Origin of the sequence: Rhizobium sp. CF142, assembly GCF_000281145.1 — a bacterium.
Classification (GTDB): Bacteria; Pseudomonadota; Alphaproteobacteria; order Rhizobiales; family Rhizobiaceae; genus Rhizobium.
Genome location: NZ_AJWE01000108.1, coordinates 1 through 91,375, shown reverse-complemented (window position 1 = coordinate 91,375; position 91,375 = coordinate 1). Strand labels below are relative to the sequence as shown.

Sequence of the window (91,375 nt, the reverse complement as noted above, 5' to 3'; positions counted from 1 at the left end):
GATGAAGCCGACGATACCGGCAGCCGCCACGGCGATGAGCTGGGTGATCGGCTGTGGATGGATGAGGCGGTCGATCGCTTCATAGCCGGCAACCAGCGCGCTGAAGAGGATGATCAGCACGATGATGAGGCCGGCATAATCCTCGACGCGGCCCAGCCCGTAATTGAAGGTCTTCGTCGCCGCGCGGCGCACCAGTGAGAAGGCGATCCAGAGCGGGATTGCGGTGGCCGCATCGCCGACATTGTGGATCGTGTCGGCGAGCAGCGCCACGCTACCCGAATAGAAGACGACGATGAGCTGCAGGATCGCGGTGATCGCCAGGATGACGAAGGACCACTTGATCGCCCAGATGCCGCGCTCGGAAGAGGCGATGCTCGGATCGACCACGCCATGCGTATGGCCGTAGCCGCCCTCGCCATGCGTCCCGTGGGAATGCCCGTGTGATCCATGGGCATGAGAATGATCGTGGCCGGGCCGCCCGAAGCCGAACCATTCCGTGACTGCTGAGAGCATGTGCAGCTCCGTTGTTGAAGATCGCTATTACCTATCCCCCTGGAGGGGATATGGCAAGCGCTCTGATTGTGGGGCTGAGCAGCGGCGGGGACGGACGCCACCCGCGCTCTCGTCACTGCCTCCGCCCGATCCGGAATCGGGTGGCTGCCGCTTCTCATATTTCCTACCCCTCCATGACCATCAAAACAGGAGGTTTGGACATGGAACTGGAAGACAAGGTGATCATCATTTCCGGCGCAAGCAGCGGCATCGGAGCGGCCGCCGCCCGGCTGTTTGCGGCCAGGGGCGCAAAGCTCGTGCTCGGTGCACGGCGGGCGCAGAACCTCGACACGCTGGTTTCCGAGATCATCGAAATGGGCGGCATGGCCGTGTCTCTTCCCGGTGATGTGCGCGATGAAGGGTATGCGCAGGCCCTCGTCGATCGGGCACTCGATGCCTATGGCAGGCTCGACGGGGCCTTCAACAATGCCGGTGTCGTCGGCGAGATGGGTGCGTTCGCGGAAATGAGCGCGGCCAATTGGGAAACGGTGATCTCCACGAACCTGACGAGCGCGTTCTTTGCGCTGAAGGCGCAGCTGCAGGTGATGAAAGCGCAACGCAGCGGCTCGATCGTCTTCACCTCATCCTTCGTCGGATACAGCAATGGCGGCTTGCCCGGCATGGGGGCTTATGCGGCCTCCAAGGCGGGCCTGATCGGCCTCGTGCAATCGGTCGCTGCCGATTACGCAGCCGATGGCATCAGGATCAACAGCCTGCTGCCCGGCGGCACCATTACACCCGCAGGCGGCGAGAATAATCCCGAATTCCTCGACTATATCTCGAACCTGCATCCGATGAAGCGGATGGCCGCGGCGCAAGAAATTGCGCAGGCGGCGCTCTTCCTGCTGTCGGACCAATCGAGCTTCATGACCGGTAGCCCGATGATCGTCGATGGCGGCATGTCGGTTCGGCTGCTTTAGCAGAACTGGCCTCGGGCGGTATTGCGCCGCCCGAGGCGGGGAATTTCGCGGCCGTCCCGGAGGGTCACCAGCGCTTCACGGCGCGCTCAATTCCTGACATATTTGCGGAGAGACAGCCAACCGTCGTGGATATTGCGTCATGAACTCGCAGACACGTGAAAAAAGCACCATGCGCGCACCTACCGGATCCGTTACAGGGCTTTGCTCTGCGTCCGCCACCATGTTTGCAGTCGGAATGGCCTTTCTGGGTTACTGGGGGGTCTATGAACAGGGGAGCTGGCGTGCAATCGATTATCTTGTGATGATTGTTGCTGTCATCGGATTTGCGGCACTTGGTTGCGTGCCCTGGATTGTGACCACGCCTGTCGCGGAGGATGAGGCAGACAAGGTCGCCGTCGCCAGGCGAGCGATGGCACTGGGGACGGCGCTAATCTGGACGGCGGTCTGTATCACCGTATTTGCCTGAGTTGCCCTGCGTGACCCCGGCGGCCGCAAAGTGGATCCATTTGAAGCCGATAGGGCCCCCGACCGCCGGCGGCGAGAATAACCCTGAATTCCTCGACTATATCTCGAGCCTGCATCCGATGAAGCGGATGGCCTCGGCGCAGGAAATTGCGCAGGCGGCGCTCTTCCTGCTGTCGGACCATCGAACTTCATGACGGGCAGCCCGATGATCGTTGATGGTGGCATGTCGGCTCGGCTGCTTTAGGGGTGGGGTGGTTCTAGCCTATCGCGGCAGCAGGCTTTGGCGTTTGGCGAGCGCGATCAGGGCAGGCGTTATCTCTCCGTCGTCGACCTCATAGGTGAGGGCGGAGAGTGCGTCATCCCATGCGCCCCATTCGCCGGCAAAATTCAGCACCCGCCGCTTCTGCGTATCGGTCGGATAGGGTTTGCTGAACATGTCGATGCCGCGCTCGATCACATCGGCATGTGTGGTCAAGCCGAGCTCGCGCAAGGCGACTGCGACATCGGAGGCATAACGGCCGGACGAATTGAAGAAGAATTGATGGACGCCGCCATTCAGCATCTCGGCGTTGAAATAATCGACGACGTGGATCTGCTTCAGCGCTTTTGGAAGGCGATCGATCTCCGCGTCCTCCATCGCATTGAGTTTCCCCGTCAGGTAGCTGAGCCGGTCCTCGTCACCGATCTCAGCGCGCGCTTTGGTCGACCATTCGACAAGTTCAGGCGTGCGCTCGACGTAGCTGCGGATGGCGGCCGGAAGCGCGGCCGTCGGGCCGAAGGCGGCGTCGAGCGCGGCAAAATCGGCGTCCTCACTCTTGGCCGCGAGGTCGCGCTCTGCGGCAAAGGCCTGCGCCTGCCGCGTCAGGCCGGCCGCTGTCAGCGCCTGCAGCACCGCATCCGCGTTGCGTGCCGGGTCTGATTTTTCGCTCATCTCGGTCATCTCGTGCAGCGTGTCGTCGCTGACGGACTGGCCCTGAGCGATCAGTAGTTTCTTGGCCTCCTCCTTGAGCTTGCGTGCCTCGGCAAGCGTGGTGAAGAAGTGATGCGGCTCGCCGCCCGGCACCACATAATGCAGGTATGAGAGCCAGAAGAGGTTGCGCACGTCAGGTTCCAGCTTGCCGATATCGGCCAGTATCGGCCCCTTGTCGTCATCATATTTCACCCGCATGATCTGCGGCAGGAAGGTCGTCTCGATGACGAATTCGGTGGACATGGTCGTCAGGGCCTGCAAATCGCGCGCCTCCGGTTGCGTTTGATCGGATGCCGCGGAAGCTTTCGCCAAGATCGCGCTGGTGAGCAGAGCGGCAAGCAAAAGACTGGCGTGTTTCATGGATATTTTTTCCCGTGGCGCGGGTAAATTTGGCGGAGCGTTTGCAGAGTTCAAGCCCGTCGGGTGTGCAGGACCTTGAGCGGTGTAGCGCCGCCCAAGGCAGTTACGGACTATTGTGCCCTGGCCGATCTCCGTTCGAAGGCGCCAGCGAAGACAACTGCCATGGCGCCAATCATCAGTCCGCCGGCAAGCAGGAAGGTCAGCCGCATGCCGGCTGAAATCGCTGCCGGCGTCGCATGAATGAAGTCCTCGGTGCCGGCGCCATAGGCGAAGACGGCGCCCATCAGCGAGGCGCCGGAGATCAGTCCGATATTGCGCGACAGGCCGAGCAGACCGGAGGCTGTGCCGCGCCGGTCCTTCGGCACATCGGCAAGGGCTGCGGTGTTGTTGGCGGCCTGGAAAAGCTGGTAGCCGGGCGTCAGCACGATGATGGCGGCAATATAGCCGCCGACGCCTGAAAGCTCAGGCAGGATCACCAGCAGGAAGGCGCCGGCGGCAAGCATGGCAAGGCCGATCGAAAGCACAGAGCGTGTGCCCCAGGCATCGACCAGCCGGCCGGAAGGCACGCCGCTGACGATGGAAATGACCGGGCCAACGGACATAACGAGGCCCACGACAGCGGCTTTCAGCTCCAGCGCCAGACCGAGATAGAAGGGGCCGACCACCAGCGTCGTCATCATCACGGCGGCCACCACGATATTGACGATGAGATTGGGGACGAGGCGCTTTTCCAGCATGGCAAGCAGGCCCGCCGGGCGCGTCCTGCCCCTGGCCTTGTCGGCCGGCAGTGTCGCGATGGCCAGGATCAGCGCAAGTCCCGCCAGAGGCACCTGCACCCAGAAGATGCCGCGCCAGCCGGCAAGCGGGATGAGTGCGCCGCCGAGCGAGGGGCCAAGGGCCGTGCCGAGAGCGGAGACCGTGCCGAGCAGGCCCATGGCGCGGCCGATGCGCGCCTCGCTTGCGGTCTCGCGCATCAGCGCCATCGAGATCGTCATCAGGAAGGCAGCACCGACGCCTTGAACGGCGCGCGCCGCCATCAGCAGCGGCAGATCGGGTGCCATGGCCGAAAGCAGCGAGGCGACGGAAAAGAGACCGAGGCCGGCAAGCTGCATGCGTTTCAGCCCGTAGAGATCGCCGAGCCGGCCGACGATGACGACCGAGATCGTCAAGGCTGCGAGATAGGCGACGACGACGCCCTGCACCTGGGCGAAGGGCGCTGAAAAATCCTCTGCGAGCTTGGGGAGGGCGATGTTGGCGATGCTGGTGCCGAGCGAGGCGAGCAGCATCGAAAGGGAGAGCGTCAGCGTCACGCCCCGTCTTTCCATTCGCTCCGATCCGGTCATTTCTGCCTGTTCCATATCGATGTCCTCTTGCTTGAAATGTCATTCAAGCGCAGGCTACGAATTCAAGCCGACTTGAGGTCAAGCATGAAATTTCTGGATATCGGAGAGGTCTCCGCACGAAGCGGAATCAAGCCCTCGGCGCTGCGCTATTACGAGGAGATCGGGCTCATCACCTCGGTCTTCCGCCATGGGCTGCGCCGCCAGTTTCCGCCCGAGGTGCTGCTGCAGCTCAAGCTGATCGCCATGGGCAAGACGGCCGGTTTCTCGCTGGAGGAAATATCGGGCATGTTCGGCAAGACCGGTGCTCCGGAACTGCCGCGCGCCGTGCTGCATCAGAAGGCCGATGAGATCGACCGCCAGATCCGGGAGCTGACGGCGCTCAGCGACACGCTGCGCCATGTCGCCGAATGTTCCGCGCCCTCCCACATGGAATGCCCGACCTTCCGGCGGCTGCTCGATGTCGCGGGCAAGCGGGCGGGCGCGGGCAGGGGGGCGCGGGCAGTCAAGGGCAGGTAGCGCCGGGCAGGCAGCTTGTGTGGTTCACTCCCGCCGGCGCTTGCTTCGCCGCGTGCCATCATAAAACCCCGGCGGCTTCTTTCGCACCCAGGCGACGAAGGTCTGGATGGCGGGGTGGGCAAGCAGAGCCTTGACGGTCGGGTAGGACTGTTCCAGCTCCGCTTCGGAAAACTGCGCATGGATCTGGCGATGGCAGATGCGGTGCAGGACCTGCGTCTCCCGTCCGCCGCGGCTCTTGGGCACGAGATGGTGCTCGTCCCGCTGCTCGGCCGGAACGATCCTGCCGCAGAGCGGGCAGATATCAGGCACCGGCGCCTCATACCAGGAGGTGACGTCTTGGTTTCTTTTTCGCGCCATCAGGCAAGATTAGCCGCAAGCCGGACCGACAGGCAACCGGCGCTGCCTTCCAGATCTTCAATGTTCTGGCAGGGGCGGCGGAAGGTCGGGCGCCAGGCGGTGTTGAAACAGAAAATCGATTTACAAAATAATTCACCTTTACTGTCGGTCCGCTGCGGGGAGCAGGGAATGACCGACACCAGGCCCGGACCGGAAATTTCTGATCGCAGTGTCGGATCGGGAAGATCCGGCCCGTCCTAGAGGCATTGCCAAAGTTCAATCCAAAGGAGGATCACCATGCCGAGCACAATCAAACTTCACCGCGTCCTGGCGACCACCCCGGACAAGGTCTATCGCGCCTTCCTGGAGGCAGACGCCGTCGCCAAATGGCTTCCACCCAACGGCTTTACCTGCACGGTCCATCATCTGGAGCCTATTGTCGGCGGAACGCACAGAATGTCTTTCCGCAACTTCACGACCGGCCACAGCCATTCCTTCGGCGGCGAATATCTGGAACTCGTTCCCGGCCAGAAGCTTCGCTACACCGACAAGTTCGACGACGCCAACCTGCCCGGCGAAATGGACGTGACCGTGACGCTGACGAAGGTCTCGGTCGGCACCGAACTCCATGTGGTGCAGGCTGGTATCCCGGATCTCATCCCGGCGGAGGCCTGCTACCTCGGCTGGCAGGAATCGCTGCGCAATCTCGCCCGTCTGGTCGAGCCCGATATCCAGCAATAAGCGTCAGAATCCAGGGGGAGGCCGGGTCTGGAAACTGCTTTTAGACCCGGCCTTTTCTGTGTTCGTACATCCGGTCGTCCTGGGAAATGGCCTGTCCATTTTCTCCCAATTGCGAAAGCCGCTGGAATTGGAACTTCGCGCAACGACGCTCTTTCGCTCAGGCGTCGCCGCACAAGATCCACTGACCGCTGTGATAAATATTGACAATATGTGCTACGCTACCCACCATACAAGAAGAACGAAAGGGTATGCCTATGGCATCAGGCAGCATTCACGTGAAGGTCAGTGGGCAACTCCAAGACCACATTCAGCAGCAGATCGGGGAGGACGGACTTTATGAAAACGCGAGCGAGTATATCCGCGCTCTGATCCGGCGCGACCTGCAAAGCCGCGAGGATGCTTGGGAAAGCCTGCAGAAAGAGCTTGGCCCAGCCATGCGCGCGGATGATAGCGAATTTGTCGCCGTGTCGGCTGAGGATGTCATTCGTCGCAACAAGCGCCGCTGATTATGGCGACTTACCGGTTCTATCCCCGAGCGGATGCTGCTCAGGACAAGATTTGGCGCGACACCGTGGAAAAATGGGGCGAGGAACAGGCCGCTACCTACATTACGGGTCTGCACGACCATTTGAAACATCTCTGCGACGAGCCCAAGCTATGGCGGCGTCTTCCTCAGAAACTGGCTGTGCCCGCTGACGTTAAACGCGAAGCTTATTTCAGCCGCTATGAACGACACTACGTGTTTTTCCGGAAACTGGACAATGGCGATCTGGGTATCATGAGTATTCTCCATGAGCGGATGGATTTACCCGTTCGCCTTGCTGACGATTTGGCGGCGCTTTTCGATAAAGCTTCCGATCCGGAGACATAGAGCCAACCTTTAAACCGTGTCTCGGTCTTTCAGACATGCTGTCGGGCCTCCGGGCAGGCTCGGGAGCCTATTTTACGAAGCCGGTCGACTTCGATCTCCTGATGGCAAAGGCCGTCTGGTGCGTCACACGTATCGAGAACAACACAAGGTGGGGCAGGGCCTGCAGGCGGCCTGTCGCGGAACCGTCTCCACCATATCAAAGTATGATTTCGCCCTTCGGAATATCTGCCAGGATCGCCGCATGGACCCGATGATGGAGAGTATTTCGATGAAGAAGATTATCGCGGTGTCGTTGACGGTTGGTTTGGTTACCGGCCTGATCGGCTACAATGCCAGTGCGTCCGGAGAGACCGATAACGGGCGCACCCCGGTCCTGACTGAAATGCCTGGCGGCTACCGCGACTGGCCGCTCATCGCGGTCGCGCACGAAGAGGGCAAGCTCAACGATCTCAGAGCCATCCTGGGCAACGATATTGCGATCAAAGCCTTCCGGGAAGGGGCAACTACCTATCCTGACGGCACGATCATTGCACGCCTGGCGTGGGATTATCATCCGTTGGAAGAAAGCAAGGAAGCCTTTGGCGCGCCCCAGTCATTCGTCGCCGGGTCGCCGAAGAACGGCGTGCAGTTCATGATCAAGGACGCAAAGAAATATGCTTCGACCGGCGGCTGGGGATATGTCGAATTTGACGACGGTAAACCCTCGACCACGGCAATGCCCGAAGCATGCTTTTCCTGCCACTCGATCGTCAAGGATCGCGACTTCGTGTTCAGCCGGTACGCACCCTGACAGTGGCATCTGTCCTGAAATTGATTATCCACTATAAAGCATCCATGCCGCGCATAAGAGCGTCCAGGCGGCGCAGTCGAGGTTGGATATGAAGTTCGCCGCTTGTCTTTTTGCCATATGGTCGTTCTGTAGCGCCGTCGCGCCGCCGCTGATGGCAGCGTCCGCTCCCATCCTGTTGACGGCGCAGGGTTGTGGCGATTTTCTGGCGCAGATGCAGAAGAAGCCCGATCATGCAGAATTTGCCGGGTGCAGCTACGCCCCGGATCGGCAGGGCAAGCCGCTTGAGGCGACATATCACGTACCCGGCCGGTACGCGGCTGCCACCGAAGCCTATCTCATCAAGACCGTGGGTTTGAACCGCCTCAAGCGCTCCTGTTGCCTATGGGATTCACCCGCCAGCCAGTTCCGTGATTCAATGGGCCGCGACTTTTTGATCTCCATGGTCTCGGAGGAAACCATGTTTTCCAGCCGCAGCGAGTGGCACCGGATCACCGTGTTCGAGATCACGGTGGAGACGTTTACGGAAGATATGTGACGAAGCGGATATCAATCCGCAGAACCGCCGTATCCGGCCGTCATTCGATCTGCTCATCCAGCTGCTGCGCGATGGTTTCGTAGTGGCGGGATGAGGCTGTATTCCCCTGTCTGGCGTATAGCCCGCTGACCTCCCGGGCGGCCTTCGCTGCTGCGCGGAACGCGTCGAGCCTGACCTGAGGTTCCAGTTCCGCATTGCCGCCGATATCGCCGTCCTTGAAGCGGCCGACGCGATAGCCTTCATTGTCGATCACCCCGATGACAGGCACTCCGGCCTGCATTTCCCCGTAGAAGGCAGGGCCGGCGCGATCGCCATCGCGGCGACGCAGCATTCCCGGTCCGGAAGCCTTATTTGCCGGACATGCGCCGGTCCAGTATGTCGGACCTGACGTAAGGGAAACAGGAGACACGAATTCGCAATGGCTGGCCGGATCCTTGGACCACGTCAGGCCGCCCGCTGGTTCCTGTGCCTGCAGAGGCGGCGCGCACCACAGGGATGCGACGACCGCCAGGGTGGCTACGACCTTCAGTGATTTCGGCTGCTGCAATTTTGATGTCCCCCTGCTGATCCGGCGCGCTTCGGTCCAACGATCTCAGCCAAACGTCTAAAACGTGTCGCGCTCCTTCAGATTCGCTCGCCATGCTTTAGCTCTTTGTTTTACGCATGTCGTTATCGCAAAACCGCTGCACAGTTTTGCGCGACATGCTTTAGAGCCGCCTTTTAAACGGTGTCGCGATCATTTCAGATTCACCTGCCGCGCTTTACGTCCTTTTACGCATCTCATTACAGCAGAACCGATGCGCACTTCTCTTTACCTGGGGTCCTCGGCCGCTATTGGCGAAAAGGCGTTACGGAGCCGGTTGCGGACTGCGCTCGAGAGGACAGAGATTTCGAGCCGCCCAAGCCTTGCGTATCCGCTATCCTGGCGAGTTCCAGATCCTCCGGAAAGTCGTAGACTTCGGCGAGCCGCCGATCCAGGAGCGCCATTTCCGTTTCAAGGGCATGCCGCCGGAAATCGGGCAGCACCTGCAAGCCATATTCGAGCACGGCACGCAGCCGGCGGGCGATCTGAAAGTTCCCAGCGCCGTAAAGCCTGATTTCGCTGAAGGTCAGCTTCACGAAATCCTCCCAGTCAGGCGCCCTGCAAATGACCCGCAACTCTCCGGCCCGGTCGAAAATCTTCGCACCGCCAAGGTCACGCCTTCCCACGAAACAGAGCAGGCGCTGCAACTGATCGATCGCGAGCACAGCCGTCGTCGGATCGTTGATCGCCTGCGAGAGCGCCTTGATCGCGATGTCGACGATGATCCTGAAGGCGAATGTCGCGTCCTGTTCGAGGGTCCGTTCGGGCCCGAAGGCAATCAACGATTCCAGCACGTCTTCTTCCGGCGTCAGGATGCCGTAAAGCCGGAAGAGGGGCTCGCCGGAGGCGACGAAATCGCCGATCCGCGGGACCAGTTCGACGACGGAGCGTGTTTTTTCGGCCTGCATCAGCAGGGCACTCTTGTTGATGGCAACGATGATGCCGGGCCGCCCCCGGTAAAGGATGACTTTGTCCGGTTCGGTGCCGGGGAGCAGGTGCGTGAGGGCGGTGTCCGCCTCGGCCTTCGCCATCGCTGGATAGACATCCTCGATCACCGCATGGCCTTCCTCGCTCACGCGCAGGATAATGCTCACCGGTCGCAGCAGACGGGCGGCATAATCGATCAGGTAAAGGAAGGTGGCGATGGACAGAAAACCGAGAAGGCCGGTGATCTCGACGATGGCCTGAGGGACGGCGGCATCCAGCCGCACCAGCGCGCCTGTCGCGAAGAGCAGGGTGAATGTGAAGAGCCCGACGGTAAAGCGGATGGCGTTGTCGTTCAGCAACGTCGTCGCGATGATCCTGGGCGTCAGCTGGCCGCCCGCGATCTGGATCGCCACCAGCAGCGACCCGAACGTGAAGACGACGAATGTCAGCGTCATCGTGACGATCGTCTCCAGCAGTCTCTGGGTGCCTTCCACGCCCCATGGCCATAGTTCTATCGAGGCAAGCCAGGGTTCCAGCAGATAGACCATGCGGATTGCCAGGATGTAGAGGAGCAGGGCTATGAAGGGCACCAGCCACAGCGAAGACTTGATGTAGCTCTTCAGGCTATACAGCCGGTTCCAGCCCATTTTGGTTCCCTCATTTCCCTCGGTGCCCGGCCGCCGCCGGAAATGCCTGCATTCCCGCTCCCGCCTGCGGTGGGATCATCCGTCGAGAGCCGCGTTTCAGGATTTCGCCCCACCTTCGATCCTGTCCAGCCGATCGGGATTGACCCCGCAATTATGCACGAACCGGCTCAGCAGTTACGTATATTACTGTAGGACACGCACTGAAGATGCGGGGCGAACCACGACTTGCGGGCCGCCTAGCCATAATGGCGCCGATCGGTGACGAGCCTTCATCGTTCGGTCTTTTTCTGGTCGCCATCGCGGTCGCCCTCGCTATCGCCTTCGAGTTCGGGCGCCGCATCAGGTCGTCTCGATATCTATCGGTAAACTTCCGTGTTATAATCGCCTTCGGCGCCACCCGGCGCCGTCCGGCGTGGCGTTGCGTGCACGGAGACCTGTCTGATGAGCGAAGTGGACGTGCTTTTTACCGCTTTGCGACAGGCGGCCGACCCGAAGACCGTCGAGAGCATCGAGAATGTCGTCAGGCATGGCGCCGGTCGCGATCTCAACCGCATCAATGCGCTGGCCTTCGCCAAAGCCCATTATCTCGATGAAGAGAAGGTGATCGCGGCGTTTCTGCATGCAGCCCGCATCGGCGCCTTCGAGATGACCTGGAATGTGCTCTGCCCGGGATGCGGCGGCGTGCTCGATACGGGTGCCACATTGAAAGCCGTCGACCGGGAGGCCTATCATTGCGCGCTCTGTGCGGCCGGCTACGAGCCGACGCTCGACGAGATGGTCGAGGTTACCTTCACTGTCAGTCCGCGCGTGCGCAGGATTGCTGCCCACGATCCAGACCGGTTGCCGCCCTTGGAATATTACCGGCAGATCTTCTTCTCCTCCGGCGTCGACCTGCCTGACGATCTCGAGGAAAGGTTTGCGCGCATCCTCCTGGAAATGATCGAACTCGATCCCAGCGAGAAGGCTTTCGTCTCGCTGCAGTTGCCGGCGGAATTCATCATCATCTTCGATGCGGTGACGCATTCGGCGCAGTTCCTCGACGTGCAGGGCGAGCCGACCGGCGAACGCCAGAACCTGTCGATGGTCCTCAGCCACGGTCATGCGCAGAACGAAACGCTGACACTGCGCCCCGGCCTGCTGCGCCTGACTCTGGAAAATCACACCGATCGCCGCGTGCTGCCGAACGTCTGCATCGCGTCAGATGAGATGCACGACATTCTCGGCCACAGGCGGCCGTTCCTGACGGCCAAGCGTCTGCTGACCAATCAGAGTTTTCGCGACATCTACCGCACCGATACGCTCGATGTGGACCAGCGCCTCAAGATCACCAGCCTGACCTTCCTCTTCACCGACTTGCGCGGCTCGACGGCACTTTACGAGCGCGTCGGCGATCTCGCCGCTTTCGATCTGGTGCGCACGCATTTCCGGGTTCTGCACGAGATCGTCGCCACCGAGGCCGGCGCGGTCGTCAAGACCATCGGCGACGCCGTGATGGCGACCTTCCCGAGCCCGGATCGTGCGGTGGCGGCAGCACTCAGGATGCGCGAAGCGATGCTGCGGCTGAATGCCGAGCGCGGCAGCGAGGATCTTCTCCTGAAGATCGGCATCCACGAGGGGCCCTGCCTTGCCGTCAGCATGAACGACCGGCAGGATTATTTCGGCCAGACCGTCAACATCGCCTCGCGCGTGCAGGGCCTTGCCGAACCGCAGGTGATCCTGACGACGGAGGCGGTTGTCGGCAATGAGCAGGTTTCGGAGATGTTGCGCCACAGCGGCATCACCTCGGCTTCCCGCATGGAGGAACTTCAGGGGATCGGCAGGGAAGTGAGGATTTTCGCGCTGTCGTGAGGGGCTATCTGCGCTTTGATGTCATGCGAGTTTGAGCGGTTTCCGTTGACGGGCCAGGAGCTCAAATGCGTTACTCATCATATGATGATGATGGGGATTTTCCCTGCTGTTGCAGTGACTTTGTGCGTATGATGTTTTTTCAGGAGGCAGCATGGCGAAATCTATCGGTATACTGCTGGTAACGTTGTTCGCAGTCTAGACGGCAGCCGGAGCCAGGTTTGCAGGTGTGTATTTTCTCAAGAGTCATCGTCTTTGTTATCGTCGTTCTCATGTCCCATTCGCGCGCCGTTGGGGCGATGCAGGAAATTGCCCCAATCGAATCTCCCCCTAACCGGACCGCGCCCTGGGAGATCGAGTGGAGTATGCCCGACCTGAAAGACGAGACTACACCAAAGACTCTGGTTGTTTGTTCTGAGCATGTGAACGAACAGATCAGGCAGTACAGATCGCTGATTGAAAAAGCCACCGTGCTAAAAGGCTACACGATCCTGGATGGGAACGAGCTGAACGCACAGAAGCGAGCCGCCGATAACGTTGGTTACATCGTCTTCATCAATCAAAGTGCCGATAACAAGGCGCTCAGTGATTGCATAGAAAAGTATCCCGATCTCAAGCCGATCGTTACTCATTTCATTCAGACGAATATACCTGATTCACAAAAAACAATGCAGACGTTAATCCAGGCCGGAGCCTTGCCGGCAGGAATGCCGCCATCGCAATGTATGTCGAGATTTTACTACCCGACGGAAGACTATTATCCGACGAGGGAACAGCATCAACGATGGGTCGCGCACGTAGGCATAGCTTATTCCTCTGACGAAATCTGTTTGGAGAGCTTTCTGCCTAGCACCTTCGGTATCGATCCCGATTCCTGCCAGTCAGCAGGGATTTGCCGCTGACTACTGTGCCACCGATCCGGGGACGACGTTTTACAGGAGCAGGCGTCTTCGGCTGTTTCGCCACATCAGGGCGGCCAGGGACGAGGCCGCCGTGCTCGCCGTCCTCGCAAATGAGTTTCCGGTCGAAAGGTCACCGCTCTCGGCAAAACCCGCCGACGCGGAGGCGCTCTATCGCTCGCTGTTTGCGCTCACGACGGGCCATGTTGTCCGGGCCTTGATCCAACTCAATGAAGAGATCCGCCGCTTCCAGCATAGTTCTCCGGTTGCGATTTGGCCCGTGCCGGAGCGGATTGGAACCATTTGATGACATTGAGGGGGCTCTCTTCCATCTTCGCAGACCTCGATCCCGGCGATGCGCTCGGCGAAGTGCTTTTCGGGCTGATCATGGCGCTGACATGGACGGTCGGTTCGAGGCTCGTGCTTGACGAGGAGGGATTGGATGTCCGCGACCTCGTCGTTGCGACAATCGGATGCAACGTCGCCTGGGGCATCATCGACGCCGTCCTGTTCATCCTGGGGACGACATTTTACAGGAGCCGGCGTCTTCGGCTGTTCCGGCAGATCAGGGCGGCCAAGGACGAAGCCGCCGCACTCGCCGTGCTCGCAAAAGAGTTTCCGGTCGAAGGCTCGCCGCTCTCGGCAAAACCGGCCGATGCGGAGGCGCTCTATCGCTCGCTGCTTGCGCTCACGCGCCGTGCCGAGCCGGCAAAACTGTCCCTGACGAGAGCCGATCTGCGCGCTGCGGCCGCTATCTTTCTGCTGGTCTCGGCCACCGCACTTCCCGCCGTCATCCCGTTCTTTCTGATCGACAATGCCAACTGGGCGCTGAGGGCAAGCAACCTGTTTCTGGTCGTCCTGCTGTTCGTGACGGGTTATGCATGGGCCGGTTTTTCGGGTGGCCGGCCGTTTTACGCAGGGATCACGATGACCTGCCTCGGATTGTTTCTGGTCGCAATCGCGGTCGCCCTCGGCGGCTGAAGCCATCCGGGCGAAGTCGACCTCCTGAACGCGCGCCGGGAAGTGTTTCGAGGTTGCGTCTATGCTAATCTTGGCGTCGATTGGCTGACCTGATGGATGGGGCGACGATGAAGCAACGGCTTTCTGTCATCATGGCCGCTGACGTGGTCGGCTACAGTCGACTGATGGGGGTCGACGAGAAGGGCACGCTTTCCGCCCTGAAATTGCACCGGCACGAACTCTGGGATGTGAAAATCGCATCCTATCAGGGCCATACGATCAAGCTTATTGGCGATGGAATGCTGACCGAGTTTCAGACTGCCGAGGAGGCGGTTTTATGCGCGGTCGAAATACAGCTGGAGATGCGCAGGCGCAATGCGCATGTCTCCGGCGAGCGAAGGATAGAATTCCGGATCGGAATCAATATCGGCGACCTCATCTTCGATGACGACGATGTCTATGGCGATGGCGTCAACGTGGCGGCACGCATCGAAAGTATCGCAAGGCCGGGAGGCATAGCGATATCGGCGTCGGTGCGTGATACCTTGGGCAAGCGCCTGGATATCGGCTTCGAGGATCGGGGCGAGCATGCGCTGAAGAACATCGAGCGGCCAATCCGCATCTTCGACGTCAATCTCGACGACGGCGGAAAGGCGGAGAAACCCGGCCCTGCTCTGACGGTTGAACCTGCAACGCAGCCGATCGGAACACATCGCGGGCGGGAGTTTTCAGCGAACAGAACGCTGCTCTTCGTTTCGAAATTCTCCAATCTAAGCGGCGATCCGGATCAGGATTATTTCGGGGCCGGGATAACAGAGGATGTCGTGGCGGCCCTGGCGCGGTTCTCCAGGCTGACCGTCGTCGTTCAGCGACCGCCCCCGCAGCCGCAGCAGGCCGAGCCGATCCCGGCCTACATCCTTGAAGGAAGTGTCCGGCGGCTTGGCGATCGCGTCCGGGTCAATGCCAAGCTGATCAATGTTTCAGGCGAGCAGATCTGGGCGGAAAAATACGACTTCGACCTCGTCGACATCTTTCACATCCAGGACGAGCTGTCCCGCTCCATTCCGGCAGCACTCAGCGTCAAGATCGAAGAGGCGGAGCGGCAGCGCGTCCTGAGCAAGCCCGTGACGTCGCTGAGGGCATATGACCTGTACCTGCGGGGCCGGCATCATCATCAGGGTTCCAACCCGGATGACGTCCGGCTCGCGAGAGAAATGTATCTTGCCGCGATCGAAGACGATCCGGAATATGCGCGGCCTTACATCGGCCTGGCGTGGATCGAGCTCAGAAAACTCAAATGGAACGAAATCGTCGACATCGACGCCGCCCTTGCAACCGCATCGGCCCTGCTGGGCAAGGCCCTGAAGCTCAATCCCATCGACTCCGATACGCACTGGGCGCTTGGCGTCGTCCATCTCTGGCGCGGGGAGGCCGAGCGGGCCGTCGCCTGCTACGAGCGTGCTAGGGAACTGGCTCCCAACAACTGCGACCTGCTTGCGGAATATTGCGATGCGCTCGGTTATCTCGGACGTCTTGACGATGCCATCAGGATGGGAGAACTCGCCGTCAGGCTCAACCCCAGCCGCCCCGACTGGTATCTCTGGGATATCGCCGCAGCGAAGTTTCTTTCGGGAAAGTACCCGGAGGCGCTGTCTCTTCTGGAGAAAATGGCCGAGCCTGGTCCTGCCTACCGCCTGCTTGCGGCAACCTATGCTCAATTGGGACGGCTGGAGGAGGCACGCCAGGCCGCGAGCGAACTCCTGAAGATCAATCCCGGCTTCTCGATAGAGCGCTACAGCGCCCGCGCTCCCTATCTCGACAAGGCCCTCATGGCCAAATACATCGAAGGCCTGCGACTGGCGGGGTTGCCGGAGTAGATGGGCGCATTGTCTGGCACAAGATGCCAGATGTCGCCAAAAGGCGACCACTGAGCGCATGCCATGCACTCCTTGGCCAGACACAGCTGATCGATATCTGCCCGTCATCATTTTCTCAAGGACATAGCCATGATGCGAATTGCAATTATCGGAAATGCTGGGGGCGGGAAATCCACGCTGGCGCGTCTGATAGCTGCAAAACTGGGCGTTCAGCACACAGAAATTGACAGCCTGCTTTGGCAGGAAGGCTGGATTGAAACGTCCCGCGAGGCTTTTGAGTGGGAGCACGCCAAAGCAATAGCGCAAGACAATTGGGTCATCGACGGTCTCGGCCGCCTGGACCTAATTCCCGAGCGGCTGGAACGCGCGACGGATATTGTCCTGGTCGATATGCCATTGTGGATGCATTTTTGGCTGGCTGCCGAACGCCAAATTGCTTGGGCCAGAGGCGAACTCGAACATCGCCCTGGCGGCCTTGCAGGAATGCCTCTCACCGAGGCCTTGTTTCAAGCTATATGGGAAGTTGAGCAATCCTGGATGCCGAAAATCCGCACCTTATGCATAGAAGCCGAGGTGCAGGGGAAGCCAGTTATCCGGCTGCAAAGCGTTGCAGATATCGACGCCTTCGCAACGAATTATCGGTGAGTAATCATGATCTGTGTGCTGCCTCACGGGCTAGGCAGCACGGGATTCTTGGGGCGGGCAAATCAGATTCAGTATGGATGGTAAAGAGACGGCTTCTCTCCACTGAGCATGCCGAGGCGCCGTTGCCCGCCGGAATGATGGGCGGTTATGGACCGAACCTGAGGCGGCTTTGACAGGCGCTATGATGAAAAAACTCAACGTACAATCGTTACTTTTTCAAATCGTGTGCCCGACGCACCTGACTTATTGCAATTTCTGCGTTTGAATTGTAGCACTTCCTCATTCGAAACGACTGTCGTTCCAAGGCGATGGTGAGTCGTCACCGCGCTCGTGGCAAGCTGAAATGGGGGCATTTCAATGGGGTTTAGTGACGCTATTCGAAGCGTTCTGAGAGAGAAATATGCAACCTTCTCCGGTCGGGCATCCCGCTCGGAATATTGGTGGTATTATTTATTTCATTTTTTGGTGGTGATCGCGTTTATAGTCGTGGCCCTCGGGGTCGCCACTGCTTCCGGTGGGGTCGAGGGTGGGGTTTCGTCGACAGTCATTGCTGTCGGTGTCATCGGCGGGTTGTTTCTGCTTGCAACTTTTATTCCGGCGCTCGCCGTTCAGATCCGCCGCTTCCATGATCGCAACATGTCCGGCTGGTGGTATCTCGCGCTGATTATCCTGGGTATGGTTCCCTATGTCGGGTTTATCGCGAGCATCGCCATTCTGGTGATCGGCGTGCTCCCAGGTACCGTCGGCCCGAACAAGTTCGGTCCGGATCCGCTGCGTCCGGAAGTGAGAGCCGAGGTTTTTGCCTAAGGCATCGTCATCGGGAATGTCGGGTTTGCCGGTTGCGCTCTTGCCGCCTTGACTCTGTTTTATCTTGTGCAGGGGCGGGACGGGGCAGTTGCTGCAGCCGCCCGCTTCCGATGGAAACGAACACCTAATTCCAGTGAAGAAATTGAACGCAAAGCGTTTTCATTTTGAATAGTGACGGATACGACTGATTTATTGCAATTTCTACGTTTGAATCGTAGCCGTTTCTCATTCGAAACAACTGTCATTCCAAGGCGATGGTGAGAGGTCACCGCGCTTGCTGCAAGCAGAAATGGGGGCATTTTTATGGGGTTTACCGAAGCTGTTCGGACGGTTCTGACGCAAAAATATGCAACCTTCTCCGGTCGGGCCTCCCGCTCGGAGTGCTGGTGGTTTCAGCTGTTCTATTGGCTGGTGCTGATCGGACTTGGAATTTTGGCTGCTTTGGCCGCCGGTTCCGGTGGTCAGGATGAACCTTCGTCACTGCTCATTGCCATCGGGGTCATCGCCGGACTGTTTGCGCTCGCAATGCTGCTGCCGCAGATATCCCTTACGGTTCGCCGTTTCCATGACCGCAACATCTCCGGCTGGTGGTATCTCGCGCTTTTTATCGCAAACTTGATTCCCTACCTCAATGTTGTCGCGGGCCTCGCGATCCTCGTTACGACTGTGCTCAAGGGCACGGAAGGTCCGAACAAGTTCGGGCCGGATCCGCTGCGTCCGGAGGTCAGAGCCGAGGTTTTCGCCTAGGGCAGGTGGACTTCTGGGAGTGGGGCATTTCAAATGGGGTTTCATGAATCTGTCCGAACGGTTCTGTCGAAGAAGTACGCGACCTTCTCCGGTCGCGCCTCCCGCTCGGAATATTGGTGGCTCCAACTTCTCTACTGGGCGCTGCTGGCTGCCTATGTCCCGCTGCTTGTTACGGTCAGCGAAGCGACGGGTGGGGCTGACGGACTTTCGCAGATCGCAGACGTCTTGATGACCATCCTGATCCTGTTCGTCTTGGCGACCTTGTCGCCGCAAACGGCCCTTCACGCGCGGCGTTTCCAGGATTGCGGTATTTCCAGCTCCCGATATGGCACGCTGGTTCTTCTCTGTGTCATTCCAGGTTTCGCGATCCTCGCCGGCCCTGCTGTGATCGTGATCTGCTTGCTTCCGGGCACGGAAGGTCCGAACAAATACGGGCCGGATTCGCTGATTGCGGAACCAAAGGCGGAGGTTTTCACCTGAGCCGCATCCTCCGTCACATTGGCCTGCTGGTGGCGCTATCATTGGCCGCCTCAGCCCAGTTTTATCCTGCGCTGGCGCAGGACAGCAGCAGTCAGGGCGGGACGGGCGATCGGCCGGTCAGCGTGGTCGGCAGAGAATATGCCGCGCAATGCGCGCTGAATGGCGTGCGCTGCAAGCTCACCTATCGCGATGGTGCCCAAAAGTCCAAGCGTGCGCCGGATGCGGCCCTGTCGCGCGACAATCGCTCGTTTACGCCGCAGGAGCCAGCCGTCGACGGTTCCGTGGCGGTCGTGCTTGTGCTCGTCGCTCTTGTCGTCATCATCGGCCTTGCAATGTTTTTCGGCAATGGCGGCGTGCTGCTGTCGTCCGCGCCGCGTGACGTGAAGAAGCGGCAAGGGGAAGCGCCGGAGAGCTGGCGCACATCCGATGGCGGGACCGAGGAGCGGCCCAATGATGTCCTGCAGCGCATTGCCGCCATGGCGGATCGCCGGCAGGCGCTGGTGCTCCTGCTCCGGCACTGCCTGCTGCACGCGGCCGATGTGACGGGAACACGGCTTTTCCGGTCGGATACGGAGCGGGCGGTTTTTGCGCGTCTGCCGGCAACCATGCCCGACCGTGAGCGGCTGGAACATCTGCTGGCCGAGGCGGAACTCGTGCATTATGGCGGCCGCCCATTGCAGGAAGGGCATTTCGATACGCTTCTCAACTCGGCGCGCGCTTTGCTGTCGGTAGGCAGGTTCAGCCATGCGTAATGCCGCGCCCGTTCTCATCCTGCTGGTTCTGGCCGGGCTCGCGGCGCTGGCACTCTTCGGGCTGCCGCGAGAGAACGATTTCGACCGTTCGCCGCTCGGCAGCAGGGGTCTGCAGGTCTGGCTGGAAGCCAAGGGCATTCCCGTTATCCGCTCCGATCCGCATTTCGTCAGGTCGCGCGCCGAAATCTCCATGCGCATGCTTTCCCTGCCGATATCGGAGAACGAGACTGCCGCACCCAAGGGGGAAGAGAAAACGGCCGAAGTGTCTCCGGAAGACTGGGCCTACGAAGCGGTCAACCACGAGCTGCCGACGCTGATCGTCATGCCGAAATGGCGCAGCAGCGTGTTGAGGGATGGGATTGCCGGCCAGTCGGACCTGCTGGCGCTCCCCGCCATACAGGACAAGCTCAACAGGGTCGAACTTTCCAGCAAGCACCTCTCGCGCAACGCGCCGGGTTTCGAAGAAGCGCAGATTGGTCTGAAACAGTTCCAGTCCATGAAGATCGCCCTGTATCAGGCGCAGACCTTCGATCGGGAAAGCCTGTCGGACGATTGCCAGGAGCTCGTCGGCATGCCGTCGGGCGCGTTGCTCGTTCATTGCGATGACAATCCTCACGTCTATCTGCTGTCGGATCCCGATCTCGTGACCAATCACGGGCTGGCTCTCGCTGACAATGCCAGCTTTGCCGTGGCTCTCTTTGAGCATCTGCGTGGCGCCGGCGAGACGCGGCCGGTCTATATCGATATGACAGGAGCGCCACTGGATGACACGAAACCGGTGGACGAGGGGCGCAGCTACGAGCGTTCAAGCTCCGATCTCAAACGCTTCTTCGCCTATCCGCTCTCCGTCATCTGGGGAACTCTGTTCGTTGTCGTGGCGATCTGCTTCTGGCGCGGGTTCTGGCGTTTCGGCCCGCCTTTGAAGGATGCGTCGGGACATATCGAATTGTCGAAGAGCGCGGCGATCGAGGCCACGGCCCGGCTGCTTCGCCTGTCGGGCAATGACGGGCGGATGGTGTCGCAGTTCGTGCTCCATCTGCTTGCCGACAAGGCGCAGTTGCTCTTCGGGCCCGGAGCCGGAAACGAGGCGGGCATAGATCGGTTGTTCAAACGCATGGCGCGCCACGATCATGCGGCGGCGCAGGCGTTGCATTCGTCAGCTCAGGCGCTGATTGATCGTGGACATTTGATGAAGCGGGCGGACCTGCACCGCAATCTCGAGACATTCAGGAAATCGCTGGGGAGCATCGACCTTGGATCTAAGTGAATTTCGCAATCTCATCGCCGCTGTCAGGGGCGAGATCGGCAAGGCGGTGCAGGGACAGGATGCGATCATCGATCTCGTCCTGATCTCGATATTCTCGGGCGGGCACTGCCTCGTCGAGGGGCCGCCCGGCACGGCAAAGACGCTGCTTGCCCGTTCGGTTTCGGCCGCCATGGCGCTCGATTACCGGCGCATCCAGTTCACGCCGGACCTGATGCCCGGCGATGTGCTCGGCGTCAATCTCTTCAACTTCCAGACCAACCAGTTCCACCTGACCAAGGGTCCGGTCTTCACCGACATTCTTCTCGCCGACGAAATCAACCGCGCGCCGCCAAAGACGCAATCGGCGCTGCTGCAGGCGATGAACGAGCGGATGGTGACGCTTGACGGGGTCGATTATGCGCTGGGGCCGGATTTCTTCGTGCTCGCCACCCAGAACCCGATCGAGCAGCAGGGCACCTATCCGCTTCCCGAGGCGCAGCTCGACCGCTTCCTGTTCAAGCTCGTCGTCGATTTTCCCGACCGCGATACGGAAATCTCGATCCTGTCGCGCCATGCCGATCAGGCGCTGAAGGCCGATATCAGCAAAGCCGGCATCCGGCCGCTGGTCACCAGCGAGGCGCTTGCCGCTGGCCGGGCGCTCATCGATGCGATCCATCTCGACAAGTCGATCCTGACCTATATCGTCGATCTCGTGCGCGCGACGCGCTCCGATCCCGATATTCTCTATGGTGCCTCCACACGTGCTGCCGATGCGCTTGCCGCGGCCGTGCGCGTCAAGGCGGCCTTCGAGGGTCGGGATTACGGCCTGCCTGACGATGTGCAGGCGCTGCTCACGCCGGCTTTGCGCCATCGCATCGTGCTGTCGCCTTCGGCGGAAATCGACGGGCGCACGCCTGACGATGTGCTGCGCAGCCTCAGGAACCGCGTGGATGCGCCCCGGTAAATGCGGCCGTCCTCACACCTGATCGCGCTTGTTCTTGCCATGGCGGCGCTGACGGTCATCGTCAGCGTGTGGTGGCGCGACATGAGCATGCCGCTCGTCTTCCTGTGGGTGGTGCTGGCGGTCGTTACGGCGGGCGATCTCGTCTTTACGGCGCTGTCGGGCCGCATGGCCGTCGATGTCGATCTGCCGCCGCAGGGTTTTGTCGGCCACGCGGCTCCTTTCACTGTTGTCATCAACAGGCAGAAGGGCAAGCTGCCGGAGGGGATCGTTATCCGGCTTGATGCCGCGCCGGAACTCGTCATCGGCGAGCGTCGGATGGAGCGCGCCGATTCCGGGCCGGTGAAGGCCTCCTTCGATCTGCAGCTGACGCGGCGCGGGCAGTTTTCAGTCCGCGAGCTCTGGCTGAAATGGCCGTCGCGCCTCAGGCTGATCGACAGGATCGTGCGCCTGCCGGTGGCGCGCGAGATCGCCGTCATTCCCGATATCTCGCCGGTGCTGTCAGGCGCGATCAAGACGCAGATCCTGCCGCTGGAAGCCGGTCAGAAGGATTTGCGGCTGCGCGGCGAAGGATCGGAATTCCATCAGCTCCGGGAATTTGCCGCCGGCATGGATCCGCGCAGCATCGACTGGAAGCGATCGGCGCGCATGCGCAATCTCGTGGTGCGCGAGATGCGCGCGGAGAAAAACCACCAGATCATTCTCTGCGTCGATTCCGGGCGGCTGATGGCCGAACGGCTCGACGGCTTCACCAAGCTCGACCGGGCCATCAATGCCGCGCTTGCCATGTGCTGGGCGGGAGGGCTCGCGGGCGATCTCGTCGGTTTCTACAGTTTCGACAGCCGTCCGCGTCTCTTCCTGCCGGCCCTGCCGGGGCGCGCAGCTTTTCCGCGGCTGCAGACGGTGTGCGCCGAGCTGCAATATGAGACGCAGGAGACCAACCATACGCTGGGCCTTACGCATCTTTCGGGCCGTCTCAAGCGGCGCTCGCTGATCGTGATATTCTCCGATTTCGTCGACAGCATCACGGCGGAGCTGATGATCGAGAATATGCAGGTGCTCGCGCGCCATCATTTCATCGTTTACGTCGCCTTGCGCGATCCGATGCTGGCAAAGCTGGTGGAGCCGGAAGAGACGACGCTCGATGCCATCGCCCGCTCGGTAGCGGCGCGGCAGATCGTGCAGGAGCGGCGGGCGGTGATGGAGAAACTCGCCCGTCTCGGCGTGCTCTGCCTCGACAGCACGCCCGAGGCGCTGACATCGGATCTCATTGCCCGCTACATCGAAATCAAATCCCGCGAGATGATATGACGGATCTGCGCATCGACCCCAGGATGGATAGTGGCGCGACGCCCCACGCCGGCGGGGTGCAGAACGACCTCCTGCGCTCGGCCCGCTTCCGGCTGGAGCGCGAGGCACACTGGCGTAAGCTGGACCAGTTGGTGAGCCGGGCGGAGGAGGGCGGGGCTGCTGCACTCAGCTATAACGAGGTGCGCGACCTCGCGGCCGGTTACCGGCAGGCGATGAATTCGCTCAGCGTCGCGCGCGATATTTCGCTCGATCGGGCGCTTGTCGCCTATCTGGAAAGCCTCTGCGCGCGGGCCTATCTCGTCGTCTATGCGCCGCAGGAAAGCCTCGGCGGGCTGATCTCCCGCCTGCTGCTGAAGGGCATTCCGCAGGCGGTGCGCCGCTCGGCCCTGCCTCTCTTCATCGGCTTCCTGGCGCTTGTTCTCGGCGCTCTTGCCGGATACAGGCTCTGCAGCAGCGATCCGAGCTGGTTCTATACGTTCGTGCCCTCGGAGCTCGCCGACCAGCGCACGCCGGATGCGTCGGCCGATTACCTGCGCTCGACGATCTACGGCAATGAACGGCATGAGAGCGACGGGCTCGCGGCCTTTTCGGCCTATCTCTTTTCCCACAATACGGGGATCGCCGTACTGATCTTTGCGCTCGGCGTCTTCGCATCGGTGCCGAGCTTCATTCTGACCTTCTACAATGGCCTGATGCTCGGCGCCTTCTTCGCGATGTTCCGGCAGAAAGGGCTGGGCTACGATGCCTTCGCCTGGCTTTCCATCCACGGCGTCACCGAGCTTGCGGCGATCTCTATTGCCTGCGCCGGCGGGGCAGGGCTGGGGCTTGCGGTTCTTCTTCCGGGCGCGCGAACCCGCAAGGAGGCTCTGCGCCACCAGGGGCATGATGCCGTCAAGCTCGCGATCCTTGCGGCCCTGATGCTGGTCGTGGCAGCCTTTATCGAAGGCTTCCTGCGCCAGCTCGTCCAGGAGCCGGTCTGGCGGATCGGCATCGGCTGGGGCATGGGTGCCTTCTGGGTGGCATGGCTCACGCTTGCGGGGCGCGAAGGCAAGGCTTCACATGAGGCCGTCAGATGAAGCAGCCGGACCAGACGATGACAGACGGCAAGCGCGTCATGCAGTTCATTCCGCCGGAGGGCGTACCGATCAGTTTCGCGATCGCCTCGATCGGAGCCCGTTTGGGCGCGCAGATCCTCGATATCATCTTCACGACCCTCCTTTTCGTCATTATCGCGCTTGCCGTCATCTTCACGGGGGCCTTGCCCTTCAGCGCCATGACGGTCCTGATCACATTGATGGGCTTTCTGCTGCGGACGCCCTATTACGTGCTCTCGGAACTGATCTGGAACGGGCGCACGCTCGGAAAACGGATAGCGGGCATCCGCGTCATCAATGTCGATGGCCGACGCCTGACGCCGCATCAGGTGGCGGCGCGCAACCTCATGAAAGAGGTGGAGATCTTCGCTCCGATGGGCCTTCTGGGCACGATCGGCGAACAGTCGGGGCTGGAAGGTGGATTGACGGCCGTTTGGCTCCTGGTGGTGGTGATCGTTCCGCTCGCCAACCGCCGCCGGCAACGCATCGGCGACATGATCGCCGGCACACTGGTGGTCGACAATCCGCGCTCCGTGCTGCTCTCGGATCTCGCGCTGTCGTCTCCTGCCAAGGCTTCGTCGCAGCCGGCATTCGAATTCCTGCCCGAGCATCTCGATATCTACGGCAAATACGAGCTGCAGACGCTGGAGGACGTGCTGCGCGACACGACGAAGATGCCGAACACCCAAGAGATCATCAAGATCGTGCGCACGATTACGAGAAGGATCCGCTATGAGGATGCCGTGAAGCCCGGCCAGGAGATGCTGTTCCTCAATGATTTCTACCGCGCCCAGCGCGAGCATCTGGAGAGCCTGAAGCTTTTCGGAAAGGCGCGTGAGAATAAGTATCACGAGCATACGAAAACAGAGGCGAGGAAGCTTGTTTGACGTGGAGGCCGGTGGCTGTGCCTCGGAACCAGTCACCTTGAAAACCCCGAGCAGTTTGTACACCGCTGCCTGATGAACCTTGACTTAGGGATTTGAGTGTATAAGTACTTATACGGAGCTTTTGGTGAGCAAAGACATCATATGGATGGGATCGTCATTCGATGACATCAAAAAGTTTCCGAAGGACGCCCGCAAGCAGGCAGGTCACGACCTCAACCGCATTAAGGCGGGTTTGCCTCCTAACGACTGGAAAACTTTCTCTACGGTTGGACCAGGCACTGCGGAGATAAGAATAAAGGACGCAGGAAACCAGTATCGAGTGTTCTACGTCGCAAAGTTTGATGACGGGATCTTCGTGTTGCACTGCTTTTCGAAGACCACTCAAAAGACCTCGCAGCACCACATTGAAGTTGGCAAGAGCCGCTATAAAGCAATGAAAAAGCAAATGAGCGATAAAACGAAAAGGAAATCAAAATGAAACCGAAGGACGACGAGATCGGTCACGTCACCCAGGCCGGTGTCAATATTTTTGAAGACCTTGGTTTTGATACTGATGAGGCGGCATCTCTTCAGGCAGAATCCGATGCTCAGATCGCTGCCATGATCGAAATTAAAGAGAACCTGATGACAGAAATCGCCGATTGGATTGCTGCAAGCCAGCTAAAGCAGTCGGAAGCGGCAGAAAGGCTGCACGTCTCTCGTCCCCGTGTGTCCGACGTGGTGAACAAGAAGGTCTCCAAATTCACCGTAGACACGCTTATCGAGATGGTTCAGCGCATCGGCAAGAAGGTACAGGTTGCAGTTGTCTAAGCGAATGGCGGCGGGGCTGTAAGCGCGCCTTCACCCCGTGATCATTCGTGCATTCGAAGTGCCTTGGAGCAGTAGAAGCAATGACCCCTGAAGAAAGAAAAATCCTGATGGCCCTCGCCTCCATGTGTGATCAGTACTTGGATGACGGTAGAGGACGGCTGGATCATAAAGCCATGTATGCCGGGGAGCTCGCAGTTGAAGTGTTGGCCTCGTATGGTCTGGTCAAACCGGAGATACAAGGCGGCTCCTGGACCGAAGAGGGGTTGCTCCTCTTGGAGGAATCGTAACCCGTCTTTTGTAAGGGGGCACTCGAACATTGCTCAAGAGGATCGCATCGACTTCGGTTCCCGTGCTCGGTTGCGACCGCCAGCCTAGTCACCACTCTCCCCAACCAATTCCCACAGATCCACCTTGAGCCATGCACCGTAGAAACGGAATGGCAACGGCCCGGGTCCGCGACGGACCCAGGCCTGATCGGCCTACTTGACCTCAGTCACGGTCAGCTTGCCGTCGACGCGATCGGCGACGAACTCGATGTTCTCGCCTGCCTTCAGCTTCTCGAGGATCGCCGCATCCTTGACGCGGAACACCATCGTCATGCCGGGCATGTCGAGGTTCTTCAGGTCTTCGTGCTTGATGGTGACCTTCTGCGCCTTGGCGTCGACCTTGTCGACGACGCCTTTGGTGTATTCCTGTGCGATTGCGCCTGCAGCGGCGCCGACGGACAGCATGAAGGCGAGGGTGATCTTGATTGCAGTCTTCATTTTCGGTCTCCTCTTGGGATGTCTCATTCGGCAGCGACGCTGACGTCGCCGTGCATGCCGGCCTCGTAGTGGCCGGGGATCAGGCAGGCGAACTTGAATTCGCCGCCGGTGGTGAACTTCCAGACGATCTCGCCGGACTGGCCGGCCGTCAGGCGGAGCGAGTTCGCATCGGCATGTTCCATCTCGGGGAATTTCTCCATGACCTTCTTGTGCTCCAGGATCTTGTCTTCCTGGTCGAGCACGAATTCGTGGTCGCTTTGCCCCGCATTCTTGATGGAGATCTTGACCGTCTGGTCCTTGCGAACCTTGATCACGGCGGGCTGGAAGAGCATCTTGCCGTCTTCGGTTTCCTTCATGCTGACGCGGATGGTCTGGGTGACCTTCGACTTGTCGCCGGGCTCGCCGACCGCCATTTTTTCGCCGTGCCCGCCAGCGTGATTGCCGGAAGCAAGCGCTGGGCCGGCGATGGCCGCAAGAGCCAGTGCGAGAGTGTGGATTTTCATATCAGGTCCTTTGGTTTGCTGGGGATTTGCATCAGCCGTGCTGCATCGGCTTCGGCGTGATGGTGGTGTTTGCGTCCTTCGCCTTGGTCGCGTCCGGCAGTTCGCCGGTCCACTCCCAAGCCTGGGTGCCGGGCGGGTTTTCGTACCAGCCCGGATCGGCGTAATCGTCCGCCGAGATACCCTCGCGGACTTTCACGACGGAGAACATGCCGCCCATTTCGATGGGGCCGTGCGGGCCCCAGCCGGTCATCATGGGGACAGTGTTCTCGGGAATGGGCATTTCCATTTCGCCCATATCGGCCATGCCTTTGGTTCCCATCGGCATGTAGTCAGGTTGAAGCTTGCGGATCTTGTCGGCGAGTTTCGACTTGTCCGCCCCGATGAAGGTCGGGATGTCGTGGCCCATCGCGTTCATCGTGTGGTGCGACTTGTGGCAGTGGATCGCCCAGTCGCCGAGATATTTGGCGTCGAACTCGTAGGCCCGCATCGCCCCGACGGGAATGTCGATGCTCACCTCCGGCCAGCGGGCTTCCGGCCGCACCCAGCCGCCATCCGTGCAGGTGACTTCGAAATCGTAGCCGTGCATGTGGACCGGATGATTGGTCATGGTGAGGTTGCCGACCCGCACCCGGACACGATCGTTCTTCGAGACCACCAGCGGGCTGATGCCGGGAAAGACCCGGCTGTTCCAGCACCACATGTTGAAGTCAGTCATTTCCATGATACGCGGCACGTATGAGCCGGGGTCGATGTCATAGGCATTGAGCAGGAAGACGAAGTCGCGGTCGACGCGCATGAACTTGGGGTCTTTGGGATGGATGACGAAGAAGCCCATCATGCCCATCGCCATCTGCACCATCTCGTCGGAATGCGGGTGGTACATGAAGGTGCCCGACTTCACGAGATCGAACTCGTAGACGAAGGTCTTGCCGACGGGGATGTGAGGCTGCGACAGGCCGCCCACACCGTCCATGCCTGAAGGCAGGATCATGCCGTGCCAGTGGATGGTCGTGTGTTCCGGCAGCTTGTTGGTGACGAAGATGCGAACGCGGTCGCCTTCGACAGCCTCGATCGTCGGCCCCGGTGATTGCCCGTTATAGCCCCAGAGGTAGGCGGTCATGCCGTCCGCCATCTCGCGCTCCACCGGCTCGGCGACGAGGTGGAATTCCTTGACGCCATTGTTCATCCGATGCGGAAGCGTCCAGCCGTTCAGCGTCACGACCGGCTGGTAGTCCGGCCCGGAGGTCGGGTGCAGCGGCGGCTGCATGTCGGCCGAGGCCATGGCCGGGGCATCCGGCAGGCCCATTGCCGAGGTCTTCGTCCAGGCTCCGGCCGCCATCAGGGCTGCACCGGCACCGAAGAGTTGTCTTCTGTTGAACATGTGAAAGTCCTTTCTCAATGACCGCCGCCGCTCTCGGACGATGAGGCGACCTCGGTCCCGGCCGATGCCGCAGCCGTGCCGCCGCCATAGACGGCGGGCGCGAGGTTGGCGTCCGCGAGCCAGAAGTCCCGCTTTGCATTGACGGAGAGCAGGATGGAGTTGATCTTGTCCCGCGTGTCGGTGAGCAGCTCGAAGGTGTTGGTGATCATCCCGTTGTAGGAAAGGAGGGATTCTTCCTCGACCTTGGTGCGGAGCGGGACGACGCTGTTGCGGTAGTGGCGGGCGATGTCGTAGTTCGACCGATAGGCCTCATAGGCCGATCGCGCTTCCGAGCGGACGTTGACGGCCTTCTCCGCCAGCTGATTGGCCGCACGCATGTAGCCAAGCTCGGCCTTGCGCATGCGGGCCTTGCCGGTGTCGAAGATCGGGATTGAAAATTCCAGCTCCCCGGTCGCCGTCGTCTCCCATTTCTTGTCGCCGTCTTCCCCGACCTCCCTCTCGGACTCGGCTCCGGCAAGGATTTGGAGATCGGTGACGTAGCGGGTCGCTTCGGTGAGGCCATAGGAGCGCGCGGTGGCTTCCAGTTCGAGCCTGGCTACCTGAAGATCGATGCGGTTGCCGAGCGCTTCCGCCTCGATCGTGTCGCGCTTCATCAGCGCCTTCGGCAGGGGCGGCAGGCTGTTCGGCACCTGGAATTCGGTATCCGGGCCCCACAGGCCCATCTGCCTTGTCAGCTCTTCCTTCGCCAGGCGAGCAGCCAGGCGGGCCTTGGCGGTTTCACCGGCGAGTTCGGCTGCGAAGACATGTTCGCGAGCCTGCGCTCCCTTGGCCATCGCCCCGGTCTCGCCAAGCTTCTGGGCAAGCTCGGAGGCTGCATCGGCGGCCGCCTGGGCACGCTGGAGCTGGGTCACATTCTCCCATGCGGCGACCGCGTTGATCCAGGCGCGGCGCGTGTCGGCCGCGAGCTGCAGCGTGCGGACGGCAGCGTTCAGCTGCGCCTGGCGGAAACGCGTATCGGCAATCTCGATATCGCGTTTCCTGGTCATCAGCGCGAGCAGGTTGGTGGTGATCGCGCCCTCGATCGTCTTGAACGCTTCCAGTTCCGGCGTCCCGATGCCGGAGAAGCCGACGGAGACCGTTGGGTTCAAGAGCATGGTCGACTGCCATGCGTCGGCAGCACTCTCGCCAAGATCGGCGTAGGCGGCCTGCAGGCCCTTGTTGTTGATGAGGGCGATCTGGACTGCCGTTTCCGCGTCCAGCGTCTTCCTGCCGGCAAGAAGCGCTTTCACCTTGGCAGAGGCCACTTCGGCTTCCTGGCGGTTTTGAACCCAGACGGTCTGTTTGGAGGCAACCCCGCCGACCTTGGCGGAAACTGCCGCGAAACCGGCGTCTTTCGCCGCATACTCGGCACTGCTCACGCAGCCTCCGAGGACGAGGGGCAGGGCTGTGAGAGCGAGCAGCTTTCTGATTGCAGTCATGAAGCGTCTCCCTTTTTCGGAGACTGCTCCTCGTTCTGTTGTCGCCAGGGCTTGGGATCGATCGGCTGTCGGGCAACAAATCCCGAGATGGGCGAACGATACTGGAGCGGCCGAACGGAATAGGTCTGCTCGACATCCACGGGTGCAATGACATCGACAGGAAGCGTGGATGCGCAGCCGCCCGCAATAAGCGGCAGCCCCACCACCAATATGGAAGGTCTCATCTTAAAAATCCGAATAATAGACTCTCACGGGCAGGCGCGGTTTCACCGCGGCATGCCTTCGGACCCGCAGACGCGGGGAAATCGCTATTCAGATCTTGGGCGGGCGATGAAGCGGCGGCAGTTCGCCGAGGATGCTCTGATCGTCGACGAACTGGCGGATCGAAGACACGACCGGTCCGCCGACCTCGTGAGCTTCGCAGACGATGCCGAAGCCGCCGCAAAAATCCTTGCAGCATTGCTGCTTGGAAAGTTGCTCGTCATCGCTCGCGGACGAGCCATGATCCTGCTGGATGGAGGCATTCTGGACGACGCCATGATCACCCGAAGCGGCATGATCCTCGCCTGACATGGCGTGGTGATCGTGCCCGCCTGCTGATATTGCCGGCGGCTGCAGATCGGGGAAAGCCGAACCGTGCATGGCGGCATTCGCGTTGGACAGCGTGTATCCTGCCAGCGATACGATGATCACCAGCCGCACGAAAAGGAGCAGTCTGCCCAGTGCGTTCAGATACATTTTGTCCATAACTCCGGAGCTGCCATCAAGGCCGCTCCGCTTCACTATCCTCGACAGACCTTCCCATGATTCGTAATCCCCAGGAGGCTGTTCGGATCTGCGTCTAGAGCTTCCCCCTACTGGAAGGTCAATATCCTTATCGTGTCCGATTGCGCTTTTATCGGCGTCGGCGCTTCAAGTTGCCCGCGCTTCAAGTCGCGGTCTGGTCGTTCCGCGGCAGGATCATCCGGTCCAGCGTTGCGTCCCGCCTGATCAGCGTGTGCCAGGCAGCCGCGGCGAAGTGGAGGACGACCATCGCCAGGATGACATTCGAGCCGATGACATGGAGCGGTGCGACGGAAAAAGTCAGGTAGCTGGCGATAAAGCCAAGTGCGGCCTGGGCGATGATGACAGCATAGAAACCAAGGTGAAGGGCCTTTGCCACCCGATCCGCACCCGTCGGCGATATCGCCGGTGAGGGCGGCCGCATGATCCTCAGCAGGAGCCGTAGGCCCATGAGGCCACCGATCGCCATGCCCGTATAGTTGTGGACCAGATGCTGAAAGACATCGAAAGATGACGGCTGCATGCCCATGTGCACAGCATGGTGGATCCGCTCGATGCTGCCTCCCGTCAGATATTGCACGGGCAGCAGCCCGGCGATGAGCCAGTGCAGGGCGATCTGAGAAATCCTGTAGCCGTCGCGCATCCGATCCTCCATGTGTGGTGGAGGATGCCGTGTCCCGGTAAAGATTGGGTATCGAATCCGCAGGGGATGCGGGCTCCTCACTCTTTGAGCCGGTATCGGGCATGACAGGACGTGCATGTCCCGAGCAACGTATGGAAAGCGTGCTCGGCCGACATGGGCGCTTCATTCGCCGCGTTGCGGGGGCGCTTTGCAAACGGCCCGCCGCTTACCGTTTCGCCCTCGCGCATCCGCATGTCCTCGGGCATCGGGCCGGGACTGTCGGAGGCTGCGGAAGCCACGGCTATGGCGTATCTTTCCAGGTCGTCCGAAAGTTGCGCGAACCGCTGCCGTTCCGCTGCAATCAGCTCGCTGGCCTCGGAGCCCTGCGCGGCCGTTACCGCTGAAAAATCGGCCTGAAGGCTCGTAGCGGAGTGACGCCTGATTGTCTCGGCGGCGTCCTTGAAGCCTGCCGGCGAATAGGTTTCCGGCGACTTGAACATGCCCGCCATGGTTTTTACGGCTGCCGCCATGGCTTTCATATGCTGCTGACGCTGCGCCACCACATCCGTGATCGATTGCCCGGCGGCGTGAAGGGAGAAAAGCACAGACACCACGATTGCAAACACAAGGGCCCCGGCAAAAACAAAGGCTCGGGCAAAAACAAATGCTCGCGATCGCACGGGGCTGCTCCATATCCTGACAGGCGGCTCGGGTCTATATTGATGAAGATCAAAGCGCGCATAGGGCAAGCGGCTACTGTGCGATAAACGGCGGCATTGAGCTGAAGGCGATGACGGTTCGAAATCGGTGGGCGACAATATTGAGGTGGATAATGGCTGCAGCTTTTGCGGGCCTGCTCCTCAACGCGCAGGCGCAGGCGATGCCTTCCGACTGCCACGCCGCCGAAGCCGCGGCCTCGACCGTTCATGCACTGCTGCAACAGGCACCCGCCGATGGGGGCCATCAGGAAAAGGCGCTGAAAGACAGGCTTTGCTGCACCGGCGTATGTGTCGTCTGTGTCGCGAGCCTCCCGTCTCCCGCCGCTTCGGCCTGGAGCGGTTATGTCGCTCCCTCCTATTTTCCCGGCGTGCTTGCCGGAATGACCGGCCAGGGCGCGCCCGCCGTTTTCGAACCGCCTCGATCCATCCTGCATTGATGAACCCGGCCTGAAGCCTCGGGCCGTCATGTCAACAGGTCGGACTATCCGACCGGGATCGAAAGATATCACCATGTATCGCCGACAATTCCTGAAGACGCTGGCCATTGGCGCAGCGGCCATCGCACCATCAACGAAATACCCTTGGTCGAACGAAGCACGGGCAGCGACCAGCACCATCGATCTGTCCGTTTCCAGCCGCGTCCTGGAGGTGAACGGGAAAGCCGCAACCGTATTCGGGCTCGGTACGGCGGACGGCAAGCCGGGACTGGTCCTCAACGCGGGAGGCGATTTCGACGTCAACCTGCTGAACCGGACGAAAGAGGACACGCTGATCCATTGGCACGGATTGACGCCCCCCTGGGGCATGGACGGGGTGCCCGACAACCCGGCCAAACTGCTGGCGGCGGGTGAAAACCGCCACTACCTCTTTCCGGTCGGGCAGGGGGGAACCCACTGGATGCACGCACATACGCTGCAGGAACAATCCCTTCTGGCGGCCCCGCTGATCGTACGCACGGCCGATGACCTTGCGCGCGACGAACAGGAGGTCGTCATCCTGCTCCATGACTTCTCGTTCAAGACGCCGGAGGAACTGCTGAGCGGATTGAAGGCCGCCGGCTCCAGCTCCGGCGGAGGCATGGGGCATGGCGCAATGACCGGTCACATGGGCGCGGGGATGGAGGGCATGCAGGGCATGCATGGGCAGTCCATGTCGGGCATGAGCATGCCGGGCATGAATATGCCCGATATGGCGATGCCTGGCATGATGGCCATGGACCTGAACGACATCGAATACGACGCCTACCTTGCCAATGACCGCACACTCGACGATCCCGAGGTCATCGCCGTCGAAAAGGGAGGACGCGTCCGCCTGCGGATCATCAACGGCGCGACTGCCACGGCTTTCACCATCGACATCGGAACCCTTGCCGGCGAACTGATCGCAGTCGATGGAATTGATGTGGTGCCCGTACCCGGTCATCGGTTCCCGGTTTCGATGGGCCAGAGGCTGGACATTCGCCTGCAGGTGCCGCCCACTTCCGGAGCCTTCCCCATCCTGGCGCTGCGCGAGGGGGCAAGGGAACGGACGGGCGTCATCCTGGCCACCAGCGGCGCCAGCATTTCAAAGCTCGGTACCGATGCCGCCGACAATGGCCCGGTTCTCGATCTGGCGCTGGAGGAGAAGCTGCAGGCCGTCAAACCGCTTTCTCCGCGCGCCCCGGACCGGACCTATGCCCTGACATTGAGCGGAGACATGGCCTCCTACGTCTGGGAAATCGGCAGTGCGGACGGGCCGCTGAAGGTGGTGACCGGGAACCGCGTGGAACTGGCGATGCGCAACATGTCGATGATGGCGCATCCGATGCATCTGCACGGCCATCATTTCCGGGTCGTGGGGATCAATGGAAAGCGGATCGACGGCGCGGTTCGCGATACGGTTCTCGTGCCGCCGATGGCGCAGGTTGCCATTCAGTTCGATGCCCCGAACCCCGGCCGCTGGCCATTCCATTGCCATCACCTCTATCACATGGCGACGGGGATGATGTCGTTCGTGACCTACGAAAACGCGCTCTAGGCTGGAGATGAGCATGACACATGACCTCCACAACCATGCCGGCCACGATCACCGGGGACACGACGCGCATCATTCGCCGCCCGGCCAGCCGGTCACGCTACGGGAGCAGGGCGTGCCTGACGGCACGATCTATACCTGCCCCATGCATCCGCAAATCAGGCAGATCGGCCCCGGCAATTGCCCTATCTGTGGCATGACGCTGGAGCCGGTCGTCGCCACGGCGGAGACCGGCCCGAGTGAAGAATATCGGGACATGCAGCGCCGATTTTGGGTCGGCCTCGTGCTCTCGCTTCCGGTGCTCGCCCTCGAAATGGGCGGGCACCTGACAAACCTGCACATGCTGCTCGGTCCGCAGACATCGAACTGGCTGCAGATGGGGCTGGCGACACCGGTCGTCCTCTGGGCGGGCTGGCCCTTCTTCCAGAGGGGGTGGCAGTCGCTGGTGACGCGCCATCTCAACATGTTCACCCTGATTGCGATGGGCACCGGCGTCGCCTGGATCTACAGCGTCGTCGCGACCGTATTTCCGGACGTCTTCCCGGCCACTTTCCGCTCAGGGGAGGGCTCCGTCGCCGTCTATTTCGAGGCGGCCGCCGTCATCACGGTTCTGGTGCTGTTGGGGCAGGTGCTGGAGCTGCGGGCCCGCGAGCAGACGGGCGGAGCGATCCGCGCCCTGCTCGATTTGGCGCCCAAGGTAGCGCGGCGGGTGAATGCCGATGGCACGGACGAGGATATCGGTCTCGATCTCGTTATCGTCGGAGACCGCCTGCGCGTACGTCCCGGAGAGAAAATCCCGGTGGACGGCACGCTGCTCGAGGGCCGCAGTTCGGTCGACGAGTCGATGATCACGGGCGAATCCATGCCGGTGACCAAGGATGCGGGGTCGAAGCTCATCGGCGGCACGATGAACCAGACCGGCGCTTTCGTCATGGAAGCCGGCAAGGTCGGCCGGGATACGATGCTCTCGCGGATCGTGCAGATGGTTGCCGATGCGCAGCGCTCCCGTGCCCCCATCCAGCGCCTGGCGGATGAGGTGTCGGGTTGGTTCGTGCCTGTTGTCATCGTCATTGCGGTCCTATCCTTCGCGATCTGGATGCTGTTCGGCCCGGAGCCGCGCTTCGCGCACGGCCTGGTGGCGGCCGTCGCGGTGCTGATCATCGCATGCCCCTGTGCGCTGGGGCTGGCGACACCGATGTCGATCATGGTCGGCGTGGGACGCGGCGCGCGGCTCGGCGTGCTGATCAAGAACGCCGAGGCCCTCGAGCGGTTCGAGAAGGTCGATACGCTCGTCGTCGACAAGACCGGAACGCTTACCGAGGGACGGCCGAGGGTCACGGCCATCGATCCGGGCGGCGAACTCTCCGAGACCGAGCTGCTTCGGCTGGCGGCGACACTGGAGAATTCCAGCGAGCACCCGCTTGCCCTTGCTGTCGTCAATGCCGCGCGGGAACGCGATATTGCGCTCGGGACTGCCGAGGATTTCGACAGCCCGGTCGGCAAGGGTGTCACCGGCCGGGTCGACGGCCACGCCCTCATTCTCGGCAGCCACCGGATCATGGAGGAGGAGAAGATCGACGTTTCCTCCATGACCGGCAGGGCCGAGGAACTGCGCAATGACGGGGCGACGGTCATCTTCATGGCCATGGACGGGCGGGTGGCCGGTCTCTTCGCCATCGCCGATCCGATCAAGGCCACGACCCCTGCTGCCGTAAAAGCTCTGGTCGAGGCCGGAATCCGCGTCGTCATGCTCACCGGCGACAACCGGACGACGGCGCAGGCCGTCGCCCGAAGGCTCGGCATTGCCGAGGTCGAGGCGGAAGTTCTGCCGGAGGACAAGAGCAAAATCGTGTCGCGCCTGCGAGGCGAGGGACGGATCGTCGCCATGGCCGGGGACGGCGTCAACGACGCGCCCGCGCTTGCCGCGGCCGATGTCGGTATCGCCATGGGGACAGGGACGGATGTGGCGATCGAGAGCGCCGGGGTGACCCTTCTCAAAGGCGACCTGCAGGGCATCGTGCGCGCACGCCAGCTCAGCCGCGCGACGATGTCGAACATCCGCCAGAACCTGTTCTTCGCCTTCATCTACAATGCCCTGGGCGTGCCGGTCGCAGCCGGTGTTCTCTATCCCGCCTTCGGCCTTCTCCTGTCGCCCATCATCGCGGCTGCCGCCATGGCCCTGTCGTCGGTCAGCGTGATCGGCAATTCGCTGAGATTGAGGAGTACTGCCCTATGATCAATTCGCGCACCTGGATGCTCATGGGCGGCTCGCTCATCGTGATCGTCCTGTTCTTCATGCTCCGGGAGCATTGGGGGCACGCCTTCGGCCTGCTGCCCTACCTGCTGCTTCTGGCCTGCCCCCTCATGCACCTGTTCCATGGCCATGGCGGGCATCACGGCCATGACGGAGGCGAGGAAAAATGAACCTCCAGCACTCGGCGGAGGCCACCGTTCCTATCGGGGCAGCCGCCGGGGCGCTCCCCGACGGGAACGCGGAGCCGCTATGCGCTTTGGCTGGAATTGCCCCGGTCGCCGCTTTCTCCAAGCAGCTCCCAGAGATCCACCTTCTCCGCGCGCCCCTTCACCTGCACCAGGCCCAGCGGCCGAAACACAAATCGCTCGCCGACCGCGTCGCGTATCGCCGCACTCACCAGGATCGATGTACCGAACTCCTTGTTCAGCCCTTCCAGCCGTGACGCCACATTGATCGTATCGCCCATGGCCGTGTACTGCTGGCGCGAAATGGCGCCGAAACTGCCGACGACGGCCGGGCCGGTGTGGAGGCCGAAGCGGGTGAAAAGCTCGGGGCTGCCGTTGTGGCGGTTCTCCTCGTTCAGGCCGTCGACCGCTGCTTTCATGGCGAGCGCGCATCGGCAGCCGTGCTCGGCATGATCAGCATCTTCAACGGGGGCATTCCACATGACGAAGATGGAGTCGCCGAGATATTGCACGACGGTGCCGCCATTTTGCTCGGCGATGGTGTTCAGAAGTTCGAAATAGGCCGAGAGCGTATCGACCACGTTTTCGGGCGAATGCTGCTCGGATATGGCGGTGAAATCCCTGATATCGGTGAAGAGCACCGTCACGTCCTGGCGCGTCGCCTTGACGACCGTTCGCCCCTCGGGATTGACGATCCGCCGGACGACTTCGCGCGGCACATAGAGGGCAAACTGGCCGATGGCGTGGCGGCTCGCCGCAAGCGCAGTCGCCAGCGTATTGATCTCCGTTATCCAGGAATGCGACACGGCTTTCTCGCCGACATCGAGATCGCCGATCCTGCGCGCCTCGTCGGCCAGCCGGTTGAGAGAGCGGCTGACCATACGTGACAGCAGCACCGATGCCGCGACACCGGCTGCCAGGAGGGCTCCGGCAATCAGGAGATTGTGCAGCAGCAGCCGGTGGGCCTCCGCCACCAGATCCTCCATCGGCACGATGATTGCGGCAGTGCTGCCCTCGAACAGGCCGGAGACGCTGACGGGGGCGATCTGCACAAGCTGGCTTTCGCCATCAAGCTCGACGCGCGCCAGGCCGCCATTGGCAAAGGCGGGATCGCGCCTGAGCCTTGCCACGGTTTCGAGGCTCGTGTCGAAACCGTTGGCCGTCGCTTCAACAGCGCCAGCAGTTCTCGACCATGTTGCTATGATCCTGCTCATGATATCGGGGTCGGAATGGGCGACGAGATCATCGCCGGCATCGATGATGTAGGCGCGCGCCCGCGGCGAAATCTGGCGCGCGTCCAGCAGGCGGCTGATAGTCTGCAGGTGAATGTTGATGCCGACCACCACCTTGGCATCGTCGCGCATGGGGGCTGCGATCGTCAGCGTCGGGACACCAAGCGTTCCGGTGATATAGGGGCCGACAGAGACCGTTGCGCCATCCTGAACGACGGCCTGATACCAGGGACGCTGGCGCGGATCGAAGGAGGCGTATTCGACATTCCGCTCGCCGATCGTTCTTGCCTCGATATCAAGAAACTGCAGCGTCGAGATGACATTGGCGCTCTGCCTGCCGGCGATCGTCCGGATCGCGAAAGCCGTGCCGTCAGGTGCTGCGAGCGTCTGGGAGATATCGCGCCTTCCGGTGTTGATGACCTGCAGATAGGAGCCGTCAGGGTACCCGGTGTAGATGCTCGTCGCATTGGGGACGTTTCGCAGGACCTCCAGGAAGAATTCCTGCTTCGCCTTGATATCCTGCGGCGGCGGGGAGGCGAGCTGCGGCAGGGTCGCCGCCAGCGCCACCGCCTCCATGCCTCCCTGCAGCGTATTGCGGTATCCCTCGATCAGCCGCAGGCTCATCCCGCGCATCTGCTGCACGCCGGCGCTGACCGCAGCATCGCTTCCGCGGCTGAAGGCCAGCCAGATGATCGGCATCGACGTGAACAGCAGCGATGCGACGACCAGGACGCCGAGATGCAACCTTAAGGGTTTGGACCAGCCCACGGGACTTCCCTCGAAATGCGGGTGCGTTCGGCACAGGTTTCATCTCAAACTTGTGTGGTTGTGCAGGAATGAGCGTACCCAACTGTCGCAGCTAACCGCTTTTTGAGGGGTTATACAAGCCGGATGCGGCTGTCACACATGCCTCGCTTGGGCCGGTCGTTGGGGCCCGAATGAAAAGCCCGCAATTGAATGGCCTCCAAGCCTCTCGAAAATCGCCGACGCTCTTCTATCTGCGCCATGGCCGGTATTTCTTCCGGTTCGCCATTAAGGGCGAGGAGCGATTATTTTCGAATGGGGGCGTTTCATTGATGCCGCAGGCCGCATAGGCTGCCGGCCGGAGGGCAGCGATCGGAACAAGCACGTCCGTGAGCCGGCGGAAAATGGCGCTGGATCGAAACGATATTGCGCGGCGAGCCGTGTCACACACTTTTCACGCGACTCTTGCTTCCATACATGATTATTTCACGCGCTTAACGCGTTTTGGCGGACTGAGCAGGTATAGCGGCTCGCGGGGGTATCGTGTGGCGGGCCCTATAACTGGCCTCAAATTCCGAGGAGGTTTCGGCCTCTTTTGCCCGGATTTCTCGCTAGACCAGCCCGCTGCCATCTTGAGATTGTGTTGGCGAAAGCCTGTCAGGCCGTTGTCAGGCTGGCATGGAAAGCCGTCGTCACTGCCAGTCAAACCGCTCCTGCCGTTTGCCGAAGATCAGAATGCTCGGCTGGCTGGGTTCCTGTCGGGCGGGCTCAGGTGGGTCGGGTCGTATCGGCTGGGACTTCACGTCGAGGAGGTCTTCGATCCGCTTCAGATGGTGGAGAACCTGCCTCTGGCGATCGTAAAGCCTGCCAAGCAACGCATGTTCCAGATCCAGCGGCGCCCCCATCATGCGCAGCCTTCTAAGGGCGATTTCCTGCGTGGTGATGTGCTGCGCTGCCTTTGCGGCGTGGAGCTGCGCGAACTTCAGATCTTTTTTCTTGTATCGCACCGATTGCATCTGTCTCGCCAATCGTTCCGTTATTCGCGCCGGGCCGGGACGCTGTTCTCTAAGGCTCTCAGCTCTTTTCGCGGAGGTTTCGACGGCACGGCCGCTATGACCACGAGTCCGCAACAATTCCTGCGGATGCCGGCTGCAAATCAAATTCACTGTTTGCAAAATAACCAGTAGCATTCTCACCGTAGGCTTTCAAAATAATAAAATATTTTTTGCCAAGAAAAATGAAAAGTATGATTTTTGTCGTTTTGACGATAAATATAACAGGATAAATACAACCTTATTTTGAAATATTATGTGAGGTTTCCGATATTTTTATTTAAAAATATTTCGATAATAATTTAGAGGATGCTGTCTGTCTGCGTGAACGTAGGATGAATTTTCAGGCATTTATGAAGTAGGGCCTTCTAAATAACTGATGGATGAGCAGGGACACGGAACGAAGGCAGATCAAAGCCGGCTCACCATCGATCGTGACATTCCTGTCGTTTCGTCCCCTGTGATACGTGCGGCCGCGAGGCCGTGGCAATGACGGGGTGGGCGCTGCTCACCGCAGCGAAAGACAGCGAACAGGATACGACCACGGCATGGAACAATAAGGCTGCCGGATGATTGTATGAGGTTAGGCGACGGACATTCCCGTTGGTCGTTCAATTCCCCGGAGCCTGCATCTTCATTCTGGAGCGGCTGCCTCTTAACGCAGAAAGCAGGAGGCAGTTATGTTGAAGATCAACCCTGGGAATATGCCCACGACAAAGTGGCGCACAGGCATCAGGTCCAGTGCGGGATTCAAGATCTGCCTATGGATACTCATCGCGGCTTGTTTTGCGATGCTCGCCTGGAGCATCATTCTTGCATGACTGCGGTGCCCCCGGCTTTTCCACCCGTCTGCCAAGTCCAATCAGTCTTCACGGAAAGGCCATACATGTCACCTCAAGATGAGGAACGTGCTCTCTTCGATCGTGTCTGGGCCACAGGTGCTTTGGCAGCAACAACTGATCGAGGCTCGGCGCTGGCCGACATCGCCAGCAGCAAGCCGACACTCGAACAATATCGCAAGACCTACGGCTCTCGAAAAACCGATCTCATCAGGATCATGAAACTCGGTATCCGCCAGCTCCACGCTTGCGGTGAACTGCAGGAACCGTAATCTACTTCCTTTGGGTGATGATATCAGGACAAGCGGCTAGCTCCGGTGGAGCCCATGGCTGCTGCCACGCACCAGTTCGCATCCCCCGCTAAAACGGGATCATCGAGGGGCTTCCACTCAATACTCGGCAAGCCCCCCACATTGGGTTCGGTCCTAGTAATCCTACTACCGCCGCATAGCTACTTTCGTCGCGTCGCGTTCGATTCGCAATTCATCCAAAAGGGTTAGGCAGATCCGGTCAGTCATGTTGACGGGACCCTCACGACAGCCGTCCCGCCACAGGGCGACAGGTGCAATGGCCCTGCCGGCCCAAAGCCGATGCTCTCCCTTCATCAGTGGCTCAGAAGACCGTCCTCGCCAGTACCAGGGCCACCGGCCACACCCAAGAATTCTTCTGTGGTTGTTCTTGCGCATTACTCGCGCCAGGCGGGCGGCGATGTTAGAGATCACCTGCTAACTGGGGTTATCTAATGAAAAAACTCATTCTCGCCGCGGCGCTTGCCGCAGCGCTCACGTCCTGCGCGAAAAGACCTGACGCCATCGTGCAGGCCGACATCCCGATGCAGGCCTACACCAATCTCAGCTGCCCGCAGATCGCCAGCGAACACAGCAAGGAAAAGGTGAAACTCGACGGCCTCTCGAAGCAGCAGATCTCGGCCGCCAACGGCGATGCGTTTGGTGTGTTTCTGGTGGGGGTACCGATCGGCAGTGTGGCCGGTGGGGATAAGGAAGGCGAGGTTGCGGTGTCGAAGGGCAAGGTTTCGGCGATGGAGAGTGCGGCGCTGTCGAAGGGGTGTAAGTTGTAGGTGAGGGGATGTGGAGGGGGAAGTTGGCGGCAAGAGCAGCAGTGCGGCAACCCTCTCTACCCTCATCTCTGTGCTTGTCACAGAGATCCAGCCATCGCGCGTCCGCGCGGTGAATGAGTCATCTGAGGTGAGGGGTGTTCGCTAGCCCAAAAGCCACCGTCAGATGCTGGGCGGGACCTGAGTATTTCAGGATGTAGAGTATCCATTTGATGATGATGGGGTGGTGGCTATTGCAGGGCCGGAAAACGTTCTTACGTATCCGACATGACCAGGGATGAGATCAAGAAATACCAAACGATTTACACTGATCGGCGGCAACGGAAGATCAATAGGCCGTTTATTGGCACCGGATTGCCCAGCAGTTCAGATAATAAGAGCGCACGTCACTTCAAACGATCTCGCCGCCGTCGGGCATGCTTTGCCGTACACGATGGGGCGATTGTGTCCCGCGCTTCCTTGCGCAACGCTGGATTGATCACCACATCGGGCATAGGGCGATAACTGAAGGAGCGCGCAATGTTTGAAGTTGGAGAAAATTACGAGTTTCGCGTCATCGAAGATGGCGATCAAGTAACTTTTACAGGCATCATTGAGAGATATGAACATCCGCTCGTGAAGCTTAAAGACACTCCGGCCTACAAGCAGGTGGCAACTACACACTCTCGTGGGTGGCCGATCCAGAAGCCAAACCACACCCCGGGAAAATTATCAACGTGGTATCGCCAGCCTTCGTCAACGCGTTCAAGCGATGATGCAATAGAAGGTGCCGGTCTCGCGTCATTCCTGTGACAAGCACAGGAATGAGGGAGGATGGGACTACTTCGCCGAGACGGGCTTAGGCTTCTTCATGAATGAGAATTTCACCTTTCCACACAGGCATTGCAGATATTCACGTTTCCCGCGGGTGGGCTTTACCTCGATAAGGGCTCCGCAGGCGTCGCATTTAAAAAGTGTGCAGAGCTTTTCAAATGCTTCGACGACTGCAAGGAATTCGGACTTATCCAACTCGGCCCATTCGTTGTAATGAACCGATGGGTTTATCTGCCACTGCTCTGCCTTGGATTGATTTACGGCCTCATCGAAAGCCCTCGTGCGCGCGTCGATTGCAGCAATCCGGTCAGTGTCCTGCCATGTCGTCGCAGCATTGTGTGCATCTCTGTATAGGCTTTTCATTTGGCCAATTGCAGGGTCGAGCAGATCTCCCAGATCGTAATGTCCGTCGACGCTGAATTCGACCTTAACTCTTAGTGCCTCGCAAAATTCGGCCGATAGGTGTTCAAGGGAGCGGCGGAGCAATGCTGCCGCTCCGTGGACATCATCTTGATCGACAAGGTGGCGTATTTCATCCCAAACATCACCCTTAGCCCATACGGTAGGACCATCATCAACCGTCCACTTCCGGAAATGTATGGTGCCATCTTTCTTCACCAAGTCTGTCGTACTCATGAATTTCAGCCACGCCTTGTCGTGGGTCGTCAGCACAAACTGGGTGTCAGGAAATTCGGCTTGAAGCAGCTTCGAAACTTCGCGTCTATGACCCACATCGACCGACATCAAGACGTCGTCAAGGACGGCGAACGTAAATCCGGGTCCTAGAAGGTGGCGCATCAGAGCAAGGTAGAGGCAAAGCCCCATACTGTCTTGGTGCCCCTCGCTATGATAGGCTCCGGGTGGAAAGAACCCGCGTCCGTAAAAGTCGACGCCGAACCCGAGTTTTCCGAACGAGGGAGTTAATTTGGCTTCGAATGCATTCTCGTCGTCGGCGTTGATGCGTCGGTATAAGTCGGCGAAATTCGCCTGGACATCCTCATATACTTTTTCGAGTGCGGTGTTCGACGTTTCCTTATAAACCTCGAAGACTTTTCTTGCTTTTGTTGCTCTATCCTCTGCGGTCCTCGCTGTTGCATGCGCTTTTCTTAATTCATCCAGCCTCAGTTGAGCAGTGAGAAGGTAATCACGGGCGGCGTCCTGATCAGATGGCTCGGGAAGAGCATTTATCGCTGCTTCGATTTTCTTGCCGACACTGAGAAATCCATCTGCAGATGGTAATTTACTGATCGCAGTGATCGTCTTGTCTAGAGGTAGAAAGGACTTGAGGACATCGCTGGCATCTCTCAGGGCCGTCCCGAAGTCGGCGATTGTCTGAAGTTCATCAACGTCGAGGAATTGCTTGGCGTAGGAATATACGGTGCGTGTAAGCGCGCGGTCCTCCTCCAATGCCTCTCGAATTGGAGAGATTGCAGCCTCAGCCTTTTCACGGAGGACTTTGACATCCTCCAGTTTCTTTCGCTTGTCATTCACGATCGCTGAAATCTCTTCCAGAGTCTTGGGCGTATCGCAAACCGGGCAGAGCTCGCCATCATAGAGTTCAAGGGCCGTCTTTAGAAAGTCGTCCCGAAGCACCGCGTTGAGAATGTTTTCGTCGGCTTGCAGGAGTTCGAGTGCCGATTTTGCATCTGCTATGCGGGTGGGGAAGATTCCTTGCGAACGTGAGTTCACGGAGTCGATTGCTGCCTCCACGTCCGATTTTGCTGCGGCTTTATTGACGCGGGACGGTTGGCTACCCTCCGCAGTCGCCAATCCGTCGCGCAGGGAGACGTCTACCCCTAGTGATTGTAAAGGTGCCAACCCGAGGACCGCGCGACGCTTATTCGCTGCTTGAAGGACATTGGCTTCTGTCGCATCCGCGATATCCATGGCGCGCACCAAGTCGGCTCGCACGATTGCATTATTGTTCTTCGCTGTCTTGGCCATACTGTCTGCCCCGTTTGCGATTTTCTGCAATCGGGCTCTTATCGTCTCGAGCTGATCGAGTTTAAGGAGTGCCTGAACATCTTTTGCGCGCTGCCCGGGCTCCGTCAGAACGAACCGAATGATCTCTCGGCGTGAGAGTGCGATCTCCGGATGAGCCTCCAGTTGCCGGAATGTGGCTCGCGCCTCCCGGCTATCCGGTATAAGTTCAAGAGTTGAAGGCGACTTTACCGTTCGTCTGGCCTTTACAGTCTTGTTTAGGGACGGGATCCAGACGGCAGCCTCGACGAACGCTTTCTCGGGGCTCTTTTGACAATCGACGTGGGCGCCGTGGTCCCTCACAGATAGGTCGCCGCGACCTTTACCTGTCAGTCGGGAGATCGTTCCCGTAAGTACGAATTCTAAGGCATCTACGACGCCACTCTTGCCCGTGCCGTTAGGGCCGCAGATAGCGAAGTTCTTCCGTTTTGGGGAGATCGTTAGGGATCGGATGCCGCGAAACTCGGATATGGTGAGCGTGTCGATCTTGATCACTGCTGCTCAACGTCGAAAAGAGCGCGCTCCAATGAGGACTCGTTGAAGTCTCGCTTCTCCAAGATCACATGCCTGAGGCGAATGGAAATATCCGAATAACCATCTTCTGCGGCGACGGCGTTGACGAACTCAGTTAGGATTCGATCCACGACGGAGAGTTCATCGTATTCTATGGCACCACCAATCTCTTGTCCGACCATGTATATCCTCCCATAAATACACTATTGCAACCTAATGCTGTGGCCAAGCGTCAATCAATAGATTGTTGCACATATTTGAGAAAGGCATTGTGCTATCGACGTCGAAGGATCGAGAGCTAGCTTCGCGGATCATCGGCTTTCGCCAGAGACCGGAGGGTTTTGGGGAGTTTTCGCAATGTGGAATTGCGGGCGACCCAGTCTATGAAAAATACTGCTTTCACGTGCGGCAAGGCGCTAGGCGTGTCGCGGAACTCGGTGATCGATTTAGCCAGGCCGTGTCGGCTAATTGCTAACAGTCTATTGACTACGCGCTGTCCGCACTGCCTTCCCTTCACAACCGCGCCACTCTCCTCAAATGCTCCGCAGTCGTCGTCGCAAACCCAAAAAACTCCAGATAAGCCGGTATCTGCTCAAACAGCATATCCGTCCCCACCTGATACCGGCATCCTCGCTCCCTTGCTGCGGCGAGAAACGGCGTGATCTCCTCCTTCATCACCACCTCGCCAACGAAAGTCCCCGCCGAAAGCCGCGTCACATCCATCGGCAGCGGGTCATCCTTGCGCATGCCGAGCGGCGTGGCGTTGATGACGATGTCGAATCCATCCGGGTCGTTTGAGCCTGTGGTGACCCTGGTTGCGGGGTAGTAAGTGTTGAGGCGGGTTTTCAGGCCTTCGAGTGCGGCCTTGTTGTCGTCGTGGAGGGCGAGGTGGCCGATGGCGGCGGAGGCGAGGGAGGCGGCGATGGCCGAGCCGACGCCGCCGGCGCCGATGAGGAGGGCTTTGGCGCCTGATATGGTCTGGCCCTTGCGCTTGAGGCCGCGCACGAAACCTTCGCCGTCGAACATGTCGCCGATCAGTCTGCCGTCGGGGCCGAGCTTGATGGCGTTGCAGGAGCCGGCGACGCGGGCATTGGTGGAGATCTCGTCCAGCAGGCCCATCGTGGTAATCTTGTGCGGCATGGTGATGAGGGCGCCGTGGATGTTCGACAGGCGGAAGACGAGCTTCAGGAAGTCAGGGTAATGCTGCGGTTTGCAGCCCATCGGCACGACGACGGCGTCGATGCCCTGTTCGTCGAAATAGGGATTGTAGATCAGCGGCGCCTTGAAGCTTTCCGTCGGGTAGCCGAGATGGGCGATCAGCCTTGTGGTGCCGCTAATCATGGGTTTCGCCTTTTAGGAATATGGTCCTTCCCGTGCTCGCGGATGCCTTGATCGCCTCGATGACCTCAAGTGTCGCGAGCCCTTCACGGCCGCTGACGAGGGGTGTCGCCGTGCCTTCGATGACATCGCAGAAATGCTGGAGCTGCAGGGTGAGCGGATCGGCCGGTGTGACGGGCAGGCGTTCCTCGGTCAGCTTTTCGCGCCAGTCGGGGCGGCCGATATTGGACCAGAGGGTGAGATCGGGGATCGTCAGTGCGCCATCGGTGCCACCGATCTGGTAGCAGAACTGGTCTTCCTGCGGAAAGCCGGGGTTTTCGCCCGAGGTCCGCTCCCAGCTCCAGGGCGAGGGCACGGCATCGGAGGCGCTGAGAGTGGCGAGCGCGCCGCTTTCGAAACGCAGCAGTACGACGGCGGTGTCTTCGACGGCATGGCCGCGGGCGGCATTGGATTCCATCGCATGCACGCTTTCGACTTCGCCGAAGAGATGGCGGAAGAGATCGACATCATGGATGAGGTTGATGAAGATCGGCCCGGCGCCCGGTTCGCGCCGCCATGTCACCTCGAAATAGTCATCGGGCTTGGCGACCCAGAAGCTGCCATGGACGGAGCGGATGCGGCCGAGCCGGCCGCTTTCGATCAGGCGCTTGGCCTGCCGGATAATGGGGTTGTGGCGGCGGTGGTGGCCGACGAGGATGGGCACGCCTGATGCTTCGGCGCGGCGCACGAGACCTGCCGCGGCCGCCGCATCGTCAGCGATGGGTTTTTCGATGAGGACGGGGATGCCTGATGCCACCACATCGTCAGCATTTGCCACATGCAGCTGGTTGGGCGTGGCGACGATCACGCCATCCGGGCGGCTCTCAGTGAGCGCTTCGGCAAGGCTTGCAAACCAGGGCAGGCCGTTTGCGCGGGCCTCATCGCGGGCGGCGGGCGAGGGGTCGATGATGGCGGCAAGGGTGGTGCGCGGCTCGGCGAGCACGCCTTCGATATGGCGCTTGCCGATCAGCCCGGCGCCCATGACGGCTATTGCAAGGGGGCGTTTTGACATGGTGCTTCTCCCGGTCTTCGGCGGCTAGTTGCGCAGGATTTCGCCGAGGAATTTGCGGGTGCGCTCGTGGCGCGGATTGGTGAAGAATTCGGCCGGGGCCGCTTCTTCCACGATCGCGCCGCTTGCCATGAAGATCACCCGGTTGGCGACCTGGCGGGCAAAGCCCATTTCATGGGTCACGCAGATCATCGTCATGCCTTCCTCGGCAAGGCTGATCATCGTATCCAGCACTTCCTTGACCATCTCGGGGTCGAGCGCCGAGGTCGGCTCGTCGAAGAGCATCACCTTGGGGCGCATGCAGAGCGCACGCGCAATCGCCACGCGCTGCTGCTGGCCGCCCGAGAGCTGCACCGGATATTTCTCGGCCTGTTCGGAGATTTTCACGCGGGCAAGCAGGGTGCGGGCGCGCTCTTCGGCTTCGGCCTTGGCGACGCCGAGTGCGCGCATCGGCGCCAGCATGCAGTTCTGCAGCACGGTCAGGTGCGGGAAGAGGTTGAACTGCTGGAAGACCATGCCGACCTCGCGCCTGATAGCATCGATCGCCTTGGCCTGGTTGCCGAGCAATATGCCGCCGACGCGGATCTCGCCCTTCTCGTATGTCTCCAGGTGGTTGATGCAGCGGATCAGCGTCGATTTTCCGCTTCCCGAGGGGCCGCAGAGCACGATGCGCTCCCCCCGGTGCACATCGATATTGATATCATGCAGGGCCTGGAAGGCGCCGTACCATTTCTCCACATGGCTCATGGTGATCATGGTTTCGCCAGTCATGTGCTGATTGGGAGATGGGGCGGGAACTGATGTCATGGTGTCTGGTCCAATTCGTGAGGGCGCAGCATCAGCGCGCGTGGGCCGCGTTGAAGCGCCGCTCCAGGCGGGCGCCGAGGATGGTCAGCGGGCAGCACATCAGGAAATAGAGAATGCCGACGATGCCGAAGACGGTGAGCGGCTGGAAGATCTGGTTGGAGATGATGTTGCCGGCCCGCGTCAGCTCCGTGAAGCCGACGATCGAAGCCAGCGACGTGCCCTTGATGAGCTGCACCAGGAAGCCAATCGTGGCCGGCAGGGAGATGCGCAGCGCCTGCGGCAGGATGATATCCTTCATGCGCGAGACATATTTGAGGCTCAGCGCCTTTGCCGCCTCCGTCTGGCCGCGCGGCACGGCTTCGATCGCGCCGCGCCAGATCTCGCCGAGATAGGCGCTGGCATGGAGCGTGAGGCCGATCGCCACCGCCTCCCAGGCATCGAGCCTGAAGCCGATGAGCGCCAGGCCATAATAGGTGACGAAGAGCTGCATCAGGAGCGGCGTGCCCTGGAAGATGGCAATGTAGGCCGATGTCGCCCGCTCCAGCCACGGCATGCCCGAGGTGCGCGCCAGCGCCACGGCAAGGCCGGCGATGCAGCCGCAGACGAAGCCGACGGCGGAGAGAAGCACGGTCCATTTCAGGCCGATCAGAAGGAAGGTGAATTCTTCGCTGCCCATGGCGCCCTCACTTGACCGGATAGGTGAAATAGCGGGCCGAGAAGAGCGCGAAGAGGCGCATCATCAGCCAGGAAATGACGAGGTAGAACACCGTGACGGTGAAATAGACCTCGAAGCTGCGGAAACTGTCGGATTCGATGCGCTGGGCGACCGAGGTCAGCTCATAGGCAGAGATTGCCGAGGCGATGCTGGTCGAGAGCGTGAGCAGCACGAACTGGCTGGTCAGCGAGGGGTAGATGGCCCTGAGCGCCGGCTTCAGGATGATCAGCCGGAAGACCTGCACCTTGTGCAGGCCGAGCGCGAGGCCCGCCTCCATCTGGCCGCTCGGGATGGATTGCACGCCACCCCTGATGATCTCGATCGCATAGGCGCCGCCATTGATGCCGAGCGCGATGATCGCCGTCGGCGTCGGGTCGAGGCGGATGCCGATCAGCGGCAAGGCGAAGAAGAGAAAGAAGATCTGCACCAGGAAAGGCGTGTTGCGGATGAGCTCGACAAAGCCAATCACCAGCCAGCGCAGCGCCTTGATATGGGAATCCCTCAGCGCCACGCCGCCGATGCCGATGACAATCGCCAGGGCCATGCCGCAAAGCGCCAGAAGGAAGGTGCCGAGACAGCCGAGCAGCAGGCTCGGCAAGCCATCGATGACGGGCGTGAAATCCAGTTGATAATTCATGCTGCTTTTGCCGCTCCGACCATATCCGCCATCGCCTCGATCGCCAGCTCATAACCGCGGGCGCCGAAGCCGATCATGATGGCGGTGGCGACACGCGAGACGAGCGATTTATGATAGATCTCCTCGCGGGCATGGACATTGGAAATATGCAGCTCGATCTTCGGCGCATCGAAGGTTTTCAGCGCATCGAGCAGTGCGATCGAGGTGAACGTATAGCCGGCGGGATTGATGATGATGCCGCAGGCGTCCTTGCGGGCCTGATGCACGCTTTCCACCAGCTCGCCCTCGAAATTGGTCTGGCGGAAGTCGACGGAAAAACCGAGGCTTTCGGCCTTTGCGAGACACATCTGCCTGATATCGGCAAGGGTGGTCGAGCCGTAGATGGCGGGCTCGCGCTCGCCGAGCAGGTTCAGGTTCGGTCCGTTGAGCACAAAGATGGTTCTGGTCATGTCGCGCACCTCAAACGGGGCAGGGCCTTATGCCGTGGTTGGGGCATGGCTGTTGCGTTGACGGGCATTGGCATGCCCGCCCTTATTGCTGTCATGAAAGAGAGCGGATCGCTCAGTTTACGGCGAAGGGGATGCCCTCGAGCTTTTCCGGGAATTCCGGAACCGGCACCTTCATCCACTTGTCGTAGATCTTCTTCAGCTCGCCATTGGCCTTGATCTTGTCGATGAACGTATTGATCGAGGCGTTGATTTCCTTTTCGCCCAGACGCGTGCAGGCGCCGTTATAGAGCTTCTGGAATTCAAGCTTGTTTTCGAATTCGCCGGGGCGGGCCTTTTCGACGCGGTCCATGTAGAAGATGTTGCCGCCGAGCGCCTGCACCTGGCCGGAAGCCAGCGCCTGCACGCTTGCCGCATCGCCATCGAAACGGCGGATCGTGGCGGTGGAGGGCGCATTCTTCGTCACCTGCGTATCCTGCGCGGCACCCTTGGCGACGCCGATCGTGAGGTTCGCCATATCCTCATTGGTCTTGATCGAGGCGGATTTGGCGCCGATCAGTACGATGGCATTGGCGACATAGGGCTTGGAAAACTGCACGGCCTTGGCGCGGTCCGGCAGCATGGCCATCGTCGCAAAGAGCACGTCGACGCGGCCGGTGGTCAGCGCCGGAATGCGGTTGTTCACTTCCAGCGGCACGAATTCGACTTCGACGCCGAGTTCCTTGGCGTAGAGCGTGGCGATATCGGCATCCAGGCCATCCTGCTTGCCGGCGCTGGTGACGAAGCCCCATGGCGGGTTGTCGCCCTGGATGCCGACGATCAGCTTGCCGCGGGCCTTGATTTCTTCCGGGGTGACGGCGGCGGCCGGGTTTGCAAGCCCGATGGCGGCCACGAGAGCGGCGGCACCCAGCATGGCGCCACGCCGCGTCAGCAAAGACTTCAGCATTGGAATTCTCCTCCTTTTTGATGGCCGTCAAAAACGGCCTCACAGTCATCCTCTCCCGACTGTTCGCAACCATGTTTGCCAGAGGGACGGTCATAAATCAACATAGTTTTTGAAAATCATATGAGACTTTTCATTTGATCAATTGAATTGAAATCCTCACGACATTCGCCATAATGCCATCAGGAGGGTCGGTGGCTTTGTCCGTCGCGGCCCGAACGAGGAGGATTTGCAAGCCATGAAGACCTCGATTGCGACGGTGACGCTCTCAGGCGAATTGCCGGAAAAACTCGAAGCGATTGCGCGCGCCGGCTTTGACGGCGTGGAGATTTTCGAAAACGACTTCCTGGCCTTTGACGGCAGCCCCGCCGATGTCGGCCGCATGGCGCGGGATCTCGGCCTCACCATCACGCTGTTCCAGCCCTTCCGCGATTTCGAGGGCATGCCGGAGGGTTTGCGCAGCCGAACCTTCGACCGGGCCGAACGGAAGTTCGACATCATGCAGGAACTCGGCACGGATATGGTGCTCGTCTGCTCCAATGTCTCGCAGGCAGCTCTTGGCGGCATCGACAGGGCAGCGGCCGATTTCCACGAGCTGGGAGAACGAGCGGCCAAGCGCGGCCTGAAGGTGGGTTACGAGGCGCTTGCCTGGGGCCGCTATGTCAACGACCACCGCGATGCCTGGGAGATTGTGCGGCGTGCCGATCACGAGAATGTCGGGCTGATCCTCGACAGTTTCCACTCGCTGTCGCGCAAGATCGACATCACGTCCATCCGCTCGATCCCCAAGGAAAAGATCTTCATCGTGCAGCTTGCCGATGCGCCGCTGATCGATATGGACCTGCTTTACTGGTCGAGACATTTCCGCAACATGCCGGGCGAGGGCGATCTGCCGGTGACCGAATTCACCGAGGCCGTGGCCTCCACGGGCTATGACGGCTTCTTCTCGCTGGAGATCTTCAACGACCAGTTCCGCGGCGGCTCGACGCGCGCAATCGCCGCCGACGGCCATCGCTCGCTGATCTATCTCGCCGACCAGATCCGCCGCAAGGTGGAGACGCCAGTCGGCATCGACATGCCCGCGCGCGCTGCCGTCAAAGGCGTCGGCTTCATCGAATTCGCCACCGATGACGAGGAGGCGGTGGAGCTCGTCGGCATTCTGGAAGCGCTCGGCTTCCGCAAGGCCGCCGTGCATCGCTCCAAGAAGGTGACGCTCTTTCAGCAGGGCGATATCCGCATCCTCATCAATGTCGATCCAGCCGGTTTTGCCAATGCCGCCTATGCGGTGCACGGCACGTTTGCCTATGCGGTGGCGCTGATCGTCGAAGACGCGGCGGAAGCCTATGCCCGCGCACTGGCGCTCGATGCCGAACCCTTCACCCAGGCCGTCATCGAGGGCGAGTTGCAGCTGCCGGCGATCCGCGGCGTCGGCGGCGGGCTGATCTATCTCATCGACGATAAAAGCCCGCTTGGCCGCTTCTCCGAGATCGATTTCGAGCCGGTGGCGGAAGAGGGCGAAACAGGCGACGCCGGCCTCCTGCAGGTCGATCACATCGCCCAGACCGTCGCCTATGACGAGATGCTGACCTGGCTGCTCTTCTACACCTCGATCTTCGAGACCCGCAAAACCCCCATGGTCGATATCATCGATCCCGCTGGCGTGGTGCGCAGCCAGGTGATCGAAAACGAGGCGGGGACGCTTCGCATCACCATGAACGGGGCCGAAAACCGCCGCACGCTCGCCGGCCATTTCATCGCCGAGAAATTCGGCTCCGGCATCCAGCATCTGGCATTTTCGACATCAGACATCTTCGCCACGGCCGAACGCCTGCGCGAGAAAGGCTTCAAGCCGTTGCCGATCTCGCCCAATTATTACGACGACGTGGAGGCCCGCTTTGGGCTGGAGCCGGAGCTGACCGAGCGGCTGAAGGCGGAAAATATCCTCTACGACCGGGATGGGGAGGGGGAATATTTCCAGCTCTATAGCGGGACATACGGGGAGGGCTTCTTCTTCGAGGTGGTGGAGCGCCGTGCCTATCGCGGCTATGGGGCGCCGAATGCGATTTTCCGGATTGCGGCGCTGAAGAAGCAGATGCGGCCGGAGGGGATTCCGAGGGATGCGGGGTGAGGGAGTGCTCCGAGCACCCTCTCTGGATTGCCGGACTGCCGGATTTGTGCCACGGGTCTCGACCTGTCCTTCAGGCCTTACAGGTGTTTGACACCATTGTGCGGCGTGCCGCGGGGCACCCCCCTCTGTCCTGCCGGGCTGCCGGGGTCGAGCCACGGGTCTCGACCCGTCCTTCGGACCCCCCACAGGTGGGGAGATTGGCTGGGAGCCCCGGTTTCCCCAAAAATGAACGTTGCAAACTGTGCAACGTCAAAGATGTGCGAAGGTCACGCCTCTGGCCAATCTCCACCCTTGTGGGGGAGATGTCCGGCAGGACAGAGGGGGGTGTCCCACGGCACATAGCGTAATGGTGTCAAACACTTGTGGCGCCAAACGCATCACCCAGCAGTCCACCAGCACAGAACCCGCCGTCACCCAATCCGCCCACTCTTCAGCACATGCGCCACACCGCTCTGCACATGCCTCACGATCACAGCCCTTGCCCCCTCGACATCCCGCTTCAAAGCAAGCTCGAACAACAGCTTGTGATCATCCACCACCGCCTGCCCGCGAAAGCTCTGCGCCAGCATATGATAGCGCAAAAACCGGTCGAAGACCGAGGACAGCGTCGCCATCAGCGTTGCCGAATTGCAGGCGGAGACGATCGCCTGGTGGAATTCCCAGTCATAGCGCACCCAGTCGACGGTCCTTGAGGCATCGCCCGCCAGAAGCTTCCTCTCGGCGGCTGCCAGCTTGTGGTGGGCGGCGACGATGCGGCCTTCCCATTCCAGGTTTCCGGCGGCAAAGGAAAGCCCGATCGCGTGGGTTTCGAGCACGGTCCGGAGATCGGCAAGCTCCTCCAGCTCCTTGACCGAGGCCGGGCTTACCTCGAAGCCGCGCTGTCCCTCGGCAAGCACGAGATTTTCCATGGCAAGGCGGCTCAGGATCTCGCGCAGCGAGGATACGCTGATCGAATAATGCTCCTTGGCCTGTTCGAGCTTGATCTTGGCGCCGGGGGCGAGTGCCCCGGATATGATATCCTGCCGGATCTGCCGGAAGACGACATCGCTGATCGTCTCGGAGGCTTCGCTTGCCATTTTCGGCATGGGTTTTTCGTTGCGCATCAGGCCGTCATCCCCTGGCCTGCGCGGGCAGGGCCGACAGCAGCCCTCTGCCGAGCGCATGTTCGACGCCCGCCTGAATATGGCGCTGCAGGATTTCCTTGGCGGTCTTGCTGTCGCGCTTGAGGGCAGTCTCCAGTAGCTGCCGGTGCTCCTCTTCCGCCACGCTGCCGCGATAGGAGAGCGCCACCATCTGATAGCGCAGGTATTTGTCGAAGACGGAAGAATGCGTCTCCATCAAAAGCCGCGAGCCGCAGGCGGCAATCAGCGCCTGGTGAAACTCCCAGTCATAGCGCTTCCAATCCTCCGCTTGGCTGGTATCGCCCGTCGCCATGACCTTTTCCATGCGGGCCAGCTTGTAATGGGCGGAGACCAGCTGCGCCTCCCATTCCACATCCCCCTGTTCGAAGGATTGTTCCAGCGCGTGTTCCTCGAGCAGCAATCTCAGCGCCGCGATCTCCCTGAGATCGGCGACGGAAACGCCGGCAACCTCAAACCCCCGCTGCCCCTCGGCAACGACGAGCCCTTCCGAGGTCAGCCGGTTGAGGATCTCGCGCAGCGTGCTGACGCTCGTGCCGTAGGCGCCTTTGAGATTTTCCAGCTTCAGCTTCTGCCCCGGCGCAAGCCGGCCGAAGATGATATCCGCGCGAATCTGCCTGTAGCCACTCTCTGCGACGGACTCCTCGATATCTTCCTGCCGCATGCTTGTCTCCGAGATTTTCCATTTTCTCCTATATAGCGGGAGAAGTCGGGTGCGTTCAATGGAAAACGGATTTTGGGTTAAAGAGCGGGTGAGGCGAAATGCTGCAGGGCGGCAATCTGCCTAGGTTCGGCGCCTTTTAGAGCGGCATTCACGTAAGGCAAGGTTTATGAGGTAATGTGTCCCGAAACATTACAAAGGCTTGACTATTGCCTCAACCGGAGTTCCATTGTGCGACGCAGCATAGGAGCAACGATGGAACTTTCGTCAAAACTCGTGAAATCCGTTGCCTACGACCCGTCGACTGGGGTCCTCGACATCGAGATTCGCCTCAAGGGCCACCGCAGATATTTCAACGTGCCGCTGGTCGTCTATGAAAACCTGATCACGGCCACGTCACCTGGCTGGTATTATACGCGCCATATTCGCGATGCCTATCCTCGCTCGGCCGAGGGTGCCGAAGGCCGCGCAAAACAGGTGCTTCGCATGGTCACCGGCAAGCGCGGTCAATTGTCCTGATCGCGCCTGCAAGACATTGAGATGATGCAGGCCGGATCGTTCGGTCCGGCCTGCAGGCCCCTGTTGTCAGGGGCTTGCGCGCTGCGGCGAATCCGGCGAGCATCCTGTTATGCCGACCCTTAAACAGCTTTCCATCGCCCTTGGCCTCCTGACCAGCGACCATGCTCCCGTTCCCGACGAGGACGGATGGAAGAACTATGTCTGGCGCGTCCACGCGGCGCAGGAATGCCTTTCCCTCGAGAATGGATATTGCAAGCTCGTCGAGGACAAATGGGATTGGAAGCGGCCGCAATATTACAGCTTCGCCTTCCGCACCGACCCGAAGACCAACTCTGTCACCTCGCGAATCACGCTCAGGAACGAAGACCCTGAAGATGACGATCAGGTCTGCGTCGTCGCGGGCTTCCTCAATGCGGCCGGCGAGCAAGTGGGCATTTTTTTCGTCAACTGGCGCGCGCTGCCCGGACGCTCCTATACGCGCGAGGCGCCGATCTGGCTGACCACCGATGTCCGCGATATCGTAACCGTCGCCGTCGGTACGAAGCAATGCGACGTGAAGGCGATGGCGGATGCCGAGAATTTTTACAGGATCCGGCTCGAACTGAAGCAACGCTGACGATGCAGGGCAGGTGTGCCGGACGGGGGGATGGTGTGACCTACAATTTCAGATTTTCTCTATTCGCAGCAATTCTTGCGATCGCTTCTGCAGGCCTTGCTTCTGTTGACTGCGCCACCGCGGCGGAGCTGCCGGCCTTCTGGAAGAAATCCATGACGAACGATCCGGCGGCGAATTATTACGTCGCCCAGGCGATGAAGCCGCTCGACAATCCGGATGCCCAGACATTGAGGGTCGTGAAGCTTGCCAGTTCGCTCGCCACTCTGTGCAGCGGCGCCTCGCTCAACAAGAAGGCGCTCTACGCCTATATGACCCAGACCCGCTTTGCCGAGATCAAGGGCAAGGCCTATAACGAGGCGGCCTTTCTTGCCGACAGCACCTTCCGCTATTTCGATTACCGCGCGCTTGCCCATCTCTGCGCGGGAAGTGCCTATCTCTTCGGCCCGAACGGGCATCTTGCGCCGGGATTGCTCAAGGCCGGAAAGGGCAAGCCGAAGATGAGCTACGATCCCGAAAATCCCTTCATTACCCTGCCGCCGCTGGCGCGCAGATCCTGAGCGCCGGCCCAAGCTGAAGCAGCGCGGACAGCGGTGGGCGAGGGGTGGCCACAATTCTAGCAATTCTATTGAAAGTCGCCGCCTGGTTGCGGGGGCGGAAGCGTATAGCCGAGATTGCCGATCCTGCCACCTTTTCTGACACCGATCGTTCCTGTTGAACGCGGGTCCGCCGGCTCATGGTGGAATGATGCGGCGATGATGAAAATCCCGAGCGCAAGCGCAATGAGCGGCGGCGCAACGAAGATGATCAAGAGGTAATTCTGTGGCTTCATCGCGTATCGTAGCAGGTGAGCTCCTCACCTGAGCAGCGCTTTCTTCGCTCGGTTGCAATCCGCAAGCTCCAGTGGACTTTCCTGCTGTCCACTCTGACTTGCCCGCTGCCGATGCTGCAAACTCAGCAGGAGACGAACCTGGATCTTTCTTCCATCTCCTACCCCGGCTTTCCATCAAAAGATATAACGACTGTCACATCCCGGTTGCAAACCGGCGGCGGATGGCATTGCGGCTAAATAATTGTTCGCAACTAACTATTATGGGCAATTTGTCAAGATCAGCGTCATCAGTAACTATGTAGCCAGCCTGGCTATCGCCTAAAGCGAGCAATAGTCCTTCACATCGGGAACAATTCTATTCGGATGTCACAATGACCTGGACTTCCTTTGAGTGTCACAAGGTGCGGAAGGTGAAGTACAATGAGAGCGATCGGAGCCTTGAGATCCTTTACGCCGATGGTGGCAGCGCCCAAGCAAGCGGCATCACGCTATCCCGCTACGTACAGCTGATGTCTACGCGACCCGAAGACCGGGATATCTTTTTCCAGAATATCATCGAGCCATATATCGTCGCGCGCAGGAAGCCACCCCCGTCTCCAGTCACGATCCTGAAGTTCGTCGCCGCGGCGCTGCTGCTGGCCGTGTTATTGTGGTTTCTTTTCTAGAGCATTTCCATTTTCTTCGAGTCATGGAAATGCTCTATCTCTTTGTTTTCACGCAATTGCGGACGCAAAACCGCTGCGCACTTTTGCTGGAATTGCTCTGGTTTATCGACCACATCATAATCACGGCAAAATCCGCACGCTAAACTGTGCCGCGCAGAGGTGTGCCGCGGTTTTGCGATCACGACATGCGGAAAACAGAAACTCAAAGCGCGGTCAGCGAATCCCCGATATCGCGACACGCTTTGCAGCGAGGCTCGAAATGACGGACTTTGTGACGCGGTTGCTCCCTTGCGCGATCGCCGGACTAATGCTCTGGGCTGCGCCCCAGGCGAATGCCGCTCCAACCTGTGATCCCGTTCAGGCTCTCGTCGCGCAAACCCCTGTCATCGAGCAGTCTCCCGCCCGGGTCATGAAGGCGAAGCATCAGCAGAAAATCTCCGGCGCGCTCGATGTGGCGATCTTCGGGGATTCCCTGGCGGAGAACTGGGGTCCCGATCTCAAGCGGGATTTTGGAGCCGCAAGCGTCGGAAACTTCGGTATCTTCGGCGACCATATCCAGGAGCTCCTCTGGCGCCTCAAGGAAATGCCGCCGGCAATTAAGCCCAAAGACATCGTCCTCATCATCGGAACCAACAACCTGTGGGATGGCTCCTTTGCCCCCTGCGGTGTTTCGCAGGGTGTGGTGGCGGTCGTCGATGAGCTCAGAAGCCGCTGGAACGACAGCCCGATCTATGTCGTGCCCATCCTTCCGCGCGGATCGGGCTTCACCTTCCGCGCCAAGGATCGCCTCGAAGTGAATGCAGACATCGAACGGGACCTGGCTGGGAGAACCGGCGTGACGCTTGTCAAGATCGACGAGGATGAGCTGACATGCGGCTTCGCCAAGCAGGGGTGCGCGAATTATGCCGTTGATAAACTGCACCTTTCGCCGGACGGATACAGGATATTGAGGTCTTCGCTTGGGAAGGCTGGGCTGCGGTAAGCAGATCGGTGGGACTTGTCGCGGGCTTGAGCTGAAACAGCGGTGGTGATGATCGGAATTTGCGTCTTTCGGGCGCAACATTGCTGTATTTTCGGCCCTGCGGGAAGCTGGCTTTCCTCCATTTTGATGGACGAGGTGCCGCCCTATAGTATCGATATATTTATATGATCTAAGATATTGCTGCGCTGCAACGGTATTAAATATTTGCTAACCAATACTTTGACTTCTGGTTGTGTCTGTGGAAGAAATCCCGCGTGCGCAGATTTTTTGTGGGGTTTTAATGGGAACGATAGTTTTTACTCAGACTGGCGATGAATCCTTCGGTCAGTTTATCGATGACACGACATTTACGGGTGGATCGACCGATACTTCCCTGGCCATAGGTTCTTTCAATACCTCGCTCGGACTTACTCTCGGATCGGGGGATTCGCTGGCCTATTTCTGGGGCGACATCGCCATGAACCAGGCCTTTTTTGACGGTCAATCGTCCGATACGCCGCTGAATACCTATGGTTTGATCGCTGATCAACTCACCATCTACGGGGGCAATGGCAACAATCACATCGAAGTAGCGAACGCAGAGACTACGAACATCTATACGGGTGCCGGCAATGACTACATCAAGATAAGTCGGGGCATGGCCGCCTTCATCAATCCCGGCGCCGGCGCCGATACAATGATTGGAGGAGGCGAGAGCGACACCTATTTCGTTGACGACGCCGGCGATCAGGTCATCGAGCTCGGCGGCAAATTTGGTCTTCCCGATAGCGTCAGGACAACGCTTCAGACTTACACTCTCGGGGCCGACATCGAAGAGCTCTGGCTTTACGGAACTGATGCTTCAGGCTACGGCAACGAACTCGATAATCGTATTTATGGCTTCGCTGGCAACAACGTCCTCAATGGCTTCGCCGGCAATAACTATCTCGACGGTGGTGACGGCAACGACAAGTTCCTCGTCACCAGCGATCATTCGCGCAATAGCATCTTCGGCGGCACTGGCGACGACACGCTGGTCTACAAGCAAGGCCTTGGCGGAGGAGAGGACCCATTTGCATTCTTCCACGGCCAATCAGCAAGTTTTGACGGTCAGGACGGCACTGACAACGCTGCACTCGACTTCTCGCTTGCGCAGTCCGTTACCGCAACGGTGAACGGCAACTCCGTCGTCTACGATATCCTCGGCGCCGACGGCTACCACTCGGCAGTCTGGCTGACCTCGGTGGAGCGCGTGAACATCATCGGTTCGGCCGCCGCCGACACGTTCTACGGCACGTCAGGCAATGACTGGATCGACGGCGGCGCCGGCGCGGACACGGTCCATGGTTCGGCCGGCGACGACGGCTATGTCTTCGACAATGCCGGCGACCGGGTCGTCAACGAAGCGGTCGGCGGCGGCACGGATACGATCTGGGCTTCGGTCAGCGTCAATCTCAACGACAATGCCTTTGTCGAAAACCTCCGGCTGTCCGGCACTGCAATCAACGGCATCGGCAACCAGCTCGCAAACATGATCACGGGCACTGCCTCGGCCAATATCATCGCCGGCGGTGCCGGCAATGACAGCCTCTATGGCAAGGGCGGCGCCGATACGTTCCATTTCAACGAAATGGGCGCGGCCAACAAGGACTCGATCTGGGACTTCGATGCCGACGACAAGATCTCGCTCGGCTCCGTCTTCACCGGTCTCGACAAGGACAATAACGGCGTTGTCGACGACGACGCCTTCCTCGTGCTCGTCAAGAACGGCCCGAAGGTCAGCGGCGATCATGCGGTCCTCACCTACAATGCCGCCACCGGGGTGCTCTCCTACGATCACGATGGCGTCGGGAAGGATGCCGCTCAGGACATCGCCTTCGTCGGCCTCAACAAGGCGTTCTTCGACCATAGCGATATCCTGATCAACAGCTCTCTGCTGGTCTGAGGAGCGCAGTGACCGCATCTGAAACGGCCGGCTTTCGCCGGCCGTTTTTCCTTGTCCGGCAGGCGATCAACGGCAATTGCCAAACCAACGCGTGCAGCGGCATGACTTTTGCAAGGTTACCGATATGTGAGTTGGTCGGGAACCAAGCGTAATGAAATGGGACACTTCAGCATCGTTCGATCCAATCATCCTTGTCTTCAAGGACGAGAACAGACGCCTGATCGTCCGAACGGTCGGGGAAGCCGCCAATGCACTGATGAGGGAATGGCCGTCCGACGATGGTGAGGAATTCCTGTCTGCCGTGAAAGCCTGCCTGGACGTGATGACCGGTAGAGCCGGAGCCGACGAGCTCAGAGCGGCCATCATCCGGGCCGCAGACGAAGCTGGTGTTACGGCGCTTGCCGTTCTTCACTGACCGGGAGGAACGCTCCGACGATTGACTGGCAGCGGCGATGAGTGTACTCGACCCGCCGCCATGCTCAGCCCCGATGAGGTGGCATGGGGGAGGCCCGGTCAGCACGAGGGATCGGGCCTCTGCCTGCCCGCAGATTCTGGCGAAACGCGCTTGAAAATCCGCCATCCGAAATTATCTCGAATCCCGATTTCCAATGATGGAGGGATCGAATGATTGAACGTCACATAAGCGGGCGCGATCAACCGATGACGTCGGAAGACCTCGCCATTTGCCAGCGCGTGCTGGATGCCGTGCAGGCGGAATTTCAGCTTGCCAGGGATGATGAGGAGACGGCGCGCATCGCCGCAATTACCATCGAACTGTTCCGCGAGGGCGTGCACAATTTCGACCAGTTGAAGGTTTTGGTCTCTGCCGCCAGAGGCAAGGTCTGATCGGAACTTTTAGATATCGGGTCAGTTAAGGTCGCATGGACCGCGCGGCGGATGCACGTCCGCTTGACCCTTCAATCACCCCGGCCGCGCGGTCTGACCTTTCCTCGGAAAAACTTGCCCGCTTCGGCGGGCCTCTTTTTGCGATTTCGCCGTCGCCGCTTTTATTTGTCAGAGGGACGCCGTTTTCAAAGAAGGTCCGCTTCAACTCACAAGGGCGTCGAAATCAGAGCAAAGGTATCGTTACAGAGAGGACAGCAACGAGCGATGCAACGAGAACGGATGTCTCGATCATGAATACGACTATCTGCCTCGTGGACATTTCTGGAAAAAGCGATTTCATGATTTTGCCTCAGTTAAAATATTATTCTATCATCGACTACAGTATCATCAAATTACACGAATAGTTTTTTATTTTCGTATTTTCTAAAGTTTTCGCGTCTCGCGGTTCGCCTCGTCGAATCTCACTCGCACTATCGGTTCGGATGTGCGGTCGTGCAGGAGGGCCGGCGCGGCGTGTGGGACTTTAGTCCGATTGAAGACCGCGATCTGCCCGCTAATTTCTGTTCGGCTGATGCCTCCAGAGTCAGCACGAAAAGGGTGTCTCTTTCCTGACCCCGAGCACCCTTTTCAACTCCTTCTCCTGGGAAGTCCGCCAACACCCCTTGTCGGGCTTCGTTTTGGGGTGGCGGGTCAGGCCGCCAGTTCCGAGACAGCTCTCGGACTGCCGATCTTGCGGATGATCGGCGCCCCGATTTTAGCGACCCCGGTGCCGCACGTGTTGCGGCGGTGTCTTGGGATCAGCAGGTTGCCGAGGCGGATGTTCGTCATCGTCAGCCTAGGCGGAGGCCAGAGTTTCGAACCGCGGATGAGCGAGCGATTGCGCCCGTCGACGTATATGACGGAGTCGGCAAGGACATAGCTTGCGTCGGCGTCAAGTCGGCGGTTGCCTCGAGCATGGTCGCTTCATCGTGGGGCGCCGGGAGGCAGACCTGAGTATGTCAACCGGAGGAGGTAACCGATTGCAAGAGCAATCAGCGGCGGTCCCAATACGATAAACGCGGCCAGCTTCGTCAAGATATAGCGATCTGTTGTCTTGGCCCAGCCCAAAGACCAATATCGAGCGGCTGAGATCTCGTTGAACGACGCATTCTTATATTCTGGCCATAGTGCTTTGAATTGCTCTTCGCCGTACCAGCACGCTAGGTCGTACCCTTCATAGGGTCGCGATTCCATGGCTCCGCCGGGTCGCGCATTTCGTAATCGACGGCAAACGTGCCACGGGCCTCGACGCAGCGCACCGGCAACTTGGTCAAGGCGTATTCTTCTACCTTAGTCTCCCCCGCCCACCACAAATCATTGGTGACGAGCGGCCAGCAGACTGATGAAAGAGTGACGATCCAGGCGAGCGTAAAGTACTGCCACAGCTGGATGAACCGACGCCAGATATTCACTGTGCTCTCTTCGACGAGATATTCGCTCTTGCGTATTGACCCCTTTGAGACTCCCTGATGGCGTCGATATTGAGGTTCTTTCTTGCGAGGGAACATAGTTGCGCGGCAGAGATGCTCTCGGGCTTGACGATCATGTGTATCTCGGCGTCGCTCACTCCCAAATCGTTGGTCACCACGTCATACATGGTCGGTATGTCCATCCTTGCAATCGGGGCGTGATTTTTCCCATCCGCATAGGCCAGCCGCTGGGCCTCGAGATAACGCGGATAGATTTGCGTCTCTTCGAGAATTGACAGGGTTTTCAGAGACAATTGTTGGCGGAGGAGTTCAAGGCATCCTTGCGGATAGTTTTTGCTGAGGAAATCAATGATTTCATTCGTCTTTCTTACCACCTCGATCGCCGCGGCGTCGCCAGCGCGTGAGAATGCACGATCGCGATATTTCCAGACAACCGCGACCATTTCTCTTTGAGCAGCATCTGCGTTTCCGGCCTGAAACATCCTGTCTATCTTGCGCGCTTCAGGCATATGATCCTTGAGGATTGCATATGCCACTGGGTTGCGAGCTCTAATTTCGTCGATCCATAGGTTGACGGTGTCGGCCTCACGATATTGTGCGTTTGCGCCTGACGCCAATAAGGCTAGCGAAACCAATAGAAACAATAGCTTTTTCATGTAATCCCCCAATGCTTCCTGCAGCTTAACGAGAAGATCAGGGAATAGAAGATCCGCTGCCAGCAAAGCTTCAGACGACGCTGGCGTTACAGCGCTTGCGGTTCTTCATTGGCCTGAAGGAACACTCCGGCGATCGACGATCGGCGGTGATGAGGGTAGTGGACCTGCCGCCTTGCGGTATTTAACCTTACCGGTTGACCTTGATCTGATTTTCTCTCGGCCTTGTTGCATTGCGCGATTTACGTGCAATTTCCAGCCTGATACCGCTCCCTTCGGGTTGAGCTTCCGGGGTCGGGTGGAATGGGCATCGAGCAGGTGTTTGAAGAAACGCAGCAGGTTTACGACATAGACGAGTTGATACAGACCGTTGCTGTGAACAAAGGCAACGTTTCCGGTATCGTCAGCTCAAAGGACAAGGTCGTCAAAGAAGCGATTTCGCCTCGGGGCGTAGACGCCCGGGAAGGCGATGGTTGGTCCATGAGAGATGAGATCCATCCGACACCACGCTCCCGCCTGAAGGCGGGCCTGCAGCCGATCATTCGCCGGCCCTCTGCCGCATCCGTTGCACTGCACGTGGCAATGGCTTTCATTGCGAGGCTCTTCGGCAAGAAGGTCCTCGCTAGCAGATGAGGGTAGCGGATGCCACAACCGATCGCCTGATGTCGGTGGAACGGCTGTTTCTGGCCTTGGCTACTTGCCGCATGAGCGATGCGCTGGCCGGAGGCATCGAATTAGTCGGCGTCGGACTTTGGTCCGATTGCAGACTGCGGTCTGTCCGCTAATTTCTTTCCTGCTGGCGCCTTCAGAGTCGGCAAGAAAAGGGTGTCTTTCCCTGACCGGGAGGCACCCTTTTCCACGCGGGGTCGCCACATCAGACCTTGGTCCCTGTTTTCCGTAGTAACTGCTGTCCTATTTCACTCCCACCCAGGGGGAGAATGAATGAGCCATGTTCTGGTGGATTTTGTATGCCTACTTGTCCTTGCAGGCCTTCATTTTAGCAGGGATATTGCTCTTGTTGCTGAGGGACAAACCGAAGGCATCCAGGACACCCGCTTCAGATGCGGCGGGGGTCAGGTCGCCAGCTTCCATGCGGCCCGAGGATCAGCAGCAAGCTTACGAATGATCGGCGCCCCGATCTTTGCGACCCCCGTACCGCCCGTATTGCAGAGGTGCCGCAGGATCAGCAAATTATCGAGCCGGATGTTCGTCATCGTCAGCCCGGTCGGGAGCCAGAGTTTCGAGCCGCAGATGAGCGAGCGGTTGCGCCCGCCGATGTAGTTGCCCGTCGTCCAGCCGCCGCCGGTCACGGTCACGGTGTTGCCGATCTGGACAGGGCCGCGGATGGAGCTGTCGAGGTAGTCCCAGCCGGCCCAGTCGTTGAGCTCGACCGGGATCTGGATTTCGAGCCAGTCGCCGGCGGCTAGCCCAAGGCTTGTGAGGCTGAGAGCGGACGGCAGGCCGTAGGTCACGCTGTGGAAGGCCTGCGCGTCGTTGACAGGCGTGATCGTGATGACCTGCTTCTCGTTTCCTGTTGCCACCACTTCCTTGCTGCCGACATAGGTCGAGGTGCCCGTTCCGCGCACCAGGCGCATACCGGTGGCGACATCGCCGGTGACGTTGGTCTTGGTGCCGGTGATCCCCGGCGTGCCCTTGGGCGGGAAGATATTGTAGGCAGCGAGCGGATCGAGCGAGCGAGTTTCTCCGGCCGAGACCATGCCCTGCAGGACCGGGAGGAGAATATCCGATCGTTTTGCCATCAGGTCGGGCTTGGGGTGAAGCCCGTCGACGAACATGGCCGGCGAGATGCCGGAGGCGGGGCCATCAAGCGCAAGCGTGTTGCAGAGCATGACGCCTTCGCGGCCCGCCTGCGCTGTTATCCACGCATTGATGCCGTTAAGGATGCCGGGCCAGGCCGGATCGTCGGTGCCGGGCTGGTCGTCGAGTGTGTTTGTCCAGCTCAGTGTCTGCAAGATCACGTAGATGCCGGCATCGACGATGCGCTGCACTTGGGTGTCGAGGTCCGCAAGGATCTGCGCAAGCGTCCTGCTTCGGACGATATCGTTGTAGCCGATGTCGATATAGACGATGTCCGGCTTCTGGCCGAGGGCATAGGCCGTGCGGGCCAGCGTGCCGGGAAACTGCGCTTCCAGGCCGGGAACGGGGAAGAGGCAGTCGCCCGATTTTCCGCCCATGGCGCCCGAGAAGGCGGCAAAGGAACTCGGCGCGAAGAAGGGATGGGCGAGCTCGGCGAACATGTCGAGATTGAAGCGGCCGTCGGCTGCCTTGATCCAGGAGAGGACCGTGCGGCCGTTCTCGTAGAAGCCGGTATGGCCATTGGTCGCTGTCTGCCCGGCCGTATAGGTCTGCGCGGCACCGAGCCCGATGAAGCTGTGGCCGAGGCCCATGATTTTTGCGCCGGCCGCCAGAGGCAGGGCCGGAAGCGGCACGGCGACATCTGCGCCCTTCACGGGAATGACCGGCGCATTGCCGTAGAGGCTGCGCCCGTCCGATATCCTGACCGCGCCGAGCACGGGCAGGTCGTTGTAGATGGTTGCGCCATCGCTGACGATCTCGATGCCGAGAACAGGCCTATTGTCGGTAAACAGGGTGGCGTCGCCCACATCGCGGATGCCGATGACGGGGCGGTTGTTGAACATCTGCGTGCCGTCGGCAACGATGACGACGCCCTGGACGCGCTGCATATTATAGAGTTTCGCCATCGGCGCTCTGCCTTCGCTCGGAGAAAAAAGAGCGGCCGAAGCCGCCCGAGGTGGCCCATCAATCGACAGGCGGGGAGGAGTTCTGGATTTCCGGCGCCAGCCAGTCAGGGGCGGGGCCGCCAAGGGCTTCCTGCACGCCATTGCCATCAGGCTGGGGAGACGTGGTGGATTTGGCGGGCTTTGCGGCCGGCTTTTTGTCCGATGGTTCCGCATCCGCTTTGCCGCCAGCCTTATCGCCGGATCGGGCAAGCCGCACCCATGTCGGGCGGCGCTTCTCGTCCTTCCAGAGCACGTCCGGCAAGCTGAAACGCTCGCCGGGTTCGCGTCTGGCGCCGCCGAAATAGCCGCGCTCGGTGGCGACGACATCAACCATGCGAGGGAACCCCAGCCGTGAAGCCGGCGGTGATCTTGCCCGTGGTCGGCGCAGTCCCCGTCACGGTGTAGAGCAGGCGCAGGTAAAGCTCATCCGTGCCGCGCGGGATATGGCTCGGCGGGATGATCTTGCCGGCCTTGAGATCGGCGAGGTTGAGCGTCGTTGATATGACCGCCTTCGGCGAGGGGAAGGCCTCGTTATCGTCGGTCTGGATGGTGACGGCGAGTGAGGTGAGGTTGTTGAAGCTTTCCACCACCTGCATGAGGAAGGGGATCGGTTCGCCCTTGCCGATATCGCGGGTGAGGCCGGCCTTGATCGGGCCGAGATTGATGACATTGGTGCTGGGGCCGGTTGCGGTGATAACCTGCGCGTCCGAAAGCAGCGTCTGCCGGTCGAAAATCATGTCGAATGCCTTTCGTTGAAGGAGGGTGCCCGCCGCTCATCACGGCGGGCTTGAGGAAGACGATCAGGCGAGCGCCGGAACGGCCGCTTCGGTGTTGAGGATGGCGTCCGTCTCGCGGATCGGGATGCCGCGATAGAACTTCACTTCCTGGCCCTCGACGAACTGCGTGGTCAGGTGCACGGTGTTCTGCCGGTCGGAAGTCAGCGCGCGGTCTGACGACTGCACGTCAAGCACTTCGAGCACATCCTTGTTCATGTAGATCGCGATGCGGCTTGCCTTGGCGTTCAGCCGGCGCGACTGCAGGCGGTAGTAGCCCTTGCGCAAGAGCGACCAGAGATCGACGGTGCCGGCCATCATGTCTGACACGTCGATATTGGCGACACGGGCATTGTAGCGCCAGTCCTTCACGGCTGCACCGATATGCCAGGTGTAGAGCGTTTCCTTGGCATAGTAGGGGTCGCCATTGGCATCCAGCACGCGCTGCTCGCCCTTGTCGTCGATCTTCACGCCGGCCTTGGTGCCCTTGGGGTAGAGAAGGTGGGTGGCATGGTCGCCCCAGGTGACGAACCAGATCGAGGTATTGTCGGCACCCGTGCCGCCGCCATGGACGACCTGGTTGGCGATGTTCGGCTGCACGACATTCGGCAGGTTGGGATTGTAGGCGGAGTAGCGGGCAGACAGGCCCTTGAACTTCTCCGGCGTCGTTGCCGTATCATGGTAGAAGAGGCCGGAAGCCATTTCCTGGCTCAGGGACTCGATGAAGGGCATGGTATCGACGAGGCGGGCCTTGGCCTTGTCAGGTGCGAGATCGAGCAGGCGCATGTCGATTTCAGAGCGGGCATGCACGAAGCCGGTGGTGTCGTCCACCTGCTGCATCGTCGCCTTCGACTGCTTGATGCCCTGGTAGAGCCGGCCCCAGGAGACCGAGGGCAGGCCGGTGCGCACCATATGGCGGTGCACCGCATCCATGTTGCATTCGACGGCCATCGCGTCGTCGAGGATCGGGTTCTGCTGGGAGAGAAGCTCGATGACGGCGCCTTCGGCAGAGCCTTTGAATGCGTCAACGAGGTTGGGGTAGTAGCTGCCAATGGTGGCCATGTCTTATCAGCCCTTCGGTGCGTCTTTGGGAAACATCAGGTGCGCGGTTTCGGCCTTCCGGCCGTTTCCGCCCGCGCCGCCATTCGGTGGGTTGTCCTCCTGGATCATCGATCCGACCTTTGCGAAAATTCTGATCATTTCGGGGTGGTTGCCGCCGCCGCTGGTGTTGAGGTATTCGCGCAGCGCCGGCGTGCCCAAGCGGGAGAGGGCGCGTTGGGCGGAGCCCACGGTGCCGCCCCATTTGGCGCCGCCGATCTCGCGATCCTTGCGCGCCTCGTCGGCCCAGCCCTGCACACGGCCGGCCCAGGCTTCGCCGGCTGCCCTGCCGCGCCGGCCCTGGATCTCGATGAAGCGGTCGGCCAGCTGCTGTGCCTGCCTGACGGTGAGGCCGAGATTGTGAAAGTCGGGGCCGAGCGCTTCGATCAACTCCTGATCCACCTCGATGCCCTCAGGCATGGTGAGGGAATAGCGGCCATCGTCGGGCACGCGATCGGCCGGGTCGTCGGTGGCGGTGTCGTCGGGCTTGCCGGTGTCGCGGTCTTCGGCGTCAGCGTGGTCATCGCCACCAGTGTCACCGTCAGGTGATGCCGCATCGTCCGGGAAGAGAATGGTTTCCGGCGAGGCGCCCGTATCGCCGCCACCGCTGCCATTGCTGCCGCTATTTGGGCCTTCGGCGCTCATCAGGATTTCCGGCCTGCCGATCTTAAGCATTGCTGTCATGGTCTTCGCCTTCCTCGCTTGCGGCGCGGCTTGCCGCCACTGCCTTGTCACTTGCCCTGAGATCCGCGATTGCCAGCAGCAGGCGCGGGTAGAGTGTCGGGTCGATGCGGTCGAGTTCGGCGATCAGCCGCCGACCGGCGCCCTGCTTGCCCAGCGTGTAATGCGTGGCGTTGACGAGTTCCCCCGCGTAAGCCTCCTGGTAGATCGCGCATTGTTCCAGCATCCAGAAGAGCACACGCTTGCCGGATGCCGTGGCGAAGACCTCGCGGAAGGCCGCGGTGATCTCATCCCGCTCGACGTTGTGGGGCAGAGACGGTTGATCCTTAAAATGATCCATCAGGCGAGACCCAGCTGGCGCAGAAGCGCTGATCCATTCGGGTTGTCATTGGCATCGGCCAGTACCTGTGCGGCCTTGGCGCCCTGATTGAGGGCAGGCGCCACCTGCGAGGCCATCTGTGCCGTCTGCGCCGCCTGCATCTGCTGGGCCCGCTGCGCGCGGATATCCTCCACCTTGTCATCGGCAAGGATCATCGAGGGCGGGGCGCCGATCGCATCGAAATAGAGATCGATCGCCTCGTCGACGTCGAGCTTGTCGAGCGCTTCGGGCTTCACCGCCGAGACCTGGCCCATGAAGGCCACACCGCGCTCGATCGCACCTGTCGCAACCGCCTGCTGCGCCTGGGCGAGCGTGGAAATATATTCCACCTTCAGCTCCGTGCCCTGCAGCTCCGGCGGGGGCGGCGGCAGCTCTTCGCGGGCGGCGAGGATGTCGAAGGTGCGGTCGATGGTCGGCCCGAGCTGGTCGCCGAAGACGTTTTCGAGCACGGGGCCGAGCTGGAGCAGCTGCTCTTCCTTACGCTGGGTGAGCTCGAACTGGTTGCGCGGCTGCACGCCTTCCATATTGGTGATGGCGAAGAAGAGATCGGCAAAGAAGGTCTTCTCGATGCGGTTCTGCACTTCCTGGATATCTTCGCGCAGTTCCGCCAGGCTGAGGTTCACCTCCATCGCCGGGCGGAAACCCTTGCCGGTCGGATCATCCACGTAGTTGACGGCACCCGGCAGCAGCGAGGCCGGGCTGTTCTGCATCGAGGTCGGCGCGTTCATCGGCGGGCGCACCTTCTTGTCGATGCCTTCGAGCTTTCGTGTCTGCTCCAGCTGCAGCATCCTGATATCGCCGAGCGCCTTCTGGCCGGGCGACAGCGCGTAATGATCGTCTTCGGAAAGTTCCCAGGCGGGCGCGATGATCGGGTTGGAATCGAAGCCGCTTTCTTCCAGCAGCTCGGAGCCGATCTCGTCGATCCAGTAATTGGAGAGGAAGGGCTTATTGCGCTTGTCGATCAGCTTGGGGTCGCGGTCATAGCGCGGCTCGATGGCGTGATAGACATCGAAGCACTCGCCATATTTCGACGTGTCATAGAGGCTCTTCAGCCGCTCCGGCACATTGTCGTAACCGAAGCGCTCGATGATGCGCTGCACGCTCCAGCGGAAGGTGCGGTAGAGCGTGGTCGCTTTGCCCTTGTGATCTCTCGCGATCCAGAAGCGGCCATGCACCAGCTGCTGCACGCGGATCACCGTTTCCTCGTCTTCCACGAGGATGGCGACCGACTGGCCGAACTGGCCGAGATCGCCATAGCCGATATGGAAGGCGCGGTAGAGATTGGAGGCGGCAAAGACCTCGCGCATCTTGTCCTGCACGGCGGCGAGATAGACTTTGACGGAATCCCGCTTCTTCAGATCGGGATCGAAGGTCGTCAGCCGAAACCAGGGTCGCGCCGGCGAGGTGAGCCCGGAATGCATGCCCGATTTCAGCGTCTCATAGGCATGGGTGCCGGTGCTGTCGATGATCTTGTCACGCGAGCGCGGGCCTTCCCGGCCGGAATGGAGCCTGAGCCGCGTCGGCTCGATATGCTCTGCCAGTGCCCGCCACTCGGCCTCCCATGGCTGGCGAACCTCCTTCAGCTCATTCAGCCGGCGGCGGTGATAGGCTGTCTGCGTCTCGTTATCGCGACGATGATTTTCCATGCTGATGTCAGCCTCTATTGCCCGAGCAGCGTCTTCTTGAGCGTATTGCCCGAGAGCGCCGGCGACTGTGTGTCGGCAAGCGGCGGCGCGCCCGAAGGCGAGGTGAGAATGGTCGAGGGCGCCCCCTTCACCTTTTCGGAGGCGCGGCGCGCGGCAGCGGACTGGGCTGCGGCATAATCAGGCGTCTTCTGCTGGGCGTATTCGGGCGGCGCCTGCGGCGGCTCAGCTTTCGGCGGCGAAGAGAACATGCACATAGGGTCATCCGATCGTCAGAGGTGAGCGGTTGAACCGGATGGAGGAGGGGCCATCCAGCCCGGTTCGGCGTCGATGGGAGGCAGCGTTACGGGTGAAAGGTTGTGGGGGTGACATGGGGTGGGGATCTAGCGCTGTGCCGTGTGACACCCCCCTCTGTCCTGCCGGACATCTCCCCCACAGGTGGGGAGATTGGCCAGAGGTTTGACCTTCGCACACCATAACCGTCGAGTAGTTTGCGACGTTTATTGTTTGGGGAAACCCGTGCCCCAGCCAATCTCCCCACCTGTGGGGGAGATGCCCGGCAGGGCAGAGGGGGGTGTCACACGGCACAAGGCCGGGACTGTCATGGATTCCGTGCGTGAGGCCATGATTGTGAAGCGGCACCAAAGTCGGGCCCTGATGTCCGAAGGGATCTGATCGGCAGTTCCCCCCGCGATGACCACGGTTTCTTGCCACGATCTTGATAGTCCCGCCGCAGATGGTTGGCCGCAACCACACGCGTTGGGGCTTAAATATGATTCAGAATGAATTGATCACTGCGGCGGGAAAAGGCGAAATCTCCGCTGCTCCTCATCCGTACTCAGCGCCCGAAATCGCGGATCAACCACGGCAGTTCCGATTTCTCCTGCTCTGGAGAGTACTGACTTTCGTTCTGCGGGCCCGTTGGAAGCGCGGCGTTCTGTTCTGGTTTCGCTTTGTCGCCCATCCGCTCCTGACTATCAGCTGGTGGCGCTTCCTTGCGGGTTTTACCGCAGCACGAGGGTTTCCGGCCCCGCATGACGCGTTGCTGCAGAAACCATTGTCGAAATTCCTGGTTTACGGAATGCGCAATTCCAGGCGGCTCGCACTTCTCGTCGACCATTTCCTTGTTGCGGAAAAGATCCTGGCCAGGGAAACCATGATGAGGCTATGGCAGGGGGAACGGCTGGACATGGGTGTCGTGAACGGCCGCAATGAGGCCTATACGTGCCGCATCGCCCTGGCCGATCTTTGCGGCGGACGTCACGAGGGTGCCTTCGCCATCGAACTTGTCCGTACACGCGACAAGGCCCTCCTGTGCACAGGCAGGTTCACATTCCTTCGCCAGGGCTCCGAGCGCGGCTACACCTTTGTCATCGGCAGCATGCAGGGTCCTCGCAATGGCAAGCGGCTAATCGTGGAGGCGACCCGCGATCTCCGAGGCGTTCGCCCGAAGGAGGCGATCCTGATGGTGCTGCAGGGGCTGACCGTTGAAGGCGGCATGCCGCATTTCCTGGCCGTGTCGCGGGAGAGGCAGCCGATCCAGTACCGCCGCTCCAAACGGCGGTCCATGATGCTGTCGGCGATCGATGCGTTCTGGGCCGAGCGCTCCGCCGATCCTGAAGAGATCTACGGGTTCAGGGTGCCCAAGTCCGCAACCGGCGGAGCGGACAGGCGCAGCCGGAGCAAATCGCGTTTCCACATGGTCGGCGAACTGTTCCATTGAGGGCCGCCACGCCTCGTGCGCACTATGCCGGACGCAGGTGGATTGCGACCATCGCGCCGCCGCCTTCCCGGTTGGCGAATTCCAGATGTCCGCCATGGGCAAGCGCGATGGCCTGCACCACCGATAGTCCCAGTCCTGTGCCGCCCGTTGCACGAGACCGGGAGGGATCACCTCGCCAGAAGGGGTTCGTGGCTACGGCATCCAGGCCTTCAGGAAATCCGGGCCCCCGATCCAGAAAGCGGATGACGACGCTCTCATCCGGCAATTGCTCCGTTTCGCAGCGCAGCCAATTGCCGTCTGCGGCATAGCGGCAGGCGTTTTCCAGAAGCGCCAGCACGGCCTGGCGAATACGCGGCGAGTCTACCGATATAAAGGCTGGTTGCAGACCGGTTTCGAGCGTCAGCGTGCTGGTCTCCAGCATGGGTTTGGCCGATGTTAGGACCGATTCTACCACCTGCGACACGTCGGTCCGTTCACGCTCCATGACGAGTTTCTGGCCGATCGCCAGCGACAGGGTGCGCAGATCTTCAACAATTCTCCCGAGACCTTCCACCTGAACCAGGAGATCGGAGATCATCTTCCGGTCCATTGGAAAGACGCCATCGAGCATGCCCTGCAACGAACCCCGCAGGATCGTCAGTGGCGTGCGCAATTCGTGGGCGACGGCCATGTTGTTGAAACGCAGCCTTTTTTCCATGCTGTCGAGGCTGGTTGCGAGCGCATTGAAGGTATCCATGAGACTGGAGACCTCTCGGGTGGTGTGGCGCGAGGCAGCGACGCTCACTGAGAAGTCGCCGGATTTCAGGCCTTCGGCAGCAGATGTGAGTTCTGCGAGAGGCCTTGCGATCTGTCGCGCCAGAAATATCCCGATAATGGCGCAGACAAGGGCCGAAAGCAGGCCGCAGGTCAGAATCAGGATCTGGAGCTGGAAATCTGTCTGTTCTTCCTGCAGCCCATTGAGGTTAGCGAGGAGGAGCTTGAGCGAATCCTGGTCGGGGACGACGCCATTGTCCAGATCGCGATAAGCAGCCGCGGCTCTCGGTGGCAGGTTTTCAATGATGCTTTCCTCGAGATAGGTGGAATACCAGATGGCCCCGAGATAGGTCATGCCGACGCTGAGAAGCAGCATTACTCCGATGATGGCAGCGGTGACCGTCGCAAGCGGCAGCGAGGGGAGCCTGAATATCTTCATCTCGGATCCGAAAAACGATAGCCAATTCCCCTCACGGCACGAAAGAAGCCGTTCTGCCCCAACTCTTCCAGTTTGCGCCGAAGGTTGGAAATATGCGTGTCGACGGTGCGCACCAGAGCGTCGCTTTCCGGCAGGCAGGCGTCGAGAATATCGGCACGCGCAAAAGCCTGGGTCGGATGGCGTATCATATAGGCGAGAATTCGAAATTCACTGAGCGTCAGGGATAGGTGCGTGCGGCGCTCGTTGCTGGTGACAAACGCCGTGTAGCTGGTGAAATCGACCTCTATAGTCCCAAACCGCTTGATGACGTTGGCGTGTTCTCCCCGCGTCCGGCGCAAGACGGCTTTGACCCGGGCAACAACCTCCTGCGGGTTGAACGGTTTCATCACATAGTCATCGGCGCCAAGGCGCAGGCCGGTCAACCGATCGATGTCATCGGCAACAGCCGTCACCATGATCACCGGCGTCGATCCTGTCTGGCGCAGGCGCGCGAGCACGTCGAAACCATCGAGTTTCGGCAGGCGCACGTCAAGCAGCACAAGATCCGGTTTCAGATGGGCATGATGTTGAAGCGCTATTTCGCCGTCGCCTGCGCGAACGGTACGGAACCCGTCACGCAACAAATAGGCTTCCAATATCTGCGCGATTGCCGGTTCATCCTCAACGATCAGAACGAGACTGTTATCCACCCCAATGCCCTGCAGTTGTTCAATTGTCTTTGCCGGCTTTGCCGCCGGGCGCCCACTATCGCGGACAGGAAAGATTTCTGCAATTTGCAAGCGTGCTTTCAACAGCCAGGCAGCCTGTTCTCAACAGCGCCTTGATCCCTTCCTCGCCATTTCTTGACAATTCGAAACCAGCTTGCCGGCCGACTAGAGCGCCGTGCGTCCGTTCGGACACGCAACGGACGCTCTAACCCTTTGATTTGACGCATTAGGCTTTCCGAAAATCGATTCCGATTTTCGGGCCGATGCTGCAGCCTTCGGAGATACCGGCTTGCGAAAATTTGTGTTCGATGACTGGAATTCTGCCTCCAGCGGCGTGCCCTTGCCGGCAACGCCATCCACGGCTGACCGGGCGCTTGCCGTCATCGGCACGTCAATCGTCTGGGTCAGTTTCGTTTTTGTCGTCTTTCCCAATCTCGATCTCATGGTCTCGCGCTGGTTTGTCAGCGGACGGATCTTCTTTCTCGCCGGCAATCCCTTCTTGCGGGAGGTAAGGGATATCAGCCGTCTTGCACAACCCTATCTTATCGGCTCGATGATCGTGCTGATCGCGCTGCAGACGCTCGTGCCGGGACGAATGCGGTTCTGTTCGCCCGAGAAGCCCTTGTTCGTCCTCCTGAGCTTTGCCGCAGGTCCGCTCCTCACGGTCCAGACGCTCAAGGTTCTCATCGGGCGTGTACGGCCTCGTGACCTTGTCGAGTTCGGGGGAACCATGGATTTTACGCCGGTGTGGCAGTTTTCCGCCGCGTGCAGCCGCAACTGCTCCTTCCCTTCCGGCGAGGCTTCCGCAGCCGCGGCGTCACTGTCGCTGCTGGTTCTGGTGCCCGCCAGGCTCAGGTGGGCGGCCGCGATACTGCTGTTGCCTTGCCTCTCGTTTGTGGCGTTCAATCGCGTGATTTTCGGCGCTCATTTTCTTTCAGACGTCGTGCTTGGCTGGTTGCTGACGATGTTCGCCATGGCCTGGGTCTGGCGCTGGATGGATGAGTATGCAGTTTCAAAGCTTTGGCGGTGAGGGGATTGATCTCTGCCGCAAGCAAATATCCCGCTATTTCAGCACCAGCTAACTCATGCTATCAATCCGTGCATCCCGCGATCATCTTGGGGGAGACGCGCCATGAACAAACAGCAAATCGCAGCCCTCTTCGCCCATCTGGAACAGGGCGACGGCGCCGCTTTCTTCGCCCACGTCGCGGATGACGTCGACTGGACAGTCATGGGTACCCATCCGCTCGCCGGCCACTACCATTCCAAACAGGAATTCCTCGCCGGCACCTTCGCCAAGCTGCACAAGGTCCTGCCCGAGGGCACGCAGCTTTCCACGGAGAATATCCTCATCGATGGCGACTGGGCGATCGTCGAGCTGCGCTCCATGGCGACCGCCCGCGACGGCATGCGCTTCGACAACCGCTATTGCTGGCTCTGCCGCTTTTCGGGCGGGACGATCGTGGAAGTGCGCGCCTATCTCGACAGCTGGATGGTCGGCGAACTCTTCCGGCGCAACCCGATCGGGGCGAGGGGTTCGGCTGTCGTTTGAGGGGTGGCGAAATATCCGGCGGCTCACGGCATTTTTGTATCGTGGTGTGATACGTTCTGCTTGACGCAGTCATGTATCGCGCTATGATACAGACGCTCAGGGGATGGCCGTGATCCGATCATTCAAGAATGCGATGACCGAAACGGTCGCGACCACGGAGAAGGCCCCAAAAGGGTTTCCGGCTGATCTGTTGCGCGCGGCTCAGCGAAAGCTGGCGATGCTGAACGCCGCGGCTGTGCTGGACGATCTTCGGTCTCCGCCTGGCAACAGGCTTGAGGCCCTCAAAGGAAACAGGCAAGGCCAGCATTCGATCAGGATCAATGACCAATGGCGCATCTGTTTCGTTTGGACTGAAGGCGGCCCGGAGGCCGTTGAAATTGTCGACTATCACTGAGTTCTCGATGCCAGGGTGCCCTTTTTGCAGGAGGCAATGTGAGAAATGCTAAAACTTCTTACTCCCGTTCACCCCGGAGAAATCCTCCGCGAAGAGTATCTCAAGCCTCTCGCCATGAGCGCCGGAGCGCTGGCGCGAAAGCTGAATGTTCCCCGCACGAGGATCGAACGGCTTGCCTCTGAGCAGACGCCGGTCACGACGGACACGGCTCTCAGACTTGCCAAATACTTTCGTACCACGCCGGATTTCTGGTTGAATCTGCAATCCAGCTACGACCTCAGCAGCCAAGCGCCCGCACTGCAGGAAGAGCTTGATGCCATCGAGGAAATCGACCACGCCACCTGATGCCGGAGGTTCGTACGCCGGCGCGGTCGCGCCCCAGGCCCGCTAGGGTGAAACCTCGATCCGCCCCTTCATATTGGGATGATAGCGGCAGCTATAATCCACCACCCCATCACCCTTGATGACAGTCGACCCCGACTTGCCCGCCGGGATCACCACGTCGAAACTCCCTTTGGATGTTGCGGTGTGATCCATCACATCCTTATTTCGCCAGAGGATGGTATCGCCGGGCCGCGCCTTGACCACCGCCGGCTTGAACTCCAGCCGTTCGATGGTGACCTCGATCGTGGCGGCGCTTGCGGCCGTCCCGCAAAGGGAAAGGCCGGCCGCAAGGCAGAGTCTTGGCAGGATTGCCATGACCGTCATTTCAGCATCGAGGCAACATGCTCGGCATGCTGCTCATGGCCTTCGAAGAGCTTCAGGCCGGTTTCGAGCAGGGCCTTCAGATCCGGGTTCTGGGCTGCCGGGATCAGTCCTGTCTTCAGCGCCTCGTTGACCTGCTTGTGGTAAGCGACTTCATTATCGACATAGGCCTTGTCGAAGGCGGCACCCTTGAGCTTGGAGAGTTTCTGCCGCTCCTTTTCGGCCGCCGATGTCAGCGATTTGCTGGTATCATTGTCCTCGGGCGTCACCTTGAGCTTCTTGACGAGATCGAGCGCCTGCTTGTTGACGGCCTCGTGGTCGCGGATCATATCCTTGGCGAAGGCGACGACTTCCTTGTTTTTGGATTTCTCGACCGCCTGCTTGGCCGCCGCGATGTCGATGACGCCGGCCGTATAGGCGATATGGGCGATCTGCGGATCGGTGGGTGCTGCGCCGGCTGCAAAAGCTGCGGGGGCTGAGAGCGCGAAAGCCGCAAGCGCGGCGATAAGGTGTTTCTGCATCTGGTCCTCCATCCGGCTGATACCGCCGGTCGATGTTTCCTACGCAGAATTGGATGCCGGCATCGGGCAGACGTTCCCGAAAAGATTTTTCCGGATGTGGGGAACCTTTATCCTGCCCCGGCATCCAATGCGAAAAAGGCCCGCATCTAATGCGAAAAAGGATTGAGCCATGGCGCAGCAGGTGGAAAGAGCGGTAGCAGAGAGAAGCGACCCGGAGCTGGTGGCGATGGCGCTGGCGCGCAATCCCGAGGGTTTCCGCGCTATCATGCGGCGCTATAACCGCCGGCTGTTCCGCATTGCCCGCGGCATCCTGCGCGATGATGCGATGGCGGAGGATGCCCTGCAGGATGCCTATCTCAAGGCCTTCCGCCACCTTGGTGATTTCCAGGGCGCCAGCGCCTTTTCCACCTGGCTCACGCGTATCGTCATGAACGAGGCGCTCGGCAGGCTTCGCAAAGCGAGCCGCACGCCCGAAGTACCCGTTGATACCGCGCAGATGCAAAGCCGCATCCTCGATTTTCCCACCGGTTCGCCCATCGACAATCCAGAGACCACCATGGCGCAGCGACAGATCCTGAAACTCGTGGAAGAGGCGACCGACAGCCTGCCGGAAGAATTCCGCCTCGTCTTCATCGCCCGGGTGATCGAGGAGATGAGCGTCGAGGAGACCGCCGAACTGCTCTCCCTCAAGCCCGAAACCGTGCGCAGCCGGCTGCACCGGGCGCGCGCTCTTCTGCGCCGTCAGCTCGACCAGATGATCGGGCCGGTAGCGCTCGATACGTTTCCCTTTGCCGGGTGGAAATGCGACCGGCTGACCGAGCGGGTGATGGGCGAACTGATGGGAAAGTAACGGCTCTATTTGGGCTCCGGCTGCTGGATGACAGGCGGCGGCTTATCGCTCTTGCTGCCGCCGAACATCTGCACGCCCAATATGCCGACGACAGATGTGATCATCAGCGCCAGGATTAACATCATCAATAGTCTCATGGGCCTGCCTGATCCGGTGATTGTTGCCCGGATAACATCGGAGGGGCGGAGTTCGTTCCCGTTTGGGGCTTTGAGGGCGCCAGGTATTATGCCGTTTCAATCTGTGCGGTAGGTCCTGACAAACGCTCTTCGCCTCCGAACTTTCTGCGATCCGCCGCGTTCCCGGATCAAAGGAGGCAATCAATGTCCCAACGGAAGTTCAAAAAACTCACCCACCGCCTTCTCGGCCGGTTCGATGAGGTTCAGAATCTGCTCGACAAGATTGAAGGCAGCGCCATGAAGCTGCAGACGGCCTGTGACGAGGATGCCGAAGGCGAGGTCGTCACGCACCCTGTCGTGCATCTGCCGCAATGGCCAAGGCATGGGGCGGCTCCGGCCGCCCTGTAGCGCTTCCTCAAACGCGGGCGGACTTCCCGGCAAACAGGTCCGCATGGGCGGTAAAGAGCGTGCTCAGCCTGTCGATCACCGTTCGCACTTCCGGCCGCTGGCGCTCGTCTTCGTGCACGGTGATCCAGATGTCATAGGTCAGGCTGTCGATGACAGGTCCGGCGCGGACCAGGCCGGGTTCGGCGTCGCCCATGAAGCAGGGCAGCAGGCCGCGGCCGGCGCCGCCGCGGATGAGGTGGAGCAGCATCAGCGGCGTATTCGTCCAGCTGGTGATCCAGTGGTCGGGCTGCTCGAAGGTCCATTTGTCGGCCGGGGTTACCGCAATCTCCGTTCCGAGCGAGATCCAGTTGTGATTGGCGGCGCTGAAGGTGCTGGCCTGATAGGCTGCGTGGGCAACGGAGACGGAGCGGCGCGTGGCGAAATTGCCGCGCTCGGGTCGCCTCTGCATGATAGCGAGATGCGCCTCGCGATAGGTCAGGTCGAGGCCGGTATCGAGCGCCTTGTAGCACATGCGGAACCTGTCTTCCGGCTGCCAGACGGCGGGCAGGTGGCCGGCGATGAACCATAACATCCAGGCATCCGCACCCGTCGAGACGATCGGCAGGGTCAGCACGTCGCCGCGCCAGTCGGCGATCGCCTCGGCTGCCTCCTGCATGACCAGAACGCGCTCGAACAGCGTCTCCCCATCCTTGGCCAGCAGATAGCCGGTCGGGCCGCGCCGGAAGAGCGTGCGCCCGGTCGCCCGCTCCAGCGCCAGCATCCGCCTGCCGATGGTGGGCGGGCTGAGGCCGGTGCGGGCCGCAGCACCCGTCAGGCCGCCCGATGTCGCGACATGGAAGAAGAGCTGCAGGTCATCCCAGCTTGCCTCTTTCATCCGTGAAAACCCCCTTTTATCCGCGCGTCTACCTTTGCCGGGGCCGGCGCCTTAGCTCAGGTGGATCTGTCATAGATGGAGGCAGGATCATGCTTCTCAACTGGATCATGCTCGCAAACGCGCTTCACAGGAAAAGCCGCCAGCAGAGACAAGACCCGCTCGCCGATCCGCTCGACGCGCCTGAGTGGGATGGCCTGCGATGGGCCTTGCCGCTTTTAAGCCGGATGGCGCGGAGACAATACAAGGACGGTCAGGCGCCTGCGCCGAAGAACCGGGTGAAATGCGCAATGACAGCGTCAGGCGCTTCCTCGGGAATGAAGTGACCGCAGGGCAGGGCTTCGCCCTCGACCCGCTCCGCCCAGCCTCGCCAGGGCTCGAGACCATCCTTGCCTTTCAGCGTGCCGTGCTCGCCCCAGAGCATCAAGAGCGGCATGTCGAGTTTGCGGCCGCGATCCTGCTCATCAAGTTCGCGGTCGATCGTCCAGCCGGCACGATAATCTTCAGCCCAGGCATGAACGCTTCTGGGGTCGCGGGCGCAGGCGAGATAGTCGGCCATGTTCTCCTCCGGAATGGCAAAGCCCTGACCCGACTGATGCGAGAGGATGTAGCGGACGAACCACTCCGGATCGGCACCAACAAGCTTCTCCGCCAGCCCGTCCGGCTGGGCCAGCATTGCCCAGTGCCAGGCGGAGACGGCCTCCCTGGCACCCATCCTCGCCCACATATCGGCCGTCGGGATCACGTCGAGGCTCGCCAAGCGGGTAACCGCCTCGGGGTGGTCGAAAGCCAGCCGATAGGCGACGCGCGCGCCGCGATCGTGGGCGCCGACGGCAAAACGCTCGAAGCCGAGTGCGCGCATGGCGGCGATCTGGTCGCGGGCCATGGCGCGCTTGGAATAGGTCTGGTGATCGGCGCTGTCCTCGGGTTTGTCGCTGCGGCCATAACCGCGCAGATCGGGCACGACGACCGTGAAGTGTCTGGCCAGATCAGGTGCGACGCGCGACCAGCACATGCGCGTCTGCGGCCAGCCGTGCAGAAGAAGCAATGGCGGGCCATCGCCGGCGACCAGCGCGTCGATCTCCACGCCATCTCCCGGGAGGCGGCGCTGTTGGAAGCCTTCGATGAGACCTGTGGACATGGGTGTTTCTCCCTCGGTTGCGGGGAGAACTCGTGAGGGCGGGATTTGGTTCACGGGTGGGGCGAAGGCGGGTGCTTCTAGGCTGCGGCCTCTTCCCGCTCTACTGCCCTTCGTGCCCGCACTGCGGCGGCGATGAAGACGCGGGAGAGGCCGTGATAGAGAGGCTCGCGCGCCAGGATGCGGGAAGTGATGTAGCCGAGCATGGCAACCGACATGATGGGGATGACAGCCTGATGGTCGCCGGTCATTTCCAGGATGATGACGAAGGCGGTCATGGGTGCCTGCACGACGCCGGAGAAATAACCGGTCATGCCGAGGATGGCTGCGAGCGCGATGCTGGTGCCGAGAAGCGAGCCGACCGTGCTGCCGAAACCGGCGCCGACGGCAAGCGACGGCGCGAAGATGCCGCCCGGAATGCCCGAGAGCATGGACAGGAAGCTGGCGGCGAGTTTCTCGATGAAGAACAGGAGCGGCAGCGCATGGCCTTCGACCGCGCCGCGCGCCTGTTCGTAGCCGGTGCCGAAGGTCGTGCCGCCGGAAACGATGCCGATGGCGGCGACCGCCAGCCCGCAGATGCCGGCAAGCGCGACCATGCGGTGCAATGGCTGCGGCTGCGCCCAGCGGCGGATGCGCTGGCCGAAATGCAGGGCAAAGCCGCTGAAGCCGGCGCCGAGCGCGCCGCCGCCGATACCGCAGACGAGCACGAGGCCCCAGTCGCTGAGGCCTGCGGGCGAAATGGAGGTCTCGCCGAAATAATTATAGCTGCCGGCAAGGCCGAGTGCGGCGAGGCCGGAAAGGATAACGGCGGTCAGCACCAGGCCGTTGGCGCGCGATTCATAGGTGCGGCTCATCTCCTCGATGGCGAAGACGATGCCGGCAAGCGGCGTGTTGAAGGCAGCGGCAATGCCGGCGGCCGAACCTGCCAGGATCAAGCCGCGTGCCTGCGCCATGCCGCCAAAGCGTGCCACCGCCAGCATGATCGAAGCGCCGACCTGCACTGTCGGCCCTTCACGGCCGATCGAGGCGCCGCAGAAAAGGCCGAGAACGGTCAGCGCGATCTTGCCGGCGGCGATCCTGAGCGAAAGCAGCCGCGAGCGGTCTTCCTCCTCGCGCAGATGGCGTGCGGCAATTGCCTGGGGAATGCCGCTGCCCTGGGAATTGGGAAACAGCCTGATGGCGAGAAAGGCCGAGAGCATGAAGCCGAGCGGGCTCAGGACCAGCGGCAGCAGAAACGACCACTCGCCCGATGTCGTCAGGGCGGCAAAGGCTTTCTGCGCGAAATCGGCGAGCCTTGCAAAACCAACGCTGACGAGGCCGATCGCCACCGCCCCGCACCAGAAGACCAGCCGTGGCCGCCAGAGCGAAAACGATCCCCAGATGACACGGGAACGGCGAAGCAGTCTGGAATTGCGGTAGGGAATAGGCATGGGACTCAAGCACGCTGATGGGGGCAACCCGGTATAACCGCAAACCCTGCCTGATATCATCAGCTGATTTAGCAAAAATGCATCCAGGCCGGCAGGATGCAAGGCGCGACAGGGAAGGCGGCCGGTTCGGCACTGCGGCTCGTTTTTCCGCGGTGGCCCCGTCAGCTTGCCGCGTCGGGAATGGCGAGGATCTCGCCGCGAGCGTTGCAGTGGGGTTTGGTTCAGGAACGTGGGGTGGACGCCGCAAGGTGCCGCATCATGAAGAGGCTTATCGGCGATCCAGCATAAGGCGGGAAAGGATCGCAGGATTGATAGCCTCCGCGCCGATAGAGCTGCTGTGCCTCGGTATTGCGCGTTCCGACTTCGAGCAACATTGTGAGCGCTCCAAGCTTCATGGCCTGCATCTCTGCGCCTTGAAGAAGGGCCCGGCCGACGCCGTAGCCACGGGACTTCGCATCGACGATCATGCGCTTGAGTTCCGTTGAAAAGTCGCCTCTGTCGAACAGCACGCACATGCCTGCCGCTCTTTCAGCCAGGCGAGCGACGAGAACATAGGTGCCAGGCTTTGCCAGAAACCCGGCATCGATCCGACGTCGGTATTCACCCGGATAAAGCTTCGCGGCGACGGCATCCGACTGCAACAGGAGGGAGGAAACTTCGGATTGCAGCGGACTTTCAATCGTGACGGAGATCTCATTCATCCCGGCAAAGCTTTATGTCGTTGATCGAAGGCCGCAAACATGGGTGAGCCTGACGCGCCTTGTCAATCGACTGGTATGGCTTCACCGCTTCCAGGATGGATGGCGGAGAGGGGCAGCCGGTTGCCTGGTGCGGCAGGTTTTTCGGCAGTGGCCCCGTCAGCTTCCCTCGTCGGGAATGTTGAGGATCTCGCCGCAGGCCTTGCAGTGAACGGCATCGGCATCATGGCGCTGCAGGCCGCAGCGGTGGCAGGGGAAGGTGACCTTGTGCGGCCGCACCACCGCTTGCGCCAGCCGGACGAAGAGCGAGATGCCGACGATCATGGTGACGACCGAGGTGAGCTTGCCGAGCGTGCCGGGCAGGGTGATGTCGCCGAAGCCCGTCGTGGTGACGGTTGCGACGGTGAAATAAAGCGCATCGACGAAACCTTCGCCTCCCTCCCGGTTATAGAAGAAGGATGTGTAGACGAATCCGGTGACGAGGAAGAGGAAGACGACGAAATTGATGACCGCCCGGAAAACATCAATCCGGTCGACACAGCCCATCCTGCGCAGCGCCTCCCTCAGCAGCGGGCTGCGGCCGATCGCCCAGAGCCGCATGACCCGCAGGAAGGCGAAGTTGAAGAGCGCATCGGGGAAGAGCAGCGTTGCCAGCACGATGAAATCGATCCAGGTCATCGGCCGCAGGATCCAGCTGCGCAGAGACGGTGCAGCAATGGCGCGCGCCGCGATCTCGGCGGCGATCCAGACGGCGATGACGTAATCAATGACGAGATAGGTGGGGCCGGCGCGGAAATAGGGACCGAGCACGAAGAAGGCGAGGATGGCGATGTCTATGACGGCAAAGGCGAATTGCAGGAGGATGGCCTTGCGGCCTTCGCCCTGCTCGATGCGCCGCAGCCCCTCGCGCAGGCTTTTGGGATGCGTGGTCTTGTCGCCGAAGAGATGATCCATGCTGGCGAGATAGCTCGCTTGCCGCATGTATCAACGGCGGTCAATCCGACGATAGGCCTTCAGCCGCTCGCGGCCGATGGGCTCACTGTTTGCCGCGGGCCTTTCTCCCGACCCTGCGCAGCTCTTTCTTGTCGATGAAGTGGTCGGTTGCGCCGGGCTCCTTGTCCGGATGGGAGATTTCCACATCCAGTTCGTCGGGCAGGTCGAGTGCCTGCCTGGTGTTCATGATGCCGAGCGGCACGCGGCCGTCCTCGGTCCTTGCGGCGACTTCGACGAGCGGTTTTGTCTTGTGGGCCATGAAACGCTCCTTTCTCTGAAAGCCCAACGCGGAGCGGACTCCCCCTGTTCCATAGAAGGCGGGAATTGCGGGCAGGCATTGCGGCGCCCGGTTTCGGAACAAACAGTATGCCGTGGCGTTCGATCCTTGCGAACACACTCATATCATGGAGGATTTTCACATGGGTCGCGGTATTCTTCTCTGGCTTCTGGGTATCCCGTTGCCGATCGTCATTCTTCTCGTTCTTTTCATGCGATAGGGGGCTTAACATGTCTCTCGCTGAAGACAGATACCCTCTTGAAAGCGGGCAGACCGGTGTGATGCCGGTCGAATCCTCGGTCGCGGCCATCGCCTGGGGGCCGATCATCGGCGGCGCCGTGGCGGCGACGGGCATCACGCTCATCCTGCTGCTGCTCGGCTCCGGCGTGGGGTTGACGATGGTGTCGCCCTGGTCGGGCGAAAGCAGTTCGGCGGCTACCGTCGGCATTACCGCGGCGATCTGGCTGGTTGTCGTGCAGTGGCTGTCGTCAGCTCTCGGCGGCTATCTCACCGGGCGGCTCAGGACAAAATGGGCGGCGGTGCATACGGATGAAGTCTTCTTCCGCGATACGGCCCACGGTTTCCTCAGCTGGGCGCTCGCGACCGTCTTCGTCGCCGGCTTCCTGGCCTCGTCGCTGACCTCGCTTGCAGGGGCAAGTGCCGCCGGTCAGGCCGCCATGGCCGCCGGTGTGGCCGGAGGTGCTGCCGCCACTTCGGCTTCGGACACGAGTTCGGTCGGTACACCCACCGCCTATTTCACCGATGCGCTGCTGCGGCCCCAAAATATCGCCGACCGCGCCAACGCGGATAATGGTGCGGCCGCTGCCGAAATCTCCCGCATCCTCCTGCAGGGGGCGGCGAACGGCTCGGTGCCTGACGGTGACAAGACCTATATTGCCGGCATCGTCTCGGCCCGCACGGGCCTTCCGGAGGCCGATGCGCTGGCGCGGGTGGATACGGTGCTGAAGCAGATCGACGATGCCAAGGTCGCGGCACAGGCTGCTGCCGACAAGGCCCGCAAGGCTGCTGCGACCTCGGCGCTGATCGGCTCGCTGTCGCTGCTGGTCGGCGCCTTCATCGCCGCTGCGGCCGCCGCTTTTGGCGGGCGTCAGCGGGACGAGGAGGAGGATCTGATCGCCACCAGCCGCGGACCGCTGGTCTAGCGAGGTCATGCGGCGTCCGGTGCGGGCGCCGCATGACGCTTTCGGCAGTCCGGGGCGGTCTCGCTGCCCCGGGCTTGCGCCTTCATCGGCGTTCGGCTTCCATATTTCCCAGGCGAAACATCTGCGCGAAGAATGCCTTGTCGGGCAGGCGGCGCAGCAGGGCGGCGATCGCTGCGCATGCCGCGATGGCGAAGATGAGCCGGCCGGTCAGAACGCCTTGCAGATCTGCGCCGAGCGACATCACCACGATCGTGTCCTCGATCACGCTATGCGCAAAACCCATGAACACGCATGACAGAAAGATCTGGCGCGGCGATATCGTTCCTGATTGCGCCTCGCGGATCAGCAGGCCGGCGCCGTAGGAAATGCCCAGAAACAGGCCGATAGCCGTGAGATGCTCGGCCTCGCCCCTGATGCCCGCGAGGCGCAGCACAGGCGAAAGCGCCTTCATCATCAGGCCCAGCAGCCCGGTCACCTTGAGGATTTCAAGGCCCCAGGACAGGACGACGAGGATGAGAAGCATCCAGACCATGGTCTCGGCAAGCCCTCTCATATAGTCGGCCCAGTCGGGCGTTGCGCTGATCGGCAGCCAGACAGGATTGGCAGGGCCAGCGAGCCAGCCTGTCGCAGTCAGAACATGGTGCAGCAGGAAGGCATAGAGCAGGCCGCCCGCCATGCGCAGCGTGGTCGTCGCGATCATGCCTGGACCCGCCTTCTGGATGATCTTCTGCTCGATCGGCAGACCATGCGCGAACAGGATGAGGGCCGAGAATACAGTGATGTCAGCGACGCTGAGCGAGGATGCGGGAACGAGGGTGAAAACCAAGGGAACGGCACCCCAGATCCCCACCAGCATGCCCGTCAGCCAGGCCACGCCGAGCTCCGGGGGGAGCCCGACCAGGTTCATGACGGGCGCAAAGACGGGGGCGACCGCCTTGACCGCTCCCATCCTCGACAAGAGCTCGGCCGCAACCGCGATCGGAATCGTGATGCGGACAAGCACCCAGTAAATTGCGAGTGTTTCCCTGGTGTTGCGGCGGATGAGCGAGAAGAACGACATTTGAGACCCCCTTGATGGTGCCTCAATCTGTTAGCCCCGTTCGCTTCGAATTTGCGGTCAAAGATTGCAGGTCTATGCAATTTTATTGCAATGGCGCGTTCGACCGGTATGCTCGCCGACATGGATCGTATCGACCGAAAACTTCTGAACCTGATGCAGCGCGATGCGTCGCGCACCAATATCGATATGGCCGAGGAGGTGGGCCTGTCCCCCTCCAGCTGCCTGCGCCGCGTACAGCGGCTCCACAAATCGGGTGTGATCGACCGCATCGTCGCAATCCTCAATCCCGCCAGGGCCGGACGCGGGATCAAGGCGCTGGTGACGGTGGAAATGAAGTTGCATGGCGAGGCGCATATGCGCCGCTTTCTGGATATTGCTGTCGCCGAAGAGGCCGTTTCGCAAGCCTATTCCGTCACCGGCGAAACCGATGTCGTTCTGATGCTGCGGCTGCGCGATATGGAAGAATTCGACTCTCTGTGCGACAGGCTTTTCCGCGACGAAAACAATGTCGCCCGCTTTTTCACCATGATCGTTATCCGCACGGCCAAAGAGGAGACTGCCATCCGGCTTTGATCGGCTTGCCGCGGCGGCCGGCTGCCGCCCTCAAAAGGATGTCACGGCTCTGAAACCGAAAATCGCTGCATTCTGTATGCGCGAATTCGGCTTGTCGGGATCGGCTGCATTGCCGCCGGGTCGGACGACATATTGAAAGAATGGCTGAGCTGTAAACCATGGCGTCACGGCCGCCTGATATGTGGCTTCGATCACGGCTTCGGAGCTTGGAACCGGCTGCGACGTCCCGTTGAAGGCATTTTCGGCCTTTACCAGATCCGACATGCCCGAACTCATGCTGGCATAGGCAAAGCTCACGCCGGCTGTGTCATTGTCGCGGCCCGGCAGAAGCCCCTTATAGGCAAGACCCAGATCAAAATACCAGTTCATGCTGTTGCGCTCCTGCTGCGGCGCAACCGCGATACGGACAAATCCATTGAGGCCATTGTCCGTACTCCCGGGCTCCTGCCAGAGCGTCTGATCGACAACGGCGTAGACCGCAAAATTGCCCGAGAGCCGGCGCGGGCTGCCGCTTGAGAGCGGATCGGCGAGCGAGACGCCGTTCGATGCGGTGGTCAGGCTGTCGAACTCTTCGGAATTGTACCAGGCACCGATCTTGTAGGTGCCGGGCAGGCCGGTCCCGCCCTTTCCGGGCATATAGGCATAGCCTGCCTCGGCAATCGCCAGCACGCCATCGCCAAGCGGAAATCCCAGTCCATTGGCATTGCCATCGGGGTCCGACCCGGTCGGGCTGCCATTGAAGACGGCAGCCTGCAGCGTCCAGGCATCGTCAGGCTTGATGATGATCTGAGCGCCCGGAACGGCGAAGGGATAGGCCGGTCCTCCTCCGGGCAGATCCGCGGCAAAAATTCCGGGCCATCCGAATGTCGAATTGACGAAAAGGCTCGCCGTATTGCTGATCGCAAAATTCTGGTCCGCCAGGATTTGCCCGAGCTTCACCGTTACCTTGTCGTCCATGAGACTCTGCGAGAGATAGAATTCCCCGAGCCTGAAGCCGGGATCGGCCTCCACCGAGGTTACGGTCAGAAGATTGCCGACATCCTTGCCGGACAGGCCCTGACCCTGGATCGCATAACCGGAAATATGAATGGCGCCGCCGGTCCAGCCTGCCAACCGGCCCATGTCGAAATCGCCCTGCAATTGGAAAAGACCGTCATAGGCCGTTCCTCTTTTCACGCCGCCCGATACGTTGCCGAGCACATCGCTGGTCTGCGACATCGTGAAAGTGACGCCCTGGTCCCGCAGCCAATTGCGATAGCCGTGCCAATCGCCTGTCAGTGTCGTATCGGCATAGGATGGCGGTGCCGTATCATCCGCCCGAGCTCCCGCGCCGTAAACGGCAATCGCAAGTGCAAGAGCGGCGCCGGGCAGTTTTTTCATTCTCGTCCCTTTTCCGGGGGCCTGATATCGGGGGATGCAAGGGCGCTCACCGATAGCGCCTTTGCGCGAACACGAGCTCGCTATCATTGGAACGAATTGCGCGACGGGGCAAGTTTGTCGAATTGCACTTGCCCTGCCGCCGGTTCGGAATTCGCCATCCGCCATCCGACACTATGGCGTCATGGTCTGGCGAGATGCCAAACGCCTTCGGCGCCGTCGCCATGGACATCTCCAGGCCTGGAATCGAAGTGATAGGTGTATAGCGGCGAGCCGTTGTAAGCCCACTGGGTTACCCCGGTCGGTCGCGTGACAACGCTCCAGGGTCCGGAAGCCTTGGCGCTGGCCGGTGCTTCGAACGGAGGCCATGCGAGAGCACAGAGCAGTGTGCAGGATGACTTGCCGGGCTGGTCCTTGTCGAAAGTGTAGAGCGATTGGCCGTCAGCGTCCGCCAGCAGCTTTTGCTGTCCGCTCATAACGACCGTGGCAGGCGACGCGGTCTTTGCCTCGGCAGCCGAGAGTGAGATCAGGGCGAGGCCAAGCGAGATTACGAGGCTTTTCGTGGTACCAGACATTTTGGGGGTCCTTTCCGCCGCAATCCTGTGCCTGAACAGGAGAGGCTCCTGCCGGTCGCAGGCGGCGTTTGATTCAGGGGTTGGTGAGGTCAGTTTGCGGGCAGCTAACCCTTGGCAGCAGGTGCCGGCGGCACCGGCAGGATGATTTCCGAAGCAACCTTCCAGTCCTTTCCGATATGAATCCAGTCGATGATCATCAGGAACGGTTTGGGCGTCCCGTCCTGGCCGGCATAGGAGACGGTGATGTTCATCGGCGCGTAGGATTCCGCGACGTCAGGCGTCAGGCCGACGATCTTGAGCTTGGTGTAATCAGGCTCAAGCACGACCGGGCCGGATGTGCCGATGTCGTGCAGCTTCCTGTCGATCGCTTCGTTGCCCCAGAAACCTGCCCAGTTTCCCTCGGCGGGAACGGCGCTCTTGGCGACGAGGAGGGCTGAGGGGGATTGCCAGAACATGGCGTGAAGTCCGCTGAAATCATGCCGGTTGGCGAGCTCCATCAGCCTGGAGAACCCCGCCCTGATCTTGCCGGCGGCCTCGGCGTTCACAGGTCTTTGGGCGGCGGAAGCAGCAGCCGAAGGCGCGGCGGAGACGGCGAGGGCGACGGCCGCAGCTGACAATGTCCTGTGCATGTCATTACTCTCCTCGAGCGACTGTCCTTCAGCCGCATCAGGATCACCGGGTTAGCCGGGATTTGTAACTATACGAAGGTAGGGAAAGCGGTAGATGAAGAGGTGAGTACAAAGTTCGGTGAGCCCGATGTGATCGTGTCGGCCTGCTGCTGCAAAGCGGGTTTCGAACGAAAGAGGAGGTCTGGAAGGCAAGCGTTAAGCGCTATGTGCTATGGGCCGCGTCCATATTTCAGCGATCAGGGTTCTTCATGCTGGACGTCGTCTATAAAGGTCTCCTCCTGACAGAAAATTGCTTGTTTATCGGATTGCTTACGAGGCCGTTGATCCGGCCGGAGCGAGAGCGCCGACGGGCGGCGAACATTGCCCGTCTGGAAAGCGATTGTGCCGCGGCCCTTCACGCCCCCCTTCAATTTGCCTGGGATCCTTACAAGCCTTGGCATTGGCCGCCCGCGTCGGACGAATTTTTTTCACTCGACCATTTGACGGTGAAGGTCCCTGCGCTGGAGGAAGGTAAGTGGGTTCAGCTTGCCTACGTGAAATTTTGGCTTGTCGGCCCCAGGCTTGGCGACAGACGAACCGCCGCCATCGGCCATTTCGTCACGGAAACCCACAATATGCAGAAGGGCATGGGCTACAGCCTGGCGCGTGCGCTGTTCGTCGCGTTGCATGAACGCTATGGCGTGACGCGTATAGAGTTCCAGGTGAATCATGAGAAGCCCGGCCACGCACCGTTTTTGGCCCGGCTCGGCGCGGTCTACGTGCCGCCCGGGCCCGACGGGGACCGCCATTGGGTCTGGCAATACGATCAGCTCGACCACTACCGGCCGAATCCGCAGAACTGAGCTTGATGCTGCGGTCATTGGCTACAAACTGACCGGGCACCCTTGCAAATTTCCGTCGCCTCACACAGTTGATGAGTTCCTGCGCCGGGACTTTCCCGGCACGTGATATCGCCTGATAGGAGAAGAATGCAGCGTATCAAGACCTGGCTGAATCAGTATGAGCCGATGACGCTCATCACCTTTGCCTGCATTGCCGGCGGCCTCTTCCTGCTGCAGCGGCTGACGAGCGAGGTGCTGGAAGGCGAAACACTTGGCTTCGACCAGACGATCCTGCTCTGGCTGCGGCAATCAGGCGATCTCGGCCGGCCGATCGGCCCGCAATGGCTCGTTCATGCGATGGGCGACATTACCAGCCTCGGCGGCGTCACCGTTCTGACGCTGCTGACATTGCTTGCGACCACCTATCTGTTGCTCGACCGCAAGACCGGTATTGCCATCTTCCTGTTCCTCTCGGTTCTCACAGGCTGGCTGGCGAGCACGGGGCTCAAGATCATCGTTGCCCGCGCAAGACCTGACATTGTTCCGCATCTCGTCGATGTCCATGACCTCAGCTTTCCGAGCGGCCATGCGATGGTCTCGGCCGTCACCTACCTCACGCTCGGGGCGCTTCTCGCCCGCACGCAGCGCTTCCGCGCCACGCGCATCTTCGTCATGGGGGCGGGCATCTTCCTCGCCGTCATCATCGGCCTCAGCCGCATCTATCTCGGCGTGCATTACCCGACGGATGTGCTGGCCGGCTGGGGGGCGGGTTCGCTCTGGGCGCTGCTGTGCTGGCTGGTGTCGAAGCGTTTCATTGTGCGGGCGGATGGAGAGGGGCAGGGCGGGGGGGCGTGAGGGTTCTTATGAAGGCCTGGCAGGCTGCTTTTGAACGAGGCGCCACCCCAACCTCCCTTGCGTGTGGTCCGAAGGTATCTATTGTCGACGAATGCCGGGGGGTTGGGAGTATCTAATGTCGGCAGTGCCATTCTCAAAGATTTCGACGCCGCTCAACGCGCTGTTCGCCACAATCGGTCTCTTGGTCGTTGCCGCACTGACGACGCAGGGCCTTACTGG

106 protein-coding genes and 2 pseudogenes are annotated in these 91,375 nt (G+C 60.5%); 56 read left to right on the top strand and 52 right to left on the bottom strand.

Features of this window, described 5'->3' with window-relative positions:
• A partial coding sequence (locus PMI11_RS25805) for a cation diffusion facilitator family transporter (protein WP_007823189.1) occupies window positions 1–513 on the bottom strand: 513 nt, incomplete at its 3' end.
• Between the two features lie 200 nt (window positions 514–713).
• Between PMI11_RS25805 and PMI11_RS25800 the strand changes: the two genes are divergently transcribed.
• The 3 genes and pseudogenes from PMI11_RS25800 to PMI11_RS25790 form a co-directional block, all read left to right on the top strand.
• Entirely contained in the window at window positions 714–1,472 is a 759-nt protein-coding gene (locus tag PMI11_RS25800; protein WP_007823181.1) for an SDR family oxidoreductase, read from the top strand.
• Window positions 1,473–1,611: 139 nt separating this feature from the next.
• Window positions 1,612–1,938, top strand: a complete 327-nt coding sequence (locus PMI11_RS25795) for a hypothetical protein (protein ID WP_007823179.1) — start codon at window positions 1,612–1,614, stop codon at window positions 1,936–1,938.
• A gap of 64 nt (window positions 1,939–2,002) precedes the next feature.
• Window positions 2,003–2,181, top strand: a pseudogene (locus tag PMI11_RS25790) (SDR family oxidoreductase); the annotation flags it as partial.
• An 18-nt stretch (window positions 2,182–2,199) separates the two neighbouring features.
• Here the strand turns inward: PMI11_RS25790 and PMI11_RS25785 are convergent.
• Window positions 2,200–3,267: a DMP19 family protein gene (locus tag PMI11_RS25785; RefSeq protein ID WP_007823173.1), complete on the bottom strand. Its 1,068-nt coding sequence runs from the start codon at window positions 3,265–3,267 to the stop codon at window positions 2,200–2,202.
• A gap of 110 nt (window positions 3,268–3,377) precedes the next feature.
• Window positions 3,378–4,625 carry an MFS transporter gene (locus PMI11_RS25780; RefSeq protein WP_007823172.1) on the bottom strand — a complete coding sequence of 416 codons (1,248 nt, stop codon included), beginning with the start codon at window positions 4,623–4,625 and terminating at the stop codon, window positions 3,378–3,380.
• Between the two features lie 69 nt (window positions 4,626–4,694).
• On the opposite strand from PMI11_RS25780, the gene PMI11_RS25775 reads away from it, so the two are divergent.
• Window positions 4,695–5,126: a helix-turn-helix domain-containing protein gene (locus PMI11_RS25775; protein WP_007823170.1), complete on the top strand. Its 432-nt coding sequence runs from the start codon at window positions 4,695–4,697 to the stop codon at window positions 5,124–5,126.
• 24 nt (window positions 5,127–5,150) lie between these two features.
• Here PMI11_RS25775 and PMI11_RS25770 read toward each other — a convergent pair whose 3' ends face one another.
• Window positions 5,151–5,483 carry an HNH endonuclease gene (locus PMI11_RS25770; protein WP_037072131.1) on the bottom strand — a complete coding sequence of 111 codons (333 nt, stop codon included), beginning with the start codon at window positions 5,481–5,483 and terminating at the stop codon, window positions 5,151–5,153.
• A gap of 276 nt (window positions 5,484–5,759) precedes the next feature.
• On the opposite strand from PMI11_RS25770, the gene PMI11_RS25765 reads away from it, so the two are divergent.
• The 5 genes from PMI11_RS25765 to PMI11_RS25745 all read left to right on the top strand — a co-directional run bounded on the left by PMI11_RS25765 (window position 5,760) and on the right by PMI11_RS25745 (window position 8,399).
• Window positions 5,760–6,203 carry an SRPBCC family protein gene (locus PMI11_RS25765; protein WP_007823166.1) on the top strand — a complete coding sequence of 148 codons (444 nt, stop codon included), beginning with the start codon at window positions 5,760–5,762 and terminating at the stop codon, window positions 6,201–6,203.
• Between the two features lie 254 nt (window positions 6,204–6,457).
• On the top strand, window positions 6,458–6,709 hold the full coding sequence (locus tag PMI11_RS25760) for a ribbon-helix-helix domain-containing protein (protein WP_007823164.1): 252 nt from the start codon (window positions 6,458–6,460) through the stop codon (window positions 6,707–6,709).
• Window positions 6,710–6,711: 2 nt separating this feature from the next.
• Window positions 6,712–7,074, top strand: a complete 363-nt coding sequence (locus PMI11_RS25755) for a type II toxin-antitoxin system RelE/ParE family toxin (protein ID WP_007823163.1) — start codon at window positions 6,712–6,714, stop codon at window positions 7,072–7,074.
• Between the two features lie 241 nt (window positions 7,075–7,315).
• Window positions 7,316–7,864, top strand: a complete 549-nt coding sequence (locus PMI11_RS25750) for a cytochrome P460 family protein (RefSeq protein WP_007823162.1) — start codon at window positions 7,316–7,318, stop codon at window positions 7,862–7,864.
• Between the two features lie 88 nt (window positions 7,865–7,952).
• Window positions 7,953–8,399 carry a DUF4952 domain-containing protein gene (locus tag PMI11_RS25745; protein ID WP_007823161.1) on the top strand — a complete coding sequence of 149 codons (447 nt, stop codon included), beginning with the start codon at window positions 7,953–7,955 and terminating at the stop codon, window positions 8,397–8,399.
• Between the two features lie 40 nt (window positions 8,400–8,439).
• Here the strand turns inward: PMI11_RS25745 and PMI11_RS25740 are convergent, their stop codons facing one another.
• The gene (locus tag PMI11_RS25740) at window positions 8,440–8,946 is read right to left on the bottom strand and encodes a hypothetical protein (protein WP_007823160.1); all 507 of its coding nucleotides are present in this window, start codon (window positions 8,944–8,946) and stop codon (window positions 8,440–8,442) included.
• Between the two features lie 284 nt (window positions 8,947–9,230).
• Window positions 9,231–10,556 carry a DUF2254 domain-containing protein gene (locus tag PMI11_RS25735; RefSeq protein WP_007823158.1) on the bottom strand — a complete coding sequence of 442 codons (1,326 nt, stop codon included), beginning with the start codon at window positions 10,554–10,556 and terminating at the stop codon, window positions 9,231–9,233.
• Window positions 10,557–10,997: 441 nt separating this feature from the next.
• Between PMI11_RS25735 and PMI11_RS25730 the strand changes: the two genes are divergently transcribed.
• The 18 genes and pseudogenes from PMI11_RS25730 to PMI11_RS25645 all read left to right on the top strand — a co-directional run bounded on the left by PMI11_RS25730 (window position 10,998) and on the right by PMI11_RS25645 (window position 26,164).
• Entirely contained in the window at window positions 10,998–12,404 is a 1,407-nt protein-coding gene (locus PMI11_RS25730) for an adenylate/guanylate cyclase domain-containing protein (RefSeq protein ID WP_007823156.1), read from the top strand.
• Between the two features lie 224 nt (window positions 12,405–12,628).
• The gene (locus PMI11_RS25725; RefSeq protein ID WP_244430681.1) at window positions 12,629–13,303 is read left to right on the top strand and encodes a hypothetical protein; all 675 of its coding nucleotides are present in this window, start codon (window positions 12,629–12,631) and stop codon (window positions 13,301–13,303) included.
• Window positions 13,304–13,322: 19 nt separating this feature from the next.
• A pseudogene (locus tag PMI11_RS38540) lies at window positions 13,323–13,484 on the top strand (VIT family protein); the annotation flags it as partial.
• Window positions 13,485–13,606: 122 nt separating this feature from the next.
• A complete protein-coding gene (locus PMI11_RS25715; protein WP_007823149.1) occupies window positions 13,607–14,281 on the top strand; it encodes a VIT1/CCC1 transporter family protein in 675 nt (224 codons plus the stop codon).
• Between the two features lie 107 nt (window positions 14,282–14,388).
• Window positions 14,389–16,137 (top strand): tetratricopeptide repeat protein, encoded by a 1,749-nt coding sequence (locus PMI11_RS25710; RefSeq protein ID WP_007823147.1) that lies wholly within the window; start codon window positions 14,389–14,391, stop codon window positions 16,135–16,137.
• Window positions 16,138–16,266: 129 nt separating this feature from the next.
• Window positions 16,267–16,782: an AAA family ATPase gene (locus PMI11_RS25705; protein WP_007823145.1), complete on the top strand. Its 516-nt coding sequence runs from the start codon at window positions 16,267–16,269 to the stop codon at window positions 16,780–16,782.
• Window positions 16,783–17,139: 357 nt separating this feature from the next.
• Entirely contained in the window at window positions 17,140–17,589 is a 450-nt protein-coding gene (locus tag PMI11_RS25700; RefSeq protein WP_007823144.1) for a DUF805 domain-containing protein, read from the top strand.
• A 303-nt stretch (window positions 17,590–17,892) separates the two neighbouring features.
• Window positions 17,893–18,336 carry a DUF805 domain-containing protein gene (locus PMI11_RS25695; RefSeq protein ID WP_007823143.1) on the top strand — a complete coding sequence of 148 codons (444 nt, stop codon included), beginning with the start codon at window positions 17,893–17,895 and terminating at the stop codon, window positions 18,334–18,336.
• Window positions 18,337–18,369: 33 nt separating this feature from the next.
• Complete coding sequence (locus tag PMI11_RS25690) at window positions 18,370–18,816, top strand: DUF805 domain-containing protein (protein ID WP_007823141.1); 447 nt, start codon at window positions 18,370–18,372, stop codon at window positions 18,814–18,816.
• A 41-nt stretch (window positions 18,817–18,857) separates the two neighbouring features.
• Entirely contained in the window at window positions 18,858–19,568 is a 711-nt protein-coding gene (locus PMI11_RS25685) for a hypothetical protein (RefSeq protein WP_007823140.1), read from the top strand.
• Window positions 19,561–20,835, top strand: a complete 1,275-nt coding sequence (locus PMI11_RS25680; RefSeq protein ID WP_007823139.1) for a DUF4350 domain-containing protein — start codon at window positions 19,561–19,563, stop codon at window positions 20,833–20,835. The genes PMI11_RS25685 and PMI11_RS25680 overlap by 8 nt, the downstream gene beginning before the upstream one ends.
• A complete protein-coding gene (locus PMI11_RS25675; RefSeq protein ID WP_007823138.1) occupies window positions 20,822–21,778 on the top strand; it encodes an AAA family ATPase in 957 nt (318 codons plus the stop codon). Before PMI11_RS25680 ends, PMI11_RS25675 begins: the two co-directional genes overlap by 14 nt.
• On the top strand, window positions 21,779–23,086 hold the full coding sequence (locus PMI11_RS25670) for a DUF58 domain-containing protein (protein WP_007823137.1): 1,308 nt from the start codon (window positions 21,779–21,781) through the stop codon (window positions 23,084–23,086).
• Window positions 23,083–24,162 (top strand): stage II sporulation protein M, encoded by a 1,080-nt coding sequence (locus PMI11_RS25665; RefSeq protein ID WP_007823136.1) that lies wholly within the window; start codon window positions 23,083–23,085, stop codon window positions 24,160–24,162. The genes PMI11_RS25670 and PMI11_RS25665 overlap by 4 nt, the downstream gene beginning before the upstream one ends.
• Complete coding sequence (locus tag PMI11_RS25660) at window positions 24,159–25,067, top strand: RDD family protein (protein ID WP_007823135.1); 909 nt, start codon at window positions 24,159–24,161, stop codon at window positions 25,065–25,067. Before PMI11_RS25665 ends, PMI11_RS25660 begins: the two co-directional genes overlap by 4 nt.
• A 124-nt stretch (window positions 25,068–25,191) precedes the next feature.
• On the top strand, window positions 25,192–25,545 hold the full coding sequence (locus tag PMI11_RS25655; protein WP_007823134.1) for a type II toxin-antitoxin system RelE/ParE family toxin: 354 nt from the start codon (window positions 25,192–25,194) through the stop codon (window positions 25,543–25,545).
• Window positions 25,542–25,877 carry a helix-turn-helix domain-containing protein gene (locus PMI11_RS25650; RefSeq protein WP_007823133.1) on the top strand — a complete coding sequence of 112 codons (336 nt, stop codon included), beginning with the start codon at window positions 25,542–25,544 and terminating at the stop codon, window positions 25,875–25,877. The genes PMI11_RS25655 and PMI11_RS25650 overlap by 4 nt, the downstream gene beginning before the upstream one ends.
• A gap of 80 nt (window positions 25,878–25,957) precedes the next feature.
• Window positions 25,958–26,164 (top strand): hypothetical protein, encoded by a 207-nt coding sequence (locus tag PMI11_RS25645; RefSeq protein ID WP_007823131.1) that lies wholly within the window; start codon window positions 25,958–25,960, stop codon window positions 26,162–26,164.
• 192 nt (window positions 26,165–26,356) lie between these two features.
• On the opposite strand, the gene PMI11_RS25640 is transcribed toward PMI11_RS25645, so the two are convergent.
• The 8 genes from PMI11_RS25640 to PMI11_RS25605 all read right to left on the bottom strand — a co-directional run bounded on the left by PMI11_RS25640 (window position 26,357) and on the right by PMI11_RS25605 (window position 32,088).
• A complete protein-coding gene (locus tag PMI11_RS25640; protein WP_007823129.1) occupies window positions 26,357–26,641 on the bottom strand; it encodes a copper-binding protein in 285 nt (94 codons plus the stop codon).
• Between the two features lie 23 nt (window positions 26,642–26,664).
• Window positions 26,665–27,144, bottom strand: coding sequence for a cupredoxin domain-containing protein (locus tag PMI11_RS25635; protein WP_007823127.1), 480 nt, complete (start codon window positions 27,142–27,144; stop codon window positions 26,665–26,667).
• A gap of 31 nt (window positions 27,145–27,175) precedes the next feature.
• On the bottom strand, window positions 27,176–28,525 hold the full coding sequence (locus PMI11_RS25630; protein ID WP_007823126.1) for a multicopper oxidase family protein: 1,350 nt from the start codon (window positions 28,523–28,525) through the stop codon (window positions 27,176–27,178).
• A 14-nt stretch (window positions 28,526–28,539) separates the two neighbouring features.
• Window positions 28,540–30,003 (bottom strand): TolC family protein, encoded by a 1,464-nt coding sequence (locus tag PMI11_RS25625; RefSeq protein WP_007823124.1) that lies wholly within the window; start codon window positions 30,001–30,003, stop codon window positions 28,540–28,542.
• Window positions 30,000–30,227 (bottom strand): hypothetical protein, encoded by a 228-nt coding sequence (locus PMI11_RS25620; RefSeq protein ID WP_007823123.1) that lies wholly within the window; start codon window positions 30,225–30,227, stop codon window positions 30,000–30,002. The genes PMI11_RS25625 and PMI11_RS25620 overlap by 4 nt, the downstream gene beginning before the upstream one ends.
• Window positions 30,228–30,315: 88 nt before the next feature.
• The gene (locus PMI11_RS25615) at window positions 30,316–30,750 is read right to left on the bottom strand and encodes a hypothetical protein (RefSeq protein ID WP_193385631.1); all 435 of its coding nucleotides are present in this window, start codon (window positions 30,748–30,750) and stop codon (window positions 30,316–30,318) included.
• A gap of 181 nt (window positions 30,751–30,931) precedes the next feature.
• Window positions 30,932–31,429, bottom strand: coding sequence for a cytochrome b (locus PMI11_RS25610; RefSeq protein ID WP_007823121.1), 498 nt, complete (start codon window positions 31,427–31,429; stop codon window positions 30,932–30,934).
• Window positions 31,430–31,506: 77 nt separating this feature from the next.
• Window positions 31,507–32,088, bottom strand: coding sequence for a cytochrome c (locus PMI11_RS25605; RefSeq protein WP_007823120.1), 582 nt, complete (start codon window positions 32,086–32,088; stop codon window positions 31,507–31,509).
• 152 nt (window positions 32,089–32,240) lie between these two features.
• Here PMI11_RS25605 and PMI11_RS25600 point away from each other — a divergent pair, with 152 nt between their 5' ends.
• From PMI11_RS25600 to PMI11_RS25585, 4 genes are all read left to right on the top strand, one after another.
• Complete coding sequence (locus PMI11_RS25600; protein WP_007823119.1) at window positions 32,241–32,564, top strand: hypothetical protein; 324 nt, start codon at window positions 32,241–32,243, stop codon at window positions 32,562–32,564.
• Window positions 32,565–32,637: 73 nt separating this feature from the next.
• Window positions 32,638–34,143, top strand: a complete 1,506-nt coding sequence (locus tag PMI11_RS25595) for a multicopper oxidase family protein (protein ID WP_007823118.1) — start codon at window positions 32,638–32,640, stop codon at window positions 34,141–34,143.
• 13 nt (window positions 34,144–34,156) lie between these two features.
• Window positions 34,157–36,376 (top strand): copper-transporting P-type ATPase, encoded by a 2,220-nt coding sequence (locus tag PMI11_RS25590; RefSeq protein WP_007823117.1) that lies wholly within the window; start codon window positions 34,157–34,159, stop codon window positions 36,374–36,376.
• The gene (locus tag PMI11_RS25585) at window positions 36,373–36,564 is read left to right on the top strand and encodes a DUF2933 domain-containing protein (protein WP_007823116.1); all 192 of its coding nucleotides are present in this window, start codon (window positions 36,373–36,375) and stop codon (window positions 36,562–36,564) included. Before PMI11_RS25590 ends, PMI11_RS25585 begins: the two co-directional genes overlap by 4 nt.
• Window positions 36,565–36,641: 77 nt before the next feature.
• On the opposite strand, the gene PMI11_RS25580 is transcribed toward PMI11_RS25585, so the two are convergent.
• A complete protein-coding gene (locus PMI11_RS25580) occupies window positions 36,642–38,579 on the bottom strand; it encodes an adenylate/guanylate cyclase domain-containing protein (RefSeq protein ID WP_007823114.1) in 1,938 nt (645 codons plus the stop codon).
• Between the two features lie 668 nt (window positions 38,580–39,247).
• Complete coding sequence (locus tag PMI11_RS25575) at window positions 39,248–39,571, bottom strand: hypothetical protein (RefSeq protein WP_051034645.1); 324 nt, start codon at window positions 39,569–39,571, stop codon at window positions 39,248–39,250.
• A gap of 922 nt (window positions 39,572–40,493) precedes the next feature.
• Between PMI11_RS25575 and PMI11_RS25570 the strand changes: the two genes are divergently transcribed.
• From PMI11_RS25570 to PMI11_RS37450, 3 genes are all read left to right on the top strand, one after another.
• Entirely contained in the window at window positions 40,494–40,718 is a 225-nt protein-coding gene (locus PMI11_RS25570) for a hypothetical protein (RefSeq protein ID WP_037072128.1), read from the top strand.
• Between the two features lie 470 nt (window positions 40,719–41,188).
• Window positions 41,189–41,524: a hypothetical protein gene (locus PMI11_RS25565; RefSeq protein WP_007823108.1), complete on the top strand. Its 336-nt coding sequence runs from the start codon at window positions 41,189–41,191 to the stop codon at window positions 41,522–41,524.
• A gap of 516 nt (window positions 41,525–42,040) precedes the next feature.
• A complete protein-coding gene (locus PMI11_RS37450) occupies window positions 42,041–42,313 on the top strand; it encodes a hypothetical protein (RefSeq protein WP_007823106.1) in 273 nt (90 codons plus the stop codon).
• Window positions 42,314–42,340: 27 nt separating this feature from the next.
• On the opposite strand, the gene PMI11_RS25560 is transcribed toward PMI11_RS37450, so the two are convergent.
• The 9 genes from PMI11_RS25560 to PMI11_RS25520 form a co-directional block, all read right to left on the bottom strand.
• A complete protein-coding gene (locus tag PMI11_RS25560; protein ID WP_007823104.1) occupies window positions 42,341–44,809 on the bottom strand; it encodes an AAA family ATPase in 2,469 nt (822 codons plus the stop codon).
• The gene (locus PMI11_RS25555) at window positions 44,806–45,009 is read right to left on the bottom strand and encodes a hypothetical protein (protein ID WP_007823101.1); all 204 of its coding nucleotides are present in this window, start codon (window positions 45,007–45,009) and stop codon (window positions 44,806–44,808) included. The genes PMI11_RS25560 and PMI11_RS25555 overlap by 4 nt, the downstream gene beginning before the upstream one ends.
• 331 nt (window positions 45,010–45,340) lie before the next feature.
• Window positions 45,341–46,168, bottom strand: coding sequence for a shikimate dehydrogenase family protein (locus PMI11_RS25550; protein ID WP_007823100.1), 828 nt, complete (start codon window positions 46,166–46,168; stop codon window positions 45,341–45,343).
• The gene (locus PMI11_RS25545) at window positions 46,161–47,216 is read right to left on the bottom strand and encodes a Gfo/Idh/MocA family protein (protein ID WP_007823097.1); all 1,056 of its coding nucleotides are present in this window, start codon (window positions 47,214–47,216) and stop codon (window positions 46,161–46,163) included. The genes PMI11_RS25550 and PMI11_RS25545 overlap by 8 nt, the downstream gene beginning before the upstream one ends.
• A 24-nt stretch (window positions 47,217–47,240) precedes the next feature.
• The gene (locus tag PMI11_RS25540; protein ID WP_051034644.1) at window positions 47,241–47,969 is read right to left on the bottom strand and encodes an amino acid ABC transporter ATP-binding protein; all 729 of its coding nucleotides are present in this window, start codon (window positions 47,967–47,969) and stop codon (window positions 47,241–47,243) included.
• 82 nt (window positions 47,970–48,051) lie between these two features.
• Complete coding sequence (locus tag PMI11_RS25535) at window positions 48,052–48,696, bottom strand: amino acid ABC transporter permease (protein ID WP_007823092.1); 645 nt, start codon at window positions 48,694–48,696, stop codon at window positions 48,052–48,054.
• A 7-nt stretch (window positions 48,697–48,703) separates the two neighbouring features.
• Complete coding sequence (locus PMI11_RS25530) at window positions 48,704–49,372, bottom strand: amino acid ABC transporter permease (protein WP_007823090.1); 669 nt, start codon at window positions 49,370–49,372, stop codon at window positions 48,704–48,706.
• A complete protein-coding gene (gene aroQ, locus PMI11_RS25525) occupies window positions 49,369–49,821 on the bottom strand; it encodes a type II 3-dehydroquinate dehydratase (protein ID WP_007823088.1) in 453 nt (150 codons plus the stop codon). The genes PMI11_RS25530 and aroQ overlap by 4 nt, the downstream gene beginning before the upstream one ends.
• A gap of 112 nt (window positions 49,822–49,933) precedes the next feature.
• On the bottom strand, window positions 49,934–50,764 hold the full coding sequence (locus PMI11_RS25520) for a transporter substrate-binding domain-containing protein (protein WP_007823086.1): 831 nt from the start codon (window positions 50,762–50,764) through the stop codon (window positions 49,934–49,936).
• A 235-nt stretch (window positions 50,765–50,999) separates the two neighbouring features.
• Here PMI11_RS25520 and PMI11_RS25515 point away from each other — a divergent pair, with 235 nt between their 5' ends.
• Window positions 51,000–52,889, top strand: a complete 1,890-nt coding sequence (locus tag PMI11_RS25515; RefSeq protein WP_007823084.1) for a bifunctional sugar phosphate isomerase/epimerase/4-hydroxyphenylpyruvate dioxygenase family protein — start codon at window positions 51,000–51,002, stop codon at window positions 52,887–52,889.
• 410 nt (window positions 52,890–53,299) lie between these two features.
• Here PMI11_RS25515 and PMI11_RS25510 read toward each other — a convergent pair whose 3' ends face one another.
• Window positions 53,300–53,992 carry a GntR family transcriptional regulator gene (locus tag PMI11_RS25510; protein WP_007823079.1) on the bottom strand — a complete coding sequence of 231 codons (693 nt, stop codon included), beginning with the start codon at window positions 53,990–53,992 and terminating at the stop codon, window positions 53,300–53,302.
• Between the two features lie 7 nt (window positions 53,993–53,999).
• The gene (locus PMI11_RS25505) at window positions 54,000–54,692 is read right to left on the bottom strand and encodes a GntR family transcriptional regulator (protein ID WP_007823077.1); all 693 of its coding nucleotides are present in this window, start codon (window positions 54,690–54,692) and stop codon (window positions 54,000–54,002) included.
• A 252-nt stretch (window positions 54,693–54,944) separates the two neighbouring features.
• On the opposite strand from PMI11_RS25505, the gene PMI11_RS25500 reads away from it, so the two are divergent.
• The 3 genes from PMI11_RS25500 to PMI11_RS25490 all read left to right on the top strand — a co-directional run bounded on the left by PMI11_RS25500 (window position 54,945) and on the right by PMI11_RS25490 (window position 56,381).
• A complete protein-coding gene (locus PMI11_RS25500) occupies window positions 54,945–55,208 on the top strand; it encodes a KTSC domain-containing protein (protein ID WP_007823075.1) in 264 nt (87 codons plus the stop codon).
• 109 nt (window positions 55,209–55,317) lie between these two features.
• Window positions 55,318–55,824 carry a hypothetical protein gene (locus PMI11_RS25495; protein ID WP_007823067.1) on the top strand — a complete coding sequence of 169 codons (507 nt, stop codon included), beginning with the start codon at window positions 55,318–55,320 and terminating at the stop codon, window positions 55,822–55,824.
• Window positions 55,825–55,976: 152 nt separating this feature from the next.
• The gene (locus PMI11_RS25490; protein WP_244430677.1) at window positions 55,977–56,381 is read left to right on the top strand and encodes a hypothetical protein; all 405 of its coding nucleotides are present in this window, start codon (window positions 55,977–55,979) and stop codon (window positions 56,379–56,381) included.
• A 65-nt stretch (window positions 56,382–56,446) separates the two neighbouring features.
• On the opposite strand, the gene PMI11_RS25485 is transcribed toward PMI11_RS25490, so the two are convergent.
• Window positions 56,447–56,653, bottom strand: a complete 207-nt coding sequence (locus PMI11_RS25485; RefSeq protein ID WP_037072123.1) for a hypothetical protein — start codon at window positions 56,651–56,653, stop codon at window positions 56,447–56,449.
• Window positions 56,654–57,024: 371 nt separating this feature from the next.
• On the opposite strand from PMI11_RS25485, the gene PMI11_RS25480 reads away from it, so the two are divergent.
• From PMI11_RS25480 to PMI11_RS37445, 6 genes are all read left to right on the top strand, one after another.
• Entirely contained in the window at window positions 57,025–57,318 is a 294-nt protein-coding gene (locus tag PMI11_RS25480) for a hypothetical protein (RefSeq protein ID WP_007823063.1), read from the top strand.
• A gap of 259 nt (window positions 57,319–57,577) precedes the next feature.
• Entirely contained in the window at window positions 57,578–58,300 is a 723-nt protein-coding gene (locus PMI11_RS25475) for an SGNH/GDSL hydrolase family protein (protein ID WP_007823054.1), read from the top strand.
• A gap of 280 nt (window positions 58,301–58,580) precedes the next feature.
• On the top strand, window positions 58,581–60,224 hold the full coding sequence (locus PMI11_RS25470) for a calcium-binding protein (protein WP_007823052.1): 1,644 nt from the start codon (window positions 58,581–58,583) through the stop codon (window positions 60,222–60,224).
• Window positions 60,225–60,375: 151 nt separating this feature from the next.
• Entirely contained in the window at window positions 60,376–60,639 is a 264-nt protein-coding gene (locus PMI11_RS25465; protein ID WP_007823045.1) for a DUF982 domain-containing protein, read from the top strand.
• Between the two features lie 209 nt (window positions 60,640–60,848).
• Window positions 60,849–61,070 carry a hypothetical protein gene (locus PMI11_RS25460; RefSeq protein WP_007823043.1) on the top strand — a complete coding sequence of 74 codons (222 nt, stop codon included), beginning with the start codon at window positions 60,849–60,851 and terminating at the stop codon, window positions 61,068–61,070.
• Window positions 61,071–61,105: 35 nt separating this feature from the next.
• Complete coding sequence (locus PMI11_RS37445) at window positions 61,106–61,474, top strand: hypothetical protein (protein WP_157179694.1); 369 nt, start codon at window positions 61,106–61,108, stop codon at window positions 61,472–61,474.
• 795 nt (window positions 61,475–62,269) lie between these two features.
• On the opposite strand, the gene PMI11_RS25455 is transcribed toward PMI11_RS37445, so the two are convergent.
• On the bottom strand, window positions 62,270–62,521 hold the full coding sequence (locus tag PMI11_RS25455) for a hypothetical protein (protein WP_007823037.1): 252 nt from the start codon (window positions 62,519–62,521) through the stop codon (window positions 62,270–62,272).
• Window positions 62,518–63,195: a hypothetical protein gene (locus tag PMI11_RS25450; protein WP_007823035.1), complete on the bottom strand. Its 678-nt coding sequence runs from the start codon at window positions 63,193–63,195 to the stop codon at window positions 62,518–62,520. Before PMI11_RS25450 ends, PMI11_RS25455 begins: the two co-directional genes overlap by 4 nt.
• A 300-nt stretch (window positions 63,196–63,495) precedes the next feature.
• Between PMI11_RS25450 and PMI11_RS25445 the strand changes: the two genes are divergently transcribed.
• Window positions 63,496–63,825, top strand: coding sequence for a hypothetical protein (locus PMI11_RS25445; RefSeq protein WP_007823034.1), 330 nt, complete (start codon window positions 63,496–63,498; stop codon window positions 63,823–63,825).
• A 440-nt stretch (window positions 63,826–64,265) separates the two neighbouring features.
• Here PMI11_RS25445 and PMI11_RS25440 read toward each other — a convergent pair whose 3' ends face one another.
• From PMI11_RS25440 to PMI11_RS25405, 8 genes are all read right to left on the bottom strand, one after another.
• Window positions 64,266–65,915, bottom strand: a complete 1,650-nt coding sequence (locus PMI11_RS25440; RefSeq protein WP_007823032.1) for an SGNH/GDSL hydrolase family protein — start codon at window positions 65,913–65,915, stop codon at window positions 64,266–64,268.
• 58 nt (window positions 65,916–65,973) lie between these two features.
• The gene (locus PMI11_RS25435; RefSeq protein WP_037072117.1) at window positions 65,974–66,288 is read right to left on the bottom strand and encodes a hypothetical protein; all 315 of its coding nucleotides are present in this window, start codon (window positions 66,286–66,288) and stop codon (window positions 65,974–65,976) included.
• Window positions 66,281–66,691: a Bbp16 family capsid cement protein gene (locus PMI11_RS25430; protein WP_007823031.1), complete on the bottom strand. Its 411-nt coding sequence runs from the start codon at window positions 66,689–66,691 to the stop codon at window positions 66,281–66,283. Before PMI11_RS25430 ends, PMI11_RS25435 begins: the two co-directional genes overlap by 8 nt.
• Before the next feature lie 63 nt (window positions 66,692–66,754).
• The gene (locus tag PMI11_RS25425; protein WP_007823025.1) at window positions 66,755–67,789 is read right to left on the bottom strand and encodes a major capsid protein; all 1,035 of its coding nucleotides are present in this window, start codon (window positions 67,787–67,789) and stop codon (window positions 66,755–66,757) included.
• Window positions 67,790–67,795: 6 nt separating this feature from the next.
• On the bottom strand, window positions 67,796–68,509 hold the full coding sequence (locus tag PMI11_RS25420) for a hypothetical protein (protein WP_007823023.1): 714 nt from the start codon (window positions 68,507–68,509) through the stop codon (window positions 67,796–67,798).
• On the bottom strand, window positions 68,493–68,846 hold the full coding sequence (locus PMI11_RS25415; protein WP_007823021.1) for a hypothetical protein: 354 nt from the start codon (window positions 68,844–68,846) through the stop codon (window positions 68,493–68,495). The genes PMI11_RS25420 and PMI11_RS25415 overlap by 17 nt, the downstream gene beginning before the upstream one ends.
• Entirely contained in the window at window positions 68,846–70,531 is a 1,686-nt protein-coding gene (locus tag PMI11_RS25410; protein WP_007823019.1) for a portal protein, read from the bottom strand. Before PMI11_RS25410 ends, PMI11_RS25415 begins: the two co-directional genes overlap by 1 nt.
• 14 nt (window positions 70,532–70,545) lie before the next feature.
• Window positions 70,546–70,785, bottom strand: a complete 240-nt coding sequence (locus tag PMI11_RS25405; protein ID WP_007823017.1) for a hypothetical protein — start codon at window positions 70,783–70,785, stop codon at window positions 70,546–70,548.
• Window positions 70,786–71,300: 515 nt separating this feature from the next.
• On the opposite strand from PMI11_RS25405, the gene PMI11_RS25400 reads away from it, so the two are divergent.
• Complete coding sequence (locus PMI11_RS25400) at window positions 71,301–72,251, top strand: DUF535 family protein (RefSeq protein WP_157179693.1); 951 nt, start codon at window positions 71,301–71,303, stop codon at window positions 72,249–72,251.
• Window positions 72,252–72,273: 22 nt separating this feature from the next.
• Here PMI11_RS25400 and PMI11_RS25395 read toward each other — a convergent pair whose 3' ends face one another.
• Window positions 72,274–73,443 (bottom strand): ATP-binding protein, encoded by a 1,170-nt coding sequence (locus tag PMI11_RS25395; protein WP_007823015.1) that lies wholly within the window; start codon window positions 73,441–73,443, stop codon window positions 72,274–72,276.
• Window positions 73,440–74,132 (bottom strand): response regulator, encoded by a 693-nt coding sequence (locus PMI11_RS25390; RefSeq protein WP_007823014.1) that lies wholly within the window; start codon window positions 74,130–74,132, stop codon window positions 73,440–73,442. The genes PMI11_RS25395 and PMI11_RS25390 overlap by 4 nt, the downstream gene beginning before the upstream one ends.
• 307 nt (window positions 74,133–74,439) lie before the next feature.
• Between PMI11_RS25390 and PMI11_RS25385 the strand changes: the two genes are divergently transcribed.
• The 4 genes from PMI11_RS25385 to PMI11_RS25370 all read left to right on the top strand — a co-directional run bounded on the left by PMI11_RS25385 (window position 74,440) and on the right by PMI11_RS25370 (window position 76,441).
• The gene (locus PMI11_RS25385) at window positions 74,440–75,180 is read left to right on the top strand and encodes a phosphatase PAP2 family protein (RefSeq protein ID WP_007823013.1); all 741 of its coding nucleotides are present in this window, start codon (window positions 74,440–74,442) and stop codon (window positions 75,178–75,180) included.
• Between the two features lie 102 nt (window positions 75,181–75,282).
• On the top strand, window positions 75,283–75,702 hold the full coding sequence (locus PMI11_RS25380; protein ID WP_007823011.1) for a nuclear transport factor 2 family protein: 420 nt from the start codon (window positions 75,283–75,285) through the stop codon (window positions 75,700–75,702).
• Between the two features lie 109 nt (window positions 75,703–75,811).
• Window positions 75,812–76,096, top strand: a complete 285-nt coding sequence (locus PMI11_RS25375; protein ID WP_007823009.1) for a type II toxin-antitoxin system RelE/ParE family toxin — start codon at window positions 75,812–75,814, stop codon at window positions 76,094–76,096.
• Between the two features lie 45 nt (window positions 76,097–76,141).
• Entirely contained in the window at window positions 76,142–76,441 is a 300-nt protein-coding gene (locus PMI11_RS25370) for a HigA family addiction module antitoxin (protein ID WP_007823007.1), read from the top strand.
• Between the two features lie 42 nt (window positions 76,442–76,483).
• Here the strand turns inward: PMI11_RS25370 and PMI11_RS25365 are convergent, their stop codons facing one another.
• Window positions 76,484–76,804: a cupredoxin domain-containing protein gene (locus PMI11_RS25365; RefSeq protein ID WP_007823006.1), complete on the bottom strand. Its 321-nt coding sequence runs from the start codon at window positions 76,802–76,804 to the stop codon at window positions 76,484–76,486.
• Window positions 76,801–77,322, bottom strand: a complete 522-nt coding sequence (locus PMI11_RS25360) for a DUF4142 domain-containing protein (RefSeq protein WP_007823005.1) — start codon at window positions 77,320–77,322, stop codon at window positions 76,801–76,803. The genes PMI11_RS25365 and PMI11_RS25360 overlap by 4 nt, the downstream gene beginning before the upstream one ends.
• A 169-nt stretch (window positions 77,323–77,491) precedes the next feature.
• On the opposite strand from PMI11_RS25360, the gene PMI11_RS25355 reads away from it, so the two are divergent.
• Window positions 77,492–78,172 (top strand): RNA polymerase sigma factor, encoded by a 681-nt coding sequence (locus PMI11_RS25355; RefSeq protein WP_007823003.1) that lies wholly within the window; start codon window positions 77,492–77,494, stop codon window positions 78,170–78,172.
• Window positions 78,173–78,492: 320 nt separating this feature from the next.
• Window positions 78,493–78,696 carry a hypothetical protein gene (locus PMI11_RS25350; protein ID WP_007822999.1) on the top strand — a complete coding sequence of 68 codons (204 nt, stop codon included), beginning with the start codon at window positions 78,493–78,495 and terminating at the stop codon, window positions 78,694–78,696.
• Between the two features lie 7 nt (window positions 78,697–78,703).
• On the opposite strand, the gene PMI11_RS25345 is transcribed toward PMI11_RS25350, so the two are convergent.
• The 6 genes from PMI11_RS25345 to PMI11_RS25320 form a co-directional block, all read right to left on the bottom strand.
• Window positions 78,704–79,570 (bottom strand): LysR family transcriptional regulator, encoded by an 867-nt coding sequence (locus PMI11_RS25345; protein WP_007822998.1) that lies wholly within the window; start codon window positions 79,568–79,570, stop codon window positions 78,704–78,706.
• 250 nt (window positions 79,571–79,820) lie between these two features.
• Window positions 79,821–80,708 carry an alpha/beta fold hydrolase gene (locus PMI11_RS25340; RefSeq protein ID WP_007822996.1) on the bottom strand — a complete coding sequence of 296 codons (888 nt, stop codon included), beginning with the start codon at window positions 80,706–80,708 and terminating at the stop codon, window positions 79,821–79,823.
• Window positions 80,709–80,785: 77 nt separating this feature from the next.
• A complete protein-coding gene (locus PMI11_RS25335; RefSeq protein WP_007822995.1) occupies window positions 80,786–82,135 on the bottom strand; it encodes a chloride channel protein in 1,350 nt (449 codons plus the stop codon).
• Window positions 82,136–82,356: 221 nt separating this feature from the next.
• The gene (locus tag PMI11_RS25330) at window positions 82,357–82,836 is read right to left on the bottom strand and encodes a GNAT family N-acetyltransferase (protein ID WP_007822994.1); all 480 of its coding nucleotides are present in this window, start codon (window positions 82,834–82,836) and stop codon (window positions 82,357–82,359) included.
• Window positions 82,837–82,992: 156 nt separating this feature from the next.
• The gene (locus PMI11_RS25325; RefSeq protein WP_007822993.1) at window positions 82,993–83,787 is read right to left on the bottom strand and encodes a potassium channel family protein; all 795 of its coding nucleotides are present in this window, start codon (window positions 83,785–83,787) and stop codon (window positions 82,993–82,995) included.
• Window positions 83,788–83,869: 82 nt separating this feature from the next.
• Window positions 83,870–84,085, bottom strand: coding sequence for a hypothetical protein (locus tag PMI11_RS25320; protein WP_007822992.1), 216 nt, complete (start codon window positions 84,083–84,085; stop codon window positions 83,870–83,872).
• A 248-nt stretch (window positions 84,086–84,333) separates the two neighbouring features.
• On the opposite strand from PMI11_RS25320, the gene PMI11_RS25315 reads away from it, so the two are divergent.
• A complete protein-coding gene (locus PMI11_RS25315) occupies window positions 84,334–85,266 on the top strand; it encodes a hypothetical protein (RefSeq protein WP_007822991.1) in 933 nt (310 codons plus the stop codon).
• 82 nt (window positions 85,267–85,348) lie between these two features.
• Here PMI11_RS25315 and PMI11_RS25310 read toward each other — a convergent pair whose 3' ends face one another.
• On the bottom strand, window positions 85,349–86,326 hold the full coding sequence (locus tag PMI11_RS25310; RefSeq protein WP_007822989.1) for a nucleoside recognition domain-containing protein: 978 nt from the start codon (window positions 86,324–86,326) through the stop codon (window positions 85,349–85,351).
• Window positions 86,327–86,446: 120 nt separating this feature from the next.
• Here PMI11_RS25310 and PMI11_RS25305 point away from each other — a divergent pair, with 120 nt between their 5' ends.
• Window positions 86,447–86,899, top strand: coding sequence for an Lrp/AsnC family transcriptional regulator (locus PMI11_RS25305; protein WP_037072138.1), 453 nt, complete (start codon window positions 86,447–86,449; stop codon window positions 86,897–86,899).
• Between the two features lie 30 nt (window positions 86,900–86,929).
• Here the strand turns inward: PMI11_RS25305 and PMI11_RS25300 are convergent, their stop codons facing one another.
• From PMI11_RS25300 to PMI11_RS25290, 3 genes are all read right to left on the bottom strand, one after another.
• Entirely contained in the window at window positions 86,930–88,279 is a 1,350-nt protein-coding gene (locus PMI11_RS25300; RefSeq protein ID WP_007822984.1) for a carbohydrate porin, read from the bottom strand.
• 179 nt (window positions 88,280–88,458) lie between these two features.
• Entirely contained in the window at window positions 88,459–88,851 is a 393-nt protein-coding gene (locus tag PMI11_RS25295; RefSeq protein WP_007822982.1) for a COG4315 family predicted lipoprotein, read from the bottom strand.
• 104 nt (window positions 88,852–88,955) lie between these two features.
• A complete protein-coding gene (locus PMI11_RS25290) occupies window positions 88,956–89,480 on the bottom strand; it encodes a hypothetical protein (RefSeq protein WP_007822980.1) in 525 nt (174 codons plus the stop codon).
• Between the two features lie 248 nt (window positions 89,481–89,728).
• Between PMI11_RS25290 and PMI11_RS25285 the strand changes: the two genes are divergently transcribed.
• Both PMI11_RS25285 and PMI11_RS25280 read left to right on the top strand, forming a co-directional pair.
• Window positions 89,729–90,322 carry a hypothetical protein gene (locus PMI11_RS25285; protein ID WP_007822978.1) on the top strand — a complete coding sequence of 198 codons (594 nt, stop codon included), beginning with the start codon at window positions 89,729–89,731 and terminating at the stop codon, window positions 90,320–90,322.
• A 126-nt stretch (window positions 90,323–90,448) separates the two neighbouring features.
• The gene (locus tag PMI11_RS25280; protein WP_007822977.1) at window positions 90,449–91,156 is read left to right on the top strand and encodes a phosphatase PAP2 family protein; all 708 of its coding nucleotides are present in this window, start codon (window positions 90,449–90,451) and stop codon (window positions 91,154–91,156) included.
• The last annotated feature ends 219 nt before the right edge of the window (window positions 91,157–91,375 follow it).

Bases quoted from the DNA above. Each gene is read 5' to 3' on its own strand.
- PMI11_RS25635 (WP_007823127.1), bottom strand. From the start codon at position 27,144: ATGAAAATCCACACTCTCGCACTGGCTCTTGCGGCCATCGCCGGCCCA.
- PMI11_RS25420 (WP_007823023.1), bottom strand. From the start codon at position 68,509: ATGACAGCAATGCTTAAGATCGGCAGGCCGGAAATCCTGATGAGCGCC.
- PMI11_RS25545 (WP_007823097.1), bottom strand. From the start codon at position 47,216: ATGTCAAAACGCCCCCTTGCAATAGCCGTCATGGGCGCCGGGCTGATC.
- PMI11_RS25365 (WP_007823006.1), bottom strand. From the start codon at position 76,804: ATGACGGTCATGGCAATCCTGCCAAGACTCTGCCTTGCGGCCGGCCTT.
- PMI11_RS25345 (WP_007822998.1), bottom strand. From the start codon at position 79,570: ATGAAAGAGGCAAGCTGGGATGACCTGCAGCTCTTCTTCCATGTCGCG.
- PMI11_RS25280 (WP_007822977.1), top strand. From the start codon at position 90,449: ATGCAGCGTATCAAGACCTGGCTGAATCAGTATGAGCCGATGACGCTC.
- PMI11_RS25290 (WP_007822980.1), bottom strand. From the start codon at position 89,480: ATGCACAGGACATTGTCAGCTGCGGCCGTCGCCCTCGCCGTCTCCGCC.
- PMI11_RS25540 (WP_051034644.1), bottom strand. From the start codon at position 47,969: ATGATCACCATGAGCCATGTGGAGAAATGGTACGGCGCCTTCCAGGCC.
- PMI11_RS25770 (WP_037072131.1), bottom strand. From the start codon at position 5,483: ATGGCGCGAAAAAGAAACCAAGACGTCACCTCCTGGTATGAGGCGCCG.
- PMI11_RS25470 (WP_007823052.1), top strand. From the start codon at position 58,581: ATGGGAACGATAGTTTTTACTCAGACTGGCGATGAATCCTTCGGTCAG.
- PMI11_RS25555 (WP_007823101.1), bottom strand. From the start codon at position 45,009: ATGGTCGGACAAGAGATTGGTGGTGCCATAGAATACGATGAACTCTCC.
- PMI11_RS25295 (WP_007822982.1), bottom strand. From the start codon at position 88,851: ATGTCTGGTACCACGAAAAGCCTCGTAATCTCGCTTGGCCTCGCCCTG.
- PMI11_RS25800 (WP_007823181.1), top strand. From the start codon at position 714: ATGGAACTGGAAGACAAGGTGATCATCATTTCCGGCGCAAGCAGCGGC.
- PMI11_RS25690 (WP_007823141.1), top strand. From the start codon at position 18,370: ATGGGGTTTCATGAATCTGTCCGAACGGTTCTGTCGAAGAAGTACGCG.
- PMI11_RS25750 (WP_007823162.1), top strand. From the start codon at position 7,316: ATGGACCCGATGATGGAGAGTATTTCGATGAAGAAGATTATCGCGGTG.
- PMI11_RS25795 (WP_007823179.1), top strand. From the start codon at position 1,612: ATGAACTCGCAGACACGTGAAAAAAGCACCATGCGCGCACCTACCGGA.
- PMI11_RS25490 (WP_244430677.1), top strand. From the start codon at position 55,977: ATGACGAACGATCCGGCGGCGAATTATTACGTCGCCCAGGCGATGAAG.
- PMI11_RS25285 (WP_007822978.1), top strand. From the start codon at position 89,729: ATGCTGGACGTCGTCTATAAAGGTCTCCTCCTGACAGAAAATTGCTTG.
- PMI11_RS25310 (WP_007822989.1), bottom strand. From the start codon at position 86,326: ATGTCGTTCTTCTCGCTCATCCGCCGCAACACCAGGGAAACACTCGCA.
- PMI11_RS25300 (WP_007822984.1), bottom strand. From the start codon at position 88,279: ATGAAAAAACTGCCCGGCGCCGCTCTTGCACTTGCGATTGCCGTTTAC.
- PMI11_RS25700 (WP_007823144.1), top strand. From the start codon at position 17,140: ATGGGGTTTAGTGACGCTATTCGAAGCGTTCTGAGAGAGAAATATGCA.
- aroQ (WP_007823088.1), bottom strand. From the start codon at position 49,821: ATGACCAGAACCATCTTTGTGCTCAACGGACCGAACCTGAACCTGCTC.
- PMI11_RS25475 (WP_007823054.1), top strand. From the start codon at position 57,578: ATGACGGACTTTGTGACGCGGTTGCTCCCTTGCGCGATCGCCGGACTA.
- PMI11_RS25425 (WP_007823025.1), bottom strand. From the start codon at position 67,789: ATGGCCACCATTGGCAGCTACTACCCCAACCTCGTTGACGCATTCAAA.
- PMI11_RS25585 (WP_007823116.1), top strand. From the start codon at position 36,373: ATGATCAATTCGCGCACCTGGATGCTCATGGGCGGCTCGCTCATCGTG.
- PMI11_RS25640 (WP_007823129.1), bottom strand. From the start codon at position 26,641: ATGAAGACTGCAATCAAGATCACCCTCGCCTTCATGCTGTCCGTCGGC.
- PMI11_RS25535 (WP_007823092.1), bottom strand. From the start codon at position 48,696: ATGGGCAGCGAAGAATTCACCTTCCTTCTGATCGGCCTGAAATGGACC.
- PMI11_RS25620 (WP_007823123.1), bottom strand. From the start codon at position 30,227: ATGAGACCTTCCATATTGGTGGTGGGGCTGCCGCTTATTGCGGGCGGC.
- PMI11_RS25450 (WP_007823035.1), bottom strand. From the start codon at position 63,195: ATGAAAAAGCTATTGTTTCTATTGGTTTCGCTAGCCTTATTGGCGTCA.
- PMI11_RS25600 (WP_007823119.1), top strand. From the start codon at position 32,241: ATGGCTGCAGCTTTTGCGGGCCTGCTCCTCAACGCGCAGGCGCAGGCG.
- PMI11_RS25460 (WP_007823043.1), top strand. From the start codon at position 60,849: ATGATTGAACGTCACATAAGCGGGCGCGATCAACCGATGACGTCGGAA.
- PMI11_RS25480 (WP_007823063.1), top strand. From the start codon at position 57,025: ATGACCTGGACTTCCTTTGAGTGTCACAAGGTGCGGAAGGTGAAGTAC.
- PMI11_RS25630 (WP_007823126.1), bottom strand. From the start codon at position 28,525: ATGTTCAACAGAAGACAACTCTTCGGTGCCGGTGCAGCCCTGATGGCG.
- PMI11_RS25715 (WP_007823149.1), top strand. From the start codon at position 13,607: ATGACATTGAGGGGGCTCTCTTCCATCTTCGCAGACCTCGATCCCGGC.
- PMI11_RS25330 (WP_007822994.1), bottom strand. From the start codon at position 82,836: ATGAATGAGATCTCCGTCACGATTGAAAGTCCGCTGCAATCCGAAGTT.
- PMI11_RS25705 (WP_007823145.1), top strand. From the start codon at position 16,267: ATGATGCGAATTGCAATTATCGGAAATGCTGGGGGCGGGAAATCCACG.
- PMI11_RS25575 (WP_051034645.1), bottom strand. From the start codon at position 39,571: ATGCAATCGGTGCGATACAAGAAAAAAGATCTGAAGTTCGCGCAGCTC.
- PMI11_RS25520 (WP_007823086.1), bottom strand. From the start codon at position 50,764: ATGCTGAAGTCTTTGCTGACGCGGCGTGGCGCCATGCTGGGTGCCGCC.
- PMI11_RS25465 (WP_007823045.1), top strand. From the start codon at position 60,376: ATGAAATGGGACACTTCAGCATCGTTCGATCCAATCATCCTTGTCTTC.
- PMI11_RS25360 (WP_007823005.1), bottom strand. From the start codon at position 77,322: ATGCAGAAACACCTTATCGCCGCGCTTGCGGCTTTCGCGCTCTCAGCC.
- PMI11_RS25650 (WP_007823133.1), top strand. From the start codon at position 25,542: ATGAAACCGAAGGACGACGAGATCGGTCACGTCACCCAGGCCGGTGTC.
- PMI11_RS25340 (WP_007822996.1), bottom strand. From the start codon at position 80,708: ATGTCCACAGGTCTCATCGAAGGCTTCCAACAGCGCCGCCTCCCGGGA.
- PMI11_RS25645 (WP_007823131.1), top strand. From the start codon at position 25,958: ATGACCCCTGAAGAAAGAAAAATCCTGATGGCCCTCGCCTCCATGTGT.
- PMI11_RS25485 (WP_037072123.1), bottom strand. From the start codon at position 56,653: ATGAAGCCACAGAATTACCTCTTGATCATCTTCGTTGCGCCGCCGCTC.
- PMI11_RS25730 (WP_007823156.1), top strand. From the start codon at position 10,998: ATGAGCGAAGTGGACGTGCTTTTTACCGCTTTGCGACAGGCGGCCGAC.
- PMI11_RS25400 (WP_157179693.1), top strand. From the start codon at position 71,301: ATGATTCAGAATGAATTGATCACTGCGGCGGGAAAAGGCGAAATCTCC.
- PMI11_RS25410 (WP_007823019.1), bottom strand. From the start codon at position 70,531: ATGGAAAATCATCGTCGCGATAACGAGACGCAGACAGCCTATCACCGC.
- PMI11_RS25440 (WP_007823032.1), bottom strand. From the start codon at position 65,915: ATGGCGAAACTCTATAATATGCAGCGCGTCCAGGGCGTCGTCATCGTT.
- PMI11_RS25335 (WP_007822995.1), bottom strand. From the start codon at position 82,135: ATGCCTATTCCCTACCGCAATTCCAGACTGCTTCGCCGTTCCCGTGTC.
- PMI11_RS25505 (WP_007823077.1), bottom strand. From the start codon at position 54,692: ATGCGGCAGGAAGATATCGAGGAGTCCGTCGCAGAGAGTGGCTACAGG.
- PMI11_RS25590 (WP_007823117.1), top strand. From the start codon at position 34,157: ATGACACATGACCTCCACAACCATGCCGGCCACGATCACCGGGGACAC.
- PMI11_RS25670 (WP_007823137.1), top strand. From the start codon at position 21,779: ATGCGGCCGTCCTCACACCTGATCGCGCTTGTTCTTGCCATGGCGGCG.
- PMI11_RS25435 (WP_037072117.1), bottom strand. From the start codon at position 66,288: ATGGTTGATGTCGTCGCCACCGAGCGCGGCTATTTCGGCGGCGCCAGA.
- PMI11_RS25680 (WP_007823139.1), top strand. From the start codon at position 19,561: ATGCGTAATGCCGCGCCCGTTCTCATCCTGCTGGTTCTGGCCGGGCTC.
- PMI11_RS25320 (WP_007822992.1), bottom strand. From the start codon at position 84,085: ATGGCCCACAAGACAAAACCGCTCGTCGAAGTCGCCGCAAGGACCGAG.
- PMI11_RS37450 (WP_007823106.1), top strand. From the start codon at position 42,041: ATGTTTGAAGTTGGAGAAAATTACGAGTTTCGCGTCATCGAAGATGGC.
- PMI11_RS25745 (WP_007823161.1), top strand. From the start codon at position 7,953: ATGAAGTTCGCCGCTTGTCTTTTTGCCATATGGTCGTTCTGTAGCGCC.
- PMI11_RS25610 (WP_007823121.1), bottom strand. From the start codon at position 31,429: ATGCGCGACGGCTACAGGATTTCTCAGATCGCCCTGCACTGGCTCATC.
- PMI11_RS25755 (WP_007823163.1), top strand. From the start codon at position 6,712: ATGGCGACTTACCGGTTCTATCCCCGAGCGGATGCTGCTCAGGACAAG.
- PMI11_RS25350 (WP_007822999.1), top strand. From the start codon at position 78,493: ATGTCCCAACGGAAGTTCAAAAAACTCACCCACCGCCTTCTCGGCCGG.
- PMI11_RS25500 (WP_007823075.1), top strand. From the start codon at position 54,945: ATGGAACTTTCGTCAAAACTCGTGAAATCCGTTGCCTACGACCCGTCG.
- PMI11_RS25315 (WP_007822991.1), top strand. From the start codon at position 84,334: ATGTCTCTCGCTGAAGACAGATACCCTCTTGAAAGCGGGCAGACCGGT.
- PMI11_RS25760 (WP_007823164.1), top strand. From the start codon at position 6,458: ATGGCATCAGGCAGCATTCACGTGAAGGTCAGTGGGCAACTCCAAGAC.
- PMI11_RS25735 (WP_007823158.1), bottom strand. From the start codon at position 10,556: ATGGGCTGGAACCGGCTGTATAGCCTGAAGAGCTACATCAAGTCTTCG.
- PMI11_RS25615 (WP_193385631.1), bottom strand. From the start codon at position 30,750: ATGGACAAAATGTATCTGAACGCACTGGGCAGACTGCTCCTTTTCGTG.
- PMI11_RS25430 (WP_007823031.1), bottom strand. From the start codon at position 66,691: ATGATTTTCGACCGGCAGACGCTGCTTTCGGACGCGCAGGTTATCACC.
- PMI11_RS25415 (WP_007823021.1), bottom strand. From the start codon at position 68,846: ATGGATCATTTTAAGGATCAACCGTCTCTGCCCCACAACGTCGAGCGG.
- PMI11_RS25695 (WP_007823143.1), top strand. From the start codon at position 17,893: ATGGGGTTTACCGAAGCTGTTCGGACGGTTCTGACGCAAAAATATGCA.
- PMI11_RS25495 (WP_007823067.1), top strand. From the start codon at position 55,318: ATGCCGACCCTTAAACAGCTTTCCATCGCCCTTGGCCTCCTGACCAGC.
- PMI11_RS25565 (WP_007823108.1), top strand. From the start codon at position 41,189: ATGAAAAAACTCATTCTCGCCGCGGCGCTTGCCGCAGCGCTCACGTCC.
- PMI11_RS25325 (WP_007822993.1), bottom strand. From the start codon at position 83,787: ATGGATCATCTCTTCGGCGACAAGACCACGCATCCCAAAAGCCTGCGC.
- PMI11_RS25785 (WP_007823173.1), bottom strand. From the start codon at position 3,267: ATGAAACACGCCAGTCTTTTGCTTGCCGCTCTGCTCACCAGCGCGATC.
- PMI11_RS25775 (WP_007823170.1), top strand. From the start codon at position 4,695: ATGAAATTTCTGGATATCGGAGAGGTCTCCGCACGAAGCGGAATCAAG.
- PMI11_RS25395 (WP_007823015.1), bottom strand. From the start codon at position 73,443: ATGAAGATATTCAGGCTCCCCTCGCTGCCGCTTGCGACGGTCACCGCT.
- PMI11_RS25550 (WP_007823100.1), bottom strand. From the start codon at position 46,168: ATGATTAGCGGCACCACAAGGCTGATCGCCCATCTCGGCTACCCGACG.
- PMI11_RS25370 (WP_007823007.1), top strand. From the start codon at position 76,142: ATGCTAAAACTTCTTACTCCCGTTCACCCCGGAGAAATCCTCCGCGAA.
- PMI11_RS25595 (WP_007823118.1), top strand. From the start codon at position 32,638: ATGTATCGCCGACAATTCCTGAAGACGCTGGCCATTGGCGCAGCGGCC.
- PMI11_RS25625 (WP_007823124.1), bottom strand. From the start codon at position 30,003: ATGACTGCAATCAGAAAGCTGCTCGCTCTCACAGCCCTGCCCCTCGTC.
- PMI11_RS25380 (WP_007823011.1), top strand. From the start codon at position 75,283: ATGAACAAACAGCAAATCGCAGCCCTCTTCGCCCATCTGGAACAGGGC.
- PMI11_RS25530 (WP_007823090.1), bottom strand. From the start codon at position 49,372: ATGAATTATCAACTGGATTTCACGCCCGTCATCGATGGCTTGCCGAGC.
- PMI11_RS25355 (WP_007823003.1), top strand. From the start codon at position 77,492: ATGGCGCAGCAGGTGGAAAGAGCGGTAGCAGAGAGAAGCGACCCGGAG.
- PMI11_RS25780 (WP_007823172.1), bottom strand. From the start codon at position 4,625: ATGGAACAGGCAGAAATGACCGGATCGGAGCGAATGGAAAGACGGGGC.
- PMI11_RS25765 (WP_007823166.1), top strand. From the start codon at position 5,760: ATGCCGAGCACAATCAAACTTCACCGCGTCCTGGCGACCACCCCGGAC.
- PMI11_RS25510 (WP_007823079.1), bottom strand. From the start codon at position 53,992: ATGCGCAACGAAAAACCCATGCCGAAAATGGCAAGCGAAGCCTCCGAG.
- PMI11_RS25515 (WP_007823084.1), top strand. From the start codon at position 51,000: ATGAAGACCTCGATTGCGACGGTGACGCTCTCAGGCGAATTGCCGGAA.
- PMI11_RS25570 (WP_037072128.1), top strand. From the start codon at position 40,494: ATGTCACCTCAAGATGAGGAACGTGCTCTCTTCGATCGTGTCTGGGCC.
- PMI11_RS37445 (WP_157179694.1), top strand. From the start codon at position 61,106: ATGGACCGCGCGGCGGATGCACGTCCGCTTGACCCTTCAATCACCCCG.
- PMI11_RS25445 (WP_007823034.1), top strand. From the start codon at position 63,496: ATGGGCATCGAGCAGGTGTTTGAAGAAACGCAGCAGGTTTACGACATA.
- PMI11_RS25710 (WP_007823147.1), top strand. From the start codon at position 14,389: ATGAAGCAACGGCTTTCTGTCATCATGGCCGCTGACGTGGTCGGCTAC.
- PMI11_RS25665 (WP_007823136.1), top strand. From the start codon at position 23,083: ATGACGGATCTGCGCATCGACCCCAGGATGGATAGTGGCGCGACGCCC.
- PMI11_RS25405 (WP_007823017.1), bottom strand. From the start codon at position 70,785: ATGTGCATGTTCTCTTCGCCGCCGAAAGCTGAGCCGCCGCAGGCGCCG.
- PMI11_RS25305 (WP_037072138.1), top strand. From the start codon at position 86,447: ATGGATCGTATCGACCGAAAACTTCTGAACCTGATGCAGCGCGATGCG.
- PMI11_RS25660 (WP_007823135.1), top strand. From the start codon at position 24,159: ATGAAGCAGCCGGACCAGACGATGACAGACGGCAAGCGCGTCATGCAG.